The 114,021-nt window shown below is 60.9% G+C and carries 103 protein-coding genes and 2 pseudogenes (1 of these 105 running past the window's edge); 65 read left to right on the top strand and 40 right to left on the bottom strand.

Annotated elements, in window-relative coordinates; all coding sequences use genetic code 11:
- Positions 1-234 precede the first annotated feature (234 nt).
- The 6 genes from AACV02_RS20885 (at position 235) to AACV02_RS20910 (ending at position 5,730) form a co-directional block, all read left to right on the top strand.
- On the top strand, positions 235-2,727 hold the full coding sequence (locus AACV02_RS20885) for a TonB-dependent siderophore receptor (RefSeq protein ID WP_119741706.1): 2,493 nt from the start codon (positions 235-237) through the stop codon (positions 2,725-2,727).
- A gap of 88 nt (positions 2,728-2,815) precedes the next feature.
- Entirely contained in the window at positions 2,816-3,145 is a 330-nt protein-coding gene (locus AACV02_RS20890) for a hypothetical protein (RefSeq protein ID WP_106577772.1), read from the top strand.
- A 104-nt stretch (positions 3,146-3,249) separates the two neighbouring features.
- Positions 3,250-3,945 carry a fumarylacetoacetate hydrolase family protein gene (locus tag AACV02_RS20895; RefSeq protein ID WP_119741708.1) on the top strand — a complete coding sequence of 232 codons (696 nt, stop codon included), beginning with the start codon at positions 3,250-3,252 and terminating at the stop codon, positions 3,943-3,945.
- Between the two features lie 36 nt (positions 3,946-3,981).
- Positions 3,982-4,890, top strand: coding sequence for a helix-turn-helix transcriptional regulator (locus tag AACV02_RS20900; RefSeq protein ID WP_119741710.1), 909 nt, complete (start codon positions 3,982-3,984; stop codon positions 4,888-4,890).
- 128 nt (positions 4,891-5,018) lie between these two features.
- Positions 5,019-5,465 carry a GNAT family N-acetyltransferase gene (locus AACV02_RS20905; protein ID WP_106577775.1) on the top strand — a complete coding sequence of 149 codons (447 nt, stop codon included), beginning with the start codon at positions 5,019-5,021 and terminating at the stop codon, positions 5,463-5,465.
- Between the two features lie 4 nt (positions 5,466-5,469).
- On the top strand, positions 5,470-5,730 hold the full coding sequence (locus tag AACV02_RS20910; protein ID WP_106577776.1) for a hypothetical protein: 261 nt from the start codon (positions 5,470-5,472) through the stop codon (positions 5,728-5,730).
- A gap of 265 nt (positions 5,731-5,995) precedes the next feature.
- Here AACV02_RS20910 and AACV02_RS20915 read toward each other — a convergent pair whose 3' ends face one another.
- Positions 5,996-6,940, bottom strand: a complete 945-nt coding sequence (locus tag AACV02_RS20915; protein WP_119741712.1) for a sensor domain-containing diguanylate cyclase — start codon at positions 6,938-6,940, stop codon at positions 5,996-5,998.
- A 246-nt stretch (positions 6,941-7,186) separates the two neighbouring features.
- Between AACV02_RS20915 and AACV02_RS20920 the strand changes: the two genes are divergently transcribed.
- On the top strand, positions 7,187-7,435 hold the full coding sequence (locus AACV02_RS20920) for a DUF1652 domain-containing protein (protein ID WP_119741714.1): 249 nt from the start codon (positions 7,187-7,189) through the stop codon (positions 7,433-7,435).
- On the opposite strand, the gene AACV02_RS20925 is transcribed toward AACV02_RS20920, so the two are convergent.
- Entirely contained in the window at positions 7,432-7,572 is a 141-nt protein-coding gene (locus AACV02_RS20925) for a hypothetical protein (RefSeq protein ID WP_169366508.1), read from the bottom strand. The two genes, AACV02_RS20920 and AACV02_RS20925, sit on opposite strands and share 4 nt — an antisense overlap.
- 225 nt (positions 7,573-7,797) lie before the next feature.
- Between AACV02_RS20925 and AACV02_RS20930 the strand changes: the two genes are divergently transcribed.
- Genes AACV02_RS20930 through AACV02_RS20950 form a run of 5 tightly spaced genes read left to right on the top strand, consistent with a single transcriptional unit; the run spans position 7,798 to position 10,260 of the window.
- Positions 7,798-8,109 carry a YXWGXW repeat-containing protein gene (locus AACV02_RS20930; protein ID WP_106577779.1) on the top strand — a complete coding sequence of 104 codons (312 nt, stop codon included), beginning with the start codon at positions 7,798-7,800 and terminating at the stop codon, positions 8,107-8,109.
- A 37-nt stretch (positions 8,110-8,146) separates the two neighbouring features.
- Positions 8,147-8,725: an RNA polymerase sigma factor gene (locus AACV02_RS20935; RefSeq protein WP_119741716.1), complete on the top strand. Its 579-nt coding sequence runs from the start codon at positions 8,147-8,149 to the stop codon at positions 8,723-8,725.
- Complete coding sequence (locus AACV02_RS20940) at positions 8,722-9,153, top strand: hypothetical protein (protein WP_119741718.1); 432 nt, start codon at positions 8,722-8,724, stop codon at positions 9,151-9,153. The genes AACV02_RS20935 and AACV02_RS20940 overlap by 4 nt, the downstream gene beginning before the upstream one ends.
- Complete coding sequence (locus AACV02_RS20945; protein WP_106577782.1) at positions 9,150-9,644, top strand: periplasmic heavy metal sensor; 495 nt, start codon at positions 9,150-9,152, stop codon at positions 9,642-9,644. Before AACV02_RS20940 ends, AACV02_RS20945 begins: the two co-directional genes overlap by 4 nt.
- Before the next feature lie 37 nt (positions 9,645-9,681).
- Positions 9,682-10,260 carry a hypothetical protein gene (locus AACV02_RS20950; protein ID WP_119741720.1) on the top strand — a complete coding sequence of 193 codons (579 nt, stop codon included), beginning with the start codon at positions 9,682-9,684 and terminating at the stop codon, positions 10,258-10,260.
- A 469-nt stretch (positions 10,261-10,729) separates the two neighbouring features.
- Here the strand turns inward: AACV02_RS20950 and AACV02_RS20955 are convergent, their stop codons facing one another.
- Positions 10,730-11,092, bottom strand: coding sequence for an NUDIX hydrolase (locus AACV02_RS20955; protein WP_119741722.1), 363 nt, complete (start codon positions 11,090-11,092; stop codon positions 10,730-10,732).
- Between the two features lie 127 nt (positions 11,093-11,219).
- Between AACV02_RS20955 and AACV02_RS20960 the strand changes: the two genes are divergently transcribed.
- Entirely contained in the window at positions 11,220-12,200 is a 981-nt protein-coding gene (locus AACV02_RS20960) for a Gfo/Idh/MocA family protein (RefSeq protein WP_119741724.1), read from the top strand.
- 44 nt (positions 12,201-12,244) lie between these two features.
- Positions 12,245-12,886, top strand: a complete 642-nt coding sequence (locus AACV02_RS20965) for a ribonuclease T2 family protein (RefSeq protein WP_119741726.1) — start codon at positions 12,245-12,247, stop codon at positions 12,884-12,886.
- Here the strand turns inward: AACV02_RS20965 and AACV02_RS20970 are convergent, their stop codons facing one another.
- Complete coding sequence (locus AACV02_RS20970; protein ID WP_119741729.1) at positions 12,887-13,735, bottom strand: AraC family transcriptional regulator; 849 nt, start codon at positions 13,733-13,735, stop codon at positions 12,887-12,889.
- Between the two features lie 109 nt (positions 13,736-13,844).
- Here AACV02_RS20970 and AACV02_RS20975 point away from each other — a divergent pair, with 109 nt between their 5' ends.
- The gene (locus AACV02_RS20975) at positions 13,845-14,255 is read left to right on the top strand and encodes a hypothetical protein (RefSeq protein ID WP_119741731.1); all 411 of its coding nucleotides are present in this window, start codon (positions 13,845-13,847) and stop codon (positions 14,253-14,255) included.
- Between the two features lie 890 nt (positions 14,256-15,145).
- Here AACV02_RS20975 and AACV02_RS20980 read toward each other — a convergent pair.
- Entirely contained in the window at positions 15,146-15,493 is a 348-nt protein-coding gene (locus tag AACV02_RS20980) for a hypothetical protein (protein ID WP_119741734.1), read from the bottom strand.
- A gap of 226 nt (positions 15,494-15,719) precedes the next feature.
- Here AACV02_RS20980 and glsB point away from each other — a divergent pair, with 226 nt between their 5' ends.
- Positions 15,720-16,628, top strand: a complete 909-nt coding sequence (gene glsB / locus AACV02_RS20985) for a glutaminase B (protein WP_119741736.1) — start codon at positions 15,720-15,722, stop codon at positions 16,626-16,628.
- Positions 16,629-16,672: 44 nt separating this feature from the next.
- Here the strand turns inward: glsB and AACV02_RS20990 are convergent, their stop codons facing one another.
- The 3 genes and pseudogenes from AACV02_RS20990 to AACV02_RS20995 all read right to left on the bottom strand — a co-directional run bounded on the left by AACV02_RS20990 (position 16,673) and on the right by AACV02_RS20995 (position 18,322).
- On the bottom strand, positions 16,673-17,176 hold the full coding sequence (locus AACV02_RS20990) for a signal peptidase II (RefSeq protein ID WP_119741738.1): 504 nt from the start codon (positions 17,174-17,176) through the stop codon (positions 16,673-16,675).
- 70 nt (positions 17,177-17,246) lie between these two features.
- Positions 17,247-17,420 (bottom strand): annotated as a pseudogene (locus AACV02_RS30995) (DUF6124 family protein); the annotation flags it as partial.
- A gap of 74 nt (positions 17,421-17,494) precedes the next feature.
- Complete coding sequence (locus AACV02_RS20995; protein ID WP_119741740.1) at positions 17,495-18,322, bottom strand: SDR family oxidoreductase; 828 nt, start codon at positions 18,320-18,322, stop codon at positions 17,495-17,497.
- Positions 18,323-18,412: 90 nt separating this feature from the next.
- Between AACV02_RS20995 and AACV02_RS21000 the strand changes: the two genes are divergently transcribed.
- Positions 18,413-19,132, top strand: a complete 720-nt coding sequence (locus AACV02_RS21000; protein ID WP_256680535.1) for a M24 family metallopeptidase — start codon at positions 18,413-18,415, stop codon at positions 19,130-19,132.
- A 419-nt stretch (positions 19,133-19,551) separates the two neighbouring features.
- Here AACV02_RS21000 and AACV02_RS21005 read toward each other — a convergent pair whose 3' ends face one another.
- Entirely contained in the window at positions 19,552-20,796 is a 1,245-nt protein-coding gene (locus AACV02_RS21005) for a saccharopine dehydrogenase family protein (protein WP_106577791.1), read from the bottom strand.
- Between the two features lie 28 nt (positions 20,797-20,824).
- A complete protein-coding gene (locus AACV02_RS21010; protein WP_119741744.1) occupies positions 20,825-21,922 on the bottom strand; it encodes a carboxynorspermidine decarboxylase in 1,098 nt (365 codons plus the stop codon).
- 345 nt (positions 21,923-22,267) lie between these two features.
- On the opposite strand from AACV02_RS21010, the gene AACV02_RS21015 reads away from it, so the two are divergent.
- From AACV02_RS21015 to AACV02_RS21045, 7 genes are all read left to right on the top strand, one after another.
- Positions 22,268-23,287 carry a LacI family DNA-binding transcriptional regulator gene (locus AACV02_RS21015; protein WP_106577793.1) on the top strand — a complete coding sequence of 340 codons (1,020 nt, stop codon included), beginning with the start codon at positions 22,268-22,270 and terminating at the stop codon, positions 23,285-23,287.
- Positions 23,271-24,275, top strand: coding sequence for an ABC transporter substrate-binding protein (locus AACV02_RS21020; protein ID WP_119741746.1), 1,005 nt, complete (start codon positions 23,271-23,273; stop codon positions 24,273-24,275). Before AACV02_RS21015 ends, AACV02_RS21020 begins: the two co-directional genes overlap by 17 nt.
- A complete protein-coding gene (locus AACV02_RS21025; RefSeq protein ID WP_119741748.1) occupies positions 24,276-25,094 on the top strand; it encodes an ABC transporter permease in 819 nt (272 codons plus the stop codon).
- Positions 25,091-25,885 carry an ABC transporter permease gene (locus AACV02_RS21030; RefSeq protein WP_119741750.1) on the top strand — a complete coding sequence of 265 codons (795 nt, stop codon included), beginning with the start codon at positions 25,091-25,093 and terminating at the stop codon, positions 25,883-25,885. The genes AACV02_RS21025 and AACV02_RS21030 overlap by 4 nt, the downstream gene beginning before the upstream one ends.
- Entirely contained in the window at positions 25,882-26,913 is a 1,032-nt protein-coding gene (locus AACV02_RS21035) for an ABC transporter ATP-binding protein (protein ID WP_106577797.1), read from the top strand. Before AACV02_RS21030 ends, AACV02_RS21035 begins: the two co-directional genes overlap by 4 nt.
- A 9-nt stretch (positions 26,914-26,922) precedes the next feature.
- Positions 26,923-27,756 carry a phosphodiesterase gene (locus tag AACV02_RS21040; RefSeq protein WP_106577798.1) on the top strand — a complete coding sequence of 278 codons (834 nt, stop codon included), beginning with the start codon at positions 26,923-26,925 and terminating at the stop codon, positions 27,754-27,756.
- 137 nt (positions 27,757-27,893) lie between these two features.
- Positions 27,894-29,213 carry an OprD family porin gene (locus AACV02_RS21045; protein WP_119741752.1) on the top strand — a complete coding sequence of 440 codons (1,320 nt, stop codon included), beginning with the start codon at positions 27,894-27,896 and terminating at the stop codon, positions 29,211-29,213.
- Positions 29,214-29,257: 44 nt separating this feature from the next.
- Here AACV02_RS21045 and AACV02_RS21050 read toward each other — a convergent pair whose 3' ends face one another.
- From AACV02_RS21050 to AACV02_RS21070, 5 genes are all read right to left on the bottom strand, one after another.
- Positions 29,258-29,707 carry a hypothetical protein gene (locus tag AACV02_RS21050; RefSeq protein WP_119741754.1) on the bottom strand — a complete coding sequence of 150 codons (450 nt, stop codon included), beginning with the start codon at positions 29,705-29,707 and terminating at the stop codon, positions 29,258-29,260.
- Complete coding sequence (locus AACV02_RS21055; RefSeq protein ID WP_119741766.1) at positions 29,698-30,186, bottom strand: GNAT family N-acetyltransferase; 489 nt, start codon at positions 30,184-30,186, stop codon at positions 29,698-29,700. Before AACV02_RS21055 ends, AACV02_RS21050 begins: the two co-directional genes overlap by 10 nt.
- Positions 30,187-30,486: 300 nt before the next feature.
- Positions 30,487-32,130: a sensor domain-containing diguanylate cyclase gene (locus tag AACV02_RS21060; RefSeq protein ID WP_119741768.1), complete on the bottom strand. Its 1,644-nt coding sequence runs from the start codon at positions 32,128-32,130 to the stop codon at positions 30,487-30,489.
- Between the two features lie 73 nt (positions 32,131-32,203).
- Entirely contained in the window at positions 32,204-33,292 is a 1,089-nt protein-coding gene (locus AACV02_RS21065; RefSeq protein WP_119741770.1) for a polyamine ABC transporter substrate-binding protein, read from the bottom strand.
- A gap of 20 nt (positions 33,293-33,312) precedes the next feature.
- Positions 33,313-34,602 (bottom strand): NAD(P)/FAD-dependent oxidoreductase, encoded by a 1,290-nt coding sequence (locus AACV02_RS21070; RefSeq protein ID WP_119741772.1) that lies wholly within the window; start codon positions 34,600-34,602, stop codon positions 33,313-33,315.
- A 116-nt stretch (positions 34,603-34,718) separates the two neighbouring features.
- Between AACV02_RS21070 and AACV02_RS21075 the strand changes: the two genes are divergently transcribed.
- The 3 genes from AACV02_RS21075 (at position 34,719) to metE (ending at position 38,660) form a co-directional block, all read left to right on the top strand.
- Entirely contained in the window at positions 34,719-35,594 is an 876-nt protein-coding gene (locus AACV02_RS21075) for a LysR family transcriptional regulator (protein ID WP_119741774.1), read from the top strand.
- A gap of 73 nt (positions 35,595-35,667) precedes the next feature.
- A complete protein-coding gene (locus tag AACV02_RS21080; protein WP_119741776.1) occupies positions 35,668-36,273 on the top strand; it encodes a LysE family translocator in 606 nt (201 codons plus the stop codon).
- Between the two features lie 98 nt (positions 36,274-36,371).
- Entirely contained in the window at positions 36,372-38,660 is a 2,289-nt protein-coding gene (gene metE, locus AACV02_RS21085) for a 5-methyltetrahydropteroyltriglutamate--homocysteine S-methyltransferase (RefSeq protein ID WP_119741778.1), read from the top strand.
- 130 nt (positions 38,661-38,790) lie between these two features.
- On the opposite strand, the gene AACV02_RS21090 is transcribed toward metE, so the two are convergent.
- Complete coding sequence (locus AACV02_RS21090) at positions 38,791-39,825, bottom strand: HoxN/HupN/NixA family nickel/cobalt transporter (protein WP_119741780.1); 1,035 nt, start codon at positions 39,823-39,825, stop codon at positions 38,791-38,793.
- Between the two features lie 127 nt (positions 39,826-39,952).
- Here AACV02_RS21090 and AACV02_RS21095 point away from each other — a divergent pair, with 127 nt between their 5' ends.
- On the top strand, positions 39,953-40,495 hold the full coding sequence (locus AACV02_RS21095; RefSeq protein ID WP_372239302.1) for a DUF924 family protein: 543 nt from the start codon (positions 39,953-39,955) through the stop codon (positions 40,493-40,495).
- On the opposite strand, the gene AACV02_RS21100 is transcribed toward AACV02_RS21095, so the two are convergent.
- On the bottom strand, positions 40,492-41,925 hold the full coding sequence (locus AACV02_RS21100) for a hypothetical protein (RefSeq protein WP_119741782.1): 1,434 nt from the start codon (positions 41,923-41,925) through the stop codon (positions 40,492-40,494). The genes AACV02_RS21095 and AACV02_RS21100 overlap by 4 nt on opposite strands.
- Before the next feature lie 174 nt (positions 41,926-42,099).
- On the opposite strand from AACV02_RS21100, the gene yfcF reads away from it, so the two are divergent.
- Positions 42,100-42,732 carry a glutathione transferase gene (gene yfcF, locus AACV02_RS21105; RefSeq protein WP_119741784.1) on the top strand — a complete coding sequence of 211 codons (633 nt, stop codon included), beginning with the start codon at positions 42,100-42,102 and terminating at the stop codon, positions 42,730-42,732.
- Positions 42,733-42,736: 4 nt separating this feature from the next.
- On the opposite strand, the gene AACV02_RS21110 is transcribed toward yfcF, so the two are convergent.
- Positions 42,737-42,982 carry a hypothetical protein gene (locus AACV02_RS21110; RefSeq protein WP_106577811.1) on the bottom strand — a complete coding sequence of 82 codons (246 nt, stop codon included), beginning with the start codon at positions 42,980-42,982 and terminating at the stop codon, positions 42,737-42,739.
- 143 nt (positions 42,983-43,125) lie between these two features.
- Here AACV02_RS21110 and AACV02_RS21115 point away from each other — a divergent pair, with 143 nt between their 5' ends.
- A complete protein-coding gene (locus AACV02_RS21115) occupies positions 43,126-43,770 on the top strand; it encodes an ATPase (RefSeq protein ID WP_119741786.1) in 645 nt (214 codons plus the stop codon).
- Between the two features lie 45 nt (positions 43,771-43,815).
- On the top strand, positions 43,816-44,157 hold the full coding sequence (locus tag AACV02_RS21120) for a hypothetical protein (RefSeq protein WP_119741788.1): 342 nt from the start codon (positions 43,816-43,818) through the stop codon (positions 44,155-44,157).
- Positions 44,158-44,288: 131 nt separating this feature from the next.
- Here the strand turns inward: AACV02_RS21120 and AACV02_RS21125 are convergent, their stop codons facing one another.
- Positions 44,289-45,035 (bottom strand): creatininase family protein, encoded by a 747-nt coding sequence (locus AACV02_RS21125; protein WP_119741790.1) that lies wholly within the window; start codon positions 45,033-45,035, stop codon positions 44,289-44,291.
- A gap of 28 nt (positions 45,036-45,063) precedes the next feature.
- Positions 45,064-45,777 carry a murein L,D-transpeptidase catalytic domain family protein gene (locus tag AACV02_RS21130; protein WP_119741792.1) on the bottom strand — a complete coding sequence of 238 codons (714 nt, stop codon included), beginning with the start codon at positions 45,775-45,777 and terminating at the stop codon, positions 45,064-45,066.
- Positions 45,778-45,816: 39 nt separating this feature from the next.
- On the opposite strand from AACV02_RS21130, the gene AACV02_RS21135 reads away from it, so the two are divergent.
- A complete protein-coding gene (locus AACV02_RS21135; RefSeq protein WP_119741794.1) occupies positions 45,817-47,403 on the top strand; it encodes a L,D-transpeptidase family protein in 1,587 nt (528 codons plus the stop codon).
- Between the two features lie 60 nt (positions 47,404-47,463).
- Here AACV02_RS21135 and AACV02_RS21140 read toward each other — a convergent pair whose 3' ends face one another.
- Positions 47,464-47,994 (bottom strand): AAA family ATPase, encoded by a 531-nt coding sequence (locus tag AACV02_RS21140; protein WP_119741796.1) that lies wholly within the window; start codon positions 47,992-47,994, stop codon positions 47,464-47,466.
- 42 nt (positions 47,995-48,036) lie between these two features.
- Positions 48,037-49,077 (bottom strand): alginate lyase family protein, encoded by a 1,041-nt coding sequence (locus AACV02_RS21145; RefSeq protein ID WP_119741798.1) that lies wholly within the window; start codon positions 49,075-49,077, stop codon positions 48,037-48,039.
- A 109-nt stretch (positions 49,078-49,186) separates the two neighbouring features.
- Between AACV02_RS21145 and dapF the strand changes: the two genes are divergently transcribed.
- Together dapF and AACV02_RS21155 are read left to right on the top strand one after the other, a co-directional pair.
- Entirely contained in the window at positions 49,187-49,987 is an 801-nt protein-coding gene (dapF, locus tag AACV02_RS21150) for a diaminopimelate epimerase (protein ID WP_119741800.1), read from the top strand.
- A 53-nt stretch (positions 49,988-50,040) separates the two neighbouring features.
- Positions 50,041-51,246 (top strand): TPM domain-containing protein, encoded by a 1,206-nt coding sequence (locus AACV02_RS21155; RefSeq protein ID WP_119741802.1) that lies wholly within the window; start codon positions 50,041-50,043, stop codon positions 51,244-51,246.
- A 358-nt stretch (positions 51,247-51,604) separates the two neighbouring features.
- Here AACV02_RS21155 and AACV02_RS21165 read toward each other — a convergent pair.
- Both AACV02_RS21165 and AACV02_RS21170 read right to left on the bottom strand, forming a co-directional pair.
- A pseudogene (locus tag AACV02_RS21165) lies at positions 51,605-51,921 on the bottom strand (spermidine/putrescine ABC transporter substrate-binding protein PotF); the annotation flags it as partial.
- 102 nt (positions 51,922-52,023) lie between these two features.
- Positions 52,024-52,518 (bottom strand): DUF1543 domain-containing protein, encoded by a 495-nt coding sequence (locus AACV02_RS21170; RefSeq protein ID WP_119741804.1) that lies wholly within the window; start codon positions 52,516-52,518, stop codon positions 52,024-52,026.
- Positions 52,519-52,624: 106 nt separating this feature from the next.
- On the opposite strand from AACV02_RS21170, the gene AACV02_RS21175 reads away from it, so the two are divergent.
- Entirely contained in the window at positions 52,625-53,446 is an 822-nt protein-coding gene (locus tag AACV02_RS21175) for an aldo/keto reductase (protein WP_106577822.1), read from the top strand.
- Positions 53,447-53,500: 54 nt separating this feature from the next.
- Here the strand turns inward: AACV02_RS21175 and AACV02_RS21180 are convergent, their stop codons facing one another.
- Positions 53,501-54,016, bottom strand: coding sequence for an Hcp family type VI secretion system effector (locus AACV02_RS21180; RefSeq protein WP_106577823.1), 516 nt, complete (start codon positions 54,014-54,016; stop codon positions 53,501-53,503).
- Between the two features lie 477 nt (positions 54,017-54,493).
- Between AACV02_RS21180 and tssA the strand changes: the two genes are divergently transcribed.
- The 16 genes from tssA (at position 54,494) to AACV02_RS21260 (ending at position 74,289) form a co-directional block, all read left to right on the top strand.
- Entirely contained in the window at positions 54,494-56,047 is a 1,554-nt protein-coding gene (gene tssA / locus AACV02_RS21185; RefSeq protein ID WP_119741806.1) for a type VI secretion system protein TssA, read from the top strand.
- A 32-nt stretch (positions 56,048-56,079) separates the two neighbouring features.
- Positions 56,080-56,577 carry a type VI secretion system contractile sheath small subunit gene (gene tssB, locus AACV02_RS21190; protein WP_106577825.1) on the top strand — a complete coding sequence of 166 codons (498 nt, stop codon included), beginning with the start codon at positions 56,080-56,082 and terminating at the stop codon, positions 56,575-56,577.
- A gap of 27 nt (positions 56,578-56,604) precedes the next feature.
- The gene (gene tssC / locus AACV02_RS21195) at positions 56,605-58,083 is read left to right on the top strand and encodes a type VI secretion system contractile sheath large subunit (protein WP_119741808.1); all 1,479 of its coding nucleotides are present in this window, start codon (positions 56,605-56,607) and stop codon (positions 58,081-58,083) included.
- 14 nt (positions 58,084-58,097) lie between these two features.
- Positions 58,098-58,499, top strand: coding sequence for a type VI secretion system baseplate subunit TssE (gene tssE, locus AACV02_RS21200; RefSeq protein ID WP_119741811.1), 402 nt, complete (start codon positions 58,098-58,100; stop codon positions 58,497-58,499).
- Complete coding sequence (tssF, locus tag AACV02_RS21205) at positions 58,489-60,276, top strand: type VI secretion system baseplate subunit TssF (RefSeq protein ID WP_119741813.1); 1,788 nt, start codon at positions 58,489-58,491, stop codon at positions 60,274-60,276. The genes tssE and tssF overlap by 11 nt, the downstream gene beginning before the upstream one ends.
- Positions 60,240-61,247, top strand: coding sequence for a type VI secretion system baseplate subunit TssG (tssG, locus tag AACV02_RS21210; RefSeq protein WP_106577829.1), 1,008 nt, complete (start codon positions 60,240-60,242; stop codon positions 61,245-61,247). Before tssF ends, tssG begins: the two co-directional genes overlap by 37 nt.
- Before the next feature lie 12 nt (positions 61,248-61,259).
- The gene (locus tag AACV02_RS21215) at positions 61,260-63,698 is read left to right on the top strand and encodes an AAA family ATPase (protein WP_119741815.1); all 2,439 of its coding nucleotides are present in this window, start codon (positions 61,260-61,262) and stop codon (positions 63,696-63,698) included.
- The gene (locus AACV02_RS21220) at positions 63,695-65,227 is read left to right on the top strand and encodes a sigma-54 interaction domain-containing protein (protein ID WP_119741816.1); all 1,533 of its coding nucleotides are present in this window, start codon (positions 63,695-63,697) and stop codon (positions 65,225-65,227) included. The genes AACV02_RS21215 and AACV02_RS21220 overlap by 4 nt, the downstream gene beginning before the upstream one ends.
- 83 nt (positions 65,228-65,310) lie before the next feature.
- Positions 65,311-65,442 (top strand): type VI secretion protein, encoded by a 132-nt coding sequence (locus AACV02_RS21225; protein WP_119741818.1) that lies wholly within the window; start codon positions 65,311-65,313, stop codon positions 65,440-65,442.
- A 17-nt stretch (positions 65,443-65,459) separates the two neighbouring features.
- Positions 65,460-66,650: a type VI secretion system-associated FHA domain protein TagH gene (gene tagH / locus AACV02_RS21230; RefSeq protein ID WP_119742795.1), complete on the top strand. Its 1,191-nt coding sequence runs from the start codon at positions 65,460-65,462 to the stop codon at positions 66,648-66,650.
- A 5-nt stretch (positions 66,651-66,655) separates the two neighbouring features.
- Positions 66,656-67,141 carry a type VI secretion system lipoprotein TssJ gene (gene tssJ / locus AACV02_RS21235; RefSeq protein ID WP_106577833.1) on the top strand — a complete coding sequence of 162 codons (486 nt, stop codon included), beginning with the start codon at positions 66,656-66,658 and terminating at the stop codon, positions 67,139-67,141.
- A gap of 1 nt (position 67,142) precedes the next feature.
- The gene (tssK, locus tag AACV02_RS21240) at positions 67,143-68,471 is read left to right on the top strand and encodes a type VI secretion system baseplate subunit TssK (RefSeq protein WP_119741820.1); all 1,329 of its coding nucleotides are present in this window, start codon (positions 67,143-67,145) and stop codon (positions 68,469-68,471) included.
- A gap of 5 nt (positions 68,472-68,476) precedes the next feature.
- Positions 68,477-69,337, top strand: coding sequence for a type IVB secretion system protein IcmH/DotU (gene icmH, locus AACV02_RS21245; RefSeq protein WP_119741822.1), 861 nt, complete (start codon positions 68,477-68,479; stop codon positions 69,335-69,337).
- Between the two features lie 16 nt (positions 69,338-69,353).
- Entirely contained in the window at positions 69,354-72,722 is a 3,369-nt protein-coding gene (gene tssM / locus AACV02_RS21250) for a type VI secretion system membrane subunit TssM (RefSeq protein WP_119741824.1), read from the top strand.
- Positions 72,723-72,841: 119 nt separating this feature from the next.
- On the top strand, positions 72,842-73,450 hold the full coding sequence (locus AACV02_RS21255) for a PP2C family protein-serine/threonine phosphatase (protein ID WP_372239732.1): 609 nt from the start codon (positions 72,842-72,844) through the stop codon (positions 73,448-73,450).
- Complete coding sequence (locus AACV02_RS21260) at positions 73,447-74,289, top strand: serine/threonine-protein kinase (RefSeq protein WP_119741828.1); 843 nt, start codon at positions 73,447-73,449, stop codon at positions 74,287-74,289. Before AACV02_RS21255 ends, AACV02_RS21260 begins: the two co-directional genes overlap by 4 nt.
- Positions 74,290-74,297: 8 nt before the next feature.
- Here AACV02_RS21260 and AACV02_RS21265 read toward each other — a convergent pair whose 3' ends face one another.
- From AACV02_RS21265 to AACV02_RS21275, 3 genes are all read right to left on the bottom strand, one after another.
- Entirely contained in the window at positions 74,298-74,627 is a 330-nt protein-coding gene (locus AACV02_RS21265; RefSeq protein WP_106577839.1) for a DUF6388 family protein, read from the bottom strand.
- Between the two features lie 51 nt (positions 74,628-74,678).
- The gene (locus AACV02_RS21270; protein ID WP_119741830.1) at positions 74,679-74,918 is read right to left on the bottom strand and encodes a hypothetical protein; all 240 of its coding nucleotides are present in this window, start codon (positions 74,916-74,918) and stop codon (positions 74,679-74,681) included.
- 121 nt (positions 74,919-75,039) lie between these two features.
- Positions 75,040-76,356 carry a serine hydrolase domain-containing protein gene (locus AACV02_RS21275; RefSeq protein WP_119741832.1) on the bottom strand — a complete coding sequence of 439 codons (1,317 nt, stop codon included), beginning with the start codon at positions 76,354-76,356 and terminating at the stop codon, positions 75,040-75,042.
- A 248-nt stretch (positions 76,357-76,604) separates the two neighbouring features.
- Between AACV02_RS21275 and AACV02_RS21280 the strand changes: the two genes are divergently transcribed.
- Positions 76,605-78,677 (top strand): PTS sugar transporter subunit IIC/EAL domain-containing protein, encoded by a 2,073-nt coding sequence (locus tag AACV02_RS21280; RefSeq protein ID WP_119741835.1) that lies wholly within the window; start codon positions 76,605-76,607, stop codon positions 78,675-78,677.
- Here the strand turns inward: AACV02_RS21280 and AACV02_RS21285 are convergent.
- Genes AACV02_RS21285 through AACV02_RS21295 form a run of 3 tightly spaced genes read right to left on the bottom strand, consistent with a single transcriptional unit; the run spans position 78,674 to position 81,960 of the window.
- Positions 78,674-79,522 (bottom strand): metal-dependent hydrolase, encoded by an 849-nt coding sequence (locus AACV02_RS21285; protein ID WP_119742797.1) that lies wholly within the window; start codon positions 79,520-79,522, stop codon positions 78,674-78,676. The genes AACV02_RS21280 and AACV02_RS21285 overlap by 4 nt on opposite strands.
- 15 nt (positions 79,523-79,537) lie before the next feature.
- The gene (locus AACV02_RS21290; protein WP_119741837.1) at positions 79,538-80,428 is read right to left on the bottom strand and encodes an SDR family NAD(P)-dependent oxidoreductase; all 891 of its coding nucleotides are present in this window, start codon (positions 80,426-80,428) and stop codon (positions 79,538-79,540) included.
- Positions 80,425-81,960 carry a flavin-containing monooxygenase gene (locus AACV02_RS21295; RefSeq protein ID WP_119741839.1) on the bottom strand — a complete coding sequence of 512 codons (1,536 nt, stop codon included), beginning with the start codon at positions 81,958-81,960 and terminating at the stop codon, positions 80,425-80,427. Before AACV02_RS21295 ends, AACV02_RS21290 begins: the two co-directional genes overlap by 4 nt.
- Positions 81,961-82,235: 275 nt before the next feature.
- On the opposite strand from AACV02_RS21295, the gene AACV02_RS21300 reads away from it, so the two are divergent.
- The 4 genes from AACV02_RS21300 (at position 82,236) to praB (ending at position 86,022) form a co-directional block, all read left to right on the top strand.
- Complete coding sequence (locus tag AACV02_RS21300) at positions 82,236-83,234, top strand: alpha/beta fold hydrolase (RefSeq protein WP_119742799.1); 999 nt, start codon at positions 82,236-82,238, stop codon at positions 83,232-83,234.
- 258 nt (positions 83,235-83,492) lie between these two features.
- On the top strand, positions 83,493-84,773 hold the full coding sequence (locus AACV02_RS21305; RefSeq protein WP_119741841.1) for an alkane 1-monooxygenase: 1,281 nt from the start codon (positions 83,493-83,495) through the stop codon (positions 84,771-84,773).
- 134 nt (positions 84,774-84,907) lie between these two features.
- A complete protein-coding gene (praA, locus tag AACV02_RS21310) occupies positions 84,908-85,402 on the top strand; it encodes an alkane oxidation protein activator PraA (protein ID WP_119742801.1) in 495 nt (164 codons plus the stop codon).
- Between the two features lie 134 nt (positions 85,403-85,536).
- On the top strand, positions 85,537-86,022 hold the full coding sequence (gene praB, locus AACV02_RS21315) for an alkane oxidation protein activator PraB (RefSeq protein WP_106577847.1): 486 nt from the start codon (positions 85,537-85,539) through the stop codon (positions 86,020-86,022).
- 101 nt (positions 86,023-86,123) lie between these two features.
- Here the strand turns inward: praB and AACV02_RS21320 are convergent, their stop codons facing one another.
- Complete coding sequence (locus tag AACV02_RS21320; RefSeq protein ID WP_124417231.1) at positions 86,124-86,609, bottom strand: hypothetical protein; 486 nt, start codon at positions 86,607-86,609, stop codon at positions 86,124-86,126.
- A gap of 146 nt (positions 86,610-86,755) precedes the next feature.
- Between AACV02_RS21320 and AACV02_RS21325 the strand changes: the two genes are divergently transcribed.
- From AACV02_RS21325 to AACV02_RS21350, 6 genes are all read left to right on the top strand, one after another.
- Positions 86,756-88,210 (top strand): outer membrane protein transport protein, encoded by a 1,455-nt coding sequence (locus AACV02_RS21325; protein ID WP_106577849.1) that lies wholly within the window; start codon positions 86,756-86,758, stop codon positions 88,208-88,210.
- Positions 88,211-88,489: 279 nt separating this feature from the next.
- Positions 88,490-91,015, top strand: coding sequence for an acyl-CoA dehydrogenase (locus AACV02_RS21330; RefSeq protein ID WP_119741845.1), 2,526 nt, complete (start codon positions 88,490-88,492; stop codon positions 91,013-91,015).
- Positions 91,016-91,163: 148 nt separating this feature from the next.
- Positions 91,164-92,507 (top strand): 3-oxoacyl-ACP reductase, encoded by a 1,344-nt coding sequence (locus AACV02_RS21335; protein ID WP_119741847.1) that lies wholly within the window; start codon positions 91,164-91,166, stop codon positions 92,505-92,507.
- Positions 92,508-92,510: 3 nt separating this feature from the next.
- Entirely contained in the window at positions 92,511-93,401 is an 891-nt protein-coding gene (locus AACV02_RS21340; protein ID WP_119741849.1) for a MaoC family dehydratase, read from the top strand.
- On the top strand, positions 93,398-94,696 hold the full coding sequence (locus AACV02_RS21345) for an acetyl-CoA C-acetyltransferase (protein ID WP_119741851.1): 1,299 nt from the start codon (positions 93,398-93,400) through the stop codon (positions 94,694-94,696). The genes AACV02_RS21340 and AACV02_RS21345 overlap by 4 nt, the downstream gene beginning before the upstream one ends.
- Positions 94,697-94,726: 30 nt before the next feature.
- Positions 94,727-96,430: an AMP-binding protein gene (locus AACV02_RS21350; protein WP_119741854.1), complete on the top strand. Its 1,704-nt coding sequence runs from the start codon at positions 94,727-94,729 to the stop codon at positions 96,428-96,430.
- A 743-nt stretch (positions 96,431-97,173) separates the two neighbouring features.
- Here the strand turns inward: AACV02_RS21350 and AACV02_RS21355 are convergent.
- From AACV02_RS21355 to AACV02_RS21375, 5 genes are all read right to left on the bottom strand, one after another.
- Positions 97,174-98,151, bottom strand: coding sequence for an NAD(P)-dependent oxidoreductase (locus AACV02_RS21355; RefSeq protein ID WP_119741856.1), 978 nt, complete (start codon positions 98,149-98,151; stop codon positions 97,174-97,176).
- Positions 98,148-99,446 (bottom strand): MFS transporter, encoded by a 1,299-nt coding sequence (locus AACV02_RS21360; protein ID WP_119741858.1) that lies wholly within the window; start codon positions 99,444-99,446, stop codon positions 98,148-98,150. The genes AACV02_RS21355 and AACV02_RS21360 overlap by 4 nt, the downstream gene beginning before the upstream one ends.
- A 45-nt stretch (positions 99,447-99,491) precedes the next feature.
- The gene (locus tag AACV02_RS21365) at positions 99,492-100,433 is read right to left on the bottom strand and encodes a sugar kinase (protein ID WP_119741860.1); all 942 of its coding nucleotides are present in this window, start codon (positions 100,431-100,433) and stop codon (positions 99,492-99,494) included.
- Complete coding sequence (locus AACV02_RS21370) at positions 100,426-101,208, bottom strand: sugar phosphate isomerase/epimerase family protein (RefSeq protein WP_106577858.1); 783 nt, start codon at positions 101,206-101,208, stop codon at positions 100,426-100,428. The genes AACV02_RS21365 and AACV02_RS21370 overlap by 8 nt, the downstream gene beginning before the upstream one ends.
- 87 nt (positions 101,209-101,295) lie before the next feature.
- A complete protein-coding gene (locus tag AACV02_RS21375) occupies positions 101,296-102,354 on the bottom strand; it encodes a LacI family DNA-binding transcriptional regulator (RefSeq protein ID WP_119741862.1) in 1,059 nt (352 codons plus the stop codon).
- A gap of 368 nt (positions 102,355-102,722) precedes the next feature.
- Here AACV02_RS21375 and AACV02_RS21380 point away from each other — a divergent pair, with 368 nt between their 5' ends.
- The 3 genes from AACV02_RS21380 to AACV02_RS21390 all read left to right on the top strand — a co-directional run bounded on the left by AACV02_RS21380 (position 102,723) and on the right by AACV02_RS21390 (position 109,329).
- Positions 102,723-104,588 (top strand): hypothetical protein, encoded by a 1,866-nt coding sequence (locus tag AACV02_RS21380; RefSeq protein WP_256680538.1) that lies wholly within the window; start codon positions 102,723-102,725, stop codon positions 104,586-104,588.
- A 131-nt stretch (positions 104,589-104,719) separates the two neighbouring features.
- Positions 104,720-106,795, top strand: coding sequence for a hypothetical protein (locus AACV02_RS21385; protein WP_256680540.1), 2,076 nt, complete (start codon positions 104,720-104,722; stop codon positions 106,793-106,795).
- A 251-nt stretch (positions 106,796-107,046) separates the two neighbouring features.
- The gene (locus AACV02_RS21390; protein WP_256680541.1) at positions 107,047-109,329 is read left to right on the top strand and encodes an autotransporter outer membrane beta-barrel domain-containing protein; all 2,283 of its coding nucleotides are present in this window, start codon (positions 107,047-107,049) and stop codon (positions 109,327-109,329) included.
- 71 nt (positions 109,330-109,400) lie between these two features.
- Here the strand turns inward: AACV02_RS21390 and AACV02_RS21395 are convergent, their stop codons facing one another.
- The 3 genes in view from AACV02_RS21395 to AACV02_RS21405 are tightly spaced (at most 52 nt apart) and all read right to left on the bottom strand, a layout consistent with a single transcriptional unit that may run on beyond the window.
- The gene (locus tag AACV02_RS21395; RefSeq protein ID WP_106577860.1) at positions 109,401-110,042 is read right to left on the bottom strand and encodes a DUF1345 domain-containing protein; all 642 of its coding nucleotides are present in this window, start codon (positions 110,040-110,042) and stop codon (positions 109,401-109,403) included.
- Between the two features lie 52 nt (positions 110,043-110,094).
- Positions 110,095-113,184 (bottom strand): efflux RND transporter permease subunit, encoded by a 3,090-nt coding sequence (locus tag AACV02_RS21400; RefSeq protein ID WP_119741864.1) that lies wholly within the window; start codon positions 113,182-113,184, stop codon positions 110,095-110,097.
- A gap of 18 nt (positions 113,185-113,202) precedes the next feature.
- Positions 113,203-114,021 carry the 3' portion of an efflux RND transporter periplasmic adaptor subunit gene (locus tag AACV02_RS21405; protein ID WP_119742809.1) on the bottom strand. 339 nt of this gene lie beyond the right edge of the window, so the window shows 819 of its 1,158 coding nt (coding positions 340-1,158); its start codon lies off the right edge, out of view; it ends in the stop codon at positions 113,203-113,205.

The raw sequence follows: 114,021 nt of genomic DNA on the forward strand, positions 1-114,021 counted from the left end.
GGCAAGGCGTCGGAGCATGCCGCAGGAAAAAGCGCCTGGATGAACGGCTGGAAAAATCAGAAAGGGATGACTTTAAGCGGGTAAAAACCGCGAAGAACTACCCCGAAGGCCTACACAAAAAAGCGACCTGGCTCATTGCGTAAAACCTCAGCAAATAAAAACCACTCTCATTATTGCCCGATTTTCCGACATGGCCGTCATGGTTAATAGAACCTCTATTACGCAGGATTTCCCATGTCGCGCCTTGCTCGTCCCTTGCATCCACTGGCCCTGTCAGTGGCGTTTGCCTTTGCCGCCGTGCCATTGCTGAGCGTCCAGTGCTCGTTCGCAGAAGAAAGCAGCAGCGCGTTGCGCGGTTTCTCGATTCCGGCCGGCGACCTCAGCCAGGCCCTCAATAGCCTGGCCGAACAGGCCGGCCTGGTACTGGCATTCGATGCAAGTTTGACCCGCGGCAAGCACAGCAATGGCTTGAGTGGGCAGTACGACACCGACGTGGCGCTGAGCCAATTGCTCGCCGGCAGCGGCTTGCAGGCGCTGAAGATCTCTGCCGACCGCTACCGCTTGGAAGCCATTCCGGATAGCGGCGGCGCCATGGAGTTGCAGGCCACCACCATCAGCGGCGCCTACCACAGCGAACGCCCTACCGGGCCAGTCGCCGGTTATGTGGCCACCCGCAGCCTGTCGGGCACCAAGACCGACACCGCGCTGATCGAAACCCCGCAGTCGATCTCCGTGGTCACCAAGGACCAGATGCGCGCGCAGAACGCCGAAAGCCTCAACCAGATCCTGCGCTACAGCGCCGCCGTGGTGCCGGAAACCCGAGGTGCCACGGCCTCGCGTCTCGACCAGTTGACCATCCGCGGTTTCGCCCCGGCCACTTACCTCGATGGCCTGCGCATGCCGTCGAGTCGTGACGCGTTGCCGCAAAAAGACGCCTTTGACCTGGAGCGCGTCGAAGTGCTGCGCGGCCCGGCGTCGGTTCTGTACGGGCAGGGCACGCCGAGCGGGGTGATCAACATGGTCACCAAGCGTCCGTTGGACACGCCGTTTCATGAAGTCGGCGTCGAGTACGGCACCTTCAACAAGAAGCGCACCACCTTCGACCTCAGCGGCCCGCTGGACGACCAGGGGGTGTATTCCTACCGCGTAGCGGGGTTGTTCGACGACGCCGATGGCCAGGTCGAACACACCGAAACCCGTCGCCAGTCGCTGTCCAGCGCCTTGACTTGGCGCCCGGACGAGGACACTTCGCTGACCTTGCTCGGGCATTTCCAGAAGGACCCCAAAGGCGCGTCCTACGGCTCTGTGCCCGCTTGGGGTTCGGTGTTGCGCAGCCCCACCGGGCGCAAGATCGACGTGGATTTCTACGACGGCGAAAAGAACTTCGAGAAGAGCGACCGCGAGTATTACTCCGTCGGGTACGCCTTCGAGCATCACTTCAACGATGTCTGGACTGTGCGCCAGAACGCGCGTTACCTGCGCGCCGAAGGCATCTACCGCAGCATTTACAACAGCAACCTGCAGGCCGATTACCGCACGTCCAACCGCTCGACCATCGCCACCGATGTCGACATGGACGCCTACACCCTCGACAATCAGGTGCAGGCCAAATTCGACACGGGGCCGTTGCAGCACACATTGCTGATGGGCCTCGACTACCAGAACACCCGCACCGACACCAAGGCCGGTTACGGCAAGGGGCCGAACCTCGACATCTTCGACCCGGTCTACGGCGCGCCTGTGGTCATGCCGGCATTCGCCACCGACGCAACCTCTCGCAGCGAGCAAACCGGGGCGTACCTGCAAGAGCAAATGAAGTGGGACAAATGGGTGCTATTGCTCGGTGGTCGTTATGACTGGGCCAGCACCGACAGCACCACCAAAACCATCAGCTCCGGCGCCAAGAGCAAATCGTCCCTAGACAGCAAGGCGTTTACCGGCCGTGTCGGCGTGGTCTATCTGTTCGACAACGGCCTGGCGCCGTATGCCAGCTATGCGGAGTCCTTCAACCCGCAATCGGGCACCGGTTATGGCGGGTCGGTGTTCAAGCCGACCGAAGGCAAACAGTATGAAATCGGCATCAAGTACCAGCCACCGGGCAGCAACAGCTTTATCACCGCAGCGATTTTCGACCTGCGCCAGAGCAACGTGCCGACCCTGGACCCGGACCCGAGCCATCTGTGTGGCAACGGCCGTTGCAGCGTCCAGGACGGCGAGCAGCAGTCACGTGGCTTTGAACTGGAAGGCAAGGCCAGCCTCAACGATAACCTCGACATCACTGCGGCCTACGCCTACCTGGACAACCGCGCGAGCAAGTCCAACAGCACCGTGCAGTACGCGCCGCTCACTGATAAAGGCATAGGTCCGGCGATTCCGGTTGAGGGCACCACCACCTACGGTGTACCGCGCCACACCGCCTCGGCGTGGGCCGACTACACCTTCCACGACGGCCAGCTCAAGGGCTTCGGCGTCGGCGCGGGGGCGCGCTATGTCGGCTCGTCCTGGGGCGATACCGCCAACACCCTGAAAGTGCCGGGCTACACCTTGGTTGATGCGGCGGTGCACTACGACATCCCGAATATCGCCAACCCCATGGACAACCTGCGCCTGGCGCTGAACGCAACTAACCTGGCGAACAAGGAATACGTGGCGTCCTGTTATTCCTATTCGTGGTGCTGGTATGGCTCGCAGCGTACGGTGCAGGCGAGTGCGACCTATCAATGGTGAACGGCAGATAAGGCAATTTAATGGCCCCTTTGTAACAAAATTCTCGCCAGAATCACTTTTATTTTCAGGTGGTTAGGTGAGGAAGCAAATGCGCACTGTTGGAATCATGCTAATCGCCTGCTCATTGGCGGGCGGCGCAGCTGCCGTGCAGGCACGGGAGCTGCGCGAGGGTGACAAGTACATGTGCAGTTGGGGCGCAGGCACCGCGGCCAGGGCCCAGGAACTCAAACTGTCGGGCGTGTCGCTGTATGCCGCACGGCAAAAAATCCAGACCATCACGTTCAGCAAGTCATGGATGCGCATGATGGCCATGGGCATCACCGAGCAGACCTACGACAGCCGTTCCCGGCTCAAGCCTGAGGCGATTCGTCAGAGCTTTTATCAGGATTGCCTGCGCTATAAGGTGGCGCGTAAATAACCCGTTAACCTGCACCGGCCAGTGCAAAATCTGCGTCAGCCTGTCCAACTTTGCCCTGGCACGTCTCGTCATACTGGCGCCAGGCAAACCAAGAGGCGCAGGCCATGACTGATTATGTAATTACTCCTGAACCCATCCCATCCCTGGCCATCCATGGCAGCGCGGCACGTTTTCCGCTGCGCCGCGTGTTCTGCGTGGGCCGCAACTACAGCGAACATGCCCGCGAGATGGGGCATGATCCGGATCGCGAGCCGCCGTTCTTCTTCATGAAGCCGGCCGATGCGGTGGTGCCGGCCGAGGGCGTCATTGCCTATCCGCCGCTGACCGCTGATCTTCACCATGAAGTGGAGCTGGTGGTGGCCATCGCAAAGGGCGGGGTAAATATCACTCCCGAGGATGCGTTTTCCCACATCTGGGGTTACGGCGTCGGCATCGATCTGACCCGCCGCGACCTCCAGGCCCAGGCGAAAAAGCTCTCACGCCCGTGGGAATGGGCCAAGGCCTTTGATGAGTCGGCGCCCAGCACCGCGTTGCAGCCCGTGAGTGCGGTGGGGCACCCGTCTACCGGCAAAATCTGGCTGAAGGTCAATGGCGAACAGCGCCAGGTAGGCGACCTGGCCGACTTGATCTGGTCGGTCAGTGAAGTGATCAGCTATGCCTCGCAATCCGTCGCACTCAAGGCCGGTGACCTGATCTTTACCGGCACCCCTGCCGGCGTTGGCGCGCTGCAGCCGGGCGATGTGGTTACTGCCGGCATCGACGGCGTTGGCGAGCTGAGCTTCACCCTCAGCCAGGGTTGAGGCTACAGTGGTGCCCAGGCCACCCGAGATTTCGTTATGCCAGGCACCCGCGTCACCACTTATGGCATGGAACAACGCAGCGACCGTCCCGACTTTTATATCCGCGACAAGCGCGGGCGGGCGGCGTTGACCAGCCCGCATCGGCATGAATATTTCCAGATCCAGATCAACCTGGGCGGCGACACCGTGCAGCATATCGGCGGCGCGGTGCGGCCGTTTCCGCACAAGGCGCTGGCGTTTATCCTGCCCCATCGCCTGCATGTGATTCCCCACCCCGAAGACGGCGAGTTCATGCTGATCAACTTCAGCCAGGCGTTTTTTCTGCCGCAGCTGACCTGCGACCCGCTGGACCTGGAGGACATTCCCATCGGCCAAGCCCCGGAGTTGTCGCCGTTTCGCTTTCAGGAGCAATTGGATTTCATCCTCGACGATGCGGCCTTCGACGACGTGAAATCCTGGCTGGCGCACATGCGCACCCTGGACGCCCAGCGCACCTTCGGCGCCCGTGAGCGGTTGAAAGGCTATCTCTTCCAACTGATCGGTCTGGTCTGCGAGCAGTACGCCGAACCGCTGCAGGCATTTGCCGCCAATAACGCGACCCGGCGCGGGTGCAAGGACGCCCTGGCGCGGGTGCAGGGCTACATTCGCGAGCATCTGCACGAGCCAACCCTCAACCTGACTGACGCTGCGGCCGCTGCCTTCCTCTCGCCCAACTACCTCACGCATTTGTTGCGCAAGGAAACCGGCAAACCCTTTTCGCAACTGGTACTGGATCGCCGCATGCAGTTGGCGCGCACCTTGTTGCTCAACAGCGCGCAAATGATCGGCGTGATCGCCCAGCGCTGCGGGTTTACCGATGAGGCGTACTTTTCGCGCTGCTTTCGCAAGGCGCATGGCATGGCGCCGGGGCAGTATCGCCGCCAGCAGCAGGCGAATGCGGTGTAGATAAAGCGCGTGCATGTCGGTGGCGCTCGACAGCGCTCTCATACACCTGCAGGCTGGCTTTTTACAAATCCACGACAATGCTTATGTTTCTATGTGCATACAATTGCGCCCTTCAACAGGAGGCCCGTATGCAAATGCTGATACGCGTGGCGACGCCGGACGATATCGACACGCTCTTCGCTATTCGCACCTCGGTGGTGCAAAACCATTTGAGCCGCGAACAGATGACCGCGCTGGGGATTACCCCGCAGGTGCTGGCAGACAGCATTCGTGAAGCGCCCTGTGTGTGGATCGCCGAGGTTGAGGGCCGGCCTGTCGCCTTTTCCATGGTCGACCGGGCCGCAGGCGAGGTGTTTGCGATGTTTGTACAGCCTGGCTACGAAGGCCTGGGCTTGGGCCGCCGCTTGATGGCGGTGGCTGAAGCGGCACTGTTTGAACAGCATGAACGGTTGTTTTTGATCACCGATGGCCGCGATGAAATCCGTGCCAACGGGTTTTACCAACGGTTGGGCTGGTCGATGGTCGCTCGGGTCGAGGGCGACGACGTCCGGTACGAGAAGAGCAGGGTGCCTTAGTGTCATGAACCCAACGGAACCCCCAGCGTCCTATGGCTTTCGCTACTTTGCGATCGGGGTTCTGTGCGTCGCGGTATTACTGGGTGGTTATTTCATGTGGCTCAATGCTCAGGTCGACCGGGCGCGCGTCGAGGCGGCCGAGCGGTTGGCACTTTGCAGGCAGGTAGAGCGTGTCGCCAGTGCGGCGTCGTCCAACAGCCTGGAACTTCGCGATACATGCCGGCAATTAAACGGGCAATCATCCAACAGTGCTGCACCTCTATGATTCATAACCCTTTTTAATATAAGGAGATAGAGGCGTAACTTGCACCAAAAAGTGGCATTTAGAATCCCGTCCTCCTTAAAAAATGTGTGGTTATTGAATGACTTACGGCGTTTTCAATCCGACGAAAGGATTAAAATCATCTTGTTACAGGTTTTTACAATCGGTACTATAGCCGGGCGTTCACCTCCCACGGTTTATGCACTTTTAAATCCCAAGTTTCCATCAGCTACTTGGGATTTTTTTTGCCCGGAATTTGACTGTGGCGTCAAAGTTCACCGTCGGCAAACTCTGCCCGCATACGCCCGTTATGTTTGGCCTTGTACAGCAACTTATCGACTGACTCGACAAACTCGAGCAGGTTGCTGTTGGGCGTCACCAGATGCGTGCCAACGCCCAGGCTCAGGGTCAGCAGTTTGGAAACCGCTGAAAAGCCATGTTCGATCTGTTGTTGGCAGATCAGGTGCAGGCAGCGTCGTGCCACTTGCCTGGCCGACGCCGCGTCAGTCTCCGGCAGCAGCCACACAAACTCCTCGCCGCCGATCCGCGCAATGAAATCCCGTGGCCGGTTAGCCGCCAGCGACAAGGTGCGCGCTACCTGGCGCAAGGCTTCGTCGCCTTTGATGTGGCCGTAGTGGTCGTTGTACTGCTTGAAAAAGTCGATATCGAGGATGATCAACGACAGCGGCAACTGGCTGCGCTGGGCGCTTGCCCATTCGCGCTCCAGCACGGTGTCGAACATGCGGCGGTTGGCAATGCCGGTGAGGCCGTCCTGGAAGGAATATTCCTCCAGTTGTTTTTGCAGGCGAATCAAGTGTTCTTCGGTCTTCTTGCGCTCGCTGATATCGAACATGAAGCCGATCAACGCTTCGACTTCATCGCCCTTGCGCACCACATGCACCACATCGCGGATCCACACGTAGTCTCCGTTTACCGTCAGCGCGCGGTAATCGGCCTCGTGGTCAACGCCGGCGCGCGATTGCGATACGCAAAAGTTCACCACGTACTCACGGTCGTCCGGGTGCATGCGCTCGACCCAGTCGTCCACGCTGACCCAGCTTTGCGGGGTCCAGCCCAGCAACGCTTCGATCTGCGGACCGATGTAACTGAACGTCATGGTCTGCCAATCGATGCGCCAGGGAATGGCCTTGGTGGACTCCAGCAGCGTTTTGTATACATCACTGTCGGGCAGTCTTGGGGGATCGATGCTCATGGCGGGCTGCTCTGGATGATGGCAAAGAGCCAAGAGCGTCTTGTGAACGCCGTGTAGAGTCAAGCGCTTGCCCAGGCAGCGGACGAGAGGTCGCGTGCTGGGTTTTTGGCGCCAGGGCGCCAGCGTCCACAAGGCAAAATGCGGCTCAGGTATCACTTTTGAATTAATTGTTCAGTGCTCGGCAAAAGCTTATCTATGCTGGATGCAACACACCTACAGGGTAGAACCCAAGGACGGGGGCTTGTCATGATGTCGATCATCGAACTCAACCGCATCATGGCCTCAGGCTTCCTGCCGCTTGTGTGTGAATGCAGCCTCAACAGCGACGGCTCGCTGCGCATCAGCGTATTTGAACCGGCGTCCGGGCGTGTCGACCTGTTGCTGACCCGGGTGTCGCCCCTAGGTCTGGACAGCGTCCGTTCCATCGCAAACCTGATTGGCGAACTGCGCACCGAGATCAAGGCCGGGCGCCGTGGCTTTGCGGCAGTCGGTTAGCTATTCACGGTGCTGCCGGGCGTGGACACAGCGCCGTAGTAGCGCCAGCAGCAATGCCGGTGTTCCGGCAGGATGACACAGCCGCTGAGGCTGGCGATCAGCAGGGCGGCGACAAGCAGAGTCAGGCGACGAGACATGGTTATTTCCTCATGGTGTGCATTGCGTTACACCTTGAACGCCGCCACTTGCGCAAATCCGTCGCCACGCTTTCAAACATTTCATCAAGCGCCGCCATCCCCTGAGTAATACTCGCCTTAACCAGCGTCGAGAAAAATTTCGTCGTTATCGCGACGGATTTTTCCTACCCCGCCGTTCAACCCATCAGCAGCGAACATTTTCGTCCGCCGTATGAAGGAGTTGCCATGAATCCACTGGCCAAATTGCGCTACGCCTTGCTGGTTCCGCTGGCGTTTGCCGCGCTTGTCAGCACCCCGACCTTTGCCCAAACCGAAGTGATCATCCGCCAGGCGCCACCGGCGGAGCGTGTTGAAGTGATTCCCGCCGAACGCCCTGGCTTTGTCTGGGACCGTGGCCACTGGCAATGGATGCACGGCGCGTATGCCTGGGTGCCGGGCCACTGGCAGGAAGTGGTGCGCAATGCCCGTTGGGAACCCGGGCACTGGGAATCCCGTGGTCCGAACTGGTACTGGCGCGAAGGCCACTGGATCCGCTGAACCCTGAACCTTAGCCAGTGCATTGAGAACTGCCCGATTGAAAGACACTGATCCGGACGTTGAGCTACTGGCGCGTATCAGCAACAACGAGCCTGCTGCCGTCAACGAAATGGTGACGCGCAAGCTTCCGCGTTTGCTCGCGCTCGCCAGTCGGATCCTCGGGGATGCCGACGAGGCCAAGGACGTGGCCCAGGAAAGTTTCCTGCGCATCTGGCGCCAGGCGGCCAACTGGCGGCCTGGCGAAGCGCGTTTCGACACCTGGCTGCACCGCGTGGCACTCAACCTGTGCCACGACCGGTTGCGTCGGCGCAAGGAGCGCCCGTTGAACGAAGACGAGGTGCTGGAACTGGCGGACAGCGCGCCGGCCCTTGATGAACAGTTGGAAACGGCCGACCGCAGTGCAAGGATGGCCGCCGCGTTGGCGACCTTGCCCGAGCGGCAGCGCGAAGCCATCGTGTTGCAGTACTACCAGGAGCTGTCGAATATCGACGCCGCGGCCCTGATGAACATCAGCGTCGAGGCACTGGAGAGCCTGCTGTCGCGGGCCCGACGCCAGTTGCGCAGTCAACTTGCCGACACACCCGGGCTCGCCCGCCCAGGAAGGGGAAAACCATGACACCTGAACGATTTGCGCACCTGGCTGACGCCTACGGGGCCAGCCTGCACCGCTGGCCTCTGGCTGAGCAGGCGCCCGCCCAAGCGCTGCTCGACAGCGGCAATGTCCACGCCCGCGAGGCATTGCTTGAGGCCAGCTGGCTGGATGGGCAGTTGGACAGCCATCAGTTGGCATTCGCCGACCCGGCGCTGGCGCGCCAGATCCGTGAGTCTGCACCGCGACGGGCGTCGTTCTGGTCGCGTTACGCCCACTGGCTGTCGCCCGCAGGCCTGGTGGGCGCGGGCATTGCCGGCATCGCCGCCGGGGTGCTGGTGGCGTCGCTGAGCGTGCCGTTGCCGATGCTGTCATCCGACGTGCTGCCCAGCGTCTTCGATCAGGGCGATGCCGACGTCGTCTTCACCGTCAACGCCGAGGAAACCGAGCAATGACCCCAAAATCCCTTAAACCGTGGTTGCTTGTCTCGGTGCTGCTCAACGTGTTTTTGATCGGCGGCGTGGGTGGCGGCCTCTACCACTGGATGGCCACGCCCCGGCCTGCCGAAGCGGTGGTCAACCAGCACGGTTTGCGCCAGGCGATGATCAAATTGCCGCCAGAGCGACGCAAGGAATTGCGCCAGTTACTGCGCCAGAACCGTGCCGACAGCCAACCGCTGATCATGGCCGGTCGCGAAGCGCGGCTGGGCGTGATCAAACAGCTGGAAGCGCCGACCCTTGATCGCGAAGTGCTGGTGACGGAGCTGGCCAAGGCGCGCGAGGCCGACGCCGCGCTGCGGGCCTTGGTGGACACGACACTGGCGCAGTTCGCGAGCAATCTGCCCCAGGATGAACGGCAGAAACTGGTGGAGGCGTTGTACCAGCGCGGGCAGGCCAAAAGCCGCGAGAAACTTCCCCAGGTCGCGGGGAATAAACCGCGCTCTTGAGCTGTTATGCACTCACGATCACCCTCGAGAGTTGCATATGCCGGCTGCTAAAAAGAAACAAGCCTTTGGATTTTCCTGTGGGGCGGCCTCCTTGCTGTGCGCCGCCGTGGAACTGGGCGGCACCTTGCCCGCAGGCCTGACGGCGACTGACGCCCTGCGCACCAACATGTGTGAAGTCGAGCTGTACAAGATCACCTCCGGCGCCATTACGGGCGGAGTGGTCAAGCCTTTCGACCCGACCAAGGCGGGTTACTCTTACCCGCATAACGTGGCATTGGCGGCGCGTTCGCTGGGGTTGAATGTGACGATCTACATGGATGGGTTTCTGGCCACGGCGCTGTCGGTGCTCTACCCGCAGTGCGAGGAGCAATGCATCAAGGCCGGGTTTCCGGTGATTCATGGCAAACCTCCGACGTTGGCGGCGAACCGGCGTGCGTTGATCGTGGTGACGACGTTTTTGATTGGCCTGCACTATGTGATGGAGCGGCCGGGCGGTGGGTACATGGACCCGAATGATGGTGAGGATTTTGCCGACTTCAAGGCCATGAATGGGGTGTCCAAGGCGTACGGGCAGACCGGGATTACCTTGGTGTTGGAGCGGGAAGTGGTGGTTTAGCGTTCACGTTCCTGTGCAGATCCAGTGGGGGAGCCGTCGAGCTTTGGCGAGGCCGCGAAGGCGCCAGTGCGGGCACAACAACCCGAGTGTCGGTCACCTTTCTGGGGCCGAGTCTCGATCAAAAGCAAGGCACCACGCCCTGATGGGTTACAACAAAAGCGCTTCTTCGCTGTGCGGCGGCGGGTTGCAAGCTACCTGACAGTAGGGAAACCCAATGTGGGAGCGGGCTTGCCCGCGAAGCCGGTGGGTCGGGTACGAATTCATTGACTGACATGCCGCCTTCGCGAGCAAGCCCGCTCCCACATTTTTCACCGCGCAAGCTCTTAGGCTAACCGGCCCATCTTTCGAAGATGCCCTATTCGGCGACTCTCGCGCGGTTTCGGTGGCGCATACGGCCGCTGCCGCGTTCGTCAAATCCTTTGTCGAACGGCAGAAAGCGAATGGCGTGGTGAGCGTGCAGAGCGCGGAATTACAAGCGGCGCAGGAAGGATTTGACGATGTGGCGGGTGGCGTCGGTGGTGTCCAGTTCGTCCAGGGCGGCATAGGCGTGCCAGCGGCAATCGACGATCTCGTTGCAAGGTCGTGCCTCGGCAATATTCACCACCGAGGCTTCGAACACGTGGTGCACGGTGTCGCGGGCCTTCAATTCCTGCAAGTACAGCAAGCCGTCCACGTTCAATCCGGTTTCTTCTTCCAACTCTCGTTCGGCCGCGCCGACCGGGCGCTCGTCGCGCTCGACCTTGCCGCCGGGCAATGCCCATTTCGATCTGGCCTTGCGCACGAAGAGGATATGCCCCTCGTGTTCGCAAATGACCGTGGCCCTTATTTTCATCGTGTGTGCCCCCGCAGCGGGATGTATGTCATAAAAGTGTAATGCAATTGTCATGCTAAGTGCTTATGGCGCGCACGGGTGGGGATGTGGATACTGACCGATTGATGAAAACGGACGAGGAGAACAGATGACTACCGTACGTTGGGGCATGATCGGTTGTGGCAGTGTCACTGAATTGAAGAGTGGACCCGCTTTCTACAAAGCGCCAGGTTCGGCACTGGTGGCCGTGATGGGGCGTCGCGAGGAGGCGGTGCGCGATTATGCGGCACGCCACGGCATTGCGCGCTTCTATACCGACGCTCAGGCACTGATCGACGACCCTGAAGTGGACGCCGTGTACATCGCTACACCGCCTGACAGCCACCTTGAATACAGCCTGATGGTGGCGGCCGCCGGCAAACATTGCTGTGTCGAGAAACCCATGGCCCTCAACGCTGAGCAAAGCGCGTTGATGCAGCGCACCTTCGAACGCGCCGGGTTGCACTTGTTTGTTTCCTACTACCGCCGCTCGCTGCCGCGCTTTGAGCAGGTGCGTGACTGGCTGCGAGACGGGCGCATCGGTGAATTGCGCCAAGTGATCTGGACCTTGAGCAAACCACCGGCCGCCGCGGACGCCAGTGCCGCCAATTGGCGTACCGACCCGGCTGTTGCCGGTGGCGGCTATTTTGCTGACCTCGCCAGCCACGGGTTTGATTTGTTTCAGTTTCTGGCCGGCGATATCGTCGAAGTCACCGGGTTTACCGCCCGACAGGCCGGGGAATATGCCGCCGAAGATGCGGTGACGGCCTGCTGGACCTTCGGTTCCGGCGCGCTGGGCATGGGCTGCTGGAACTTCGTTGCGGACCGCCGCGAAGACCGCGTAGAGCTGATCGGCAGCCGCGGCCGCATCACCTTTGCCGTGTTCGAAGACCAGCCATTGCGCCTTGAAGGCGAAGTCGACGAAGTGCTCGAAGTACCTTGCCATGCGCATATCCAGTGGCACCATGTGCTGGCGATGAACGCCCACATTCGTGGCGAGGTCGAGCATCCTTCGCTGGCGATCGAGGCGTTGAAGACCGATCGGGTTCTGGACAAGGTACTGCAGCGCAATCCCAACCGCCCCGAGTAACCGTCCTGCGGTGCGCGGCGCCTATGTTTTCAAGGAACAGATGGATGAACTACAAGACAGCCTGGATAGCGCTGTGGCTGGTGCTGGCCAGCATGGTGGCGCAAGCGGCGCCACGCGAGCAGAGGCCCGCGGGAGATTTTGATTTTTACCTGCTGTCACTGTCGTGGTCGCCGACGTTTTGCCTCACGCACCCGGACAACCAACAATGCTCCGGCAAGGGCTATGGGTTTGTCTTGCATGGGCTATGGCCGCAATACGCCAAAGGCGGGTGGCCTGCATCGTGTGACCCGCAATCGCGGTTGTCGGCGCAGGAACTGGCCAAGGGCGCTTTGATATTCCCCACGCGCACGCTGCTTAAACATGAATGGTCCAGGCACGGCACGTGCAGCGGTCTGGATGCGTCGCGCTATCTGGACGCGACGGATGCGGCGCTGGCGACAGTGCAGATTCCGCCGCAGTTGCAGCCGTTCAATGTGCCCAACTACCTGGAAGCGCGCGACATCGAACACCTGTTTCGCCAGAGCAACCCGGCCATGGGCGACCATGGCATGGCTGTGATCTGCAAGGGCAAGGTGCTGTCCGAAGTGCGCGTGTGCCTGACCAAGGAATTGCGCTTTGCCGGTTGCCCCGCAAGCGTCAAGACTCAGTGCCGCAGCGGCGATATTCGGGTCCCGGTGCAGCGCTGATCAGGCGCCCGAGTGCATCGAAATGGCTGCAGGCGTGGTACTCGACGCCCCGGCGCGGTCCGCCAGGTAACGCGCCGGTGGCTGGCCCACGGCTTTGCGGAACATGGTGATAAAACCGCTGGCGTTTTCATAGCCCAGGTCCAGCGCCACGCGCTGCACGCTTTCACCCTTGGCCAGGCGTTGCAGAGACAGGATCACATGCAACTGCCTGCGCCAGCGACCGAAGCTCAGGCCCAGCTCCTCCAACAGCAAGCGCGTCATGCTGCGCTCGCTCATGCCGATGCGCACGGCCCATTGGCTGAGGGTGGCCTTGTCGCTGGGGTCGGCCAGCAAACTCTCCGCCAGGCGTCGCAGCCTCGGGTCCTGGGGCATGGGCAAATGCAGGGCTTCGACCGGTGCCTGGGCCAGTTCATCGAGCAGCGTGTTGATCAAACGTCCCTGGGCGCCGTCTTCGTCATACAGCTGCGGGAAACTCACCGCCTTGCCGATCAACTCATGCAACAGGCCCGACACAGCCAGGGTGCAGCATTGCGCGGGCAGGGCGCCGCTGACGTCGGGATCGATCAACAGGCAATACACCTCGGCCTCACCTGAACCCCTCGCGGCGTGCGGCAGGCCACCGGGAATCCACAGCGCGCACTGGGGCGGCACGATCCAGATACCGGCCTCGATCTGACAGTGAATCACCCCGCGCAGGGTGTACATCAGTTGGCCTTTGCGATGTGAGTGCGGCGTGTGCTCCCAGCGTTCGCTGGTGCTGCTGGCACTCACGGCCACCACCGCACGCGGGAACACGTCGGCATCCTTGGACATCGAGGGATGATGCAGATCGAGGCGGTGGTGCTTCATATTCGATTCGCAGCTTGGCTGAATTGCGAAACAGTCTGGCTATTCTGTGCAATGCCGTCCAGTGGCGTGGTCACTATAGTGAGATCTACTCTCATTCAGGAGCTGTGCCATGCGACTCGACAGTACAACGTTCCCCGTGGTGAAAATCATCTTCGACGCGCCCAACGAAGGCGGCCCGGAAGATGCCTTTGTGGTCTTTGAAGGGTTGTTGGCCAGAGAGCAGGCCTTCTTGCTGCTGCACGAAAAATCCGTGGACGAAAACGCCCACGAGCACTCTCACGAGGAGCGCAGGCAAGCCTCGATCTGGATGAAGAAAAACAAACAGGCGCTGCGCACCTTCGTCAAAGGCATGATCCAGGTAGAACCCAGTGCCGCCCAACGCCTGGCCCTCAAGCCATTTGCCGCGATGTTCGGCAAAGCCTGGGGCTACCCACTGCTGGTCGTAGAGTCCAAGGACCAGGCATGGGCGCTGGCGCGGGATGTGCTGGATGAGCAGATATCCGACGTGGCGCACTTTTGACGTGTGCTCATTGAAAACGGTGGGGGCGGCTTGCTCGCGAAGGCGGTGGGTCAGCTACACCTTCAGTGACTGACACTGCGCCTTCGCGAGCAAGCCCGCTCCCACATTATTCGGTGGCGCCCTTTGGTTCAGGCACACCGTTCGGCCTACTGTGCTGGATGAGCCGGTTTCCAACGTCGCGCACTTTCTAGGTGTACGCAGTCAAAGCTGTGGGAGCTGGCTTGGCTGCGATAGCGGTGGGTCAGCAACATTGATGTCAGCTGACACGCCCTCATCGCAGGCAAGCCCGCTCCCACATTATTCGGTGGCGCCCTTTGGTTCAGGCACACCGTTCGGCCTACGGTGATAGATGAACCCGCTTCCAACGTCGCGCACTTTCTAGGTGTACGCAGTCAAAACTGTGGGAGCTGGCTTGCCTGCGATAGCGGTGGGTCAGCAGCATTGATGTCAGCTGACACGCCCTCATCGCAGGCAAGCCAGCTCCCACAGGGGTTAGGTGGCGTTCAGGAGCCCACGCAAACCACTCGGCACGACGGTGATGAATGAGCCAGTCTTCAACGTCGCGCACTTTCTAGGTGTACGCAGTTAAAACTGTGGGAGCGGGCTTGCTCGCGAATGCGGCGGGTCAGCGACACACCCGGTGACTGACACTGCGCCTTCGCGAGCAAGCCCGCTCCCACATTATTCGGTGGCGCCCTTTGGTTCACGCACACCGTTCGGCCTACTGTGCTGGATGAGCCAGTCTCCAACGTCGCGCACTTTCGAGGTGTACGCGGTGAAAACTGTGGGAGCGGGCTTGCTCGCGAATGCGGCGGGTCAGCGACACACCCAGTGACTGACACTGCGCCTTCGCGAGCAAGCCCGCTCCTGGACTGTTTTGGCGGCGCCCATCAATCCACACAAATCGCCCGGCCCAGCTTGCCTTTCTCCACCGTCGCCGAGCAGCCGAAGTGGCTGTTATCCACCTGGCACGTACCCGCTACAGGGCCGTTGCCCGATTGCGTGGTCACACTGGTCTGACACTCACCCTCGCACTGGCTCGAATCGGTGCACGCCTTGCCCGCGTCCCTGTACGGCGTGATGCACTTCCAGCTCTGCAACTTGCCGACCTGCCTCATCGTGCCACCGCCCGCCAGGCAGGTGGATGCGGCGGAATCCTGCGCCGGCGCAGCGGTGGGCGAGTGGGTCGAGCAGGCCGATACCAGCAACAGGGCGGCCAAGCCAATCATCAATTTCATGCAAAAGTCCTCGTGGAGTAAGCGCAGCGGCGCAGTGTACGGGCTATTGGACTCCTTTGATTGACGAGCGATCCCTACCTGGAAGTTGACCCATGCACACCCTATGAAAACGCTGTATTGCCCTGCTGGACTTCACGTTCCCTAGTGCGCCACCTGAGCGGCGCGTTTCAGGTATCCTGCGCGCCCCGTTTATCACTGATTCAAAGAAACAATGACCGGACAAGACATGCAGGCGCTGCTCGAGTCGATCCTCGACGAAGTTCGTCCACTGATCGGCCAGGGCAAAGTCGCCGATTACATCCCCGCACTGGCCGATGTGCCCGCCAATCAACTCGGTATCGCCGTGTACGGCAACGACGGCTCGGCCTACTGCGCCGGTGATGCCGACACGCTGTTCTCGGTGCAGAGCATTTCCAAGGTGTTCAGCCTGGTGCAGGCCATCGATCACGGCGGCGAAACCATCTGGGAACGCTTGGGCCACGAACCGTCGGGGCAACCGTTCAATTCCATGGTGCAGCTGGAATTCGAACGCGGCCGCCCACGCAACCCGTTCATCAACGCCGGCGCGCTGGTGATCTGCGACATCAACCAGTCGCGCTTTGCCGTGCCGATCCTGTCGATGCGCGACTTCGTGCGGCGCCTGTCGGGCAACCCGCAGATCCTGGTCAACAGCGTCGTCGCCGACTCCGAAGCCCAACACGGTGCACGCAACGCGGCCATGGCCTACCTGATGAAAGCCTTCGGCAACTTCCACAACGACGTGGACGCAGTGCTGCACAGTTACTTCAACTACTGCGCGTTGCAAATGAGCTGCCTGGACCTGGCCAGGGCCTTCAGTTTCCTCGCCAACGAAGGCGTGAGTGCCCACAGCGGCGAGCAGATTTTGACAGCGCGCCAGACCAAGCAAGTCAACTCGATCATGGCCACCAGCGGGCTGTATGACGAGGCGGGCAATTTTGCCTATCGCGTGGGTTTACCGGGCAAGAGCGGGGTAGGTGGCGGGATTGTCGCGGTGGTGCCGGGCCAGTTCACCGTGTGCGTGTGGTCGCCGGAGTTGAATGCGGCGGGCAATTCGCTGGCCGGGATGAAGGCGTTGGAATTGTTGAGCGAGCGGATTGGGTGGTCGGTGTTTTGATGGCCTGGGGATTCAGGGTTGATGCCCTGAAATCCCTTTGCTGGTTAGGCGTTGCGCGGCTTAACGAACAAATCGAGCATCAAGAACAACGCCCCGGCCGTAATCGCGATATCGGCAATGTTGAACACGCCGGTATGCGTCGGCCCCACGTTCAGCACCATGTAATCCACCACCTGCCCGTCGCGAAAAACACGGTCGATCAAGTTGGCGATACCACCCAGGGCAATCGCGTAAAGCGGCAAGACTTTACGCAATGGCTGGCTCCAGTTGGACAGCGACCACACCATCGCCCAGGCAACCACGATGGCCACGCCGACGATAAAGATCAGTTGTTTGACCTGCGGCGGCAACGCGGCGCCCAGGCTGAGGAAGGCGCCGGGGTTGAGGCTCAGTTCCAGCGCCAGGTTGATCGGGTTAGAGCCGATTTTGAAGCTGTTGGCGTGCAGTGAAACCAGGGCCAGCAGTTTGACCAGTTGGTCCACGGCAATAAAGGCCAGGCCGGCGAGGAGGGCGAAGGTGCGGCCTCGCAGTAGGGGCGACGTGCTCAAGCGGTAACTTCCTGTTTTGGGCTTTCGATAGAGCGCCCGAAGATAGCTCAGGCGCTCTACCTCGTCTATCTCAAGCCGTCGAGTGGGCCACGTTCAGGGCTTTGTCCAACAACAACTGGACACCTTCGAGCTTTCGGCAGATGCCTAGCGCGACATCGCGTTGGGAGCCGTCGATTTCAAAGGCCAGGCGGGATGCAATTCCACCGACGGGTGCCAAATCCTCGCAGGCGTTGACCAGCAGGGTTCAGTGTCTGGATCTGCGCGCAGTGAACAGTCGATGAGCCGCAAACCCAGTGCACCGTTTATCGACGCGCCCGATCAGTCGATCTCGGTACTGTGCGCCACCTCTTGCTGCTGCTCCAACGCCGCCAACCGCTCGGTCAACACCCCGTGCACACGCTCATACGCACCGGTGCCCAACAACAGCCGTTTTGGCGCTGGACTCACAGCGGCCACCTCCAGCATCGCCTTGGCCATCTTCACCGGGTCGCCGGTGAGTGCAAACCCACCACTGGCCACCGCCCTGCGCACATCCCCGGCGGGCGTCTGGTCATACACCGCCATCGGCGGCGGGCTCACCAGGGCCGCACCAAAGTTGGTGCGCGTGGGGCCGGGTTCCACCAATGTGAATTCGATGCCGAATGGCGCCACCTCCTGGGCCACTGACTCAACGAAACCTTCAATCGCCCACTTGCTCGTGTGGTACAGGCTGAAATTCGGATAAGCCAATTGTCCGCCTTCGGACGACACCTGCAACACCCGGCCGCCGCCTTGTTCACGCAGGAAGGGCAGGCACGCGCGAATCACCTGGATCGAACCCACCAGGTTGGTTTGCAGCTGCTGGTCGATCTGTTCGTCGCTGACTTCCTCCGCCGCGCCAAACAGCGCATAGCCTGCGCTGCTGACCACCACATCAATGCGCCCCAGCTCGGTAAAGGCCTGTTTGATCACGCGGCGGATGGCGGGCGTGTCGGTCACGTCCAGCTGCGCGAGCCACAGTTGCTCGGGATAGCGCGCCTTCAGTTCGTCCAAAACTTCGGGTTTGCGCAGCGTCGCCACCACTCGATCGCCGCGTTCAAGCAGTTGTTCTATAAGGGCTTTGCCGATGCCCGATGAGCTGCCAGTGATCAGCCAGGTTGTCTGCATGGGGGGTGACTCCTTGAGCCGCCGAGTGGGCGGACACTACGAACCACCGTACGCCCTCATGCCGGCTGCTACTATCACAACCTCGAAAACATGACCGACGCGACGAGTCGCCGGAGCGTGCCGATGTTGCCTAACCTTGCCGTTCAAACCGCCGCCAAGTCGGTGTTGCAGCAACTTGTGGCGTGCATCAAGCCCGAGTCGACAGAAGCGAGCATCGCCCGAATTGCCACGCAGTTACTCACCGACGCCGGCTACCCGGACACCTGGTACTACGACTGCCCGGCCTTTGTATTGCTAGGTTCGCGCAGCCTGCTGTCCGTGTCGGGTCGCGACTATCTGCCTGCTGAGGAACGGGTGGGAAGCCACAACCTGATCACCGTGGATCTAAGCCCAAGGTCAGGCAGCCAGTGGGGCGATTGCGCGCGGTCGTTTTACATGGAAGACGGTATTTGCCGGGCGATGCCGACAGGGGTCGAATTCAGCCGGGGCCATGGGGCCGAACGCGCATTGCACGACAGCATGCGACGCTTTGTGCGGCCTGAAACCACCTTCAATGCGCTGTATGAATTTGCCAATGATCTGATCGAGACGGCCGGTTTCGAGAACCTGGATTTCGCCGCCAACGTTGGCCACAGCCTCTGCGAACAGCGTGCTCAGCGGCTTTATATTGAAGCGGGCAACCTTCGGCGTCTCGACGAAGTGGCGTGTTTTACCTTCGAACCGCACATCCGTGAGCGGGGAGGCCGCTGGGGTTACAAGCACGAGAATATCTATTTCTTCAACGACGAGGGTGAAGCCTGCGAGCTATGAGCTGAACGCGGTCGTGAAGCGGTGCGAAAACACCTGGAGGTGTCAGATGCCCTGTGGGAGCTGGCTTGCCTGCGATTGGGGTGTTTCAGTGATGGGTGTGTTGGTTGACCACCGCCATCGCAGGCAAGTCAGCTCCCACCATTTGGTCTTCAGTGAATTCGAATGATCGTCTGGTGATGGTGGTGCTTGCGGGCGCCGAGTCCTCAGGGATAACAGGCGCGGCGCAGATCCAAAAATGTGGGAGCTGGCTTGCCTGCGATGGCGGTGGGTCAGCCAACACATCCGCCACTGCAAGACCGCTATCGCAGGCAAGCCTGCTCCCACATTTAGAGCGTCAGTGTGCTGACGTGTCTCCATGTGCCCGAACAAAAAATGCGCCCCTGAGGGCGCATTTTTTTGTTCGGTCAACTACCGCCTATTCAGGCAGTCGCATCCCACGCACGGTCACCGTTCTCGTCTTTGATCCGAGTCGGCAAGCCCATCACGTCCAGCGCTTTGAGGAACGGCTCGGCCGGCAGCTCCTCGACGTTGGCCATGTGCTTCACGTCCCACTCGCCACGTGCTACCAGCAGCGCAGCGGCCACTGGTGGCACGCCTGCGGTGTAGGAAATGCCCTGGCTGTCCGTTTCAGCAAAGGCTTCTTCGTGATCGGCCACGTTGTAGATGAACATCTCACGCGGCTGGCCATCTTTGGTGCCTTTGACCAGGTCGCCGATGCAGGTCTTGCCGGTGTAGCCAGGGGCGAGCGAAGACGGGTCGGGCAGTACGGCCTTGACCAGTTTCAACGGCACCACTTCCAGGCCTTCGGCGGTGGTGACCGGTTTTTCGGAGAGCAGGCCGAGGTTTTTCAGGACGGTGAACACGTTGATGTAGTGTTCGCCGAAGCTCATCCAGAAACGCACGTTGGGCACGTCGAGGTTTTTCGACAGCGAGTGCACTTCATCGTGGCCGGTCAGGTACAGGTTTTGCGAACCGACTACCGGCAGGTCGTCGGTGCGTTTGACTTCGAACATGGTGTTGCTGGTCCACTGGCTGTTCTGCCAGCTCCACACCTGCCCGGTGAATTCGCGGAAGTTGATTTCCGGGTCGAAGTTGGTGGCAAAGTATTTGCCATGGCTGCCGGCATTGACGTCGAGAATGTCGATCGAATCAATGCGGTCGAAATGCTGTTGCTGCGCCAGCGCGGCGTACGCGTTGACGACACCCGGGTCGAAGCCCACGCCAAGGATGGCGGTGATGTTCTTCTGTTTGCACTCTTCCAGGTGGTTCCATTCGTAGTTGCCGTACCACGGCGGGGTCTCGCAGACCTTGCCCGGCTCTTCGTGGATGGCGGTGTCCAGGTAAGCAACGCCGGTATCGATGCAGGCGCGCAGCACCGACATGTTGAGGAAGGCGGAACCTACGTTGATGACGATCTGCGAGTCGGTCTCGCGGATCAGGGCCTTGGTCGCTTCCACGTCCAGGGCGTTCAGCGCGAAGGCTTGGATGTCGGCGGGAACCTTGAGGCTACCCTTGGCCTTGACGCTGTCGATGATGGCCTGGCATTTGGAGATGTTGCGCGACGCGATAGCAATACGACCGAGTTCGTCGTTGTGCTGCGCGCACTTGTGGGCCACCACCTTGGCGACACCTCCTGCACCAATGATAAGAACGTTCTTTTTCAATTGCTTTATCTCTCCTTTATCCGCCAGCTTACGAAAGGCTGGACAGGTAGTCGTCGTAACCAAATTCACGAACCACCTCGACGGTACCGTCGAGTTGTTTCACTACGATGGACGGCATTTTCAGGCCGTTGAACCAGTTTTTCTTGACCATGGTGTAGCCCGCGGTGTCGATGAACGACAGCCGATCGCCGATGGCCAGCGGACGATCAAATTGGTATTCGCCGAAGATGTCCCCGGCCAGGCAGGATTTGCCGCACACCATATAAGTGTGATCACCCTTGCTTGGCGCCAGCTTGGCGTTGAGGCGATAGATCAGCAGGTCCAGCAGGTGGGCTTCGATGGAGCTGTCGACCACGGCGAGGTTTTTGCCGTTGTAGAGCGTGTCGAGCACGGTGACTTCCAGCGAAGCACTGTTGGTGATCGCCGCTTCTCCCGGCTCCAGGTAGACCTGCACGCCGTACTTCTCGGAGAACGCCTTCAAACGGGCGCAGAACGCGTCGATGGCATAGCCTTCGCCGGTGAAGTGGATGCCGCCGCCGAGGCTGACCCACTTGACCTTGTGCAGCAGCGCGCCGAAGCGTCCTTCGATGGTGCCCAGCATCTTGTCGAACAGGCTGAAATCGCCGTTCTCGCAGTTGTTGTGGAACATGAAACCGGAGATCTGCTCGATCACGCCTTCGATCTTCACCGGGTCCCATTCGCCCAGACGGCTGAACGGGCGCGCCGGGTCGGCCAGCAGGTAGTCGGAACTGCTCACCTGCGGGTTCACACGCAGGCCGCGGGTCTTGCCTTCGGAACGCTCGGCAAAGCGCTGCAGCTGGCTGATGGAGTTGAAGATGATCTTGTCGCAGTTATCCAGCATCTCCTCGATTTCATCGTCGGCCCAGGCCACGCTGTAGGCGTGCGCCTCGCCTTCGAACTTCTGGCGACCCAGCTTGAGCTCATACAGCGACGACGAGGTGGTGCCGTCCATGTATTGCTGCATCAGGTCGAACACCGACCAGGTGGCAAAGCACTTGAGCGCCAGCAGGGCCTTGGCGCCGGACTGCTCGCGCACGTAAGCAATCTTCTGCATGTTCACCAGAAGTTTCTGTTTATCGATGAGGTAGTACGGCGTTTTGATCATTTTTGAGAGCCTGCGGCGGTGCCTGCCAAAAAAGGACACGCATTGTGCCCGCACTTGGATCAGATCGAAAGGTTAGCGGGCGGATTTTGCTGCGCCGATTTTTCAAGCATACCCGCGCAGTATGACTATCTGTGGCTATACACCGATCTAATGTGGGAGGGGGCTTGCCCCCGATTGCGGTGTGTCAGCCAGCCTTTTCTTTGTTGACCCACCGCTGTCGGAGGCAAGCCCCTTCCCACATTGAGCACGGGGGCGCTGCCATCAAACCGTCATCTTGGCACCACGCTACTGCCATATTCCCTGGTTACTGTCCTCGCCAATGAGATCGATCTCAAGCGAGTGAGCATGACTGACCTAAAAGACGTTGCGCAGCTGGCCGGGGTATCCCGCGCCACTGCCGCCCGCACCTTTGCTTCCCCCGACCAAGTGCGCCCGGCCACCCGTGAGCAGGTGTTCGCCGCCGCCCGCGAGCTGGGCTTTAGACCGAACCTGCTCGGCCGTCAACTGCGCCTGCAAACCACCCAGCTGATTGGCGTGGTGGTGCCCAACCTGCTCAACCCGGTGTTTGCCGAACAGCTCCAGGCCATGGAGCGTGCCGCGCGGCTGCGCGGCTACAGCCTGTTGCTGGCGACCACCGACTACAGCAGCGAACGCGAAAGCATCGTTGTGGAGGAGTTGCTACGCCAACGCGTCGACGGGCTGGTGCTGACGGTCACCGATGCCGAAAGCAATAGCGTGCTCAACAGCCTCGCCAGCGAACAAACGCCGTTCGTGCTGGCTTATCACCAACCGAGCAACCCGAGCTACAGCGCCGTGTCGGTCGACAACCGCGCGGGCATGGCCCTGGCTACGCGTTATTTGCTCGAAGCGGGGCACCGACGCATCAGCATGGTCGCCGGCCCCGCGTTGCAGTCCGACCGCGCGCGCCTGCGCTACGCCGGCTATTGCGACGCGATGCGCGAGTACGGGCTTGAAAGCCGCGCAGTGATTGAAATGCCGGCCCACACCCAGGCCGCCTTCGCGGCGATCGAGCCGTTCCTCCAAGGCCCCCAGGCGCCGACTGCGCTGGTGTGTTCCAACGATTTCCTCGCGATCAGCCTGATCGCCGAGCTGCGCCGCAACGCCTGGAATGTGCCCGAGCAACTCTCGGTGATGGGCTTTGACGGCATCGCCCTCGGCACCCAGATGCACCCGACGCTGTGCAGCGTGGTGCAGCCCATCGGCCTGCTGGCCAGCACGGTGATTGACCAATTGCTCGCGCAGATCGCCGGCAACGCTCCGATTTCCCATTGCCTGCCGTGCCATATCCGGCCTGGCGACAGCACTCAACCCCTTGAGGAGACACCCGATGCGCGCGTTCAGTAAAACCCTGGCAACCGTGCTGCTGTGCGGCATGGCCAGCCTTGCCCAGGCGGCCGACACCGCGATTTGCTACAACTGCCCACCCGACTGGGCCGATTGGGGCAGCCAACTCCAGGCCATCGCCGCCACTACCGGCGTGCAGGTGCCGCTGGACAACAAGAACTCCGGCCAGTCGCTGGCGCAGTTGGTGGCGGAGAAAGCCGCGCCGGTGGCCGACGTGGTGTATTACGGCGTGACCTTCGGCTTGCAGGCGCAAAAAGCCGACGTGGTCGGCACCTACAAGCCCAAAGGCTGGGAGCAGATTCCAGCCGGCCTGAAAGACCCGACCGGCCACTGGTTTGCGATTCACTCCGGCACTTTGGGCATCATGGTCAACGTCGATGCACTGGGCGGCTTGCCCGTGCCGCAAAGCTGGGCCGACCTGCTCAAGCCTGAGTACAAAGGCATGGTCGGTTACCTCGATCCGTCCAGCGCGTTTGTCGGCTACGTCTCGGCGGTGGCGATCAATCGTGCTTTGGGCGGCGATCTGGATAACTTTGCCCCGGCCATCGACTATTTCCAGAAACTCGCCAAAAACGCACCCATCGTGCCCAAGCAAACCGCCTATGCGCGGGTGCTGTCCGGTGAGCTGCCGATTCTGGTGGACTACGACTTCAACGCCTACCGCGCGCGTTACAAGGACAACGCCAACGTTGCCTTCGTGATCCCCAAAGAAGGCAGCATCAGCGTGCCGTACGTGATGAGCCTGGTGGCCAATGCGCCGCACCGCGCCAACGCTGAAAAGGTCCTCGATTTCGTGCTCTCCGATGCAGGCCAGGCACTCTGGGCCAAGGCCTACCTGCGTCCGGTGCGCCCAATGAAAATGCCGGCCGACGTCGCCGCGCAGTTCCTGCCCGACAGCGACTACGCCCGCGCTGGCGTGGTGGACTACGAAAAAATGGCCGCTGTGCAGGAAGCCTTCGCCGCCCGTTACCTGAACGAGGTCAAGTAAGTGGTCGCATCGGCAAAACATGCAGCCTGGGCACTGGCCCCGGCCTTGGCGGTGCTGTTCGCGTTCTGGCTGTTGCCGCTGGCGCACCTGATGGTGCTCGGCACCGAGAGCCGCGACAGCAACGGCAGCGGTTATTGGCAGGTGCTCAGCAGCACGCAGTACCTGGGCAGCCTGGCGCAGACCTGTGTGCTGGCCGTGATTGTGACGCTCACGGCGTTACTGATCGGCGGCATCAGCGGCGTGTTTCTCGCACGTCAGCAGTTCTTCGGGCGTTCGGCATTGGTGGCATTGCTCACCTTTCCATTGGCGTTTCCCGGCGTGGTGGTGGGCTTTCTGGTGATCCTGCTGGCCGGACGCCAAGGCCTGTTTGCGGCCCTGGGCCTGCAACTGGCCGGTGAGCGCTGGATTTTTGCGTACTCGCTGGCGGGGCTGTTTGTCGGCTACCTGTACTTCTCGATCCCACGGGTGATCCTCACGGTAATGGCCGCGTGCGAAAGCCTCGACCGCAGCCTGGAAGAGGCCGCGCACTCACTGGGCGCCGGGCACTGGCGCGTGGTGTGCGACGTGATCGTGCCGGGGCTGGCGCCTGCGCTGGCCTCCTGCGGGGCGATCTGCTTTGCCACGTCCATGGGCGCGTTCGGTACCGCCTTTACCTTGGGCACGCGGCTGAACGTCACCCCGGTGGCGATCTACAACGTGTTCACCAACTACGCCAACTTTGCCGTCGCCGCCGCGCTGTCGGTGGTACTCGGTGCAGTGACCTGGGCGGTGTTGCTGCTCACGCGTCGCCTGGTGAAAAACGCGGGGACGGTCCTGTGAAGCGCTCATCGCTGTTTGTGATGCAACTGCTGTTTACCCTGCTGGTGTGCGCCTTCATGTTGGTGCCGGTGCTGATGTCGTTGCTGGCCGGGCTGACGCGTAATTTCTTCGTCGGCCTGTCCAGCGGCTTGACCTTCGACTGGCTGGTGCAGGTGTGGCAGGCCTATTCGCCCACGGTGTGGCTGTCGCTGCAGCTGGCCCTGGCCTGTGCAGTGTGCGTCTGCGTGATCGGCGTGCCGGCGGCCTATGCCTTGGTGCGCATGAAAAACCGCTTCAGCCGCGCCTTCGAAGAGCTGATGGTGCTGCCGGTGGCGATGCCGGGTTTGGCCAGTGCGTTGGCGTTGCTGTTGACCTACGGCCAGTTCGGCAGCTTTCGCAGCAGTTGGCTGTTCATCCTGGTCGGCCATGTGTTGTTCACCTTGCCGTTCCTGGTGCGCCCGGTAATGGCGGTGATGCAACGTCAGCAACTGCCGGTGCTGGAGGAGGCCGCCGCCAGCCTTGGCGCGGGGCCGATCAAGCGTTTTTTCAGCGTGGTCGTGCCCAATTGCCGGGCGGGCATCCTGGCCGGCGTGCTGATGGTGGTCACCCTGAGCCTGGGTGAGTTCAACCTGACCTGGATGCTGCACACGCCGATGACCAAGACGCTGCCGGTGGGGTTGGCCGACAGCTACGCCTCGGCGCGTCTGGAAATCGCCAGCGCCTACACCCTTATCTTTTTGCTGATGATCGTGCCGCTGCTGATTGCGTTGCAGGCCATCAGTGCTCGTTTGTCCCGTGGAGAGCGTCGATGACCGCTATCACTATCCGCCTGCAAGGCTGTCGCAAGGCATTCGCCGACGGCACCGTGGCCGTGCATGACCTGAACCTGAGCGTCGAAGGCGGCGAAACCCTGGCAATTCTCGGCCCCTCCGGCTGTGGCAAAACCACGACTCTGCGCCTGATTGCCGGCCTGGAACGCCCGGACGTCGGCCAGGTGTTTTTCGGCGATCAGGATGTCACCCGCCTGCCCATCGAGCGCCGTGATGTGGGCATGGTGTTTCAGAATTACGCGCTGTTTCCCAACCTGGATGTGGCCGGCAATATCGTCTACGGCTTGAAGATTCGCGGCATGTCGGCGCCTGAGCGCAACAAGCGCTGCGAGGAACTGTTGGAACTGGTGGGCTTGCAGCACCACGGCAAACGCAGCATCCATGAACTGTCGGGCGGCCAGCGTCAGCGTGTGGCCTTGGCCCGCGCCCTGGCGCCGCGTCCCAACGTGCTGTTGCTGGATGAGCCGCTGGCGGCCCTGGATGCGCAATTGCGCGAGCGCCTGCGCAGCGAGCTGGATCAACTGCTGCGCGGGCTTGGCATCACCTCGGTGTTCGTCACCCATGACCAGGGCGAAGCCATGGCCCTGGGCGACCGCATTCTGGTGATGGAACAGGGGCGTATCGCGCAACTGGCCAGCCCACGGGAGATCTACCAGCAGCCGGCCAATGCGTTTGTCGCAGGCTTCGTCGGCAACCTCAATGCCTTCTCTGTGCTGGCGCGGACTGCCCACGGCCTCAAAGTCTGCGGCGGCGAACTGCCGTGGCACGGCGCCGGTTTACCGAGCACCGTGTACTGCCGGCCCGAACACCTGCGCGTGATGGAAGACGAAGGGCACCTGCACGGCCATCTGGTCGCGCAGTTCTTCCAGGGCGCACAAAGCCGCCTGCTGGTGGATGTGGGCGGCCCGCAACCGCTGCTGGTGGACAGCAGCGACAACCAACTGCACCGCGTCGGCGCGCCGATTGCCCTGGCGATTGCGCCGCACATGGTGTTCACCCTGAATGCGTGAGAGCTTATTTTGAACCGTCCGTTTCTTGTTGCGCAGATCAGCGACCTGCACCTTAAAGCCGGTAACCGCCTGACCTATGGCGTGGTCGATACTCTCGGCGCACTGCGCCGCGCCGTCGACCACCTGAACGCCCGCTACCCTCGGCCCGATATCGTGGTGATCAGCGGCGACCTGGTGGATTTTGGCCGCGCCGATGAATACGCCGTGCTGCACCCGGAGCTGGCGCGCCTGCACATGCCGTGCTACCTGGTGCCCGGCAACCACGACACGCGCGGGCCGTTACTGGATGCGTTCGGCGATCACGCTTATCTGCCGACGTCGGCAGATGGCCCGCTGGATTGGGTTGTGGATGAGCATCCGCTGCGCTTGATCGGCCTGGACTCGACCATTCCCGGTGGTCACGGCGGCCAACTGCTCGACAGCCAATTGCAGTGGCTCGACGCGCAATTGGCACTGCGCCCCGAGGCGCCGACCTTGCTGATCCTGCATCACCCGCCGTTCAGCAGCGGCATCGGCCATATGGACCGCGAGCCCTTTGGCAACGCCGCCGCCCTGGAGCGCGTCGTCGCTCGTCACCCACAAGTGGAGCGCCTGTTGTGCGGGCATTTGCACCGCCCGATGCAGCGGCGTTTTGGCGGCAGCCTGAGTTGCGTGTGCCCTGGCACTTCGCACCAGATCGTGCTCGACCTGCAAGACGCCGCGCCTGCGCATTTCAACCTGGAACCGGCAGGCTTTGTGCTGCACCGCTGGGATGCACAGCACGGGCTGATCAGCCACAACGGCGTGTTCGGGGACTACCCGGGGCCGTATCCGTTTTATGACGCTCATGGATTGATTGACTGAGGTTTTACGGAGGTTCACTTCACTCAACTAAGCACTTGAATATTCGTTAACGCGGCGGCCAACCCAAGTTGGCCGCGTGCATCCTGCTGCCCTTTTTACGCGCCCGGAATCTGGATTCCGCGCCGGAGTTCGTCCTGATGAAAGCCACTTTGAATGTACTGAGCGTATTGACCGGCGGCCTGGGCATTGCCCTGAGCCCCTTGGCCTCGGCTGATTTCTTGAGTGACAGCACAGCCAACTTGAACCTGCGCAACTTCTACTTCAATAACGATAACCGCGACGGCGCCGCCGCACCGTCAAAGACCGAAGAATGGGGCCAGGCGTTTATCCTCAACTACCAGTCGGGCTTTACCGACGGCACTGTCGGTTTTGGTCTGGACGCCGTCGGCATGCTCGGTGTGACCCTCGACAGCGGCGCTGGCCGCCACGTGGGCAGCTCGATGATCCCCACCGATGACGGCAGGGCAGCCGACAGCTGGGCGCGCGGTGGTGCGACAGCCAAGGCGCGCTTCGCCAAGACCGAACTGCGCTACGGCTACCTGCGCCCGAACCTGCCGATCCTGGTGAGCAACGATGGCCGCCTGTTGCCGCAATCCTTCGAGGGCGCGCAGGTCACCAGCAAAGACATCGACAACCTCACGCTGATTGGCGGCCAGCTGCAGCACACCACCGGCCGTGGCTCCAGCGACCGCAGTGGCCTGGCGGCCGCGGGTGGCACGCAAGAGAGCAATAAATTCAACTACGCAGGTTTCGACTACCAAGTGAACAAGGACCTGCTGGTCCAGTATTACTACGCCAACCTCGAAGACTATTACCAACAGCACTTTGCCGGGTTGATCCATGTAGTGCCGTTGGGCGACTACGGCTCATTGAAAACCGACCTGCGTTATTTCAACACCACCTCCGACGGCAAGAACAGCACTGCGGCCGGGCGTGCCGAAGGGTATAAGTTCGGCGGCTACACCCAGAACGGCAACGGCGAAATCGACAACAACACCTGGAGCGCCGCGTTCATCTACTCGCTGGGCCCGCACGCGATCACCGCGGGTTACCAGCGAGTCTCCGATGACAGTAACTTCGCCCAACTCAACCAGGGTGGCCTGGTCAACAAAGGCGAGGGCGGTTCGAGCCTGTACCTTTACACCGACCGCACCGTGCAAACCTTCATCCAGGCCGGCGAACGCACCGCCTTTGCGCAATACGCCTACAACTTTGTCGCGCTGGGCCTGCCTGGCCTGAAGGCGTCGGTGATGTATTTGAAAGGCGACCATATCCTCACCACCGCCGGCAACACGGCCAGCGAATGGGAACGGGACATCTCCCTGGATTACGTGGTGCAGAGCGGCACGTTTAAAAACGTCGGGTTTGGCTGGCGCAACGGCGTGTCGCGCAGTGAAGTGGCGCGCGACCAGGATCAGAATCGGGTGTTTGTGAGTTATTCGATTCCATTGCTGTAAGTCGTCGAGTGGCGTACGCCCCAATTCACGATTGGGGTTTACGCCTAATCGCTGCTGCAACCCAGCAGAATCCAACGACTGCCTCGCGCATGGACATCCAGGGCGAACTCCCACCACACCGGGTAGCCTGGGTGGCCCTTAGCGAGGTGAAAGCTGTATATAGCATCGGCTTTATTGACCTGGGCACCTTCCAGCAGTTGCTCAACCAGCGAGGTTATTTCACTGCATTTAGCAGGCAGGTCGATTGGCCCGGCAGCCGGATCACCTGAGTAGAGCAACGACTCAAGAATGTGTGCCCGGGCTTCATCAACACTGATGAGTGTACTGCGGGGGACTTCGCATGACGAATTCACCGCTGATTTAAGCACCTCGATCAGCGGTCGGTTCGCATCCAGTGGACCATACAGGTCTATTGAGACGCTGTAGTTATTGCCGTACAGAAGTTGCTCGAGCCTGGGCAGGTACTCAGGTCTGCTGTTGTTTATCACCTGCATGCGGTCTCCGGGTCATTGCCGATTGAGGTTATCAGCGACTTTGCGTGGGTTGCGGTGTCGTCGCTCACGGGGTGAAAGCCACAGCGCAGATAAAACTTCATGGCACTTGGACTATCCGTGGAAAGACGCACTGCTTGAAACTGTTTAGCGGCGTATTCCAGTAAATAGCTGACCAGATCTCTACCAATACGCCGCTCACGCATCGCTGGATCAACGTATACCCGGCGTAGCCGACCGATTTGCGGGCCTGCGTATGGGTCGCGGGATAGGCCTCCAACGCCCATCAACTGGCCCTGTCGAAAGACTCCCACAAGGCACTCTCCCGGTTGGTCAAACCGGTTCGTGCGGTTTTCCCATTCGGTTATCAGCCGCGTCAGGAACCTGAACCCTTCGGCAACGGCCTGCTTTTCCAAATTGCGCAGCTGCGCGGGAGGGTCTTCCAACGTGCGTATCGAAAAGTCTTCACTGGGTTGGGTCATAAATAATCCCACTAGGTACCCGCACAGTTTATTTCAGCACGCAGAGGCTGGGGTGAATGAATCGCTGCGGGAAACAGGGCTCGCTGTTGCTAGCGGACCTGTTGTGGCTAGCGGGCTTGTTGTGGCGAGCGGGCTTGCCCCGCGTTGGGGGGCGAAGCCGCCCTGAACCCGGCTGGCGCGATGTGCCCGAATGGGTGCGGCGCTCTTAGTGGGGCTGCTGCGCAGCCCAACGCGGGGCAAGCCCGCTCGCTACAGGAAGCCCACTTAACACAGCAAGCCACAGTGGTTCATCAGTGTCGCTCACGACACCCGATTCCGGCCTGCGCCCTTGGCCTCATACAATTGCATGTCCGCCCGCTTGAGCAGCCCCAGGGAATCGCGGTCCGAGGGCTGCGCGATGCTCACACCAATACTCACCGTAACCTGGCCCACTGTCGGGAAGTCTGCCGCCGCCACGGCCGCACGGATTTTTTCGGCAACCACGTCGGGGCTGTCCGGCTCTTCAACCTCCGGCAGCAATACCGCAAATTCTTCACCGCCGTATCGCGCGACAAAGTCGGTGGCGCGCGTGGTGCTCTCGATCAGCGCCGCCAGTTGGCACAGCACGTCATCGCCGACGGCGTGACCGTAGGTGTCGTTGACGCGCTTGAAATAGTCGGCGTCGATCAGCAGCAAGGCAAAGGTGCGGCCGGTGCGTTGGAACAACAGGCTGCTCTCGGCGAGTTTTTCGTCGAAACGGCGGCGGTTGTAAACGCCGGTCAGTGCGTCGTGCGTGGCCAGTTTCAGCAGGTCGGCATTGGCCTGGGTGAGGGCGGCAGTGCGCTGGGTGACGGTGGCTTCCAGCGAGGCATTGGCTTCCTGCAGTTCGCGCTCCTTGGTCAGCAAGGATTGGGTCATGCTGCTGATGGAGCGGCCCAGTTGGGCGATTTCCAGCACCGGATGCTCCTGGGGGAAGACGGCGCCGGGCTGCTGGTCTTGCACCTGTTTGGCGGACCTGGCCAGGCGCTCGATGGGGCGGCTGAGTGACGAGGCGAGGTAATAAGCGGCTAGCACAAAGATGAACGCCGCGAGCACGCCCAGCATGAGTAATTTGTACAGCAGGTTGTGCGCCGGTTGCAGTGCGACGTCTAACGGTTGTCGCACCATGATGTACCAGTTCATTTTCGCATTCGACGGGCTCGGCACCGCCACCGATGCCGTGACGTAGCCGTTGCCGGTGAACCAGCCAGCGGGCGTGTGCAGTTGGTCCAGCGGCATTTGTTCGCCCGCGAGCAATTCCGGGTAAAGCACCTTGCCGTCAATGTCGACGATCAACGCCTCGATCTGTGGAATGGCATCCTTTTGCATCACGGCGGAATCGACGATCTGGGTGACCCAGCTCCAGTGGGCATGGGCGCCCAGCACGCCAATCGTGTCACCCTGGGCATTGCGTATCGGTGCGGCGAAATCGATAAAGCGCAGTGGCTCACCGTCCGCCGCTCCCGGCAGCAGCTTGGCGAGCAACACCGCTTCGTGGGGATCACCGGTGTACTCGGCGCGCATGCCGGCCTGAAACCATGGCCGCTGCTGCACTGATTGATTGACCAGCAAGCCGTTGACCGCCTGGCGCACGCGCCCGTCAGCATCGGCCACGCCCATCCATGCATACTCCGCGCGCGATTGGGTGCGCAGTTCCATCAGCGTCAGAATATCCGGCGCGGTCAGGTCGCCCTTGCGCATGATCGGTGCCTTGCTCAACAGCGACACTTCCAGTTGCCGCTCGCGCAGTTGCACGGCCAACAGCGCGGCCGTCGAGCGCGCCGTGCTGAGCAGCGAGTTGCCGCTGGCCTGCTTCATCTGCTCGGTGGCGATATGGCCAACATAGAGGCCCACGCTCAGGAGTGTGACCAGTGATAAACCGGCAAACCATAGGGTCAGGTGACTGCGCAGGCTGGCTTTGATCATGGGGGCTCATTTGAGTGTTTATTTTGAGCCATGGTATGCGTTATGGATGGGCTACGGCCAGCAGCAGGCGCGCTTATGTGTTGGTCTTCAATTTGGTCCACAGCCGGGTGGCCAGCCGCGCTATCGCCGGGGGCAGGTCTTCGACGATAAACAGGCTGTCCATCACGCTTTTCGGCGGGTAGATCGCCAGGTCCTGTTTCACGGCCGGCGTGAGAAACTCATCTGCCGCGCTGTTGGGGTTGGCGTAGTGGATGCTGTTGCTGATGTTGGCGATCACCTTGGGCTCGAGCAGGTAATTCATATAGGCGTAGGCGTTCTTTTCGTGCGGCGCGGCCTTGGGCATCACCACCATGTCCAGCCACAGCGTCGAGCCTTCCTGCGGGATCGAGTAGGCAATCTCGATACCGTTTTTGGCTTCTTTCGCGCTCGCGGCCGCCTGCACCACGTCGCCATTGAAACCGATCACCGCGCAGATATTGCCGTTGGCCAAGTCACTAATGTACTTGGATGCGTGGAAGTACTGGATGTAAGGGCGGATTTTCAACAGGGCCTGTTCGGCCTGTTTATAGTCGGCCGGCTCATGGCTGTGATGGGGCAGGCCCAGGTAATTAAGGGTAATGGGCAGGATCTGCGTCGGGTTGTCGATGATCGCCACGCCGCAGGTGCTGAGTTTTTTGATCGTGTCTTCATCGAAGAACATCTTCCAGGACCGGGTGACGTCGGTGCTGCCAAAGAGTGCCTTGATCTTCTCGACGTTATAACCGATACCCGCCGTGCCCCACATATAGGGAAAGCCGTACTGGTTGCCCGGGTCGTTGACCTCAAGCTTTTTCATCAGCAGCGGGTCGAGGTTTTTCCAGTTCGGCAACTGGCTGCGGTCGAGCTTCTGGATCGCGCCCGCCTTGATCAGCCGCGACAGAAAGTGGTTTGAAGGGCTGACCACGTCGTAGCCGGTGTTGCCGGTCATCAACTTGGATTCGAGCACTTCGTTGCTGTCATGGATGTCGTAAGTGGGCGTGATGCCGGTGGCCTGAGTAAAGCGTGTGAGGGTGTCGTCGGCGATATAGCCGTTCCAGTTGGAGATATTCACCTCTTCAGCGGCATAGCCGGCCGCCGAAAACGCACCGAGCATTACCGCCACGGACCATTGCTTGATGTGCATTGCATTCACCTTTGTTGTTGTCAGATTTCTGATCGGGCACGCACCGCTTCGATGCGCATGCGCAGCAGGGCGCCGAGGTCGAACAGCGGGCGCGGCGGCAACCAACCGGGCTGCGCACGCTGGATCACCGATTGCAGCAGCGGCGATTGGTGCCCCGAGGCCCACTCCGCCATCAACCGCCCCCACAGCGTGCCGCGCGCGACGCCGGAACCGTTGCAGCCAGCGATGGCGTACAGGTTGTCTTGGACCTTGGCGAAGTACGGCTGGCCGGACCGCGACGCACTGAGGTGGCCGGTCCAGGTGTAATGGATGTCCTGTTCGGTGAGCCACGGGAAGCGCCGTTGCAAACCCAGCACATGGCGCTGGCGGCGCTGCAGCAAGTCGGCGTTGGACAAGTCGCGGGTGCGGTACTCGGCGGTGTTGCGAATCATCACGCGCCGGTCCGGCGTGAGTCGCACGGTGGCACCCAGTGGCCGCGTCGACAGCACGCCCCAGGGCGCGGCGGCGCATTCTTTTTCTGTGAGTGGGCGGGTGAGGCTGGCACTCAGTTCCATGGGGAACGTGGCGCTTTGGTCCAGCCCGACACGCGGGATAAACGCATTCAGGCACACCAGCACATGTCGCGCTTCAATACTGCCCGCACGGCTGGTCGCGCGCAGGGCGCCGTTGCCCGTGCGCTCAAGGCCGGTGATGTCAGTGTTTTCAAACAGGCTGACCGAGGCTGGCAACGCGGCCAGCAAGCCCTTCACGTACTTGGCCGGTTGCAGCAGGGCGTTGCCGTTGCCGCACCAGATGCCGGCCTGGTAATGCGCGGTGCCGAGTTTCTGGCACAGCGCCTCGCCTTGCAGGCATTGCGCAGAGGCGCCCAGGGCAAGCAAGGTGGCGAGTGTGTGGTCGACGTGATCGAGCTTGTCTGCGTCATGCACGGCGAAGAAGTAACCGTCGTCGCGAAAATCACAGTCGATGCCATGGCCGGCGATGCGTTGGCGCACCTCGTCACTCGCCGCGCGTGAGATCGCGGTGTCCACTTCAAAACCCTCGAAGCCTGCGGTGCCCAGCAACTCGCTTTCGGCCGGGTGTTCGTGCGCCACCACAAACCCCGAGTTTCGCGCGGAGGCGCCCTGGGCCGCGCACTGACGGTCAACAATCACGATGCGCGCTTCGGGGTGCAGGGTTGCCAGGCTATGGGCGGCGCAGAGCCCGGTGATGCCGGCGCCAATCACCAGCCAGTCGGCCTGTTGTGTGCCGGTCAAGGCGTTACGAGCGGGCAGGGGTTCGGTTTGGGCTATCCAGCCACAGATATTGTCCACGTGTGCCTCGGCTGCATGCGTTGTTCGCATGAATGATTTAAGTCGATGGCTGGAATCTATAGGGGCTTGGGTGATACAACCAACGTTATAAAATCATCCAGCTATTCGGAATTCGCATGGATAAGCTTCGTCACGTGCCGTCGCTGCAGGGCCTGCAGGCGTTGGTGGAAGTCAGCGACAGCGCCAGTTTCACCCAGGCTGCGCAGACGCTGTGCCTGACCCAGAGCGCTGTCAGTCGCCAGATCCAGCAATTGGAGAGCCATTTCGGCGTGGCCCTGTTCACACGCACCAGCCGCAGCCTGCGGCTGACAGCCGAAGGCGAGCAGGTGCTGATTTACGCGCGCAGTATGTTGGCGCAACTCAAAGTGCTCGAAGACCGCATTTCGCCGCACACACGCCCGTTTCGCATCCGCCTGCACGTGTCGCTGGCCGTGCGCTGGCTGCTGCCAAAGCTGAGTGATTTCTACCGGTTGCACCCGGACATTTCCCTGGCCATCGAGACGGTTGCCACCGAAGGGGTCGAGCCGGCCGACGACAGCGATGCCTACATTCAGTACCTGCCCACGCCGCCCACTGATCCGAAGTGCCTGACGCTGTTCCAGGAACAGCTGGTGCCGGTGTGTGCACCTCAAGTTGGCCCGTTATCAACCTTTACAGACCTGCGGCACGTGGCGCTGCTGCACCGTTCAGTCGACCGGCAGGACTGGCGCGTATGGTTGGCCGCCAACGGCGCCGGCACGCTGGACGACTACCGGCACATCCCCTTCAACCTTGACGAATTGGCGCTTGACGCCGCCGCGCGCGGGCTGGGCGTGGCAATGACTGACTTGACCCTGGCGGCCGAATCCATCGAGCGCGGTGTGCTGGTTGTGCCGTTGGGCGAACCGTTGATGACGGGCGGCGTTTACGCGCTGTGCGTGCAGCCGCAGGCTGCGTCCCACGCAGGCTGCGACGTGGTCATGGCGTGGTTCGCCCACCAGGCGCAACGCTGAACCACAAACGTACAAGATTCAGCGCAAACCGCCTCAGTAGACTCGCCGGACTTCTTCTACTGCAGGTTTCTCCATGGACATTTTCCTCTACGCCTTCAGCGTCATGTACAGCCCCGGCCCCGTGAACCTGATGGGGCTGAATGCCGGGCTCACCGGCAAATTCCGTCGCTCCAGCGGGTTCTACCTCGGCGTGGGCTGCGCGATGCTGTTGATGTTCGTGCTGTTTGGCTACACCGGCGAGGCGATCATTTCCCAGGCGGCACTGCCGTATATCTCGCTGGTCGGCGGTGTGTACACGCTGTACCTCGCCTACCAGGTGTTCACTGCCCGCACGGTGGTTGAAGAATCTTCAAGCACGCCGGGCAAGGCCCTCACGTTCTGGAATGGCCTGGTGATTCAGTTGCTCAACCCCAAGGGCATCGTGGCGGTCTTGCCGATTACCAGCGTGATGCTGCCGGCGGCGCATATCACCGGGGCGTCCATTGCCGGGGTTTCGGCGTTGCTGGGGCTGGGCGCGGTCGGCGCGCCGTGGATTTACGCCTTGCTGGGCGCGGTGTTGGGGCGGCGGATCAACGGCGCGTCGGCGTTCACCGTATTCAACCGGTGCATGGGCCTGGCGTTGGACGGTTGTGCATATTTCATGTTTCACGCGTTCTATGTACACCTGATTTCAACATGAGCGGATCTTGTGATCATCTGGAATATAATGAGTTTGTCTCACGATGAGTGGGTGTCGACAATGGCTGCCATCAAATATCGACATTGGAGTTGTAAGTCATGGCAGTCGCTCATTCCCTGGGATTTCCGCGCATTGGACGCGATCGTGAACTGAAAAAAGCGCAGGAAGCGTTCTGGAAGGGCGAACTCGACGAAGCCGGCCTGCGCGCCGTTGGCCGTGGCTTGCGCAAAACTCACTGGGCGTTGCAGAAGCAAGCCGGCATCGAGCTGTTGCCGGCCGGTGATTTCGCCTGGTACGACCAGGTCCTGACTCATTCATTGATGTTCGGCGTGATCCCTGAGCGCTTCCGCCCAGCCGACGGCCACGCCACATTGCACACGCTGTTCGGCATGGCCCGTGGCGTCAGCGACAACTGCTGCGGCGGTGCCCACGCCCAGGAAATGACCAAGTGGTTCGATACCAACTACCACTATCTGGTGCCTGAATTCAGTGCTGACCAGCAATTCCACCTGGGTTGGGACCAGCTGTTTGAAGAGGTCAAGGAAGCCCGTGACCTGGGCCACAACGTCAAGCCGGTCGTCATCGGCCCGCTGACCTACTTGTGGTTGGGCAAGGCCAAGGGTGTCGACTTCGACAAGCTTGACCTGCTTGACCGCCTGCTGCCGCTGTACGGCCAGATCTTCCAGCGCCTGGCTGAGCTGGGCGTTGAATGGGTGCAGATCGACGAGCCGATCCTGGTTCTGGACTTGCCACAAGACTGGAAAAACGCCTTTGAGCGCGCCTACAACCAGATCCAGCGCGACCCGCTGAAAAAGCTCGTGGCCACCTACTTCGGTGGTCTGGAAGAAAACCTCGGCCTGGCCGCCAACCTGCCGGTCGATGGTTTGCACATCGATCTGGTGCGTGCACCGGACCAGTACCCGACCATTCTTGATCGCCTGCCGGCTTACAAAGTGTTGTCCCTGGGCGTGGTCAATGGCCGCAACGTCTGGCGCTGCGACCTGGAAAAGGCTCTGGCGACCTTGCAGCACGCACATGAAAAGTTGGGTGATCGCCTGTGGGTGGCGCCGTCCTGCTCATTGCTGCACAGCCCGGTCGACCTGGACCGTGAAGACACGCTGGATGCCGAGTTGAAAAGCTGGCTGGCCTTCGCGGTGCAGAAGTGCGCGGAAGTAACGGTGCTGGCCCAGGCCGTCAACGCACCGCAGGCGCCGAATGTACGTGCCGCGTTGGCGCAGAGCCGCGCCGTGCAAGTGGCCCGCGCGGCTTCAACGCGAATTCACAAGCCTGCCGTACAAGCCCGCGTGGCGGCGATTACCGCCAAGGACAGTCAGCGCCAGTCGCGGTTTGCCCAGCGTATCGAGCAGCAACGTGCCGGCCTGAACCTGCCGCTGTTGCCGACCACCACCATCGGTTCGTTCCCGCAAACCGCCTCGATCCGCCTGGCGCGCCAGTCGTACAAAGCCGGCAAGTTGAGCGAAGCCGAGTACGTCGAAGCGATGCACAGCGAGATCAGGCACGCCGTGCAAGTGCAGGAAAACCTCGGCCTGGACGTGCTGGTGCACGGCGAAGCCGAACGAAACGACATGGTCGAGTACTTCGCCGAACAACTCGACGGCTACGTGTTCACCCGATTCGGTTGGGTACAGAGCTACGGTTCGCGCTGCGTGAAACCGGCGGTGATCTTCGGCGACCTGAGCCGCCCGAACGCCATGACCGTGGAGTGGATCCGCTACGCCCAAGGCCTGACCAGCAAGGTGATGAAGGGCATGCTGACCGGCCCGGTGACCATGCTGATGTGGTCGTTTGCGCGCGAAGACGTGAGCCGCGAAGTGCAGGCGCGTCAACTGGCGCTGGCGATTCGTGACGAAGTGGTTGACCTGGAGGCGGCCGGCATCAAGATCGTGCAGATCGACGAAGCGGCGTTCCGTGAAGGCTTGCCGTTGCGCCGGGCGCAGTGGCAACACTACCTGGATTGGGCCACCGAAGCGTTCCGCCTGTGTGCCTGCGGCGTGCGTGACGAAACCCAGATCCACACGCACATGTGCTACAGCGAGTTCAACGATGTGATCGAGTCCATCGCGGCAATGGACGCCGACGTGATCACCATTGAGACGTCGCGCTCGGACATGGAACTGCTGGACGCGTTCGAAGCGTTCGCGTACCCCAATGACATCGGCCCCGGCGTCTACGACATCCATTCGCCCCGCGTGCCGGATGCGTCGGCAATGGCCCACTTGCTGCGCAAGGCCGCCCAGCGGATTCCGGCCGAGCGCCTATGGGTCAACCCGGATTGCGGTTTGAAAACCCGGGGCTGGCCGGAGACAGAAGCGGCGTTGGTTCATATGGTCACCGCGGCGCGTCAACTGCGGGCTGAGCTCGCGTAACGCGATTTACAAATGGGGGAGCGGCTTGCCCGCGATTGCAGTGTGTCAGTCCCGAATGTGGCTGACCTGCATCCGGCCTGCAGCGTATGCCTGTTATGGCGAGCTTGCTCGTCATAACAGCTTCTCGACGTCAGGCGAGCCGGTCAAAGCCCTTCAAGCGGTACAGCAACACCGACGCCGCCCAGCTGGCGACGAAAATCCCGATGATGATGTAGCCGAGCATTCCGAAGCTGTCGTTGAGGTTGCCGATAAAGCCCCAGAAATCACCCTTGAGCTCCAACTGGTCGGCAATCAGCCCCAGCGCCTCGATGCTGCCGATGATCACTGCCACGACCACCGAGACCAAGGTAATGCTCATGTTGTAGTAGAGCTTGCGCAGCGGCTTCATGTACGCCCAGCCGTAGGCACCCAGCATCAAATGGCCGTCCAGCGTGTCCACCAGCGACATGCCGGCGCTGAACAGCAGCGGGAACACCATGATCGACCACGGCGATAAGCCCTGCGCCGCCTGCGTGGCGGAGATGCCCAGCAGGGCGATTTCGGTGGCGGTGTCAAACCCCAGGCCAAACAGAAAACCCAGCGGGTACAGGTGCCAACTGCGGCTGATCAGGCGAAACAGCGGGCGGAAGATTCGCGCCATGAAACCGCGGTCGGCCAGCAGCAGGTCAAAATCCTCTTCGACGTAAGCGCCGCCCTCGCGCACGTGGCGCCAGGCCTTGTAGATCGACCGCAGGATCACCAAATTCATCAGCGCGATCACCAGCAAAAAGACCGCTGACACGGACGTGCCGATCACACCGCCAACCGCCTTGAACGCCTCGACATGTGCGGCGGTAAGGGCCACGCCAATCGAGGCCAGCACCACCACCGACGAATGCCCCAGAGAGAAAAAGAACCCCACCGCCACCGGGCGTTTGTGCTCTTGCATCAGCTTGCGGGTGGCGTTGTCGATGGCGGCGATATGGTCGGCGTCCACCGCGTGGCGCAGGCCGAAACTGTAGGCCAGCAGGGCAGTGCCCAGTAACACGGGGTGCTGATGAAACGCCACCAGCGCCCAGAGCCAGGCGCCGACGTTAATGGCGATCAAAATACCGTAGATGCCAAACAGCTTGGTGCGAACGTGGCTATTGGAATCACTGAAAACCTGGGCAAGACGCTGGATCATCCGGTAAACCCTTTATGCGATGGCACGACCGCTGCGAAGCAGGAGCGGCTCCAGAGGGGAAACTTAATGGATTCTGCCGGCGTCAATGATGAAATCTGCAGGCCAATGGGAGGTAATGATGTCGAACATGAACGGGCAACCGGCCGAAGCGGTGATCGAGTTCTGGAAACAGGCGGGCCCCAAGCGCTGGTTTACCAAGGACGACGCGTTTGACGCGGCCTTTCGCGACACCTTTTATGCCACGCATATGCAAGCGGCCCGGCGCGAACTGGAAGGCTGGCTGGATTCGGCGCATGGCGCGCTGGCCTTGCTGATCCTGCTGGATCAATACCCGCGCAATGCCTTTCGTGGCACCGCGCACATGTTCGCCACCGACCCGCTGGCGCGTTTGTACGCGCGGCGGATGGTCGACGCTGGCCTGGACCAGTTGATCGAGCCCGAGCTGCGGGCGTTTTGTTACTTGCCGTTCGAGCATTCGGAAGACCCGGCCGATCAGCAGCGCTCGTTGGTATTGAACCAGCAGCTGGATGCCAGCACCTACCATTGGGCCAAAGAGCACGCCGCGATCATCGAACGGTTTGGGCGCTTCGCGCACCGTAACGAGGTGTTGGCCAGGGTCACCACGGCGCAAGAGCGTGAGTTTCTCGATAACGGCGGTTTTGCCGGCTAAGCCTGTGTCAGGTTTTCCTTGGCGCGGGCCGGGCGCAAGCGCCGCAGGCCCTTGAGGTCGACGGCCCAGCGCAATGCTTCAGTGGCCGACGGGCGCGGGCCCTGGGTGATCGCGTGTTCATCCGTGGTGAGTGCACCGAGGTAACCTTGGGCACCGCCGCGCTCGCTCCAGTAGTGGGTGTGGCTGAGCCATGAGCGTGCGAGCCAGCCTTTGCGCGAGCCCACGGTCACCGGCAAATCCAGCACGCCTGCGCCCATCACCGGGCTGACCGGGCCCGCGACGATGTCGCCAAACAGGCCATAGGGCGCGGGAAAATAGAGGTTGGTCCAGCGCGTCACTGCGAATGCTGCCGCGTGGTGCAAATACTGGGGCGTGAAGGGTTTCTGACCGAGCATCACCGGATGACGCGCATGGTAGCCGTATCCCTTTTCGTCCTGAGTGGGCGGGCAGGCGGGGGCTTCGCGGCGCTCCATGCGTTTTTTGAAATCACTGACGCTGCGCCCCAGCAACAGGCTCGCGTGGGCCATCGGGCTGCCGACGGTTACCAGATCGGTAATGCGCCACGGGTTGCCCAGGCCGCGCTGCTCGATAAAGGCTTCGGTCTGCTGCTCGCGAAATTTCAAAAGGCTGCCCAGGCTGCCGTCAAGCGCGGCGCCGGCGTTGGGCAGCGTGTCCTTGATGACCGGTTGCAGCGCTTCGTGATTGGCGTAACGGTTGGCGAGTTCGCGGTTGCTGGGGATGACTTGGGTGAGCTGATCGTGATGTTCGTGCCACAGATAACCGACGATGTCGTAGGCGATCACGCTGCCCAAACTGTGGCCGACCACGATGATGCGGTCGTAATCGCCTTTATTGTGCAGGGCACGCAGCAATGCCACGCCGTCGGCGCGGATCTGCTCGCGCACCACCACGTTCTGCGGGTTGGGGCTGAGGTAACGGGCGGCGTCGCCCAGGTAGGACAGGGCCGAGTAACGCAGCGCCAGGCCGATAGCGCCGAGCAGCAACGGCACCAGCGCGAACGGGTTGTCGCTGTGATCGAACTGGCCCCAGGCCGTGGCGAGGGTGCCGGTAGCGACCAGCAGCAACAGCAGCATCACCGTCCAGCGCGTGGTGCGCCAGATCGGTACGATGGCGTCGGGAATATCGCGGCGCGGGCGCTTGAAGATGTCCCAGAGCCAACTGAGCAGGTGGCCGACTTTGGTGCCTTGCATCTTGTGGGCCCAGTAATACTCGTAAAAATCCGTGCTGGTGCGGCCGGACGACTTCAAGACACGCAGGTCGAAATTGCGTGACAGCCGATCCGGCTTGCTCCAGTAGAAGGGCGTGCCGTCGGGCGTGTCGGCGGGAATCATGGCATCAACAAAGCCATGCAGGGTGTCCATCGGGCGCTGCTCGCCGATGCCGTGAATGACGACAACTGCTTGTTTCATAAGCTGATCTTTCCTTGAAAGCTTCGAATGGCGGGGCGTTTTCGCAGACTAGCGAATCGATACGATATTGCCACTATCGTGGCTATTCCCGCCAGGAATGCCCCCATAAAAAACCGCCATTGTCTTTATGGCGCCGCATCTCGTAGCGTGGGTCTTCACCCAAGGAGACCTGCCATGCACCTGCGCCCGTTACGCCTCTATGTGGATGCCCAGTTCACCAGCCCCTACGCGATGTCGGTGTTTGTCACCCTGCGCGAAAAAGGCCTGGCGTTCGACATGCTCACCCTGGACCTGGACACCGCGCAAAACCAGACGGCGGACTTTACCCAGCTGTCGCTGACCCAGCGTGTGCCGACGTTGGTGGAAGGCGAGTTTGCCCTGTCGGAGTCTTGCGCGATCAGCGAGTACCTGGAACAGGTCTATCCCGAAACGCCGGTGTACCCGGCTGACCCACAGCAGCGGGCAAGGGCGCGGCAGGTTCAGGCGTGGTTGCGCAGTGATTTGCTGGCGATCCGCCAGGAGCGCTCGACGCTGGTGGTGTTTTACGGGCAGAAGATGCCGCCGTTGTCGCCTGCCGCCGAAGCCGCCGTGCGCAAGTTGTTCAGTGCGACGCAGGCGCTGTTGGCCGGCAATCCACCGTATCTGTTTGGCCAGTGGTCGATTGCCGACCTTGACCTGGCGGTGATGCTCAATCGCCTGATCCTCAACGGTGACAGTGTGCCAGCCGAATGGGTCGACTATGCGCAACGCCAATGGCAGCGGCCGTCGGTGCAGGCATGGGTCAACCTGCAACGCCCACCGCTCTAAGGGTTTACATCCATTCCTGGGCCACGCGCCGGTCGAGGTCTTCCCAGTCTGCCATGCCCAGCACTCGGGTGGTGTTCAAGCCCCGCAGGTAGCCGCGCAATTGCTGGGCGCTGGCGTAACGCTGGTCGGCGTCGGCGGCCTCGTCCTGCAGCACGTCTTCATAATCGACCAGGTAATCGGCGACCCGCTCGCGAAACTCCGGCAGTACGGCTTCGCGGATGCGGTCGAAGGTTTTCTGGTGGGGCTTCATGGCGTGGTCCTTATAGTTTTATAGAGATCGGGAGACGCGACACTATCGGTTCAAATGATAGTCACCATCAAGCATCGCAAGTTCTGTTTTTATGCCAAAAGCACAGAATCAGCGCATCGAGACGCTGATCAAGGAAATGCGCGATGAGGACGATTATCCAACTGGGTTTAATGATGCTGATGTTCGGCAGTGTGGTCCTGACCAGCCCGGCATTTGCTGATGAACTGCGTACGGGCCATTTGCTGCCACTCGTCGGTAGCGTAAACTCCCTGCAGCGCGCGCAGTCGGTGGGTGTGTTGTACAGCGAAAACACCCGCGACAACCTCAGTTACCTTGAACGCTACCACGCCATGGCCATGAACGGCGCCAGGGACGCCCTTGACGGGCGCATCCGCGAGGCGTTCGTCAACAGCTCCGACCCGGAACTGGCGATTGATTGGCTGATGAGTTCATTGCAGGGCACGTTTCGCATCGTCACGGTCTACAGCAGCCTGGATGAGCTGGTGCAGGCTCACCCGGATGTGGTGGTGATGCTCGATACCCATAACCAATTGCTGACCCAGCGTAACGATCAGGTTGAGGCGCGTTTTGTGGCGCGGTTCTATGACGCCGACCTGCAATACATCGCCAAGGCTGAAGGCTCGGTGCACAAACAGGTGCCGTCGGTATGGGTGCATGACAAGGCGGCCCCGGAAATTGCCGCGCAGATTGAACAACAGCGTGATGTACAGCTCGATGCCTTGAAGCAGTTTGATGCGTCGCTAAAGGCCTTGGTCCGCGCGGGATGACGCGCGGATCGTTGTGAACCCTATTGGTTATTTTCAGGAATGTTTATGCGCTCTTTTTTCGTCCCGGCCCTGGCTTTTGCTTCGTTGTTGCTGACCGGTTGTATCACTGCTCCCAACGCTCCAAGCTTGACCCTGCAAACCGATAAAACCCCTGAAGGCTATGTGCAATGCGTCGTGCCCAAGCTTGAAAAGCGCGGCATTACCTCGACGGTGACGCAGAACGCGCGCCACGCCAAGGTGGTGTTGACCAGCAAGATTGCAGCCGATGATGTGCTGGAGGCCTACAAGTCCCAGGACGGCACCAAGGTGTTCGTGTACGAACGCAAGCCACTGGCGTCGGCGATCAAACCGTCGCGGCTGGAGCTGGCGGCGCAGGACTGCAAATAATCCAGGCACGCCTGAGGGTTGAATGTGTGGGAGCGGGCTTGCTCGCGAAGGCGGCGTATCAGTCGATACATTTATTGACTGTTGCACTGCTTCGCGAGCAAGCCCGCTCCCACATTTGCGATGGGCCTGGGCTAGGGTTTGGCTTCGCTGCTGAAGGTGTTCACGGTCTTGACCAAACCCTTGGCCGCCAACGCCACCAACTCACCGCCTTTTTCCACCGTCGCCAGCGCCGGGTCCGAACCCATGCGCCCGTCGGGGAAGCGGGCGCGGAAGTCCAGCGCTTCGCGGATCGGCCCGGTATTGGCGATTTGCGGAGAATACTCGGCGGACTTGATCGATTGCGGGTACGCCCACTGGGTCACCGCAATTTCTGACGGCGTGGCATGGCTGCCGTGGCCCACCGGGAATTGGCGTTGAGCCAAATCGTGCACGCCTTCCAGGTCCCACCAGTTCACCAGCTTGAGCGCGAAGCCGGCGGGGCGGCGGGCAAAACTGGCTTCGGCGTACAGCTCGGAAAACGCCGCTTCAATGGTGGCGATATTGCCGCCGTGGCCATTCAGGAACAGGATCTTCTCGAAACCGTGCCCGGCCAGCGAGCGCACCCAGTCGCCAATGGCGGCGATAAAGGTGGAAGGGCGCAGGGAGATGGTGCCGGGAAAACCCAGGTGGTGCTGGGCCATGCCGATATTGAAGGTCGGGCCGATCAGGATGTCGGCGTTCTTCTGCGCCTCGTGGGCGATGATCTCGGGGCACATCCAGTCGGTACCCAGCAGGCCGGTAGGGCCGTGTTGTTCGTTGGATCCGATGGGAATCACCACCGTGCGGCTGCGTTCCAGAAACTGCCCGATCTCGATCCAGGTGGATGTATGTAGAAGCATGCGGCGCTCTCTTTATCTGTGGGACAGGCTAACCACCACGGATTGTACGACTACTCGCCACTTGTTGGGGCTTGCAGTTCAGATACGTCGATGACTTCAACCAGCGCTGGTCCGGATACCAGGAAAACATGAACTGCCCATCCTTGAGTTTATCCACCACCTGGCGCGCCACTTGCGGGCGCACCGCCGGGCAACCCTGACTGCGGCCGATGCGGCCTTCACGCTTGCTCCACGCCGGGTTGACGTAGTCGGCGGCATGAATCACCAGCGCGCGGTCGCGGGCCTGGTCATTGAAACCGGGCTCCAGGCCGTCCATGCGCAACGAGTAGCCGTGGGCGCCCAGGTAACTTTCCTGGGTGCGGAACAAGCCCAGGCTGGACTGATGACTGCCTTCGAGATTGGAAAATTGCGTGGCGAAGTTTTCCCCGGACTTGGCACCGTGGGCCACCAGGTCGCGCAACACGAGGATCTTTTTGCGCAAATCGAAAATCCATAACCGACGGGCGGTCGAGGGTTGGGAGTAGTCAATAACCGCTAGGCGCTCTGACTGTTCCTCGCCGTTATTGACGGCGCACTGCACCGCGCTCAGGGCGCTTTTGAGCACGGCGGGATTGAGTTCTGGAGCCGAGCGCGCCAGGCTGCTATACAAGTTAGGAGGATTCCCATTGGCGGCGAGCGCAAAATTGCTCAACGTTGCCAGGGTGACGGTGATCAAACCGAAGCGACACATAAAAGTCAGCATCTACAAAGCGTCCCCCGCTGTGGATTGGAGCCAAGTCAATTGTTCAAAAAACACGCATGTTACTTGAGCATTTGCCTGCTCGTTGCACCACTGGTCGCGACGGCTGATGAGCTGCTGATGGGCGCCGTTCCGGTTATTTCCGCAAGCCCGGTGCAACAGGCCCTCGCGCAGTTGCCCAGTGTGTGCCCCAGCCTCGCCCCGCAGATCGACGCCGCAGCCCTGGCCCGCCTGCAGGCGTTCTATCAGCAGCAGGGTGATGGGCCGCTGTGGTCCGCCGAAGATCGCCGCCAAGCCTTGCACACCCAATTGCTGATGCTGGCCGACGACGGCCTGGACCCCAGCCACTATAGCCTGCCCCCGGCAGATGCCACGGCCAACGTGCTGTGCAGCGACATCGACACCAGCCGCCAGTACCTGCAAGCCCTGCAGGATTTGCACTACGGGCGCCTGCAGCAATCGCGCTTCGAACCGTTGTGGCATTCCCAGCCACCTGCCCGCGACCCGAATACCGAAGTGCTGGCCTTCGCCGCCGCCGGCCTGCAAGACATGGCGCAAGCCTTTGACCAGGCGCGGCCCAGCGCCGATCTGTACCGCAGCCTGCGCAATGCCTATGCCTCCGTGCGCCTGCAACCGTTGCCACATTGGGACCCGGTCGCCAGCGGTCCACTCTTGCGTCCCGGCATGGAAGACCCGCGCGTGCCGGAACTGGCGCGGCGCCTGCACAGCGGTGGCTACCTGACCAAGGTGCCCAGTGGCACAGGCAAGCAATACCGCGACGAGCTGGTCAAGGCAGTCAAGGCCTTCCAGGCCAGCCACTCGTTACAGGCCGACGGCGTGATCGGCGCCGGCACCGTGGCCGAACTCAACATCAGCCCGGCGATGCGCCGCGATCAACTGCGTATCAACCTGGAGCGTTTTCGCTGGCTCGCCCAGGACCTTGAGCCTGAAGGCGTGCTGGTCAACGTCGCCGCCGCGCAATTGAGCGTTTACCAGAGCGGTATTCCGGTGTGGCAAACCCGCCTGCAAGTCGGGCGCGCGGAGCGTCAGACGCCGCTGCTCAAGTCGCGCATCACGCGGCTGACGCTGAACCCCACCTGGACCATCCCGCCCACCATCATGCGCGAGGACAAGCTCCCGGCTATCCGTCTGAACCCCGAGTACCTGCGCCAGCAAAACCTGCAAGTGCTTGACGCCCAGGGTCGCCCCTTGGCGCCCGATCAGGTCGACTGGTCGCGCCCCGGCAACATTCTCCTGCGCCAGGAGGCCGGCCCGCGCAACCCGTTGGGCAAGATCGTGATGCGCTTTCCCAACCCGTACTCGGTATACCTGCACGACACACCAAGCCAACCGTTGTTCACCAAAGGCCCGCGGGCGTTCAGTTCGGGGTGTGTGAGGGTGGAACAGCCGTTGCTGCTGCGCGACCTGCTGGTGAGCCCGGCCGAACGCACCCGCACCGATGAACTGCTGGCAACCGGCGTGACCCATGAATTCAGGCTCGCCACACCGGTGCCGGTGTTGCTGGGGTACTGGACGGTAGAAGTCGATCGCCAGGGCGGCCTGGTCTACGCACCGGATATTTATGGGCGTGATCCGGTATTGATGAAGGCGATGGGCGCCGTGCTGTAGAAATGCCACCTACGCAGGGCAGGGGGCTTGCTCTGCTGGGACGGCGCCACCGTCACATCTTCAGCGTCCACCGGGCGCCAGCGTGCTTGCCCCGGGTTTGATGTGCGCCATGATCAACGCTACCGCCTGATCCGCTGTCACGCGGGCGGTATCGATCGTCAGCGGCCTTGGGTCCCAGGCCTCATATTCATGCGCTGATACGGACCGCCAGTCGGGAGGATTCAGGCCGGGAATATCCCCCGCACGCTGTTCGACACGGCGCTGATGTTCTTGCTCATCAGAGCAAATCACCTGGATATCAACCCACTCGACGCCTGCTTGAATCGCCACCGCTTTCCATGCCTCGCGGCTTTCCCTGACCGGGTTCACACCGTCTGCGACGACGGTGTGCCCCAAGCGCAAATTGCTCAACGCCAGCGCATTGGCCACGCCGTAGCCGCTGGCGCCTACACCTTGCGCCAACACGCCCGCATCCCGAAGCGCCTGTTCGATCACATCAATACGCAGATAGGCGGCACCGGTCTGGCGCGCCAGCTGGCTGGCAATCGTGGTCTTGCCGGTGCCGGGCAGGCCGCTGAATACAACAAGCATGGTCAATCCCTTGAAAGAGCAACCCGGCCAGTCTAGCCGCGCTTACGGCAAATAGCAGGCACTGATCCAATCGGCCGGGTGGGCGGCCAATTGCGTTGCCACAGGCAGGTAGCGCTTGTCCAGTTGCGCCGCCAGCCAGAACAGCGTGGCGCTGCTTTTGGGGTCCCAGGTGCCGCTGTAGCCGGCTTCGCCCACCCCGGCGCGGTCCCTGTCGAATTGCACATGGGTGTGCACGAACTCCTGATGGCTGCGTTGGCCATTGGCATACGGCACCAGCCAATCCAGGGCGGCACCCAGGGACGCGCCGTTGGCCTTGAGGTTCAGCCAGTCGCCGCCGTAGGGTTTGGCCGCCAGGGCAGCTTGCACCAGAGGCTCAAGGTCGTAGACCACGTAGTGCAGGGCATCGCGGTCATGAAAATCGGTGACCGAGCCATCGGGCAACACATTGTCGGCGATCTGCTGCTTGAAGACCTGGTGGGCCTGCTCGAGCATCGTCCGGTCGCCCAGTGCAGCGGCGGCCGCCGTGATCAACTTGACGCGATGGCTTTGCCAGTTGTTGGTCTGGGTGCCTTTGTTCTGGCCATGGAACTGCTGGATACGCGCGAGGTAGCCATTGCCCAGATCACTGATCAAGCGACGGCTGGCTGCGCGGGTTTCCAGGCGCAGGTTATCGGCAGTCAGCGCATAGGCACTGATCAGCATCTCGAGGTTGGTTTCGTCGATCGGGTTGAAGTCCGGTTGATACACATCGGCCCACGCGCCAAGGTAGTCGTCGACTTGCCTGAGGTAACGCGGGTCGCCGCTCAACCGCCACGCCAGCGCGGCCTGGCGCATCACCGGCCAGTCTTTTTCGGCGGCAATGCTTTGCTCGCGAATGCCGTGGTGGGGCAGTGTGCCTTCAGTGTGCACATGGGCCAGGGGGTTGGGGCGGTCAGCCAGGTGCCGTTCTGCGGCAGCGAGCAGCGCCGTGGCCGTCGGCTTCGAGGCGCTCGGCTGGCACAGGCTGGGAGGTTGAGCGGCCGCCAGGGGCACGTGGGAAAACGCGAGTAGCAGTGCGGTCAAAGCGAAGCGGGTTTTTTTCATGGCGAGCTCTGCCGGATCAGAACGCCCACACGCTAACATGCGGAAGAATCGGTCTGGATGAAACTCCCGTATGCTCACCCTCCAATCGCGCTCACCCACCGGACAGCCCATGACCTTGCCCTTTGTGAAGATGCATGCCCATGGCGACGATTTCATCATCATCGACCGCCGTGGCCAGGAAGACCCGATCACCGCGCAAGTCGCCCGCCGTCTGGGCGATCGCCACACCGGCATCGGTTTCAATCAACTGGCGGTGATCCTCGACGGCGTCGACGCTGCCGCGCGTATCAAATTCTGGAACCCCAACGGTACGCCGCTGCAAACCTGCGGCAGTGCCACGCGAGGTGTCGCCGACCGCTTGATGCACGAAGCCGGCACCGATTCGATCGTGCTGCGCACCGACCGTGGCCTACTGACGTGCGTACGCGCAGCGGGCCAGCAGGTGGCGGTGGACATGGGTGCGCCGTCGTTGGAGTGGTCGTCAGTGCCGCTGGCCGTCGCCATGCAGACCCTTGTCTTGCCGATCAAGGGCGATCCGGCGGCGTGCAGCATGGGCAACCCGCACTGTACGTTTTTTGTCGATGACCTCGCCGCCATCGACGTGGCAGCCGCAGGTCCCGCGCTGGAAACCCATGCGCTGTTCCCGGCCAGGACCAATGTGCATTTCGTGCAGGTGCTGGACCGCGCGCATATTCGTCTGCGTATCTGGGAGCGCGGTGGCGGCGTGCCGCTGGGTTCCGGTTCGTGTTGCTGCGGCGCGGTGGTCAACGGGATTCGGCGCGGCCTGCTGGATGACACAGTGCAGGTGCAGTGCGACGGCGGCACGGTCACGGTGCAGTGGGACGGGCAGGGCGGTGTGGTTTTGACCGGCAGCGTGCAGCCGATCATGCAGGGCACGGCCTACGTGTGAGCGTGTCAATAGGGTAAAGTCGGCGCCTTCAGGACGAAACTCAGGTATCAAACATGATGGCGATTCTTCGGCAATCCGTGTTGAGTCTACTGGCGCTGATGTTCATCGGCCTGCTGAGCGTTGCCCAGGCACAGACCTCGCCCATCGGCGTCGCCCTCGACCAGCGCGTGATCGACCTCACCAATACCCTCGACGCCAGCTTCACCACGCGCCTCAAAGAGCAACTCGCCGCCCTCGAACAGCGCAAAGGCGCGCAAGTCGCGGTACTGCTGGTGCCCACTACCGGCGGCGCGAGTATCGAGGATTACGCCAATCAACTGTTCCGCGCCTGGAAACTGGGGCGCAAGGACGTCAACGACGGCATCTTGCTGGTGGTGGCCAAAGACGACCGCCAGGTACGCATCGAGGTGGGCTATGGCCTGGAAGGCACGGTCACCGATCTGTTGGCCCATCGCATCATCGAAGAACACATCACGCCGGCGTTTCGCCAGGGCGACTACGCCGGCGGCGTGCAACAAGCGGTGAATGACTTGACTGTGCTGGTGGACGGCGGCGACCTGCCAGAGCAGGCCGCGCCGCAGGTTAACCCGCAGATCATCGCGGTTCTGCTGGCGTTTATCGCTGGCGCCATCGGCGGTGTGTTCATCGCTGCCGGCAAGCTGCACTGGCGCCGGGCGCTGATCGCCACCGTCGCGGTAACGGTGTTACTGACGATTTACGCCGGCGGCCATGAGTGGCCGCTGTACCTGCTGGTACTTCCGCTGACCCTGCTGATCGGCGGCGCCACGTTCGGTGCCCTGTGGCTGGCGCGCGCGGTGTTTTACTGCGTGGTGGGCGCGCTGGCGTATATCGTCGGGTTGCTGGTGGTGGACCACTTTGTGGCGGTCAACTTCGTACACTGGCTGGCGTTGCCGTTTGGCGGCGCGTTGGTGCTGGCGCTGTACGTGGGGTTGTTCTTCGTCATTCGCGAGTCCTGGAAGACCAAACCACGCTTTTTTCTCGTGCGTGCGCTGGCCGTCGCGGCGGTTTATGTGGCGGTCGGTTTTATGCTTGGGCACGGCTACCAGGGCTGGATCCTGGCGATACCGGCGGCCTCGGTCGTGGCGTTCATTGTCTTTATCCAGAGCATTTCCGATGGCGGCTCGGGGTCGGGAGGAGGGTCCGGCTCGAGTTCCGGCAGCTCCGGTTCCAGCTCCAGCAGCAGCTCGTCCGGTGGCGGTGGTTCCAGTGGCGGCGGCGGTGCGTCGGGCAGTTGGTAAGCCGTTAGCGCGGCGTGTAGCCCACCCAGCCCTTGAAGCTGAAGCCGGCATAGAACAGCTCCGCGCCTTCGAAGCCGGCTTGGCTGATCAAGGCAGTGTCCTCCTCGGGAGACAGCACCGGCAATTGTGCGCTGATCGCCGTTATCGCCCGCTCGGCATCTGCCGCGGGCACGCCGGAGTCCACGGCAAACGCGGCGTAGCGTTGCAACCAGCGGGCCTTTTCCTGCGCTGCCTGCGGGAAACTGTGGTGGGCCACGACCAGTGGCGCGCCCGGCAACAAACGTTGCCACAGCGCCTTGAGCGTTTGCAGGCGCTGCTCGGCCGGGATGAAATGCAAGGTCAGCGAACACGTTGCCCCATCGGGCGAACGGGATGTGTCCAGCGGCTGAAAGACGTGTCCCTTGATCAGCAGCGGCACCAGCGAAGCGTTGAGCAACGCCAGGTCGTAACCGGAGCGCCCGACAGAAATTTGCCCTGCACGGTTTCGTAGGAATCGTAGGTGTCGTAGATCACCTTGATGCCCGTCGCCTTTTCAACGTCGGCCAAGGCGGTGTCGCCGATATAGTCCGCTCAGTTGTAGATGCGCACAGTATTGGCCGGGTCGTCGGCGGCCTGGCTCACGGGCATCGAGGCAAGCAATACGGCGCTGAACAGGGCGATAAAGGCTCTATGCATGGCGGACCCACCTTGAGTTGTGCGTGTTATCAGGTTCGGGGACTGGTTGCAATGTCAGGCAGGTCGAGGGTGGGCGCCATACCCCGTTCGGGTAGGGATAACTCAGGGCAGGACGATGTAGTCGTTCTGTTGCACGATCGGCCTGTGCGAACCTTGCACCAGGTGCAGGTAGCGGCCGTCGACCAGGTCAATGGGCAGGCAGTCGTCAATATCCATCACGCCGTCGGTATGGGCCTGGGACCAATGGCGCAGCATCTGCTGTTTTCCCTTGCTCATCGCATCCTTTTTGTCGCGGGCGACCACCAACAAATAGTGATGGGCTTCGCCAAAAGCGTTGGCTTCGTAGCCGCCCAGGTTGATGAAGTACAGATGGTGCGCGCCGGTAGCAGGGGACAAGTGGCTGAGTTCAACTTTCCAGCCATCGACGCCATCCACCGCCATCCAGGAGTCGATGTGCACACCCTTGGGGCTGCCGAACCAAGCATCGCGCAATTGCGGGTAGGTGTCTTGCAGTGTGTTCGCTACAGCGAACACCACATCGTGAACTTCAATTCTGGCCCGCGGGTGCTTGCCCCCGAGCATCACGACAAACAGCATTGCAGGTCCTTCCTGGCGACTTTTCAGAGGGCAACCATACTTCGATTGAACCCTTTTGTCCGCCCAATGCCACATTGTTAATCCGCGAACTCATCAGGAGGTTGTCATGCGCACCATCGATCTGGCCGGCGTTCCCGTCCCTGTCATCGGCCAAGGGACCTGGCGCATGGGCGAAAACCCGGACCGGCGCAGCGCCGAAGTCGCCGCGTTGCAGTTGGGTATCGACGAGGGCATGACCCTGATCGATACCGCCGAAATGTATGGCGAAGGCGGAGCCGAGGAAGTGGTCGGCGAAGCCATTCGCGGTAAACGTGATCAGGTCTTCCTCGTCAGCAAGGTCTATCCGCACAATGCCAGTCACAAGGGCGTGCCCCGTGCCTGCGAAGCCAGCCTGCAGCGCCTGGGTACTGATTACATCGACCTGTATCTGTTGCACTGGCGGGGCCAGTATCCTCTCGAAGAAACCGTCGAAGCCTTCGAATCATTACGTCAGGCCGGCAAGATCGGCCGTTGGGGCGTCTCCAATTTTGACGTGGCAGACCTGCAGGAACTTGCGTCCCCGGCGTGTGCAACCAACCAGGTGCTCTACAACATCGAAGAGCGCGGTATCGAATTCGACTTGCTGCCATGGTGGCAACAGCACCATTTGCCGTTGATGGCTTACTGCCCGATCGCCCAGGGGGGTGAGCTGTTGTCCAGTCCGACGCTCAAGCAGATCGCCCGTCGCCATGAGGTTACGCCCGCCCAGGTATCCCTTGCCTGGGTGTTGCGTCAGGACGGCGTGATTGCAATCCCCAAGGCTGTGACGCCCGAACATGTGCGGCTCAATGCCGGTGCTGCGAATCTCAAGCTCGATGAGCACGATCTGGACGCGATCGACCGTGTGTTCGGCGCACCCAAGCGCAAGCATCCGCTGGCAATGGTCTAGCCGACCAAGCAGGAGCGGCGCCGTCCCTGGTGGCCGCTTCTGCCTGAGCCGATGTTAGCCGGCTACTGGGCTACGCCAGTCGTCCGAGCCTGATGTGCCGGCGACTTCATGGGTCCAGACGATCTTGCGGTAAGTGAAATACACATCCTCCAAATGGGTGAAATGAGCGTTGTCCGGGTCCTGGCAGTTGGGCATCCGCGATTGAATGTCCACGATGGTTGCGCCTTCCAGTTCGGTGGTGAAGTAATGCTCCTGGGTACCAGCCGAGGAGGTACGGAACCATTCCAGGCGACATGACACTTCTTCACCCGTGGTCAGTGCGCTGAATAGCAGCGGTGAGGACTTGTCGAAGACCTTGCTGACCATCAGCGGCTTGTGAACCCGTTGGCCGGTCGGCTGGCCCGATTGCGGGTCGCGGGGAATGATCACCTGGTGGGCAAACGCCTGCACGAGGATCTGATCCTCATGACCTTCCTGATAAATATTGCCTACCGAGTCCTGAGTAAATGTGCCTGCCGTGATCAAGCCTTGCTTGACACCGGTGATAGTGAGGTACGCGGGTGTTGGCATGACTGGTTTCCTTGCCTGATTGAGTAGGTAGTCCCGACGGCGTGTTTGCCGGCGGGCAATGGCCTATAACAAAAAGCGTGCCTGAAATGACGAGAGTCAATGAAATAAAGGGGCGCGGAGTGTTGTTGGTTTAAATATATAAAAGTTGTCGTCGGTTGGTGCCGATTTTAGTGTGGATGTTTGCGCGAGTGTGCGCAGTTAGTTGCTCATGCTGTTTTATTAAATGAATGCACGGATGCGCAGGGTATTTGGCTTTATTAAAGTGCGTGAAGTGTGCAAATAGCTGCGCAGGCCTGTTTTTATTGGCTTTGTAGGAAATTGCTTAAGTGCGGGCTGACCGCTTGAGGATTGATTCGTGTATGGCTAAGGTTCGCCTACTTCGTCACGTGCTGAACGAAGATTAATTGGCCTTCTAATGCGTATATTGATTGCGATTAGTTTGTCGCTCCTGCCTTGAATAGTTATGTGCGGCCCGGAATGGTTTATTCAGACACGCTCTACGCTTATCACCTTGAACTTGCACGCTTACCCTGCTCGTCAGAGGGTTTTGCCGGCTGTGATATGCGCTTTTCGAGTGAGTATGAAGCTCTGGAGTCCGAACTCGGCAAAGCACATTCGATACACGGTGCAGGCTTGCCGGACTGGCAGCGCGTCAGCGAGCTCGGCGAGCGGGTTTTGCGTGAGCACTCCAAGGATCTGCGCGTCGCCGTCTGGTTGACCTGGGCGTTGCACCAGCGCGATTCATTCCCCGGGCTTCTGGCGGGCCTCGGTGTACTGCTTCATCTGTGCAAGCACCACTGGGCGATTGTCTACCCTGCTAAATCACGTACGCGTATTGCCGCGTTGGGTTGGCTGGTGTTGCGGCTTGACCCCCTGTTCACCAAGCATCTCTCGCTTACTGATCAAGTGCCATTGTTTCAGGCGCTCCTGGAGCACCTGGAAAGCCTCGACGAGCTGTGGCGTGAACACCTGGGGGACGACGCGCCCTTGTTGTTACCGATCCGCAGGCAACTGTCAGAGCGTTTGGCGCTTGCCCTGCAGGGCGGCTCCGAGCCGCGTGGTGTTGCGGGTGCCATCGCTCAGGTCAAGCAGGTGGCGACGCAGCTGCTGAGGCCTGAACAGCCGGTCAACAACGAAAAAGACGCGCAAAAACTGTTGCGGGCATTGCAGGAGCAGGCTCGGCCACTGTGCGCCTGGTGGCTGCGCCAGAGTGCCACTGATCTGCGTGCCTTGCGCCTGAGCCGCACCCTGGCCTGGCTTGCGATCACTAACTATCCCGACGCCAACAGTGAGCGGATAACCGCTTTGCGTGGGCTTCCTCACGACAAACTCAAACGCTACCAGAGCCGTCTCACCCAAGGTCTTCACGCCGATCTTTTGCTTGAGCTTGAAGCGAGTCTGGCCGGTGCTTTGTTCTGGTTTGATGGGTTGCGTATGGCCTGGGAGTGCCTCCAAGCCCTGGAGGCAGAGTGGGCCATGACCGAGCTGGAAATGAATTTTGCGTTGTTGTTGCAGCGCCTGCCGAGCCTGGCGGAGTTCAGGTTTGATGACGGCACCCCATTTGCCGACCCCGCGACGTGCGATTGGATAACGCTCCACGTCCTTCGCCACGTCCATAAAGCCGAACCTTTAAACGCCGCCGTTGATACCGGAAACGAGCCCTGGGAGGTGGCCTTGCAGGCCGTTATGTCCAGGCTGCGCAAGGAGGGTCTGAAGGCGGCAATTGCCACGCTCAAAGAAGGACTTCACGCCGCCCGCGGTGACCGGACCCGCTTCCATTGGCGATTGGCGCTGGCCCGATTATGCATACGAGCGGGCAAACACGAACTGGGCAGGATCCAGCTCGAACAGCTGGACCTTGAATTACAACAGGCGGGCCTGGAGCGCTGGGAGCCAGAACTGGCCTTTCACGTCTCCCGGCTCCTGTATCGCTGTTATGACCTTTTGCCACAAGACCATGCCGTGCGCGAACGCAAGGAAGTCACCCATCGCAGGTTGTGCCACTTCGATCTTGAAGCGGTACTTGATTAGGCTCGCGAGCCCACCGAAAAAGGAGAAACACCATGCTCAAAGACGGTTCGGTAGCACCCAAGGAACGTATCAATATCACCTTCAAACCTGCCATTGGCGGTGTGCAGGAGGAAGTCGAACTGCCACTGAAGTTGCTGGTGCTGGGGGATTTCAGCCAGCGCGAAGATCCGCGCAAGCTTGAGGATCGAAAGCCCATTGGTATCGACAAAAACACCCTTGACGAGGTGTTGGCCAAACAAGCGCTGAGCTTGACATTGAGCGTCCCGAATCGATTGCAGGAGGAGGGTGGCATCGAGGAACTGTCCGTCGAGGTTCGGATTAACGCGATGAAGGACTTCAACCCCGCAAACCTGGTTGAGCAAATACCCGAATTGCAAAAGTTGATGGCATTGCGTGAAGCGTTGATGGCACTCAAGGGCCCGCTGGGTAACACACCAAGCTTTCGCAAAGCCATTGAGCAGGCGCTGGCCGACGACGAGTCTCGTGCGCGCGTACTCGCCGAGCTGGGGCTGAGCGGCCCGACCACCTGAACTTTTCAGTAAAAGGACACTGACACCATGACGACCACCCAACAACACCTGCAGCCTGCCCAAGCTACCGGCGAGTACAGCATCCTCGACACTATCATCGCCCAGACACTATTGAGCGCCGACGACGAGGCCTACGGCATTGCCAAGCGCGGCGTGTCGGCCTTCATCGAAGAGTTGCTCAAACCCCATAACAGCGCTGAGCCAGTGAAGAAACGCCTGGTCGACCGGATGATCGCCGAGATTGATACCAAGCTCAGCCAGCAAATGGACGAGATTCTTCATCATCCGGATTTCCAGGCGCTGGAGGCTTCCTGGAGGGGCCTGCAGTTGCTGATCGACCGCACCAATTTTCGAGAAAACATCAAGATCGAGCTGCTGAATGTCTCGCGTCAGGACCTGCTGGATGACTTTGAAGACTCGCCGGAAATTACCCAGTCCGGGCTGTACAAGCATATCTACAGCGCCGAGTACGGACAATTTGGTGGCCAGCCGGTGGGCGCGATCATCGCCAATTACTTCCTTTCACCCAGTGCGCCTGATGTGAAGTTGATGCAATACGCTTCAAGCGTTGCCTGCATGGCCCACGCACCCTTTATCGCTGCTGCGGGGCCGGCCTTTTTCGGGTTGGAAAGCTTTACTGGATTACCTGACCTCAAGGATCTCAGGGACCATTTCGAAGGCCCGCAGTTCGCCAAATGGCAAAGTTTTCGTCAGAGCGAAGACGCCCGCTATATCGGCCTCACCGTGCCGCGCTTTCTACTGCGAACCCCTTACGATCCGATTGATTGCCCCGTTAAAACCTTTGCCTATCAAGAGAACGTGGTGAACAGCCACGAGCACTACCTCTGGGGCAACACTGCGTATGCCTTTGCCACGCGCCTGACTGAAAGTTTTGCGCGCTTTCGCTGGTGCCCGAACATTATCGGCCCGCAAAGTGGCGGCGCGGTAGAGGACCTGCCATTGCATCATTTTCAGAGCATGGGCGAGATCGAAACCAAGATTCCTACGGAGGTACTGGTTTCGGACCGGCGCGAATACGAACTGGCGCAAGAAGGGTTTATTGCCTTGACCATGCGCAAGGGCAGTGACAACGCGGCGTTCTTTTCGGCCAGCTCCGTCCAGAAACCCAAAACCTTCGGCATCAGTGAAGAGGGCAAGGCAGCCGAACTTAATTACCGGCTCGGCACCCAGTTGCCCTACATGATGGTGGTCAACCGTCTGGCGCACTACCTCAAGGTCTTGCAGCGCGAGCAACTGGGCTCCTGGAAAGAACGCACGGACCTGGAGCTGGAACTCAACAAGTGGATTCGCCAATACGTGGCCGACCAGGAAAACCCCAGTGCCGAAGTGCGCGGTCGCCGGCCATTGCGGGCAGCCCGCATTGTTGTCAGTGATGTCGACGGGGAGCCAGGCTGGTATCGGGTCAACCTGAGCGTGCGCCCTCATTTCAAGTACATGGGGGCTGACTTCACGTTGTCCCTGGTCGGCAAGCTCGATAAAGAATGAGCAGAAGCCGGCGGATGCCCCCTAACGTAAGCCTTTTCGAACGCCTCGAAGGCGATGCATCAACCCAGCGGTGCAGTGTGGCGTCCGTCGCCGCACACCTGGGGAAAATGCTCAGCACCCGGGCAGGCAGTGTTCAGACACTGCCCGACTATGGTTTGCCCGATCTCAATGACATGCGGCTTAGCCTGCACGAGTCCTCGATCCGCTCACGCGCCTTGATCGAGCGATTCATCCGTGCCTACGAACCGCGACTGGCAAATGTACAAGTCAAAGTGCTGCCGCGTGCTACTGATCCTCTGGCCCTGGCGTTCGCGATCGAAGCTGCGCTGATTGTTAACGGTGTTACACAGCCCGTTGTGTTCCATGCACGCCTGGTGGATGGCGGGCGCGTTGAGGTCTGCGCCGATGGGCTTTAACCGTTACTTCCAAAGCGAGCTCAGCGCCCTGCGGCAACTCGGGCGGCGTTTCGCCGAGCGTAATCCCGCACTCGCGCCGTTTCTGGCTGAAAGCGGCCAGGACCCGGATGTTGAGCGATTGCTGGAGGGGTTTGCGTTCCTGACCGGTCGCCTGCGCCAGAAGCTCGACGACGAGCTGCCTGAGCTGACGCATTCCTTGATGCATTTGCTGTGGCCCAATTACATGCGGCCAATACCCGCCTTCAGCATCCTGCAATTTGACCCGTTGAGACGTGCTGGCCCCGCCGTTCGGGTTGCCCGTGATACGGCGGTAGAAAGTGTTCTGATCCAAGGTGAGCGGTGTCGCTTCAGGACGTGCTACACCACGGATGTCATGCCACTGCAACTCACAAGTCTGGACTACAAGTGCCAGGGTGACGGGGCATGGTTGGATTTGCATGTGGACATGAGTGTCGAGGGCAATTTCAGCCAGTTAACCTTTGACTCACTGCGACTGCACCTGTCGGGTGACCGCTATATAAGCCAGGGGCTCTATCTCAGTTTGCTGCGACGTCTGGAGGGCATCCACTTGCTGTTGTTGGATGGCGAAGGGTTGCCGGTCACGGGTAACGATGGGAAACCCATGACGCTGCGGCTGGGCGCCAACCAAGTCAAGCCGGTGGGGTTTTCGCAAGACGAGGCGTTGATACCGTATCCAGAAAATACGTTTCGCGGTTACCGCCATCTGCAGGAGTATTTCGCCTTTCCCGAGAAGTACTTGTTTGTCGATATCGAGGGGCTGAGTGTCCTGCATACACTTGCCCCTGAGCGGCTCGGCCAGGTCCGCGGCATGGTGCTGCGCTTTGAACTGCGCACACACGGACACGAACTGCCACAGCCCACGCTGGACAACGTGAAGTTGTATTGCACGCCCATTGCCAACTTGTTCAAACATGATGCCGTCCCCATTCGCCTGAATGGAAAAGAGGACGAGTACCTTCTGGTGCCGGGGGAATATACCCCGGGCAATGCCGCTGTGTTTTCCGTCGACAGTGTCACTGGCTGGCGCCCTGGCGGGTTGGGTTACCAGGCCTATGTGCCGTTCGAATCCTTTGAGCATGACTGGGACGTTGATCGGTCTGCAGCGCCGGCCAGCTACAGCATTCGCCAGCGCTCTTCGCCGCAGCATGGGGGGCTCGACACCTGGATGGGGTTTGGCAGTCGCGAAGGTAAAGGCCAGGAAACGTTGTCGATCGAAATGACGTGCACCAACTGCAACCTGCCTCGGCAATTGCAACCAGGCGACATCAACCAACCCTGCGAGCAGGCACCGGAATCACTGACGTTTCGCAACATCACGGCGCCGACGGCGAGCTTCGCGCCGCCGCTGGACCAGGATTTCCTGTGGAAGCTGATCAGCAATATGTCGCTCAACTATCTGTCGTTGACCGATATCAACGCCTTGAAGGTGATTCTCGAAACCTATGACCTGCCGCGCTATCACGATCGGCAGGCGCAAAAGGTCAGTCAGACAAGACTCGGTGCGCTGCAGTCCATTCGCCATGAGCCGGTTGACCGACTGCACCGTGGGTTACCCATTCGCGGCCTACGTGTGGAATTGACAGTCGACCTCCAGGGGTTTCTCGGTCAGGGCGATCTGTTTGTGTTCGCCTCGGTCCTCAATGAGTTCTTTGCGCTCTACGCCAGCCTCAACTCTTATCACGAGTTACGAGTCATCAGCACACAAGGAGACGTGTACCTATGGCCATCCCGCATGGGGCAACAGCCCCTGCTTTGAATGCGCTCTGTTGCGGCATTCGTGAGTACACACTGTTCCAGGCAATTGAGCAGGTGATTGAGCGATTGCGCGAAGCTCATCCGCTGATGGACGAAGACGCGCTGTACGACCTGTTGGAATTTCAGGCCAATCCAGGTCTGGGGTTTGCGGGCCACGATATCGATCGCGTGGCGTTCTTTATGGAGCACGGGCAATTACGGGCTCGCCTGCGGCTCAACATATTGGGTTTGGTCGGAGCCGGGTCACCGCTGCCAGCATTTTATGCAGAGCAGGCGTTTGCCGAGCTGTCCGGTGGCAACCCCACTCGCGACTTCCTCGACATATTCCACCACCGACTGCATCGGCTGATGTGGCCGATCTGGCGTAAATATCGCTATCGAGCGTGTTTCCAGACTGGCGCGAGCGATGCGTTTTCGGAGCAGATGTTTGCGCTGATCGGCTTGGGCGGCAACGCGATACGAGGTAGCGCGCAATTGGACTGCAAACGCCTGTTGCCTTACCTGGGGCTGTTGAGTATGCGCGTGCATTCTGCCGCCTTGATCGAAGCCGTACTGCGCTATTACTTCAAGCATGCCCCGGTGTTCATCGAACAATGGGTTGAGCGCCGCGTGGAGGTTGCCGATTTTCAGCGTAATTGCCTCGGTATCACCCGCTGCGAACTCGGTGAAAACCTGGTGCTGGGGCATCAGGTCAGCGACCGCAGCGCAAAGTTCAGGGTGCATGTCCTGGCGCTGAGCTGGCAGCAGTTTCACGCGTTCCTGCCCACGGGGAAGGGCTACCAGCCCCTGTGTTCACTGGTGCGTTTAACCATGCGAGACCCGTTGGAGTACGACCTGCGCCTGGTGCTTGCCGCCGGTGAAATCAGAGCCCTGCATATCGGTGCGCGCAATGTCTGTCGCCTGGGCTGGACCAGCTGGTTGGACCATGAGCAAGCCGATGGCGTGGTCACGTTTGCTGGCAACTTTCATTAGGGACGGATGATTATGATCAATGTGGACCTGCAACAGCTTATACGCACACTGACACCCCCGGTACGTCGCGACCTGGAGCGCTCTTCGGAACGCTGTGTAACCCGCGGTGGCCGTGAAGTGCTCGTCGAAGACTTGCTGCTTGCCTTGCTTGAGCAGCCCGGCGGGCTGCTGGCCAAGGCCTTGGCCGACGCTGACGTGCCGATGAGCGCGCTGCAAGCAACGTTGCAGCCAAGAAGTGAGCAAAGCGCAACCCGCAATCCGGTCTTCTCTCAGGCGCTGGTGCATTGGTTGCAACAAGCGTTGATGGTTGCCCATCTCGAGCTGGGGCAACGCTCTGTGGATGAGGGCGCCCTGCTGCTGGCGCTGTTGCGTCATCCGCTGGAGTACACCGGTGCTGGCTATCAGGCCGTGTTGGGCCGCCTGGATGCAGAGCGTGTACGGGATTTTCTCGCGAGCCAGGCACCTGAGACCGAGCCGTTGGCGACAGAATCGTTGTTGCAGCGTTTTACGCATGACCTCACAGGTCAGGCACGTGAAGGCCTGATTGATCCGGTGCTGTGTCGCGACGGGGAAATTCGGCAACTGATTGACATTCTTGTGCGACGCCGCAAGAACAACCCGATCCTGGTCGGGGAGGCCGGGGTAGGAAAAACCGCGATTGTCGAAGGCCTTGCGCTGAAAATTGTCGCTGCGCAGGTGCCCGATGCCCTCAAGGCGGTTCGCGTACTGACCCTGGACATGGGGCTCCTGCAAGCGGGTGCCAGCCTCAAGGGCGAGTTCGAGCGACGGCTTAAAGGCGTGATTGATGAAGTCAACGCCTCGCCGCAGGCCGTGATCCTGTTTATCGACGAAGCCCATACGCTGGTCGGCGCGGGAGGCCCGGCAGGCGGTACTGACGCGGCCAATCTGCTTAAGCCTGCGTTGGCTCGAGGCGCTCTGCGCACCATTGCGGCCACCACCTGGTCGGAATACAAGCAATACATCGAGAAAGACCCGGCGTTGGCGCGGCGTTTCCAGCCAGTGCTGGTCGGTGAGCCGAGCGTCGAGGAAGCCGTGTCGATCCTGCGCGGCCTGGTTCCGGTTTATGAGGCAAGCCATGGTGTCTACGTCCGCGATGATGCCGTCGTAGCGGCGGCACACCTGAGCGCTCGTTATCTGGCGGGCCGCCAGCTGCCAGACAAGGCCGTGGATGTGCTGGACACCGCCTGCGCACGAGTGCGCACGCGTCAGGCAATGCCCCCGGAGGCGCTGCAGAACCTGCACACGGAACGGGCTGAAGGCAGGCGGCAACATGAGGCGTTAAGCCGGGACGCCGAGGCGGGACTGCCGGTGGACGCTCAAGCACTGCAAGCGCTGAGCCGACGCTTGGACGCCATCGAGCAGGAATGTCAGGTATTGGAGCAGCAGCGGATTCAACAGGCTGGCCAGTCATCGGACAAACTTGAGGTGTGCCCGCGTTTGATCGCCGAGGTCGTCAGTGCCTGGACCGGAATTCCGGTTGAGCAGTTGGCGCTTGAGCCCAACGCAAAGGTATTGAGTCTTGCCGCTGCCCTGCGCACGCGCATCCTGGGGCAGGAGCATGCCGTGCAGGTGCTTGATCGTGCCTTGCGAGCGGTTGCTGCGGGCCTGAACAACGCGGATGCGCCGGTGGGTGTGTTTCTGCTGGTGGGCCCCAGTGGCGTCGGCAAAACCGAAACAGCATTGGCATTGGCGCAGCTTTTGTATGGCGGTGAGCGATTCGTAACCACCATCAATATGTCGGAATACCAGGAGAAGCACGCACTGTCCCGTTTGATCGGTGCGCCACCGGGCTACGTCGGTTATGGCGAAGGTGGAGTTCTGACCGAGGCTGTGCGCCAACGGCCTTATTCAGTGGTACTGCTCGACGAGGTCGAGAAAGCCGACCCCGAGGTGTTGAACCTGTTTTACCAGGTCTTTGACAAGGGCCGCGCCAACGATGGCGAAGGCAGAGAAATAGATTTTCGCAACACGCTGATCCTGATGACTTCCAACCTTGGCAGCGACTGCATCAACGCGCTCTGTGAAACCGGTCGGCGGCCTGAGGCCCAGGTGTTGCAGGATGCTATACAGCCCGTGTTACGTAGCCACTTCAAACCGGCGCTGTTGGCCCGGATGCGTGTCGTGCCGTATTACCCGATTGTCGGTCCGGTCCTGCATGAGGTGGTAAGGCTCAAACTGGCGCGCCTCGGTGAGCGGTTGCATCGGCGCAAGTTGGCCCTGACGTGTTCAGCTGAGTTGATCGCGCACATGGCCGAGCGCTGCGCCAACCGTGACAGTGGTGCGCGGTACATCGATCAATGGATCGAGCGCTACTTGCTGCCGCAAATGGTTGATCGCGTTCTGAGTGCCATGGCCACGGATGAAGCATTGTCGTGGGTGCATGCAGGGTTGGATGCCAATGGCCTGCCAAGCTGTGAGTTCGGCCAATGACGAACGATCTGTTCACCCAAGTGGCCGAACCGCTGGTGTATGCCGCAGCCTTGCTGGACGGCTTCATGCGCGTAAGCCAGGAAAATGACCCGACGACGTTGCCAGGCCTATGTGCTGTGAGCGCTGCGCACCTGAGCCAGTGTGAGCTCGCTCAGCTGTATCTGGTTGATGAAGTGACCGACCAATTCGAGCTTATTGCTCAACATTTGTCTGAGGCGCTGCCGGGCGGCGAACCGACTTCACGTCCGGTGGTGCAAAACCAGCAGCTGTTGCACTACGTCCTGAGAAAGCGTTGTTGCCTGGGCCTCGATGACGTGGGAAGCAGCCTCTATGACAGCGGCTTTTTGCCAGCGACGCAGGCACCTTGGCGGGCACTGTTGTGTGTTCCGCTGTTCAACCGCACCAATGCGGTCACAGGTGTACTCCTGTGCGCGAGCTGGCGGGCGACGCCACTAATGGGTTACGCGCCCTCGCTGGGGCAACTTGGCGGTTTCGCCGTGAACCAACTGCTTATGTTGCGTCGCATGCAACCTGCGTCAGTCATTAGCCGTTCATCGCGCGGTGTGTCGACCGCGGGGGCCTATGGCTTGATCGGCAACAGCACCGCGATGGAAGAAACTTGCCACCTGATCGGCAAAGTCCTGCAGACCCCTTATACGGTGCTGTTGCGTGGCGAGACCGGCACCGGTAAAGAGGTCGTGGCGCGGGCGATTCACACGGCCGGGCCACGCAGTGCGCAGCCTTTCGTGGTGCAAAATTGCGCTGCGTTTCCAGAAGGTTTGCTCGAAAGCGAACTGTTTGGCTACCGCAAAGGTGCATTCACCGGTGCCGAGCGCAACTATGCGGGGCTGTTCGACGCCGCGCATGGCGGTACCTTGCTGCTGGATGAAATCGGCGACATGCCGCTGTCATTGCAGGCCAAGTTGCTGCGGGTATTGCAGGAGGGCGAGATCCGCCCGTTGGGCGCCAGCGTCGCGCACAAGGTTGACGTGCGCATCATCGCCGCGACCCACCGCGACCTCGCTGCGATGGTGGCGCAAGGCAGTTTTCGTGAAGACCTCTATTACCGGATTGCACAGTTCCCCATTCAACTGCCTGCCTTGCGTGAACGCGATGGCGATGTGTTGCAGCTGGCGCGGCACTTTGCCGACAAGGCGTGTGCCGCGCTGGGTCGGGCGCCTGTCGACTGGTCCAATACGGCCCTCGATCAACTGTCGAGCCACGGCTTTCCCGGCAATGTCCGCGAGCTCAAGTGTCTGGTGGAGCGCGCAGTGCTGCTGTGTGACGACGGTGTGATTCTGCCGGCGCATTTGTCGTTACCACTGGCCTCGGATGCAACCGACGCCGTTGATGTGACGCTACGCCAGCGGATGGAGCGGGTGGAACGCGTATTTCTGATTGATTGCCTGCACAAGAACCGGGGCAATCGAACCCGCACTGCCCGTGAACTGGGAGTTGCTCGGCGCACGCTGCTCTATCGTCTCGCGCGCCTGAACATTCCTTTCGACGATGCCAGAGGCGAGGGCTGAATGTTGCTTTTCTGCATTGCCATGCCTGACCGACGCCTGTGCCGAACCGAGCTGGGCAACCTTATCTCAGTAGGAGAAACCTGATGCCTGATCGTCCGTGGCAAGCCGTTGTGCTTGTGTTGTGTCTGCTGAGTGGCTGCAGCGCCAATTACGTGTTTGACGACGCTGATTACCGCTCGCTGGGTGAGCCCAAGGCGATCACTCGTGGCCAGTGAAAGGGGAGAGGCTGATCATGCAACTTATGCTTGAGCTTTTGGATACCGAGGACGGAAGCCGCGCACCCACGGCGCGCAGGCTTTTTTCCGCTGCAGGCGGCGTGATCGGTCGTGGTGCCGGGTGTGACTGGGTGATTCCGGACGCCAGCCGTCTGCTCTCCAGTCACCATGGTTTGGTCGCCTATCGTGAGGGCCAATACCTGTTGACGGATATCAGCAGCAACGGTATCGGCGTAGCCGGCAGCGCCGAACGTCTGCGCAAGGGGCAGGCGCGATTGATCAGTGACGGCGACGTTTTTCAACTGGGAACCTTGTTGATTCGGGCGAAACTGGTGGCGTTGATGCAGCCTTGCGGTGAGCAATGGGACGCCAACACAGGACTGATTCCCGATGATGCATACCTGGCGTTGGACCCTATTCAAGCGCTCGATGTCGAGCAGCAGCGTCAGACCACGTCGCAGGACCTGGAGGCATTGGCAGATGGGAGCGACACGTCGGGTCCGTGGGCCGACGATCGGGTAACCAACAGGGATCATCTGGCGTTACCCAGGCGAGCTGTACACGCTCAGGAAACCGTCCCGATTCGCTCCGACGCGATGCCTGCAGCAGGCAGCGACGTTTTTTGGGAGCAGTTTGCGACAGCACTGGGTATTAGCCTGGAAACCCTTGATGCGACGGGTCACGAGGCGTTGGCGATCAGAGCAGCGCGCCTGCTGCGTATGGAGGTAGAGGGGCTGCAACAAAGTCTGCGGACTTGTGAAGAGCTCAAAAACGAGATGAATCTGCCGCTTTTCGAGACGCTGCAAAGGCGCCGGAGCCCTCTTAGAGACAGCGTCGAAACCGACGCTGTAATGGCGATGCTGCTAGGCACGGAGGATCTTGGCCAGTTGCCGGCCGAACACGCCATCACCCAGGCCCACCGGGATATGCAAGTTCATCAGGTTGCGTTGCTGGCGGCCTGCCGCAATGCACTGCGCACTACGCGCAGCGCCTTTGCCCCGGGTCATCTGCTGACATGCTTCGAATACCAGGGGCAACGGCGCCGATTTTTCACCGACGGTGGGTATTGGCGGGCTTATCAGCGTCACTACCAGCGTTTGCTCGAGGATGAGCAGTTCACCGATCGTCTGCCAGGCAGTGACTTCGCCAAGGCTTACGAAGAGCAGGTTCGCTTGATCTCAACCTTGCACGTCGATTATCCAGGATGAACATTATGTCTCGAGCCGCGCTTGCAACCACGCTGCTTTTGCTCGGCCTGTTGGCCGGCTGCAGCAGCGTGTCGCCGTTTTCTACCTTGACCAAGCTGGACATGGCGCTGGCCGCCAGTGAGCAAGTCAACCCCGACCTTCACGGCAGGCCATCTCCGGTGGTAGTGCACTTGATCGAGTTGCGGCACGCCGTGGCATTTGAGAATGCCGACTTCTTCAGTCTGTACAGCAATGCCGAGCAATCGCTGCCCAAGGACTGGCTGCGCAGTGAGGAACTTGAACTGCGCCCGGGTGAGCGGCTGGCGCTCAAGCTCGGGCTCGAACCAGGCACGCGTTTCTTGGGCGTGCTGGCGGCGTATCGAGATCTGCCCCATGTTCAATGGCGGTGGGTCGTGCCCATTACCCCGCAGCAGTTAACCCGTGCCGATCTTGTGCTGGACCAGACGGGTATCCGCGTTTCTTCGTCCATGCATGGCCAGGAGTCCGAATGATATGCAGGTTCATAAAGTCATCTGGCAGGAAGGCATGCTGTTACGGCCGCAGCATCTGCAGCACAACGATCGCTATTACCACCAGCAGCTCAATCGGACGCGCTTGCTGGGGGCTGATGCGTGGGGGTTTCTGACGCTGGAAGTCGATTTGCAATACCTCAATTTCGGCAAGGTGGTGGTCAACCAGGCCAGTGGCGTATTGCCGGACGGTAGTCTGTTCGAGTTGGGCGGGACGATGGAACCGCTGGTCTTGCAGGTGCCCGCCAACGCCGGCAAACAGGCGATTTATCTCGCGCTGCCGCTGGATACCGGCAATCAGACCGAAGTTCGCCGCCAGCAGCAGACCGACGTCCTGGCTCGCTATCTGGCGTGTGACATCGAGGTGGGGGATTCGAATGCCGGTGTCGACTCCCGGTGTCACATCAGTTGCGCGCGTCCTGACCTGCGTCTGTTGCTGGGCGACCCTCCGAGCGAGCAGAGTTTCGTCAAACTCAAGATTGCCCAGGTGCTGGAGTCGACCGATGAAGGCGGCGTGAGCCTGGACACCGACTTCATTCCCTCCTTCATTTTTCTGCAGGGTCACGGGTACTTGCCGTCGTGCCTCAAGGAAGTGATCAGCCTGCTCTCCAGTCGCGGGGATGCCATTGCAGCACGTATTCGGGGTGAAGGCACCGCCGCAGGCACGGAAATCGGCGACTTTCTGATGCTGCAATTGATCAATCGCACCGAGTTGGAATTGCGTCACTGGCTGAGCCAGACCCACGTGCGCCCGCAAGCTTTGTTCCTGGCATTACTGTCGCTGTTCGGTGAGTTATCTACGTTCGCCAACGACAGCAAACGTGCGCACCTGGATGTGCGTTATCGACATGACGACCAGGGAGAAAGTTTTCGCGGGTTGATGGAGGGCGTGCGTGGCGTGCTGTCAATGGTGCTTGAGCAACACGCCATCGAGTTGACGCTGCAGCAACGCCAATACGGGGTGTTGGTATGCCCGGTGAGCGACCTGAAATTGCTCGGCACTGCGACGTTTATTCTGGCGGCCACTGCTCAGTGTGATTCGGAGGAATTGCGCCATCGCCTGCCTTCGCATTTGAAGGTCGGGCCGGTGGAGCGCATACGCGAGCTGGTCAACTTGCACTTGGCGGGAATCAAGGTCAAGCCATTGCCTGTGGCGCCACGGCAGATTCCGTTTCATGCCGGCAAAACCTATTTCATGCTTGATCTGAGTGCCCGCGACATCACGCAGCTGGAGCAGTCGGGTGGTTTCGCCTTCCATGTAGGCGGTGAATTTACAGCGCTCGAACTCAACTTCTGGGCCATCAGGAACTGAACACAATGGACAGTGAATACCTGCAGGATGAAAAGACTGTTTTGCTCGACCATCAGGGCCGTGGGCCGGGAAACGGCCCGATAACGGATTTCCCTGCGCCGCCGCGCTTTGAGCAGTTGGAAGATCGAATGATCTACGCCGCCCATGAGCGAGGTACCCCGCGCTTCAAGATGGGGTTCAACCCTCTCGTTGAGGCCGCATGGGCGTTGTTGTCGCAAGTGGTTCAGATCAAGAGCGCCTCTGGCCGCGAAAGCTTGGGCACGGTCAACGACAGGATGGTATTGGCGATCACTCAGTTTGAAGCCCGCGCCTTGCACAGTGGTGTCGAGAGCAGCCAGGTGATGTCGGCACGTTATGTGTTGTGCAGCCTCGTCGATGAAGCCGTGGTGACCACGGCGTGGGGCAGCCGCAGTGACTGGTCGAAGATGAGCCTGTTGAGCCGCTTTCACAACGAAACCTTCGGTGGGGAGAAGGTCTTCCAACTGTTGGAGCGGCTGTCCCGCGACCCGGTCAAGCACCTGGCGATACTGGAGCTGATGTACCTGTGCCTCTCCATCGGGTTCGAAGGCAAATACCGAATCATGGAGCGAGGTGTCAGCCAACTTGAAGCCGTGCGCGATGCCTTGTACCGACAGATCAGGCACGTGCGAGGCGAGCCACTGTCGGCGCCTTTGCAGCCCACGCGAGCAGGGCGTGCGCGACGTAAACGATTACCCGTCATCCCGGTGGCTTGGGTCGCAGTCTTTACCCTGGCCTGTTTGTTGGCGATGTACACAGGATTTGCCTGGCGGCTGGGTGAAGAAGCCACGCGGGCGCTGCAACCCTTTCAATTTTCGGCGTCGGAACTGACTCAGACGCCCTTGTAAACGCTGGGAGCAATGAATGAACGCATTCTTCAAGAGCGCGCGCACCGTGCTGGGCACGATTTGGGTCTGGAGCTTGTTGCTGGTACTTTCCTGCGCGGTGTTGGTGTGGTGTTTCGGTCCGCTGCTGGCCGTGGATGATCACCGCTTCTGGCAAGGCGCGAGTGCTCGCCTGGTCACTATCAGCGTGTTGTTTCTGCTGTGGGGGCTGGCGATGGTCCTTGTCGGGATACGCCGGGCAGCTGAGCTCAAGAGACCTGAACGCCTGGCACGCCATGAGCAACTGGGATGGGTTGAGGACGAACAGCGACAGGTACGCGGTCGCTTCAAAGAGGCCGTCCACCGCTTGAAAACCTCGCCGCGGTACGCAGGGCACAATCAGCGATGGCGTAATAACTTGCCCTGGTACCTGTTGATCGGCGAGCAGGGCAGTGGCAAGACGCGGCTGTTGGCGGCGGCGGGCTTACAGCTGCCATTTGATCGCGTAGACACAATGGCGGTGGCAGGCACGGCTCATGCTGAATGGCATTTCGCTGGCGAAGGTGTACTTATCGATACCCCCGGTCGTTACCTGACGCAACCTGACAGCACGCTAGACGCCGCCGGCTGGTCAATGCTGTTGCGTCTGCTCAGGCAGCGGCGCCGAGTGCGCCCGCTTAATGGCGTGGTGGTGGCCTTGTCGGTTGAAACATTGTTGGGCCGTAATGAGCATGATCTGGACCTGCAGGCTCGCCAAGTGCACTCACGCCTGCAAGAGGTTCAGCAAACGTTGCACGTGGACGTTCCCATCTATCTGGTGTTGACCCAGGCTGACCGCGTGCCGGGGTTTGCCGAGTTCTTTGATGCGCCTCAGGGAGAAGAGGCAGAAAGCGTGCTTGGCCAGCCACTCGATGTTGGCAAGGGCGGCGTTGACATCGCACAGGTGCGCCGTGCGTTCGACGAGCTGCTACAGCGTTTAAGCGGTGAACTGATCACACGATTGCATCAGGAGCGCAATGTCGAGCGCCGTGGCCCTATGCTCGACTTCCCCCAGCAGGCGGCCCAACTCGGCGAGCGGTTGTGCCTGTTCGTGGAGTCGGCTTTTTCCGCGCATCGTTATCAGCGCATCAGCGGGTTGCGGGGTTTCTATCTGACCTGCGCCGGCGACAGGCACAGTCATTTCGTGCAGGGCCTGTTCAGTCGGGTGATCTTTGCCGAGGCAGACCTCGCCGGTCTGCAGACCCCGGAGCAACGGCGCATCCATTTGCGCCAGGGGTTACTGGCCATGGCCGTTGTGCTGGTTCTCGGGAGCGCAGGCTGGCTGTGGACGCACAGCTACACCGTCAATCAGCAGCGCCTGGCGCAAGTGGCTGCACTGGCGATGCAACCCGCACCCGCTATGCAGAGTCCTGACGACACCCTCACACTGCTGGCGCTGTTGGATGCCCGCTGGGCGGCAACGCAGGTTTTCCCTGCAACAGAAGACGCGCGGTTTGTCGAGCGCGCCGGCCTTTATCAGGGTGAATTGAGCCGTCCACCCTTGACCCACGCGTATCAGTTGGCCGTGCAGCAGCTGTTGCTGGACCGGCTAACGGTAGTGCTTGAGGAGCAAGTACGCACCAGCCTTGGCAATCGTGAGCGACTGCTGGAAAACCTGCGCGCCTACCTGATGCTCAATCTGCGCGAGCGCCGGGATACCGGATGGCTGGCGCAGCATATGGCAGACCATTGGTCTGCGCGTTATCCAGGTGATGCGTCGCTGCACAAACGCCTGAATGAACACTTGGCGCGGCTGCTTGAGCAACCGTTCACTGCGTCGCTCGATGAAGCCCTCGTGGCGAAGGCTCGCGAAGAGTTGCGGGGTGAGTCCCTGGCAGATGTGGTTTACCGGGTGTTGCGCGAGCAATCACGCAACCTCGAGCCTTTGCGGCTTGCCGAGGGCAGGGTATTCGCGGGTATTGATCCGCCTATTCCCGGGTTTTACACCAAAAGGTATTGGCAGTACTTCGAGGCACAGGGGCCGCGGCTGGTGAATGCCATCGCGCAGGACAACTGGGTATTGGGGGAGGGCGCCGACCTCAGTGCCATGGACTTGCGGCGGCTGATGATTGAGCTGCAGCAGCGCTATTTCAGCGAATATGCCGATACCTGGAGTGCCGCCCTTGGCCGCGTCAGCCTGCAACGCAGTGACAGTTTGAGGCAGGATGCCGAACAGCTCGCGGGCTTGACGTCTGCGCAGTCGCCGCTGATGCAATTGTTGCTGCTGTTGCGAGAAAACACGCGTTTGCTGCCCGGTCATGACGCTTTGGCCAACGTACCCGTTCAGACGGGAGCGTTGGGGGTAATCGCTCAGACGGCCGTGGCTGAAGGGGCGAAAGCGGTCCTTCCAGACTCTGCCCGCCGAGCGTTGCAACGACGCTTTGAGCCACTGCACCAGTTGCTCGACGAGCAGCACAACCCGGGCGTCGAGTTGACGCAGGCATTGCGCCTGCTCGACGAGCTGCACCTGCAACTGGCTGCGCTCAACCGCGAGAGCTCGCCCGAGCAGGCAGCTTTTCAACGGGTAAAGCGGAGAATGGAGGGGCAGCAGGATGTGCTCGGCACTCTGCGTGACGCCGCTGCACGGTTACCGCTGCCGCTCGCAGGCTGGTTTGAAGGGATGGCAGACAACAGCTGGCGTCACCTGTTGGACGGGGCCTATGCGCACGTCAATCAGCGCTATCACAGTGAAGTGTATGGGCTGTATGCCAAGGCGATCCGCCAGCGTTACCCGTTCGATGCTCATGCGAGCAGCGATGTTGCCCTTAATGATTTTCAAGAGTTCTTCAAACCCCAGGGCGTCATGGCGCGCTTTTATGAAAACTACCTGCGGCCTTTCGTCAGCGTTGACGGCAACCGTTACAGGTTGCGTGGTCTGGATGGCAATGGCTTGCCGGTTTCGCGTTCGGTGCTGGATCAACTGACGAAAGCCGAGGTTATCCGCCAGGTGTTTTTCACTGAGCCACAGGGTGAGGTGTCGGTTCGATTTACCGTGGCGCCCTACAGCCTGGATCAGTCGGTCAGTCGGGCGACCCTGCGCTTTGGCGATAAGCAGCTGGAATACCGCCATGGTCCCATCGTGCCCATGGTGTTTGACTGGCCGATGGAGGCCGACAACGGTCGCAGCAGCCTGGTATTGGAACGGGGCACGGAGCAACGCCCCCTGGGTATCGAGAAAGATACCGGCGCCTGGTCGTTGTTCAGGTTTTTTGACTTGATGCAGCGAGAGCCGGCGACCGGCAGGCATGCGCTGATATTCAAGGCCGACCTTGCCGGGCTGCGGGCCAATTACTTGCTGACCAGTCAGCGTACGCCCAGCCCGTTTGACATGGAGGCGTGGCGCACTTTCCGTCTGCCTGAGCAACTGTGAGCAACCCGCCTATTGAGTGGCGCAGTGCCGGGCGCACACAGCAGGGGCAGGCCCGGCCGCGTAACGAAGATGCATTCCTGGACGGTTCGCGACATGGCTGTTGGGCCGTGGCGGATGGCATGGGCGGTCACCAGGGCGGTGATGTGGCTAGCCAATGGGTGGTCCGCAGTCTCGCTTCATTGTCTGCCACAGGTGACCTTAATCAGCGCGTCAACGCGGCTCGGCAACGTTTGCAACAGGTCAGCCAACAGTTGGCGAAGGCGGGTAACCGGTCTGACGCGCGCGATGGTGTCACGATGGGCAGTACGGTGGTGGCATTGCTGCTCGAGCAGGGGCGCGCCGCCTGTGTGTGGGCAGGGGACAGTCGATGTTATCTGTGGCGCGAACAAAGGCTTTACCAATTATCGCGTGATCATTCACTGCAGCAGCGCCTCATGGATGAGCGCCAATTGAGTGTGGCGCAAGCTCGAGCCCACCCGGAGGCCAGGGCATTGACCCGGGCCATCGGTGCACGAACGCCGCTGCAACTTGAGGTGCTGGAACTCAGCACCCGGCCAGGGGACGTATTTCTGCTGGCCAGCGATGGGTTGTATCAGGCGCTCAGTCACGCAGACCTGGGACTTGCGTTGAGCGTGGGAACGCCGCAGCAGGTGCTGGAATGTTTATTTGCGACGGTATTGCGCAGGCCCGCGCGGGATGATTTGACCGCCGTGGTGGTACAGCCATGAATGACACATCAATGGCGCCCGGCCTACTCGCCGGGCGTTATCACCTCGAACGCGAGTTGGGCAGGGGCGGGATGGGCGTGGTTTATCGCGCTCGTGACTTGTTGCACGAGCAATTTGGCGCGTCCTGCTCCAGCGTGGCAATCAAGCTGCTGGGCGAGACTGTGTCTGAGTGCCCGGACGCGCATGTGCTGTTGTACAGCGAGTTTTCCCTGACCCGCAGCCTGCGCCACGACGGTGTGGTGCGGGCATTTTCGTTCGAGGTTGATACAACCAGCCAGGCCGCGTTTTTCACGATGGAACTGATGCATGGCATCACGCTGGACCGGCTGCTGCCCGAGTGCCCCACTGGGTTGCCCTGGCGAGAACTGCAACCGATGGTCTTACAGCTTTTGGATGCATTGGTTTACATCCATCAGCAAAACGTACTGCACGGCGATATCAAGCCTGCCAATGTCATGGTCAGCGAAGAAGGTGTGCGGTTGTTCGATTTCGGCCTGGGCCATGCGCAGGTGCCGGGGGCGGCGGGGTTGCCGAGTTTGAATCGCGACCGTTTTAACGCGTGGACCCCCGCGTACGTTGCCCCGGAATTACTCGCCGGCGGGGCGCTGAGCGCCGCCGCCGACCTGTATGGCGTGGCCTGCGTAGTGTACGAGCTGGCCGATGGCCAACGCCTGGATGGGCGTCAGCCCATGCACACCTTGGTTCGGCCTCGGCAACTGCCCAAGCGCTGCTGGCCAGCCTTGCGCTCGGCCCTGGCGGTTGACCCTGAACGTCGAGAGCTGAGCGTCGCCGAGTTACGCGAAGCGATAGCCAGCCAGCCTCGACGCGGGTGGCTGTAACCCAATACTCAATGGGCCAGGCCATGCAGTTGGCAGTAGTCGGCCCAGCTCAACCCGGCCATTTGTGCGACTTCCTTGTGCACTTCAAGGCGCTGGGCTTCGAAGGCCTCGGGTGAATCGGCCGTCAACTTGAGTGTCAGCTCCCAGGCAAACAGGTTCTGTCGTTCAGCTTCGGCTTCGAAGGCTTCATGCAGGCGTTCGGCGCGATACTGCTCCAGGGTTTCGCGCTTGGCTTGAGCAGCCAGCGGGTTCAGGGTGTCCAGCTGCGTGGCCACCTCTGGATGTTCGGTCAAGAATCTGTCCAGGGCGCGCTGGTGGTTATCGCCGGGTTGGGACAAGGTAAAACTCCTGGGGGCTCGGGCGCCGGTAGCGGGCCTGTGGTGAGGTGTTCAGCGTCGCAGGTATTTGCGTAAGCGGCGGCTTAGGCGATTTCGTATCGGCTCAAGCAGGAAAAATAACACGTAGGCACCCAGCATTACCGCCAGATCCAAGTCCAGCCAGGTTTCTTCGACGGGCCCGGTGAGGCGCTCGATCACATTTCTGGCCATGAACAGCAAGGTGACGCCCAATACCCACAGCAGGGCGTTGAACATCAGTGGACGCAGGTTGTGGGACAGCTTGTATTGCATCTTGAACAGTTCTCCTTGATGTCGGGCTCCTTTTCCTACGGGAGCCAAAACACGCCGATAGTACATTTTGAGGGAGGCTCATGACTTGGCGCAGATCATGGTGCCCGATGATGGATGTTGCTCAGGTGCCCGGGTTTTCGAGCAGGTAGCGTGCCAGGGCCGCATAGGCCGGCAAGGTGACACCGTCGTTCGCGGCATTGGCCGCAACCGGATGGGAAGCAAAGCGCACAATCACCATCTCGGCCGCGGGGTCGATGTAGATACTCTGGCCGTGGACGCCGCGGGCCATGTAGGCGCCATCGGGGTTATGACTGACCCACCACATGGCACGATAACTCCATCCTTTGAGTTGACTATAGCCTGCCTTGGCAAAAGCCTCTTTATCGCCGCCCTGGCGAATATCCTTGACCACGCTTTCAGGCACGATCTGCTCGCCATTGAAGCGGCCGCCATTGCGCAGCATTTCACCGAAACGGGCCATGTCCCGCAGCCCGGCGTTCAAGCCGCCACCGGCGAACGGTGTGCCGATGGAGTCCACGGTGAAATAGGCGTCCTGTTCACTGCCCAGCCGGCTCCAGATGCGCTCGCTGAGCAGTTGCGCGACGTTGCGCCCGGTGACGCGTGCGATCACCCAGCCAAGCACGTCGGTATTCACCGTCTTGTAGCCAAATGCCTGCCCGTGTTCACCGCGTTGCCGCACCGTTTGCAGAAACTCGAAATAACTCCGCGGCCCGGTGTAGTCCTTGGGTTTGGGCAGTGGATTGCCGGCCTGTGCATGGGCCCAGACGTGCGCGTTGGGGTCGGCATAGTCTTCGCTGTAATCCAGGGCCGTGGTCATGTCCAGGACCTGGCGCAGTGTGGCGCTGCCAAACGCGGACTCGCCCAGTTCGGGCACATAGTCGGCGATTTTCCTACGCGCATCGAGGGTGCCGTCAGCCACCAGCATCGCGCCCAGTGTGCCTATCACCGATTTGGTGACGGACATGGCCGCGTGTTGCCCATCGTCCGTCAACACGCCGAAGTAGCGCTCGTACACGACGTTCCCACGGTGCAATACCACAATGCCATCGGTGTAGGTGGCATCCAGTGCCTGGCGCCACGTCAGCGGTTGGCTGGCGCCGGTAGGCACGACGGGCAGCGCATCGATTCGTGGGTCGAGCTGCCGGGGCAGCGGCAAGGGCGCGCCGAGCCCACGGGGAACATTGAGCGTGGGCATCAGTTGGCGAAAGTTCGCCACGCTCCAGCGCATCGCCGGGAAGCGAAAATAGCTGCCATCGTCAAAACGCACGGTGCGGTCCGGTGGCGGTGGGGCGCCGACCATCCATTTGAGGCGAGCAGGATCACTGGCCTGGGCGTCAGGAAAATCTGTAACGCTGGCGTAGACGGCGACGCTTGAAAAAACCAGCAATACAAAAGTCAGCGGCAGGATGGGTCGCATCGGCAGGCACCTTGATGTCGTATAAAGCGGACGGAGCAAGGCCTGGGCTCGAGTCCGTTCGAGAATTAAGCTGCAAAGGATGAGCTTAATCACCCTGACCGACAAGGATCAGGGAGGTTAAATTAATTCTGAATAATTGCTGGTGTCACGGCAAAAGCCTTTCGCTCCCGGTCTCTGGCCGTGTAGCGTTGCAAGGGATATCGAGGCTGCCGACCACGGGCAGAGGGCGATGGGCAGAGGGACGGGTCATGGCCAAAACGCTGTTCAAACTTTTCCTCACTCAGCGCCTTGCGGCCTTGGCCAGCACGGAGTCGTTACGGGCCATCCGTGAAGGCCTGTTGTGGATTTTGCCGTGTTTGCTGGTGTCGGCCGGTTTCCTGATTCTTTCTGAATGCGCCAGGGTGCTGGGGTTTGATCCGCAGGTGGTGGCCTTTTTGTCTGGGCTGCACAACCAGATCAGCTCGGTAATCCCGCTGTTGGTGGCCGCCTCCATTGGTTACATGCTGGCGATCCAGTATCGCCTGCCACAATTGCCGGTGGCGTTCCTGTGCCTGGCGCACGTGGTGGTCGCCACGTTCGTCTTGCGCGATTACCCGCGGGCGTCGGCGACGTTTGTACTGTTTATCGCCATCGCCTCGCCGTTGCTGAATGTACCGGCGGTGGCCTGGCTGCATCGCTTTCGCTGGACGCGTCTGGTCAACGAAGACCTGGTGGGCCATAACCTGCGGGGCACCATAAACATGGTGGTGCCGGGGGCTATCACTGCGCTGTCGTTGGTGGGGGTGTTGTCGTTGCTGTTGCAGATACCTTCCGTGGCGCAGCTGCAAGGGCCGCAGGTGCTCGATGCGCTGCAATCGCCGTATGGCAGCGGCTTGTTTGTGACCCTGATGAATTCTCTGCTGTGGTTTTTTGGCATCCACGGCGTGTATGCCCTGCAGCCGCTGTTCGATGTGCTGGACCAGGCTGTGCTGCTCAATGGCGCCGCGCTGGGGGCAGGTGAGCCGATCAAATACGCGCTCAACAGTGGCCTGCTGGGGTGTTTCGCGTTTATTGGTGGGTCGGGCGGTGCACTGAGCCTGTTACTGGCGATCCTGCTGTTTTCCAGGAGCCAGTCCATGCGCCTGCTGGCGATGGCCAGTCTGCCGTTATCGCTATTTAATGTCAGCGAAGTGCTGCTGTTCGGCTTGCCGATCATTCTCAATCCGCGCTTGTTCGTTCCGTTTTTACTGGTGCCGGCATTCAACGCCATGCTGGCGCTGACGGCGGTACACCTGGGCTGGGTATCACCGGCTGTGGCCAGCGTACCGTTTACTGCACCGGTGCTGCTCAACGCCTACCTCAGTACCCACGGCGACATGGCGGCAGTGGTGCTGCAGGTGGCGCTGCTGGGCATCGGCACGCTGGTGTATGCGCCTTATGTGCGCGCAATCCACCGTCAGTCCAGCGACGCCAGCACGGTGTACCTCAAGTCGCTGGACATGACCTTTCGCGGCCTTGAGGAGAAGGGCCGGTTGCTGGAGCTGGACCCGGTGCTGGCGTCCCACAGGGCGCTGGCACGCCAGGCCGTCGAACTGAGCCGTATCCAGCAGATCAGCGATTATGAGTTCTACCTCGAATTCCAGCCTCAGGTCTCCACCCGCACCGGGTTGTGCACCGGCTGCGAAGCACTGATGCGCGCCCGCGACAGCCAGGGCACGGTGCACTCGCCGTGGGAGTTTCTGCAGTGGCTGGCGCAGGCGCGGTTGATGCCGGACGTGGATGTCTGGGTGGCCTCCCAGGCCGTGCGCCAGTACCAGCATTGGAAGAAAGTCGGCTTTGCCCTGCCGATGACCATCAATATTTCCAGTGCCACCCTGACGAATGCTGCCTATGGCGAGCGCCTGGTGGAAATTCTTGCCCAGGCCCATGGGCAAGTGTCGGTGGAGATCACCGAAGATGCGTTGGTGCGTGATGTTCCGGCCACGCGCCAGACGATCCAGAAATTGCAGGCGATGGGCGCCAAGGTCTATATCGATGACTTCGGCACCGGGTTTTCCGCGTTGAGCTATCTGCACCAGTTTCCGGTGGACTTCATCAAGATCGACCGCAGCTTTGTGGTGGCCCAGCACGACCCCCAAGGTGCCCGTGTGCTGACCGGCATGCTGCGTTTTTGCGAGGCGCTGAACCTGGGGGTGGTGGTCGAAGGCGTGGAGACCGCCGAGCAATTGGCCTTCCTCAATACCGGCACCGAGCTGTTTGTTCAGGGCTGGTATTTCAGCAAGGCGCTGCCCGGCGATCAGCTGGAGCGCTTTGTGCGCGAGCGTGCGGCCACTCGGGTTTAAGCTGGCGTGGCGGTGAACTCACGCTGCGTCTGCTCGATTTCTTCGACCAGCTTGTCGATTTGCGCCAGCCGCGCGCGGTTGTCGTGGTCCCAGGGGTGAAAGCCCGGTTTGAAGTAGTGCAGCCATGGCCGCAGCATGCGCGGGAACACGCCCCTGGGCCCGTAGAGAAACTTGAGCATGCGCCAGAAGCCCTTCACGTGCCCTCCGGCCTTGCGGTCGGCAATCAGCAGGCGCAGGTGGAAATCCAGCACCACCAGCCAGAAGAACACCGTGGTGGTCAGCATGGTGCCGGTGCGCAGCAGGTAGCGCCCAGGCCCGGGTTTGATCACGGTGTTCCACACATCGAATGCCACGGCTTTGTGTTCGGTTTCTTCGAGGGCGTGCCAGTACCACATTTGTTGGTAGCCCTTGAGTGACTCGCCAAAGCGCGTGGGGTCGCTGAGCAGAATTTCCGCGAGCATTGCCGTGTAGTGTTCGAGGGCGATGGTCACCGCCAGGTTGAACGACGGTGGCAGGTGTTTCTTTTGCAGGTCGAGCATGAATTTGAGGCGCCGGTCCAGGGTGTGCGCCGGTAGGCCGGCAGCTTGCATCAGGTCGTTATAGGCCACGTGCTCGCGGCTGTGCATGGCTTCCTGGCCGATGAACCCCTGGATTTCCTTTTTCAACTCCGGATCGTCGATGTGCTGGCGGTAGTGGCGCACGCTGTCCATGAAAAACAGTTCGCCCTGGGGAAACAACAGCGACAGTGCGTTGAAGAAGTGCGTGATGAACGGGCCTTGTTCATGCCAGTTTTTGATGCGCTCGGCGGGCAAGGCAAAACGGATATCGCGACGGATGGGCAGCATCATGGGTGCTCCTGTTCAGAGACGAGGTTCGTCGTTGGTTTCAAACACCGGCGTGCGCTGTTTGGGCGCCATGCGCTTGCTGGCAAACACCACCAGGGCTTGATAAGCGGCGGGCAGGCAACGGGCGAGCAGGTCGAGGAAATACGCGTCGCGGCCGATCAGCACGCGGCGTTTGTTGTGGCGCACGCCCTGCAGGATGACCTTGGCGGCCTGGTCGGCGTCGGTGATGAAGAGCTTTTCGAAGTCGGCGCGGGCCTGTTGCTCGTTGTGGATCAGAAAACCGGTCATGTTCGCGTCGATGCGGCTGCTGCGGCAGATATCCGTACGGATTCCGCCGGGGTGTACACAGGTGGCGGACACCCCGCAGCGTTGCAGATCGAGTTCCTGGCGCAGCGATTCGGTAAAGCCGCGCACCGCAAACTTGCTCGCGTTGTAGCCGCTCATGCCGGGCTGGGCAAACAGGCCGAACACGCTGGAGGTGTTGACCACGTGTCCGTCGCCGCTGGCCTTGAGGTGCGGCAAAAACGCCTTGGTGCCATGCACCACGCCCCAGAAGTTGATGCCAATGATCCACTCCAGGTCAGCGTAGTCCACACCTTCGACGGTGCTCGACAGCGCCACGCCGGCATTGTTGAAAATCAGGTTGACCTGGCCGTGGTCGGCCACGCAGCGTGCGGCCCAGTCGTGCATGGCCTGGCGATCGGACACGTCCAGCACGTGGGTGGTGATCGTCACCGGTGACAGCGTCGAGGTCTTGATCAGCGCCAAGGTCTGTTCCAAACCCTGGCTGTTCTTGTCCGCGAGCGCCAGGTGGCAGCCTTCGCGTGCCAGCGCCAGGGCCAATGCGCGACCCATGCCGGACGCCGCGCCAGTGATTGCCGCCACGCGGCCGTTGAATGACTTCATGACAGGCTGCCTTCTGCGGTGGAGTGGGGCGCCGAAACCGGGCGGGGTGTCGAGGTGGGCAACAGCTCGGTGACATAGTCCTTGAGCGCGAAGTGCCGGGTATCCCGTTTGAAACGCCAGGTTGAACCGGGCCACAACGTGGTGTTTTTGCCGGTGCGCGGGTCGAGGTACCAGCTCTGGCAGCCGCCGGTGTTCCAGATGGTGCGCTTGAGCCGGGCTTGCAGTTGCTGGTTATAGGCCAGTTCCACCGTGGGTTTGACCTCGACCGTGGCAATGCGCTGGCGCTGCATTTGCGTAATGGCATCCAGGATGTAAGTGACCTGGGCCTCGATCATCAGAATCATCGAGTTATGCCCAAGGCCGGTGTTCGGCCCGACGATCAAAAACAGGTTGGGATAGCCCGGCACGGTGGTGCCCTTGTACGCGTGGGCGCCGTCGCGCCAGGCATCCATCAGGTCGACGCCGTCGCGCCCGATGATGCAATCGCGGGGCAGCGGGTCGGTGGCCTGGAAACCGGTGCCGAAGATCAGGCAATCGGCCGGGTGCTTGATGCCGTCCGCCGTGACCACGCCGTCCGCTTCGATGCGCAGCACCTTGTCGCTGACCACCTCGACATTGCTGCGCGACAGCGCCGGGTAATAGTCATTGGAGATCAGCACGCGCTTACAGCCGATGGTGTAGTCCGGGGTGAGGGTCTTGCGCAGGGAAGGGCGCGCCACTTGTTTGCGCAGGTGGCGCAGGGCGATTTTCTGCACCATTTTCATCAACCTCGGGTGCAGGGCAAACCCCACCACACGGCCTTCCAGCGCCCAGTAGAAAGCGCCGCGCACCAGGCGTTGAGTGAAGGGCAGGTGCTTGAAGGCCCAGCGCTCGACGCGGGAGATTTCGCGGTCGGGCTTGGGCATGATCCACGGCGGCGTGCGCTGGAACAGGTCCAGATGCGCCACCTGCGGCGCGATCTGCGGGACGAACTGAATGGCACTGGCGCCGGTGCCGATCACCGCCACGCGCTTGCCCTTCAATGAATACGCGTGGTCCCACTGCTGGGAGTGGAAGCGCTTGCCCTTGAAGCTGTCCAGCCCCGCAATATCCGGCAACGCCGGGCGTGACAGCCCGCCCATGCCCGACACCAGCACCCGCGCGCTGACCTTGCGGCCGTCGCTGAAGCTCAGTTGCCAGCGTTGCTGCTGTTCATCGAACACCGCACGTTCAAGGCCCATGCCGAAGCGCAGGTAGGGCGCCAGCTTGAAACGCTGCGCGCAGTGTTCAAGGTAGACGCGGATCTCCGCCTGCGGTGCGAACTGCCGCGTCCAGTCCGGGTTGGGCGCAAACGAAAACGAGTACACATGGGACTGCACATCGCAGGCGCAGCCTGGGTAATGGTTGTCCCGCCAGGTGCCGCCGAGGGTCTCGGCCTGCTCGGCGATAAAGAAGTCGGTGATCCCGGCTTCCTTGAGTTTGATCGCCATGCACAGGCCGGCAAAACCGGAACCGATGATGGCGATGTCGATTGAATCGCTGTGGGCATTCATGGCGTGTCCCTCGTGGGCATCGATGTGCTCCTGTTTTTGTTGTGTCTTTTAGATAGAACACCATTGCAAAGAAAAATTGAATTAATTATTTTAAAAAAGATTTTAAATAATCTACCTGAAAATTTCGCCTACGCTAGGACCTTGTTCCGCATGTGCGACTTGTCCGACGGACGAGCACGGTATGCATGAAGTTTAGGTCCAGGGTGTGGACGATGGCTGAGGCCTTGATCAATACCGGTCAGGTCGCCAGCGGCAGGGAAGCAGAGGACCGAGCTATGGCTGTTGAATGGGTTGTCGCTGCGGGTGTGTTAGGGGTGGCGAGCGCGCTGTTGTGGGGCTTCAGTGCCTGGATGACGCGGCGTATAGAAGCCACTGTTCCGATCAATGGGCGCTTCGTCGAGGTCGATGGCGAGCGCTTTCATTATGTCGAGGAGGGTGCAGGCCCGCCGCTGGTGATGATTCACGGGCTGATGGGCAGCAGTCGCAACCTGACCTATGCCTTGTCCGCCCAGTTGCGTGAGCGTTTTCGCGTGATCACGCTGGACCGCCCGGGTTCGGGCTATTCGACCCGGCAAACCGGTACCCCAGCAGACCTGCCGGCCCAGGCTCGGCAAATCGCGGCCTTCATCAAAACGCTGGACCTGGATAAACCGCTGGTGCTGGGGCATTCCCTCGGCGGGGCGATTTCGCTGGCGCTGGCGCTTGACCATCCCCACGCGGTGTCCGGGCTGATCCTGGTGGCGCCGCTGACGCATCCCCAACGTATGTTGCCGCCGGTGTTCCTGTCCCTGGCGGTGCGCCCGGCCTGGTTGCGACGGTGGATGTCCCACACCCTGACCGTGCCCGTCGGCCTGCTGACCAGAGGCGCGGTGGTGAAAGGCGTGTTCGCCCCCGACGCCGCGCCGTCAGACTTCGCCACGCGAGGAGGCGGGCTGCTGGGGATGCGTCCAGACAACTTCTACGCGGCCTCCACCGAGATCAATACGGTTAACGACCACCTGCCGGACATGGTCAAGCGCTACCCGCAACTGACCCTGCCAATCGGCCTGATCTATGGCGCGCGCGACAACGTGCTGGACTTCCAGAAGCACGGCCAGGCCTTGGCCAGCAAAGTGCCCGGGCTGAAGATGCAGGTGGTGGAGGGGCGCGGCCATATGCTGCCAATTACCGCCACAGAGCGCGTGGCCGCGCTGGTGGAGCAGGTAGCCAAGCGTGTTCGCCCACCGCAAAGCGCCACCGTGCTGCATCCGCCATTTGCCTTGGCGAGCAAATAATGGTGTTACCCGACTCGCGGTACAACGGCGTCGATGCCTGCTTTAGACACCTGACCAAACGGCTGAAAAACAGACTGGTCAGTCACGTCAAAAAGCCTTCGAGAAACTAGTTGACGACCTAACGATTCCGCGCTATTTATTTAAAAAAATTATTTCAATGTGTAATTTGAAACAATTTTTGAAGTGCCTAAGAGCGAATAAAATAATGAAAAAAACGCCTTTTATCGCATCTCCAAGCCGTCTCGTCCGGAGGCTGCCATGAATCAGACTCTGGTCACTTCTACCGTCTGGACCGACGGCAAACGTCATTTGTGGTGGCTGGGCATCATGCCTCTGGCGACCCCATTGCTCTCCGGCGCCCTGGCCATTACCACGGGCGTGCAGCAATTGTGGTGGGTCGGCGTGCTGGTGATCTTCGGCTTGATCCCATTGATCGACGGCCTGCTCGGTGAAGACGTCAGCAACCCGCCAGAATCCGCCGTCAGCCACCTTGAATCGCAAAGCTACTACCGCTGGATCGTCTACACCGGCGTGGTGTTCGTGATCACCTCGGTGGTGGTGACCGGCTGGCTGGCCGCCGGTGGCATCGACTGGATCATCAACGGCGGCCTGCTCAACGCCACGGCTAGCCTTGATCCGTCGAGCTGGCTGGCGAAGACCGCAGCGTTTATTACCGCGCGCACCCAGTTGCACGGTGAGATCACCTGGTTCACCTACCTTGGCATGGCGATGTCTACCGGCGCCGCCACCGGCATTGCAATCAACACCGCGCATGAGCTGGGGCACAAGCCCAAGCCACTGGAGGTGTTCCTGGCCAAGGTCACCCTGGCGCCGACCTTCTACGGGCACTTCTACACCGAACACAACCGTGGCCATCACGTACGCGTGGCCACACCGGAAGACCCGGCCAGCTCACGTCTGGGTGAGAGTTTCTGGGCGTTCCTGCCGCGCTCGGTGTGGTTCAGCGCGGTGTCGGCCTGGAACCTGGAGCGCGAACGCCTGCGCAAACTCGGCCTGCCGGCACTGCACTGGAAAAACGCCGTACTCGGCGCGTGGATGTACAGCGTGGTGTTGTGGGGCGCGATGATTGCCTGGCTCGGCGCGGCAGTGATTCCTTTTCTGATCATTCAGGGCATCTACGGGTTCTCGTTGCTGGAAGTAGTTAACTACGTCGAGCATTACGGGCTTAAACGCCAGAAGTTGCCCAACGGTCGTTATGAACGGTGCTCGCCGCGGCACTCGTGGAACAGTAACCGTATTGTCACCAATATCTTTCTGTTTCAACTGCAACGGCATTCCGATCACCACGCCAACCCCACCCGTAGTTATCAGTCATTGCGCCACTTTGATGAATCGCCGCAACTTCCTTATGGTTACGCGAGCATGATTGTGTGGGCCTATGTACCGTACTTGTGGCGACGTCGCATGGACCATCGCGTGTTGAATCATTACGCCGGCGATATCACCTTGACCAATCTTCAACCGTCACAACGTTTGAAGTACCTGGAGAAGTACAGCAACAGCGCCAAGCCGTTTTGAGGTGAATTAAAACAGCCGCGGGTGAACTCGGGATCTGTGCATCGCGCCGGTTTTTATCGCCCAGGGTTTATCGGTTTTATGCCAAGAAAGTTGTTTGACCCTACAACAATAACTTCAAGGGAACGACGTTCATGATGCACAGCCCTGCCACGTTCACCGCGCATATCATACTGGCCGCACTGGGCCTGATCGTTTACCACCAGGCCCAGGCCGCACGCATCGAGCCGGCCGGCAGCGCCTTTACGGCCCAGGGCCCGATCAGCTTTTCCAAGGGTGCGCTGATCAGCGCCGATTGCACTATCAAGGTAGCCGGCAAGGTCGCGGCCGATGGTTCATCGGTGAATGTCGATAAAGTTGAATTCGACGGCGGCCTTAAATGCAGCCGCGTCGAGGCCACCAACTTACCCTGGGTGTTAGTTGCCAAAGACACCAAAAGCGGTTCCATGTCAAAGATCAGCGTCGATGTTCACGCCTTTGGCCTGGGCGGCAAGTGCGGGCCTTCTACGGCCGATGGAACGTGGGACAACGCCACCCGAAAGTTGGAGGCCACCAATGTTCCGATTGGCGAAGACTGTAAGATCAAAACGGTGTCGATCACGATGCCGCCGACCTTCAAAGTGGTCGAATAAACAGATTAAAAAGATGCAGCGGTAATTGAATTGAGATTTGGCTGGAAAGGGAAGTTCTGCAGTTTCACCGTGACCTCTCGATCATGGCCATTACCCCTGGCGAAATGACTCGCCATAACATGTGAGGAAAAACAATGAAAAGCTTGAAGACCCTCGTTTGTGCAACTTCTTTTGCTCTGTGCTTTGGCGCCGCCTCGATGGCCAGTGCGGCGTCTATCACCCCGGATGGTCCGTTCACGACCAACCCTGGCACCATCGTTGTGAAGTCGCCCTCGTCGTTCGGTGCAGCCGTCACCTGCGGCATCACTTTTAGCGGCAACGTCAGCGGTGGCGTGGCCTCCATCAACGGTGCTTCGCTGACCGGCGGCGGTCTCTGCGCCTTGCCGACGCTGACCAACCTGCCTTGGGTGCTGACCGCTGCAACCAGCACCACCGGCACCGTGACCAACGTCGGCTACAAGATCACCTCGCTGCCTTCCACCAACTGCGGTCCTACCCCTATCGCTGTGGCGTGGACTGCGGCCAGCAAAACCCTGTCGGCCAGCAATCAATCGCTGAGTGGCAACTGCACCGTGGTGTCCCTGAGTGTTGTGGCGCCAACGCTGACGGTTAACCCGTAAGCGCGTGACTCCAAAGGGCTGATCACCCGTTGAAAGGCCGGTGCCTCGCGTGAGGCGCCGGCTGCGGGAAAACCACCGGCGGAGCCGGTTGGGTACGGTACTTATTGTCTGGGGAACATGACAATGCAAAGCCTTAAAAAAACAGCCCTCCTGGGTTCGATGTTATTCACCCTGGGCGCTGTCTCGTCCATTGCAGGCGCAGCCACCTTTGCCCCGGCGGGCGCTGCATTTACCGCCTCGGGCTCAATCGCCACCGCGGTAAAGCTGCTGGTGTTTACCCCGGTGCCATGCACGATGACACTCAGTGGCCAAGTCGCGGCGGACGGCTCAAGCGCAACGATCACCGGCGCCACGTTCACCGGTAATGCGCTGTGTGGTATTTCCGGCCCATTGAACTTGCCGTGGACACTGGTGCCGACAAATGCCACCACCGCAACGCTTTCTGGCTTTACCGAAAAATTTCCGTATGACAGCTGCCTGACGCCAAGTGTGCTGACCACACAATGGAGTGCCGCCGATGGCACGTTCAGCATTGCCAGCCCACACACGGTGAACGCCACCTGCAGGGTTACGGCTTTCAACTTCAAGCCTTCACCTGCCCTCACGATTAACCCTTGAAGACATCAACGCGTTAGCGCGTGGGCGCGCACAACGTGAAACGCGTCCCTGAATGAACGAACAGAAAGACGAGACGGCTGGGCCGGCTCAGTGTGATAACAATAAGGAGTGCCTCATGAATAATAAAAAACAACAGGTACAGGCGTTACTGGGGTTGGCGTTGATGGGCGGGCTGATGGTGGCCGTGCCTGTGCAAGCCGGCGGTTTTTCCACGCCGACGTATGGCGCACCGGGCTGGGGGCGGGCGTTCGGTGGTGGTTCGTTGTTCAAGAACGACCCGAGTTCGGCGTTCAACAACCCGGCGGCAATGGCTTTTGTTGACCATAACGTTGCACAAATGACCGTCGATTACGCGCGGATCAAGATCAAGTACAAAGGCCAGGCCAATGATTACCAGGGCAACCCGGTATCCAATACACCGTTTAACCCCGACGGTACTTTCGACCCCGCGCTGACCACGGTGAACAACAACGACGGCGGCCAGGGTGGGTTCACTGCATGGCTCCCAACCGGGTTTATGGTGATGCCGCTGGGTGATCGGTTTTCGTTCGGTCTGGCCCAAGTCGTACCGCAGGGCATGCGCACCACCTGGAACGAAGACTCAAAGTTGCGTGACTTTGCAGTGGACACCAAGATTGAAACGGTAGGGTTGACCGGGTCCTTGTCATTCAAGGTGCGCGATGACCTGTCCATCGGTGCCGGGATGATCGTTCAGCACAGTAAGGGCTTCGTCAGCCAGAATATCGATTTGCTCGCCGCCGCTGCCAACTCCAAGTCTGAATTGGGCGGTATTCCGTTCCCGGCAGGCCTGGGCACGTCGCTGATTCGAGTCAAAGTCGATAATACGTCGGTGGGTTGGTTCACGGGGGTGGTCTGGAAACCCACCGAGCAAGACAGCCTCGGCCTCAATTACCACGCTAAAATCAAGAACAAGATGGAGGGCAAGTACAATATTCGCGCCGACGCCTTCTCGTATCAGCTGATGACGGGCCCGAGCCCGTTCGGCGGTACCGGGACTATCCCGGAAGTGGCCTATCCGGGGCTGAAATTGATGCCCGACGGCGCCAATGCCAGCACTCAACTGGACATCCCGGCAACTGCGGGCCTGGACTGGGTGCACCAGTTCAATGATCGCCTGACCCTGGGTGTGAGTGCGGTGTGGACCCAATGGTCATCCTTCAAGGACCTGACCCTCAAGTCCGACGGCAACACGATCGTTTCCATCCCCTACAACTACCGCGACTCCTGGATGTACTCCATTGGTGGCGATTTCAAAGCGACCGATGAGCTGACATTGCGTGCCGGTGTGGCGTCCGACCAGACGCCGACCCGCAACTCTACACGCGACCCGCGGATTCCGGACGGTGACCGGTACTTCCTGTCGCTGGGTGCGGGTTACGACGTCAAGGCGATTCCAGGCTTGACGCTGGATCTGGCGTATTCCCATCAGTTCGTGCAGGAGGTCAATCTCAAGACCAAGAACGTGGACCGCTTGGGCGCCGCGAGCCTGGACGGTAAGGCCGAATCGTCCGGTGACGTAGTGGCTGTTTCGGCAACCTATGCCTTTTAAGGCCGTCACGCAGCGTTGAGGACAGGGGCGGCAAGCGCATCTTGGCGCCCTTGTTCAGAGGCTCGAAGCGGAGTTCGCGCTCGCGACCTGTGCAGCAGCGCATTTTTTGATTCAACAGGCTGACGTGCTCAGCCTGGTTTTTTTTAGCCTTGGCATTAAATAAAAATTTCAAAACAAAATTTGAATTTGTCTTTTCAAGTTTGTAGTGTGGCTTTACGCCGTCACTCATTTCGAGCGACCTGCGCATCGCCCATGCCCTGATTAGGTAGAGGTATCCCCATGGTTATCTGGTTATTAGTGGGTGTCGCAGCAGCGATTGCCCTGGCGTATCGACAAGCCGCCGCCGCGCTGTGGCTGGGCATTGGCCTGATCTGGCTGGCGCTTGGTTACCTGTTCAACGTGGTGGCCGGTCTGGGCACCAGCGTTGCGGCGCTGCTGGTGGTGGTGCCCGCGCTGCTGCTGACGCTCAAGCCCTTGCGGCGCGCGCTGTTGACCAGCAAGGCCTTGGGCCTGTTTCGTACGATCATGCCCGCCATGTCCGACACCGAACGCGCCGCCATCGAATCCGGCACGGTGTGGTGGGATGCCGAGCTGTTCAGCGGCAAACCCAACTGGGATCGCCTGCTCAAAGCTGCGCCAGCCAGCCTCAGCGCCGAAGAACAAGCCTTCCTCGACAACGAGGTCGAAACCCTCTGCGACATCGCCAACGACTGGGAAACCACCCAGATCTGGCAGGACATGTCCCCCGAAGGCTGGCAGTACACCAAGGACGCCGGGTTCCTGGGCATGATCATTCCCAAGCAATACGGCGGCAAAGGTTTCTCCCACTATGCGCACTCCCAGGTGGTGATGAAGCTGTCGACACGCTGCTCGGCGGCGGCGATTTCGGTGATGGTCCCCAATTCCCTGGGCCCGGCTGAACTGCTGCTGCATTACGGCACCGACGCCCAACGCAATTACTACTTGCCGCGCCTGGCGCGAGGCGAAGACATCCCATGCTTTGCCCTGACCAGCCCATATGCGGGCTCTGATGCCGGCGCAATTCCAGACCTGGGCATCGTCTGCAAAGGCCTGCAGGAGGGCGAGCAAGTGCTGGGTTTCAAAGTGACCTGGGACAAGCGATACATCACCCTTGGCCCCATCGCGACGGTGCTGGGCCTGGCGTTTCGCGCCGAAGACCCGGAGGGTTTGCTGGGCAAGGCGGGCTCACTGGGGATTACCTGCGCGTTGATCCCAACGTCTCATCCGGGCGTCAACAGCGGTCGTCGTCACTGGCCTTTGAACGCGGTATTCCAGAACGGTCCGACTACCGGCAAGGATGTCTTCATTCCCCTGGAATGGGTGATCGGCGGCCGCGCACAGGTCGGCAACGGCTGGCGCATGCTGATGGAATGCCTGGCAGCCGGGCGGGCGATTTCCCTGCCGTCGGCCAACGTCGGCCTGGGCAAAGTCGCGGTACGCGGCACCAGCGCCTACGCGGCCATGCGCAAGCAGTTCGGCCTGCCCATCGGCAAGTTCGAAGGCGTGCAGGCGCCGCTGGCGCGCATGGCCGGGCATTTGTATGCCTGCGACGCGGTGCGCAAGGTCTCGGTGGCGTCGCTGGATGCCGGCGAAAAACCCTCGGTGATCTCGGCCATTGCCAAGTACCACGTCACGGAGCGCGCGCGGATCATCGTCAACGACGGCATGGACATCGTCGCCGGCAAAGGCATCTGCATGGGCCCCAATAACTTCCTGGCCCGTGCCTACCAGCAAAGCCCGATTGCGATCACCGTGGAGGGTGCGAACATCATGACCCGCTGCCTGATCATCTTTGGTCAGGGGCTGATTCGCTGCCATCCGTATGTGTTCCGCGAAATGGAAGCCGCGCGTAACCCGGACCAGCGCCAGGCACTGGAAGCCTTCGACCGCGCGATGTTCGGCCATGTGAGCTTTGTCGTCGCCAATGCCGTACGCGCCGGGGTGCATTCGCTGACCGGCGGGCGGCTGCTTTCTGCACCGGCCAAGACCGAGCCTGCGCTGGCGTCCTACTACCGCCAGGCCAATCGGCTGTCGGTAGTGCTGGCGCTGATCTCGGATGTGTCCATGGGCGTGCTCGGTGGTGCGCTCAAACGCAAGGAAAGTATCACCGGGCGTCTGGGCGATATTCTGTCGCAGTTGTACATCCTGTCCTGCGTGCTCAAACGCTTTGAGGACGACGGTCGGCCCCAGGCAGACCTGCCGCTGGTGCACTGGGCCGCTCAGGATGCGCTGTTACGTGCGCATGAAGCGCTGGCCGAAGTGCTCGATAACTACCCCTCGAACGCCGCTGCGGCAGTGGTGCGGGGCTTGAGTTTTCCGTTCGGTATTCCCCTGCGCAAACCGTCGGATCGCTTGCTGGCCCAAGTGGCTGAGGTGGTGCAGACGCCAGGCGAAACCCGCGACCGCCTGTTGGCCAATTCCTACATCCCGCGCCCGGAAATCGACAAGCTGGCCTACGGCGAATTGGCCTTGCGCCTGTTGCCGCAGGTGGAGCTGATCGACGCTCGCCTCAAGTCGGCGGTCAAGCAAGGCCTGATCGAACCGATGCCGATTTCCGCCACCGCGTTCAGCGGCTGGCGCGTCAAGGCGCGGGCGCTGGACCTGATCAGCGACGAGGAAGACACCTTGCTCGGCCGCTATGTGGAATACGCCGACCACGGCATCCAGGTCGATGACTTCCCGCAGGACTTTGGTTTGCTTGAGGCGTTACAGCAGCGCAAACAAGCGTTGGAGCCGAGCGCCAAACGTCGCACACCCCAAAGCGAAAACGCCTCGGTCAACTAGGGGAACACGATCAAGGTGGGAGCTAGCGTGCCTGCGATGGCATCACCTCGGTGCCTGTGAACGACCGAGTCGTCTGCAGCGCAGGCAAGCCAGCGCCCACCGGCATCGGGTTTATAAAGCCAGTGTGTGTTGTGAGTGAATGCTTACTATGAGTGACAGCTACCTTTCCTTCGTCAACTCCCCGTGGGGCCGGCGCCTCGCCCGGGCCATCGGCCTGCCGCAGCCGTTGCCATTGCAGCGCCATCGCAGCGGCCAGCAGGGCCTGGTCAACCCGGTCATCGTCGCCGGGGCAGGGCGGTTATCCACAAAGGTGCAGCAGATTTTTGCCGCCACCGACACCGTCGCGGCCACGCCAGCGACGCTCCGGGCGCCGTCCACGGTCAAGGTGCAGGGCGCGGTGTTCGATGCCACGGCGGTGCTCGATTTGCAGCAGCTCGACGAGCTCTATGTATTCTTCCACGCCAACGCCAAGCGCCTCAGTCAGCATGGCCGCGTGGTGGTGCTGGGCACTGCGCCCGAACATTGCCGGGACTTGCCCCAGGCCATCGCCCAACGCGCCCTCGAAGGCCTGGTGCGCTCGCTGGCAAAAGAACTGCGCCGGGCGATCACCGTGCAATTGGTCTATGTGGCGCCGGGCGCCGAAGACGCCCTGGACAGCAGCCTGCGGTTTTTTCTGTCGCGCCGTTCGGCCTATGTGTCCGGGCAGGTCGTGCGCCTGGAAAAACCGGTGGATGGCGAGGTTGCCGTCAACTGGGATGAGCCCTTTGCTGGGCGCCGCGCATTGGTCACTGGCGCCTCGCGTGGGATCGGTTTGGCCATCGCCCAGGTGCTGGCCCGCGACGGCGCCCACGTGGTGTGCGTGGACGTGCCCCAAGCCCATGCAGCGCTGCAGCAGGCTGCCGCCAGTGTCAACGGCTCAGCCTTGCCGCTGGACATCACCGCCCCCGACTCGGCCGCGCTGTTGCAGGCGCACGTCGAACAGTACGGCGCTTTCGATGTGGTGGTGCATAACGCCGGGATCACCCGCGACAAGACCATTGCCAAAATGACCGAGACGGCCTGGCGCAGTGTGCTGGCGGTCAACCTGGAAGCGCCGTTGCAGTTGAGCAGTGCGTTGCTGCACCACCAAGGGTTGAACCCAGGCGGGCGCATTGTGTGCGTGTCGTCGATCTCCGGCATTGCCGGCAACCTGGGGCAAAGCAATTACGCCACCTCCAAGGCGGGTGTGATTGGCTTGGTGCACGGCCTGGCGCCGTTGGCGGCAGCGCAACAGGTCACGGTCAATGCCGTGGCGCCCGGTTTTATCGAGACGCAGATGACCGCCAGGATTCCACTGATGATCCGCGAGGCGGGGCGGCGCATGAACTCGATGTCCCAAGGCGGGCAGCCGATTGATGTGGCCGAGACCATTGCCTGGCTGGCGCACCCGGCGTCCGGCGGGGTCAACGGCCAAGTCGTACGCGTGTGCGGCCAAAGCCTGCTGGGAGCCTGAGCCATGGACTACGTGACGCAGATCATCGACCCGCCACCGTCGCGCACCCAGCTGTTGCTCGATGGCGTGCGCGCGCTGCGCAAACCCAAGCTTGAGGGTGCGCCGTTGCTGCCCAGGGAATGCCTGGTGCGCTCGGCGGTGGCGCTGTCGGCCGGCGCCATCGCCGCGTATGGCCACGCCTGTGGTTTCCGGCGCGAGCAGGGCGTGCCGCTGTCCTATCCGCACGTGCTGGCGTTCCCGTTGCACCTGATGCTGCTCACACGGCCGAGCTTTCCGTATCCGGCCAGCGGCATGGTGCACCTGGCCAATCGTATTCATCAGCACCAGCGCTTGCACGAAGGCCAGGCGTTGCGCCTGCAAGTGTGGTGCGAGCGCTGGGTGGCGCACCCCAAAGGCCAGGCGCTGAGTATCGCCACGCGGGCCTACAGCGCCGACGCGCTGGTGTGGCAGAGCGACAGCCTGTACCTGCGCCGTGACGTGAAAGCCCCGGTCGGCGAGCCGTGGGAAGACGCGCTGACGTTGCAGGAAGACGGGCTGTTGCGCAGCCAACGCTGGGCAGTGCCGGCCGACCTGGGCCGACGGTTTGCCAAGGTGTCAGGGGACTTCAACCCGATTCACACCTCGGTGATCGGCGCCAGAATCTTTGGCTTTCGCCGCGCCATCGCCCATGGCATGTGGACCCTGGGCCGCGCACTTGCCGCTCAGCAACCGCCGGGCGGCCTGGAACACGCCCAGGCGCATTGCGACTTCAAACTGCCGATCTTCCTGCCCGGCCAGGTCACCCTGTGGAATCGCCCCGTGACCGGCCCGCGCCGTGAGTTCGAAGTGCGCAATGCGGCTGGCGATAAACCGCATATGCGTGGGCTTTTTGTCTGGAATGAGAACCGTCAATGAGTGACTACAGCTTCAACCCGGCCCCGACTCGACGCGTGGCGATTATCGGCGGCAACCGTATCCCGTTCGCCCGCTCCAACAGCGTGTATGCCCACGACAGCAATCAGGACTTGCTGGTTGCCGCCCTGCAAGGCCTGGTTGACCGCTACAACCTGCACGGCCAGCGCCTGGGCGAGTTTGCCGCGGGCGCGGTGATCAAGCATTCGCGCGATTTCAACCTGGCGCGCGAGTCGCTGCTGTCGACCACATTGTCGCCCCAGACCCCCGCGTATGATGTGCAACAAGCCTGCGGCACGGGCCTTGAAGCGGCGTTGCTGGTGGCGAATAAAATCGCCCTGGGCCAGATCGACGTCGGCATTGCCGGCGGCTGCGACACCACCTCGGACGCGCCCATCGGCATCAACGAATCCCTGCGCCACACCTTGCTCGCCGCCAACCGCGCCAAGGGCATGGGCGATAAGCTCAAGGCGTTGCTGAAGGTGCGCCCCTCGATGTTGTTCAAGCCGTTGCTGCCGCGCAATGGCGAGCCACGCACTGGCCTGTCGATGGGTGAGCACTGTGAAGCAATGGCCAAGCGCTGGCAGATCAAGCGGCTGGCCCAGGATGAGTTGACCCTGACCAGCCACCAGCGCCTGGAGGCCGCTTACACCCGTGGTTTTTTCGACGATCTGATCAGCCCTTATCGCGGCCTTACGCGCGACAACAACCTGCGGGCTGACGCCAGCCTTGCGAAACTCGCCGGGCTATCCCCAGCCTACGACCGCCACAACGGCACGCTTACGGCGGGCAACTCCACGCCGCTGACCGACGGCGCTTCGGTGGTGCTGTTGGCCAGTGAGGCCTGGGCTGCCGAACACGGCTTGCCGGTGCTGGCTTACCTGCGTACCGGCGAAACTGCGGCGGTGAATTTTGTCGACGGCACCGAAGGCCTGTTGATGGCTCCGGCCTATGCCGTTCCACGCATGCTCAAGCGTGAAGGCCTGAGCTTTGCCGACTTTGACTTCTTCGAGATCCACGAAGCGTTTGCTGCCCAGGTGCTGTGCACGCTCAAGGCCTGGGAAGACGCCGATTACTGCCGTGAGCGCCTGGGCCTGGACGCACCGCTGGGCGCCATCGACCGCAGCAAAATCAACGTCAACGGTGGTTCGCTTGGCTGCGGCCACCCGTTCGCCGCCACCGGTGGCCGGCAGTTGGCGGCGTTGGCCAAAACCATTCATGACAATGGTGGCGGGCGCGGCTTGATTTCGATCTGCGCGGCGGGCGGGCTGGGTGTAACGGCCATCGTCGAAAAGTAGCGCTATAAAAACAACAACAAGGAGACTGCCATGAACGCTGTAAGCCTGGAACGTACCGAACGGATCTGGTTGAACGCTTACCTGCCCGGCGTGCCGGCGGACATCGAGGCCGGTATCGAGGAGTACCCGTCGCTGCGCGAGGTGTTCCTTGAGCACCTGGAGAAATTTCGCGAGCGCGTCGCCTACGTCAGCATCGGCACCGAAATGACCTATGCCGACTGGCAGGTGCAAGGCATCGCGTTTGCCGCGTGGCTGCAGGGCCAGGGCGTGAAGAAGGGCGACCGCGTGGCCTTGATGATGCCCAACTGCTTGCAGTACCCGATCTGCCTGTTGGGTACCATCCTGGCCGGCGCGGTGGTGGTCAACGTCAACCCGCTGTACACCTCCCATGAGCTCAAGCATCTGCTCAAGGACAGCGGCGCCGAGACCGTGGTGATCTTCGAAAACTTCGCCCACACCCTGGAAAAGGTCGTGGCCGGCAGCAGCGTCAAGCGCGTAGTGGTGGCGGCCATTGGCGACTTGCTGGGCGCCTTCAAGGGCGCGGCGATGAATTTCATTCTGCGCAGTGTGCAAAAGCAGGTGCCCGCTTTTAACATGCCAGGCGCGGTGCGCTTCAATCGGGTGCTGAAACAGGGGCGGGTGTTGAATCACTTTCCGGTGGCCATGAACCTCGACGACCTGGCCTTTTTGCAATACACCGGCGGCACCACCGGGGACGCCAAGGGTGTGATGCTCAGCCACCGCAATATCATCGCCAACCTGTTGCAGGCCAAGGCCTGGGTCGGCGACCAACTGGACCAGGACCAGCAGGAAACCAACGTCACCTTGCTGCCGCTGTACCACATCTTTTCGCTGACGGTGAACTGCCTGATGTTCATGTGCCTGGGCGGGCGCAACATCCTGATCGCCAACCCGCGTGATGTGAAACGCGTGCAGATGATCCTGCGCAAGGAGCGCTTCAACGGCATCGCCGGGGTCAACACGCTGTTTAATGGCTTGCTCGAAAACAAGGCGTTCTGCGCGCGCGACTTTTCCGCCCTGCGCATGGTGATCGCCGGCGGCATGGCCACGCACACGGCAGTGGCCAAGCGCTGGAAGGAAGTCACCGGGCTGCCGATCATCGAGGGCTATGGCCTCACCGAGTGCTCGCCGGTGGTGAGCATCAGCCCGATCAATATCGCCCGCATGCGCGAGATGGAATTCACCGGCAGCATTGGCGTGCCGCTGCCTTCAACCTGGGTGCGTTTTATCCGCGAGGACGGTGAGCTGGCCGACACCGGTGAGCAAGGCGAACTGCAAGTGCGCGGGCCGCAGGTGATGCAGGGTTACTGGAAGCGGCCCAAGGAAACCGCCGAGGTGCTGGATGCCGAGGGCTGGCTGTCGACCGGTGATATTGGTGTGATGGACGAGCGCGGCTATATCCGCCTGGTGGACCGCAAGAAAGACATGATTCTGGTCTCGGGCTTCAATGTGTACCCGAATGAAATCGAAGACGTGGTGGCCATGCACCCGGGCGTGGGCGAGGTGGCGGCGGTCGGCGTGGAAGATGGCGTCACTGGGGAAAGGGTGAAGATCATCGTGGTGCGCAAGGACCCGAACCTCACGCAAGAGCAGATCCTCGCCCATTGCCGCGAATACCTGACGGGTTACAAAGTGCCGCGGTATGTGGAGTTCCGCACCAGCGAGTTGCCCAAGACCACCGTGGGCAAAGTGCTGCGCCGCGCCTTGCGCTGATTCGAAGGTAACGACGGCCCAAATGTGGGTTTACACAACAAGCTACGCTGGATGAACACGGTCAATGTGGGAGCGGGCTTGCTCGTGAATGCAATGTGTCAGTTTGCACATGTGGCACTGACCCACCGCTTTCGCGAGCAAGCCCGCTCCCACAGAAATTGGGTTTACACAGCAAGCTACCTTGGATAAACACGGTCAATGTGGGAGCGGGCTTGCTCGTGAATGCAGTGTGTCAGTTTGCACATGTGGCACTGACCCACCGCTTTCGCGAGCAAGCCCGCTCCCACAGGGATCGGGTTTACACAGCGAGCTACGTTGGATGAACACGGTCAATGTGGGAGCGGGCTTGCCCGCGAATGCAGTCTGTCCGTTTGCACCTTTGGCACTGACCCACCGCTTTCGCGAGCAAGCCCGCTCCCACAGAAATTGGGTTCACACAGCAAGCTATGTTGGATGAACACGGCCAATGTGGGATTGGGTTTACACAGCAAGCTATGTTGGATGAACACGGTCAATGTGGGAGCGGGCTTGCTCGCGAATGCAGTCTTTCAGTTTGCACATGTGGCACTGACCCAACGCCATCGCGGGCAAGCCCGCTCCCACAGGGATTGGGTTTACACGGCAAGCCGCGTTGGATGAACACGGTCAATGTGGGAGCGGGCTTGCCCGCGAATGCAGTCTGTGAGTTTGCACCTTTGGCACTGACCCACCGCCATCGCGGGCAAGCCCGCTCCCACAGGGGATCAGTGTTTCCAGGCCTCTGGATTGACCAGGTTTTTCGGGCGTTCGCCCGACAGCGCCGCCAGTAGGTTGTCCACCGCACACTTGGCCATCGCCTCGCGGGTTTCATGGGTCGCCGAGCCGATGTGCGGCGTGGCCACCACGTTGTTCAAACGCAACAGGGGCGAATCGTGGTTCAACGGCTCACGCTCGAACACGTCCAGGCCCGCTGCCCGAATCGTGCGTTGCTGCAGCGCCTGAACCAGTGCCGCCTCGTCCACTACTTTGCCGCGCGAGATGTTGATAAAGATTGTCTCCGGGCCCATCAGCGCGAACTCTTTAGTGCCTATCAGCTTTTCGGTTTCGGCGGTCAGAGGCAAAGTCAGGCAGACAAAGTCAGCTTCCTTGAGCAAATCGATCAGGCTGCGGTACTGCGCGCCGAAGCGTTCTTCCACCAACGGCTTGGGCGAGTGGCTGTGGTAGATCACCGGCATGCCAAACCCAAAATGCCCGCGTTGGGCCAGGGCTTCGCCGATGCGGCCCATACCGATGATGCCGAGGGTTTTGCCATGCACGTCGGTGCCGAAATGGGACGGGCCGATGTTCTTGCTCCATTGGCCGGCACGCACCATGTCGGCCAGCTCCACCACCCGGCGCGCGGTGGCCAGGATCAGCGCAAAACCGGTATCGGCGGTGGTTTCGGTGAGCACGTCCGGCGTGTTGCTGAGCAGGACGCCGCGCTGGGTCAGGTAGTCGATGTCGTAGTTGTCGACCCCCACCGAGACGCTGGCCACCGCTTCAAGGTGTGGCGCCAGGTCGAGCAGCTTGGCGTCCAGGCGCAGGCTGGCACCCAGCAGCCCCTGGGCGCGGGGCAAGGCCTCGCGCAGCTTGGCCAGGCCAGGTTCGTCGAGGGCTTCGATCAGCGTGACGTCGGCCTGCTCGTGCAGGCGGGCCATCAAGGGCGCAGAGAGTTTCTTGTATAAAACGACAGACTTTTTCATCGGGTTTTCACCTTCAATCCAAGGGTCGGCATCGGCGCGCGTTCACGGTCGCTGGCGCCGGGCTTGAGGAAAATCGTCAGCACCACCGACAGCATCAGCGCACCGCTCATCAGCAGGTACGAAGCGCCGGGCGAACCGGTGGTGCTGTTGAGGTAACCCACCAGGTACGAACCGCCGAACGAGCCCAGCGCGCCCATGCTGTTGATCAGCGCCATGGCGCCGCCGGCGACGTTGACCGGCAGGATCTCCGGCACGATGGCAAAAAACGGCCCGTAAGGCGCATACATGCACGCGCCGGCGATGACCAGCAGGCTGTAGGACCACCAGAAGTGTTCGGCGCCCAGTGCGTAGGAGGCGTAGAACGCAATGGAGGCAATCAGCAGGGGTGGCCACACAAAACGTTTACGTTTTTGCAGTTTGTCCGAGCCCCAGGACACCGCGAGCATGCCGATCACCGCCGCCAGGTAAGGCAACGCCGACAGCCAGCCGGCTTCGACCATGTCCATTTGCAGGCCGGCCTTGAGGATCGACGGCAGCCACAGCACAAAGCCGTAAACGCCGATGCTCCAGCAGAAAAACTGCAGGGCCAGGATGATCACTTTGGGCGAGCGGAAGGCCTCGGCGTAGTTCTTCACCGCCTTGATCCCGACTTGTTCGGCGGCCAGCGCACTTTCGAGGTCTTTTTTGTGCTGCTCACTCAGCCACTTGGCGTCGGCGGGTTTTTCATCCGCCAGCTTCCACCAGATAAACGCCCAGATCACCGCCGGTATGCCTTCGATGATAAACATCCAGCGCCAGCTGAAATGCTGCACCAGGTAGCCCGACACCACTGACATCCACAGCATGGTCACCGGGTTGCCGAGGATCAGGAAGGTGTTGGCGCGCGAGCGTTCGGCACGCGTGAACCAGTGGCACAGGTACACCAGCATCGCGGGCATCACGGCGGCTTCGACCACCCCGAGCATGAAGCGAATGGCGATCAGCATGTAGGCGTTGGACACCACGCCGGTCAGGGTGGCAAGGCCGCCCCAGAGGATCAGGCTGACAAAAATCAGCTTTTTAACGCTGCGCTTTTGCGCGTAGATCGCCCCCGGCACCTGGAAGAAAAAGTAGCCGAGGAAGAACAGCGCGCCCAGCAGCGAGGACATGCCGGGGGTGATCATCAGGTCTTCGGCCATCCCGGAGGCGGCGGCGAAGCCGTAGTTGGCGCGGTCCAGGTACGCCAGGCTGTAGGTGATAAACACGATAGGCATGATGTACCACCAGCGGCGGGTGGCGAGTTTCAAGGTATCCATGGAGTTGCTCCTGAGCTTGTTGTAGTTGTGGCAACAGGGTGTACGTCATGCAACGGATCGAGTGGGTAACTCCGAACGAGCGGGCAAGCCTTCCATGTCGCCGCGGCTCTGCACGGCGCGGCTGCCGATCCAGTTACCGCGCTGTACCGCTTCGGGGAAGCTGAGGTTTTCCAGCAGTGCGCTGATCATGCCGACGGCAAAACCATCGCCGGCGCCGACGGTGTCGACGACTTTTTCCACCGGCACGGCGGCAACGAAGCCCTGGTCCATCTGGGTGCGGTAATAGGCGCCGTCCGGCCCAAGCTTGATGGCCACGGCCTCGGCGCCCTGGTCGAGGTAGAACGCGGCGATGTCGGCCGGGTCTTCGAAGCCTGTGAGCAAGCGACCTTCGCTCAAACCCGGCAAGACCCAATCGGCCATGGCGGCAAGGGCGTTGATTTCGGCGATCATCTGCGCCTGGCTGGCCCATAACGATGGGCGCAGGTTCGGGTCGAACGACACGCTGTGCCCGGCTTTGCGCATCTGCGTCATCAGCTCGCGGGACAGCTCACGGGTGGCCTCGGACAACGCCGGCGGAATGCCGGTGGCGTGCAGGTGACGCGCTTGCAGCAGCGTGGGGCTGATGGCGGCGATGGACAGGTGGCTGGCTGCCGAGCCTTTGCGAAAGTACTCCACTTGAGGGTCTGCGCCGGCTTCTTCGCGGGACTTGAACTGAAAACCGGTGGGGTGCAAGGGATCGACCGCCACATGCTGGCAATCCAGGCCTTCCTTTTTCAGGGTGTCGACCACAAAACGCCCAAGGGAATCATTCCCCACCCGGCTCAGCCAGGCCACATTGAACCCCAGGCGCGACAGGCCAATGGCGACATTGCTGTCGGCGCCGGCAATGCGTTTGTGGAACTGCGCCACCTGGGCCAGATCGCCGGTCTGCTCGGCGACAAACATCGCCATGGTTTCACCAAACGACAGGATATCGATCTCAGACATGGGCATTCTCCGCACGGGGTTGGCCAAGGATGGCGAGGGCGGCGACCTGTTGCGCGGTGACCTCGGTCAGGTCATCGCCTTGCAACGGGAATTCCACGGCCCGGGTAATACCTTGAGTCATATGCTTGAGCAGTTGTTCCCACAGATGCAGGTCGGTGGCGCCGGGCGGCAGGGCCACCAGCTTGCCGTCCTGGCGCCGGGCCACGGCCTTGCAGTGCAGGTAATCCACGTGACGACCGAGCAAACGCGCCGCGGTGAGGGCGGACTGGTCTTGCCATTGCCAGTTGCCGATGTCGAACGTCATCTTGACGGGCAGGCCCAGGCGCTCGACCTCGGTGAAGAACCGCTGCATCGGCTCGATCCGTCCGCCGTGCAGGGTCTGGTCGTTTTCCACCAGCAGTTTGACCGGGTGTCGGTTGAGCAGGGCGTGCAGGCTTTGCAGGTCGTTGGTGTCGGTGAAGTAGCCGAGGGAGACTTTCAGCCAGCGCGCGCCGAATGCCTGGGCGCGGTCCAGGGTGTCATTGAGCTCGGCGTTGGGCTGGGCGCGGCCTGCGACCCACAGTTCCAGCGGCGAGGAGTACACCGACTCCAGGCCATGCGCGGCGGCAGCCTGGGCGAGTGTGGCCGGGTGCTCGGTGGTCAGCAGTTCTTCACGCCATTCGATGCGTTGGGCGCCGGCAGCGCTCAGTACGTCGACAAAACTCAGTTGGCCCTGTTGGCGAACACGCTCGGCGCCGTAGCTGGAAAGGCTGATGGAGACGGGGTATTTGTGCATTGTTGTTTACCTCTGAAACCGGTTTCATTTTTATACGCAAAACAAATGTGGGAGCGGGCTTGCCTGCGATGGCGGTGTGTCAGGCGATTACGGCTTCGCCTGGTAAACCGTCGCCGCAGGCAAGCCAGCGCCCACAAGGGATTGTGTGGAACCACGGATGATTAATTCCGGCAAAAAATCCAGGGTGCGCGTCGGCGCATCATCGCCGCGCAGGCGCTTGAGCAAGCAGTCAAAGGCACTGGCGCCAATCGCTTCAGTAGGCTGGGCGAGGGCGGTAATGCCATTGCCCACCAGCGGGTACCAGTCCAGATCATCCAGGGCGATCAGGCCGACATCCTCGAATAGCCGGCAGCCTGAGGCCTTGAGCGCACGGGTACAGGCCAGCGCGGCGATGCCGTTGGCGCAGAACAGCGCTTTCGGGCCGGGCGTGGCAAGGAAGGCCTGCAGGCGGCTTTGCAGCGCGTCGTCCAGCTCCAGCACCGCGCCGGTCAGCCCCGGGCGGCTGGCGATCTCGGCCTTGAAACTGGCCTGGCGCTCCAGGCGTGAGCTGGTGCCATCGGCGGCTTCGCTGACCAGCAACACGTCGCGATAACCCTGCTGTTGCAAGTGTTCGACGGCGATGCGTACCGCTGCGGCGTTGTTTAGCCCCACCAGGTCGCTGTGCAGTGGCTCGACCTTGCGGTCCACCAGCACCAGCGGCATTTCCTGCTGCAGTTCCAGCAGTTGGTCAAGGTGATGGCCGAGGGTGTTCACGATCAGCCCTTCGATGTTGTACGAGCGCAGTGCGGCCAGGTGCTGACGCTCCTGCTCGTCATCGCGGTCGGTGTTGCACACCACCAGGCTGTAGCCGTGCTTGCGGCAGGCGGTTTCGACGCCATGCATCACGGCAATGGAATAGGGGTTGCGGATATCGGCCACCAGCATGCCGATCAAGCGTGTGCGCCCACGTTTCAAGCCACGGGCCATCTGGTTGGGGCGGTAGCCAAGCTCGCTGATGGCCTGTTCGATACGCAGCGCAATGGCGTCGGAGAGCAGGGCGCGGTCATCACCGATAAAGCGCGACACACTGGCTTTGGACACGCCGGCGCGCTCGGCAACATCAAGCATGGTCACGCGGCTGCGCTGGGCGGCGGAAAATGGAGTCACGATATCGGGCCTTTCTTATTGGAATTAGCCGTTTCAGTGCCTGAGAGAAGCTCTGAAACCGGTTTCATAAAATGCCAGGTGGCGCCTTTCGTCAAGGAATATTTAGAAATAGGCGCGTGCACAGCGCTGAAAAAAAACGACGAGTGGATGGGCCTACCTGTTAGTTCTGACAGTATCCGTGTGCAGGCTTTAGGCGTTTAATTTTTCCATGGCAGGCACGAAGGCATTGCTCTCGTGACTCGCCATGCTGAAACTTTTCCTGAGGCCGGAACATGTCGACTATCCGAAAGCCCTACACGCGTTCCCGGCTTTTAACCAGGCAGGCCGTCATAGGCGACGGCTTGGATCCCGCTACGGTCCCAGGTGTTATGACCGCCGATGGCAGAGGGGTCGTGCCACTGCAACTGTTGCTCAGCCCGTTGAAGGTGCGTATTCCCGCGTGGGAGCCGATGCCAACGCCCGCCATCCCGGGTGACCCGGCTGACCCGGTGCATACGTGTGAACTTTGGTGGGAGAGCGATGATGGCATCAGGCTTCTCGACCGGTTTCTGATCGGGCCGCCACCACCGGACATCCCGGCTTTTTTCGAGCGTGAAATCAGCATGCTCAACCTGCGCAGCCGCAGTCGAGTCGCGCGCGTTTACTACACCGTTCGCAATGTCGGCGGGCAGAGCACCAGTTTGCCAGTGACGATCACAATCGACCTGGAACCGCCAAAATTGATCGCGCCGACAGACATGGCACGCTTTGTCGTACCGCCAGAGCCGGCGATCAACGCGCAGTATCTGACAGACCATCAGCCCACGGCGTTTTACATTCCGGTCTACAACGTCGCGGCGCCCAACGACCGTATTGAATTCTTTTTATCCAATTCGCCTGCGCCTCCGTTGAAGCTGGCGGACGGCGGCTCGCTGGTAAATTTCAGCACCACGCCACCCACGGCAACCTTGAACTCGGATGCGTTTCGCGACCTGAACAATGGCCCCGGGTACCTGTTCTATCGGATCTATGACGAGGCCGGTAATTTCAGCACGTTGAGCAGCGGGCTGCCCTTTGTGCTGTCCCTGGGGCTGCCAGCCCCGAGCATTCGTCCGCCGATCTACAACGACGAGTTGATCAAGCGCAATGACGCTCGCGTCGATGAAGGCGGCGGCGTGTTTGTGCGCATAGACAGCTACCCGGGATGGTCCGCAGCTGCCCGGCATGAAGTGATTGTGTATTGGGATGACCGACCCACCACGCGCCGGTTGGTGTCGCAACTGCCGTTCGACGTGGACATCCCCTGGACGGTTCTGCGGGGGCCGAGTCCGGTGCTGGCGGCGCAGACCGTACCGGTACGCTACGAAATCTATGGCCTCAACCCTGTGCCGACGTCGTCCAAGTCTCTTTCCGTCAATGTGAACCTGACGATCGCCGGCCAGGATCACCCCAATGCACCGGCATTGCTGAACCCGACGTTGGCGCCGGTGGAAATTGTGGGCCGCACCGGCACCAACACGCTGGTTGATGCAGACCGAGGTTACCCGGTTCGCGTGCGAGTGCGGCTGTTTGATACGCCCCGTGTGGGCGACTCGCTGAGCCTGTACTGGAACGGGGCAGGCCCGGTGGCCACCTATGCTGTGGGCGCCGCTGATAGTGCCGGTAGCTGGGTGTTTTTCAGCGATGTGCCGTGGTCCGTGATCAGCGGCGCCACTGCCGCGGTGTACGCGGTGCATTACACCACCACCAACGGCGTTAACGAGCAACGCTCCCCCGTTACCAATGTGAATACCCAGCTTGTCCCACTGCCTGCACCGCTTATACAACACACGCTGACCAATGGTTACTTGACCTGCAGTTCGCAAACCAACCCGGTTAACGGGGTGCCGTGGTCAATGTTGAAAGATGGCGTGCGTTGGTTAATAACACCCAACCCCGCGCTACGGGTGGGCGACATGCTCAAGTTCGTGTGGCAAGGCTTCAATGAGAATAACTGGAGCACTATAAATACAAGCGTTGTAGTCAGTCGGTCACTGTTATGGGAGCCCGCACATACAGTGGCCGGCGCAATCATTGTTCTGAATTCGTTCGACACGACGCTATTGCCGGTGCGCAAGTACGGATCGGCAACCGGCAGTTATGAAGTCTGGCGTGACGGTGTGAAAGTTGGCGAGTCACTCCCGGGACGAGTCAGAGTTGATTTGACTTACGGTACAGGTCGTTATTGTTCTGCAAATGGAATTGTGTCGGGTTGAATCATCGATGTGTGTCAGGTGTACACAAGGTATTTGGTTTTGCAGTAAAGCTTCGTGGTTGAAAAACAAGATTTATTCAATTGGCGAAGAGCATTATTAGTCTTAGCCGTTTAACTGTCCGGAGCAAGATAATGGAACTTACAAATAGACAAATCATAGATGCTTTTGTACCCAGGGCGCCCTCCGATTACACACCCGAAAGATTTCAACTGGGCGTGTTTGCTGACCAAGTGATCGGATACACGGGGTTGCTGACGCGTGCGGCTTCAAAAGGACAGTCCACCAATTTGAATATTCCCCTGTGGGACGGCGCCAGTACCGACCCCGCGGCGATGGATGTATTAACGGTCGAGATTGCTCCGTACCTGGATCTGAGTGGTTTGGATGTCGATGCCGAAGATGCCTATTTCGGCTCCAGCAGCACCCGGTTTCAACGCCGACTGACCAGTCAACCCGATCCAGTGCCGGTGGCAATACCGCAAGCCTATCGTCCCCCGGGTGTGTATTTGGTCAGGTATCGGGTGCTCATTGCCGACTCGGGCGTCGATAACTTTTCAGTCCCGCAGCTGCTGGTCGTCGATGAGACGTCGCCCTATGACCGTCCCCGCATCAACCCGCCGGAACCCTCGTTGCCGGTGGGCCTGGTCGGGCCTCTGGACCTCGCCTATATTCAGAGTCAGCCAAACCAGACGGCGCTGTTACCGATTCCCTACGACGCGCAAAACGGCCTGTCCGATGGCGATTACATCGAAATGTTTTTCGGCTCTTCGGATAAGCCTTACGCATTTGCGCCGCCTAACCCGGAAACAAAGTTCCGGGTTGATCCGGCCGTGCCCCTGACTCTTCCGTTGCCGGCAAGTGTTGTGGCGGCTGAACGCCGGGGCAACTTCAGTCTGCGCTATCGCCTGTTCGACGTGGCCGGCAACCCGTCCGAGCTCTCGTACAGCCTGGATTTGGCGGACCTGGCACAGGCGCCATTGCCCACCGAATTTTCTGCGCCAACTGTTGTACTGGCAGTGCCCGGTGACGGCTTGATTGATCGGGCTGATGTATTGTCCGGAGGCGGCGTACGAGTGCTGGTTCCCAGCTACACGAATGCGCTGCGCCCCACGGATGAAATCGTCGTCGCGCTGAGCTCAACGTTCGCCTCAATCCAGGTCACGGTGCCGCTGGGCACCACTGCATTCCCGGTGCCGGCTCTGTTCACTGCGGCCAATATGGATACGCTGTACGGGCCTCAAACACCCGGCAAGAACCGGGTGCCGGTGACGGCTTCGTACGTCGTGCGTCGCGGCGCCATCACCCATCCGACGCCGCCGTTGGAAACACCGTTCGATCTGGACCTGTCTATCGTGGGGCCTGTTGGGCCGGTGATCGTCGGGCCTGGCAACTTGAATCCCAACCTGTTGCCCGTGGTGGTCCAAGCAATGCGCGTCGGGGGCACATTCGGGCCTGACAACCATTTGGAGGTTGATGACGTAAATCTGGCGGCAAGGGCTCGAATTCCATTGTGGACGACGCCTGCATTGCCGGCCGCATCACTGCCGTTCACGGTGACCTTGAATTATGGTGGCCGTCTGCAAGCGCAGAATATCGTGACCCTGCCTGCCAGTGGGTTCGTGGATTTCACCATTCCCTTCAGTGATATCAGAGCGTTGGGCGGCCCTACGCAGTTGGCGTCTTACACCATCACGTCGGCGGCCAGTGCAAACCCAAGTGTGTCGGTCAATACAACGGTGATCGTCGACTCTGTCATCTTGCGAATGGAAGCACCGAGAGTCCTTAATAATACCGGTACGCTGAACTGCGATACGCTGAGGCCGATTAACAGCGGCAGACTCATCATCCATATTCCAGGCTCGGATTATTTGAGCGCGGGTCAACTTATAAACGTGACGTTCGTCGGGTTCCAGAATAATACCCAGACACCCCCGTCCGTGGTCACGGAATCTAGAACGTTTACAGTGCCCGATGCTACGGCTGCCAATATTGGGTGGGACCTTACATTCGACGTAAGTTCCACGGTCTTGTTTAACCCGATCAACGCCAACCGGTCATTGTTGACCCAAGGTTCGGCAACGGTAACCTTTGATACTCAATATCTGGGGCAAACAGTGCCTTCGCTTCCCGCCAATTATCGGGTGCGGGGTTTCCGTCCGGGCACGGGAAGTTCCAACTATTGCGCCGGCGGCGTTGTGCCTGCTTAGGTTAAAACATTGGGGTAGTTACCAGAGAGGGGCAGAACCCTCTTTGGTATTCCTGGCTTTATATTGAATTTTTTAAAGGCGTAGAGGGCGCCACCACCCCACAGCAGCTGCTGATTTTTATCTGATTGGTTGGGAGAAATCCTACAGATTTTAAGCGAGTGCTAGTCAATCATGGCGCCGCTTAATGGGCTGGGTCCCACGAGATTTAGAACCCGCCCTATCGTTTCGTGCAGGAACTAGAGGTCCATTATATGTCGGCAATATTTAACTTCAAACCAACACCCTTGAGCCTTGCGCTGTCAGCCCAGGCCGTCACGTTAATGTTCCTGGTTGCCCCCACTGCGCAAGCGCAAACCCAAGTCATTTTGCCCAATACGTCGATATCGGCCGCTACGCCGCTTGATAACTATGTACTGTCTGGCGGATCAAGCCTGATTGCGCACGGTGCGACGACCCGGCAGATTCAAATGGTTAACGCAGGTTTGACCCTGGAGCCGGGCAGCAAAACGTTAGATATTGAAGCCCGACTGCAATCGAAAGTGGTCGTTGATAACTCCCAGGTGACGGCGCGCCCCACGATCACCCAGGCCATTTCGGTCGCGGGTAACAGCAGTGCCTTAATCACCAATAACAGTACGGTCACCAACGCCACGGGTTGGGGTGTGAGTGTCACCCGCACGACAGGCGGCACGGATGGCTCATCCCTCACGGTCAAAGACAGCAGTGTTATCGGTGCTACCCGCGGTATTTCGGCCGCCGGCTACGGCACGGTGAACCTGGACAATGCCCGCGTCGACGCTACGGCTGCGACAGGTATAGGTTTGGTACTGCTTAATGCCGACGCCGTGGCGCGCAATAACAGCCGTATTACTGGCGGGGTGAACGGGGTCAATATGCGCATGGAGGGGGACCTGACGCGGACCAACTCCTTGATCCTGGATAATTCCGTGGTCCAGGGCAAAAGCGGTTCAGCCATCCTGGTCAATCCGCCGCTTACCAACAGCACCAAGGCTGATATCCAGGTTCTTAACGGTTCGAACCTGCTCAGCGGTAATGGCGTGCTGCTTCAAGTGGACAATAACTCCAGCGCCAACCTGTTCGTCGACAACAGCCAGTTGATCGGCGACGTGGTCATTGGCGCGGGCAGCACGGGCATGGTGCAACTCAACAACAATGCCTCGCTGACCGGCCAGTTGCGCAATGTCGAGCAACTCGACGTCAACAGCAACGCCCAATGGGTGCTGGTGGGTGACAGCCAGGTCAATACCCTGAAAATGGGCGGCGGCAACGTAGTCTTTGGCGCCCCGGGCCAATTCTTTCAACTGAACACCCATAACCTGACCGGTAACGGCACGTTTAAAATGCACACCAACTTCAACACCGGCGAGACCGACCTGTTGAATGTCAATGGCAACGCCGAAGGTAATCACCAACTGTTGATTGGCGCCAGTGGCTCGGAGTTGGCCACCGGTGAGGCCATCAAAGTGGTACACACCGAAAGCGGCGGCGCGAGGTTCGGGCTGGTGGGCGATACCGTCGATGTCGGCGCTTTCGAATATGGGCTCAAGCAGGAAGGGACCGATTGGTATCTGGATACCGAGAAAAAGGGCACCAGTACCAGCGCTAAGGCGGTGCTGGCATTGGCCAACGCTGCACCTGCGGTACTGGTGGGTGAGTCGAGCATATTGCGCACCCGCATGGGTGAAGTCCGCTTTGGCCAAGGCAAGAGCCAGGGCCTGTGGATGCGCGGCTACGGCAACAAGATTGACGTGGCGGCCAACAGCAACGGCGTGGGCTACTCACAGAACCAGACCGGCCTGACCATCGGTGCCGACACGGCGCTGGATGCGGGTGACGGCCAGTGGACGCTCGGTGTCATGGGCGGTTACAGCAACTCAACCCTGGGCCTGAGCCGTGGCAGCAGCGGTATGGTCAACAGTTACTACCTGGGTACCTATGCAACCTGGCTGGATGAAGAAAGCGGCGTGTACGTGGATCTGGTGGGCAAGGTCAACAAACTCAAAGGCCAAAGCCAGGTCAACATGAGCGACGGCCAACGTGCCAAAGGCAGATACACGCAAGACGCGGTTAGCGCATCTGCCGAGGTGGGCAAAAACATCAAGCTCGACGATGAGGGCCTGTATGTTGAACCGTTTGCCCAGTTGTCCGTCGCCGCCATTGGTGGCGCCAACTACACCATGGACAACGGCCTGAAGGCAAAGAGCGATCGTGCCACGTCAGCCATCGGCAAGGTGGGTGTCACCCTGGGCAAAAATGTCCAACTGGACAGCGGCAGCATTCTGCAGCCGTATCTGCGGACGGCGGCAGCGCGTGACTTCAGCCCGGACAACCGGGTGTACATCAACGATCAGAGGTTTAATAACAACCTCTCGGGCGCGAGCGTCGAGGTAGCGGGCGGCATGGCTGTTTCGTTGTCGAAAAACCTTAGCCTGCATGCCGAAGTCAGTCACAGCAAAGGCAAGGCATACGACATGCCTTGGGGCGCAACGGCAGGTTTGCAGTACGCCTTCTAAAGTACATGTGCACGAAATAGGGGAAGCCTCGGCTTCCCCTTTTTTTTGCCCGTCTGATCAGCACGCTGGGCCTAACTGAACAACCCTGCGGCAATGTTGATCGAAAAACCCAGAATCGCCGTATTGAACAGAAAACCGATCAACGACTGGCCCAGCACCACTTTGCGCAGACCGCGCGTGGCCACGCCCACATCGGCTGTTTGCACCGCCACGCCGATGGTGAACGAGAAGTACAGGAAGTCCCAGTAGTTGGGGTTGCGCAACCCTTCGGCAAAACGCAACGCCGGCTCCTCGCCCTCCCAGGTGTAGAAAAGGCGTGCGTAGTGCACGCTGAAAATCACCCCGGTCAGCAACCATGAGCCGACCACTGTCATGCCGGTAAAGCCGTAATGCAGCAGGCGCGCCGTGCTGTCGAGGTCTTTGCTGCCCACCAGGTTCACCGTGATGGTCGCAAGGCTGGCAATCGCCGCGATGCACACCATGAACAGCACCAGCCCGGCGTTTTCGTCTTCGATCTCGGCGATGCGTTTTACGTCGTCGGCGCGAGCACGGGTCGCCAGCCACAGCATCAGCAACAGGTAGGTCCAGACGCCGGCGTTCCAGCCGATGAGGATTTTGCTGATCAGCGTATCGGCAGGCGCCAGAATGCCCACGGCAAGACCGAGTACGGCGGCGGACGAAAGGCGAGGGTGGGTGCGGGCGAGGAAGGCCATAGGTGCTCACGACAAGAGAGGTTGTGAGCACCATAGCGCATTTTCGGACGGGTTATGGACGCTTGCGCACCCACTTCATGACGACCACAAAGAACACCGGCACAAACACCACTGCCAGTGTTGCGGTGATCATCCCGCCGATCACCCCGGTGCCAATGGCTTGCTGGCTGGCGGAGCTGGCGCCGGTGGCAATCGCCAGCGGCACCACGCCGAGGATAAACGCCAGCGACGTCATGATGATCGGCCGCAGGCGCAGGCGCGCGGCTTTCAAGGTGGCGTCGATCAGGTCCTCGCCTTGCTCATACAAATCCTTGGCAAATTCGATGATCAGGATCGCGTTCTTTGCCGACAAGCCGATGATGGTGATCAAGCCGACCTTGAAAAACACATCGTTAGGCATGCCGCGCAAACTCACCGCCAATACCGCGCCGAGCACGCCCAGCGGCACCACCAGCAACACCGAGGTCGGGATCGACCAACTTTCATACAGCGCCGCCAGGCACAGGAACACGATCAGCAGCGACAGGCCCAACAGCAACGGCGCCTGGGAACCGGACAGACGCTCCTGCAGCGACAAACCGGTCCATTCCTGGCCCAGCCCTGCGGGCAATTGGCTGACCAGGCGCTGGATTTCTTCCATGGCCTCACCCGTGCTGTGCCCTGGCGCCGCTTCGCCGCTGATGGCGATGGCGGGGTAGCCGTTGTAGCGGGTCAGCTGCGCAGGGCCCTGGGTCCATTTGGCTTCGACAAATGCCGATAACGGCACCATCTTGCCGGCGTTGTTGCGCACATTGATCTTCAACAAATCCGCCACCTGGCTGCGCTGATCGCCTTCGGCCTGCACCACCACCCGTTGCATACGGCCCTGGTTGGGGAAGTCGTTGATGTAGGCCGAGCCGATGGCTGAAGACAACACATTACCGACGTCAGCAAAGGAAACCCCCAGTGCATTGGCCTGCTTGCGGTCTACTTCCAACTGCACTTGTGGCGCCTCGGCCAGGGCGCTTTCACGCACATTGGCCAGGATCGGGTTTTTCTCGGCGGCCGCCAGCAGCTCAGTACGCGCCGCCATCAAGGCGGCATGGCCGACACCGCCACGGTCCTGCAACCGGAACTCGAAACCGCTCGAGGTGCCCAGGCCGTCTACCGGCGGCGGCAGGATCGCATAGGCAATCGCATCCTTGAGCTCGCTGAACGCGGCGTTGGCGCGGTCGGCAATTGCCGCCGCCGAATCGTCGCTGCTGCGTTTGGACCAGTCCTTGAGCGTGGTAAATGCCAGCGCCGCGTTCTGCCCGGAGCCAGAGAAACTGAAGCCCATGATCATGGTGGTATCGCCCACCCCTGGCTCCTGGGCGTTATGCGCCTCGATCTGCTCGGCTACCTGCACCGTGCGGTTCTTGCTCGCGCCCGGTGGCAGCTGGATATCGGTGATGGTGTAACCCTGATCTTCCACCGGCAGGAACGAGGAGGGCAGGCGGCTGAACATCCAGCCCAGGCCCACCAGCAGCACCAGATAGATCAGCAGGTAACGACCACTGCGTTTGAGGGCGTAGGCCACCCAGCCTTCATAACGGTCGGTGAGGCGTTCAAAACGCGTGTTGAACCAACCAAAGAAACCGCCCTTGGCGTGGTGCTCGCCCTTGGCAATCGGCTTGAGCAAGGTGGCGCACAGGGCGGGGGTCAGGGTCAAAGCCAGGAACGCCGAGAACAGAATCGAGGTGGCCATCGACAGCGAAAACTGCTGGTAAATCACGCCCACCGAGCCCGGCATAAAGGCCATCGGCAGGAACACCGCGACCAGCACCAAAGTGATGCCGACGATGGCTCCGGTGATCTGGCCCATGGCTTTACGCGTGGCCTCCTTGGGCGACAGGCCCTCGGTGGCCATGATGCGCTCGACGTTTTCGACCACCACAATCGCATCGTCCACCAGAATGCCGATGGCCAACACCATGCCGAACATGGTCAGCACGTTGATCGAAAACCCCAGCAACAGCATGGTCGCGAAAGTGCCCATCAGCGCGATCGGCACCACCAGCGTCGGGATCAGCGTGTAGCGCACGTTCTGCAGGAACAGGAACATCACCGCAAACACCAGCGCCATGGCTTCGAGCAAGGTGTAAATCACTTTAGTGATCGAGACTTTGACGAAGGGCGAGGTGTCGTACGGAATCTTGTACTCCACATTGGCCGGGAAGTAGCGCGACAGCTCATCCATCTTCGCCCGCACCAACGTCGCGGTGTTCAGCGCGTTGGCGCCCGGCGACAGCTGCACACTGACAGCGGTGGACGGCTTGCCGTTCAGGCGTGTGGAAAACTGATATTCCTGGCTGCCGATTTCCACCCGCGCCACATCGCCGATGCGCACGGTGGAGCCGTCCGGGTTGGCCTTGAGCACGATGTCGGCGAACTCCGCCGGCGTCGACAGCTGGCCTTTGACCAGAATGGCGGCGGTGATTTCCTGGGTGTGAGTGCCCGGCAAATCACCGATGCTGCCCGCCGAGACCTGCGCGTTCTGCGCGCTGATCGCGGCGTTGACGTCGGCCGGCGTAAGGTTGAAGCCAATCAGTTTCTGCGGGTCGATCCAGATACGCATCGCACGCTCTGCGCCATACAGCTGCGCTTTCCCCACGCCCTCGATGCGCTTGAGCTCGTTCATCACGTTGCGCGCCAGGTAATCGCTGAGCGCGACGTCATCGAGCTTGCCGTCGCTGGAGGTCAATGTCACCAGCAGCAGGAAACCGGCAGAGACTTTCTCCACCTGCAGGCCTTGTTGGGTCACGGCTTGCGGCAGGCGCGGCTCTACCGCCTTCAGACGGTTTTGCACATCGACCTGGGCCATTTCCGGGTCGGTGCCCGGCTGGAACGTCGCGGTGATAGTCGCCGAGCCCAGGCTGCTCTGGGATTCGAAATACAGCAGGTGATCGGCACCGTTGAGTTCCTGCTCGATCAGGCTGACCACGCTTTCGTCCAGGGTCTGGGCCGAGGCGCCCGGGTACACCGCATAGATTTCCACCTTCGGCGGCGCGACGTTGGGGTACTGGGCCACCGGCAACTGCGGAATGGCGAGCGCGCCGGCCAGCAGGATAAACAGGGCGACCACCCAGGCGAAGATCGGGCGGTCAATGAAGAACTGCGGCATTGTCAGGTATTCCTTTGCTTAGCGGACCGAGGCCTGGGCATTCGGCGCGGGGCTGTCGTCCACTTCGACTTTTTCACCGGGGCGTGCGTGTTGCAGGCCCTCGACGATGATGCGGTCACCGGGTTTGAGGCCGTTGCTGACGATCCAGCGATCCTCGATCACCGCGCCCAGCTCCACCGGTTGCTGGCTGACGACCTGTTCGGCGTCCAGTAAGAGCACCATCGGGATGCCGGCGCTGTCACGGGTAATGGCGCGTTGCGGCACGCTGATGCCCTGTTTGTCCACTGCCTGTTCCAGGCGCACGCGTACAAAGCTGCCGGGCAACAGGTCGAGGTCCGGGTTGGGGAATTCGCTGCGCAGGATGATCTGCCCGGTGCCGGGGTCGACGCTGATTTCGGCAAACAGCAATTTGCCCGGCAGCGGGTACAGGCTGCCGTCGTCCTCGATCAGCGTGGCCTTGGCCTGGTCCTGGCCGACCTGCTTCAAGCTGCCGGCACGGAAGGCCCGGCGCAGGTCGTTCAACTCGCGGGTGGACTGGGTCAGGTCGGCGTGGATCGGGTCCAGTTGCTGGATGATCGCCATCGGCGTGGCTTCGTTTTGCCCGACCAGCGCGCCCTCGGTGACCAGCGCGCGGCCGATGCGCCCGGAGATCGGCGCGGTCACGGTGGCGTAGCCCAGGTTGAGTTTGGCGCGCTCGACGGCGGCTTTGTTGGCGGCGACTTCGGCATTGGTCTGGCGCACGGCGGCGCGGGCATTGTCGTAATCCTGGCCGCTGATGGCGTTGCCTTCGACCAACTGGCTGTAGCGCTGCTCCTGCAGACGCGCCTGGAAAGCGTT

Source organism: Pseudomonas sp. Larv2_ips, assembly GCF_963879675.1.
GTDB lineage: Bacteria > Pseudomonadota > Gammaproteobacteria > Pseudomonadales > Pseudomonadaceae > Aquipseudomonas.

Excerpts from the sequence above, each read along its gene's own strand:
- AACV02_RS20885 (WP_119741706.1), top strand. The coding sequence starts at position 235 with ATGTCGCGCCTTGCTCGTCCCTTGCATCCACTGGCCCTGTCAGTGGCG.
- AACV02_RS20890 (WP_106577772.1), top strand. The coding sequence starts at position 2,816 with ATGCGCACTGTTGGAATCATGCTAATCGCCTGCTCATTGGCGGGCGGC.
- AACV02_RS20895 (WP_119741708.1), top strand. The coding sequence starts at position 3,250 with ATGACTGATTATGTAATTACTCCTGAACCCATCCCATCCCTGGCCATC.
- AACV02_RS20900 (WP_119741710.1), top strand. The coding sequence starts at position 3,982 with ATGCCAGGCACCCGCGTCACCACTTATGGCATGGAACAACGCAGCGAC.
- AACV02_RS20905 (WP_106577775.1), top strand. The coding sequence starts at position 5,019 with ATGCAAATGCTGATACGCGTGGCGACGCCGGACGATATCGACACGCTC.
- AACV02_RS20910 (WP_106577776.1), top strand. The coding sequence starts at position 5,470 with ATGAACCCAACGGAACCCCCAGCGTCCTATGGCTTTCGCTACTTTGCG.
- AACV02_RS20915 (WP_119741712.1), bottom strand. The coding sequence starts at position 6,940 with ATGAGCATCGATCCCCCAAGACTGCCCGACAGTGATGTATACAAAACG.
- AACV02_RS20920 (WP_119741714.1), top strand. The coding sequence starts at position 7,187 with ATGATGTCGATCATCGAACTCAACCGCATCATGGCCTCAGGCTTCCTG.
- AACV02_RS20925 (WP_169366508.1), bottom strand. The coding sequence starts at position 7,572 with ATGTCTCGTCGCCTGACTCTGCTTGTCGCCGCCCTGCTGATCGCCAGC.
- AACV02_RS20930 (WP_106577779.1), top strand. The coding sequence starts at position 7,798 with ATGAATCCACTGGCCAAATTGCGCTACGCCTTGCTGGTTCCGCTGGCG.
- AACV02_RS20940 (WP_119741718.1), top strand. The coding sequence starts at position 8,722 with ATGACACCTGAACGATTTGCGCACCTGGCTGACGCCTACGGGGCCAGC.
- AACV02_RS20945 (WP_106577782.1), top strand. The coding sequence starts at position 9,150 with ATGACCCCAAAATCCCTTAAACCGTGGTTGCTTGTCTCGGTGCTGCTC.
- AACV02_RS20950 (WP_119741720.1), top strand. The coding sequence starts at position 9,682 with ATGCCGGCTGCTAAAAAGAAACAAGCCTTTGGATTTTCCTGTGGGGCG.
- AACV02_RS20955 (WP_119741722.1), bottom strand. The coding sequence starts at position 11,092 with ATGAAAATAAGGGCCACGGTCATTTGCGAACACGAGGGGCATATCCTC.
- AACV02_RS20960 (WP_119741724.1), top strand. The coding sequence starts at position 11,220 with ATGACTACCGTACGTTGGGGCATGATCGGTTGTGGCAGTGTCACTGAA.
- AACV02_RS20965 (WP_119741726.1), top strand. The coding sequence starts at position 12,245 with ATGAACTACAAGACAGCCTGGATAGCGCTGTGGCTGGTGCTGGCCAGC.
- AACV02_RS20970 (WP_119741729.1), bottom strand. The coding sequence starts at position 13,735 with ATGAAGCACCACCGCCTCGATCTGCATCATCCCTCGATGTCCAAGGAT.
- AACV02_RS20975 (WP_119741731.1), top strand. The coding sequence starts at position 13,845 with ATGCGACTCGACAGTACAACGTTCCCCGTGGTGAAAATCATCTTCGAC.
- AACV02_RS20980 (WP_119741734.1), bottom strand. The coding sequence starts at position 15,493 with ATGAAATTGATGATTGGCTTGGCCGCCCTGTTGCTGGTATCGGCCTGC.
- glsB (WP_119741736.1), top strand. The coding sequence starts at position 15,720 with ATGCAGGCGCTGCTCGAGTCGATCCTCGACGAAGTTCGTCCACTGATC.
- AACV02_RS20995 (WP_119741740.1), bottom strand. The coding sequence starts at position 18,322 with ATGCAGACAACCTGGCTGATCACTGGCAGCTCATCGGGCATCGGCAAA.
- AACV02_RS21000 (WP_256680535.1), top strand. The coding sequence starts at position 18,413 with ATGACCGACGCGACGAGTCGCCGGAGCGTGCCGATGTTGCCTAACCTT.
- AACV02_RS21010 (WP_119741744.1), bottom strand. The coding sequence starts at position 21,922 with ATGATCAAAACGCCGTACTACCTCATCGATAAACAGAAACTTCTGGTG.
- AACV02_RS21015 (WP_106577793.1), top strand. The coding sequence starts at position 22,268 with ATGACTGACCTAAAAGACGTTGCGCAGCTGGCCGGGGTATCCCGCGCC.
- AACV02_RS21020 (WP_119741746.1), top strand. The coding sequence starts at position 23,271 with ATGCGCGCGTTCAGTAAAACCCTGGCAACCGTGCTGCTGTGCGGCATG.
- AACV02_RS21035 (WP_106577797.1), top strand. The coding sequence starts at position 25,882 with ATGACCGCTATCACTATCCGCCTGCAAGGCTGTCGCAAGGCATTCGCC.
- AACV02_RS21045 (WP_119741752.1), top strand. The coding sequence starts at position 27,894 with ATGAAAGCCACTTTGAATGTACTGAGCGTATTGACCGGCGGCCTGGGC.
- AACV02_RS21050 (WP_119741754.1), bottom strand. The coding sequence starts at position 29,707 with ATGCAGGTGATAAACAACAGCAGACCTGAGTACCTGCCCAGGCTCGAG.
- AACV02_RS21055 (WP_119741766.1), bottom strand. The coding sequence starts at position 30,186 with ATGACCCAACCCAGTGAAGACTTTTCGATACGCACGTTGGAAGACCCT.
- AACV02_RS21060 (WP_119741768.1), bottom strand. The coding sequence starts at position 32,130 with ATGATCAAAGCCAGCCTGCGCAGTCACCTGACCCTATGGTTTGCCGGT.
- AACV02_RS21065 (WP_119741770.1), bottom strand. The coding sequence starts at position 33,292 with ATGCACATCAAGCAATGGTCCGTGGCGGTAATGCTCGGTGCGTTTTCG.
- AACV02_RS21075 (WP_119741774.1), top strand. The coding sequence starts at position 34,719 with ATGGATAAGCTTCGTCACGTGCCGTCGCTGCAGGGCCTGCAGGCGTTG.
- AACV02_RS21080 (WP_119741776.1), top strand. The coding sequence starts at position 35,668 with ATGGACATTTTCCTCTACGCCTTCAGCGTCATGTACAGCCCCGGCCCC.
- metE (WP_119741778.1), top strand. The coding sequence starts at position 36,372 with ATGGCAGTCGCTCATTCCCTGGGATTTCCGCGCATTGGACGCGATCGT.
- AACV02_RS21090 (WP_119741780.1), bottom strand. The coding sequence starts at position 39,825 with ATGATCCAGCGTCTTGCCCAGGTTTTCAGTGATTCCAATAGCCACGTT.
- AACV02_RS21095 (WP_372239302.1), top strand. The coding sequence starts at position 39,953 with ATGAACGGGCAACCGGCCGAAGCGGTGATCGAGTTCTGGAAACAGGCG.
- AACV02_RS21100 (WP_119741782.1), bottom strand. The coding sequence starts at position 41,925 with ATGAAACAAGCAGTTGTCGTCATTCACGGCATCGGCGAGCAGCGCCCG.
- yfcF (WP_119741784.1), top strand. The coding sequence starts at position 42,100 with ATGCACCTGCGCCCGTTACGCCTCTATGTGGATGCCCAGTTCACCAGC.
- AACV02_RS21110 (WP_106577811.1), bottom strand. The coding sequence starts at position 42,982 with ATGAAGCCCCACCAGAAAACCTTCGACCGCATCCGCGAAGCCGTACTG.
- AACV02_RS21115 (WP_119741786.1), top strand. The coding sequence starts at position 43,126 with ATGAGGACGATTATCCAACTGGGTTTAATGATGCTGATGTTCGGCAGT.
- AACV02_RS21120 (WP_119741788.1), top strand. The coding sequence starts at position 43,816 with ATGCGCTCTTTTTTCGTCCCGGCCCTGGCTTTTGCTTCGTTGTTGCTG.
- AACV02_RS21125 (WP_119741790.1), bottom strand. The coding sequence starts at position 45,035 with ATGCTTCTACATACATCCACCTGGATCGAGATCGGGCAGTTTCTGGAA.
- AACV02_RS21130 (WP_119741792.1), bottom strand. The coding sequence starts at position 45,777 with ATGCTGACTTTTATGTGTCGCTTCGGTTTGATCACCGTCACCCTGGCA.
- AACV02_RS21140 (WP_119741796.1), bottom strand. The coding sequence starts at position 47,994 with ATGCTTGTTGTATTCAGCGGCCTGCCCGGCACCGGCAAGACCACGATT.
- AACV02_RS21145 (WP_119741798.1), bottom strand. The coding sequence starts at position 49,077 with ATGAAAAAAACCCGCTTCGCTTTGACCGCACTGCTACTCGCGTTTTCC.
- dapF (WP_119741800.1), top strand. The coding sequence starts at position 49,187 with ATGACCTTGCCCTTTGTGAAGATGCATGCCCATGGCGACGATTTCATC.
- AACV02_RS21155 (WP_119741802.1), top strand. The coding sequence starts at position 50,041 with ATGATGGCGATTCTTCGGCAATCCGTGTTGAGTCTACTGGCGCTGATG.
- AACV02_RS21170 (WP_119741804.1), bottom strand. The coding sequence starts at position 52,518 with ATGCTGTTTGTCGTGATGCTCGGGGGCAAGCACCCGCGGGCCAGAATT.
- AACV02_RS21175 (WP_106577822.1), top strand. The coding sequence starts at position 52,625 with ATGCGCACCATCGATCTGGCCGGCGTTCCCGTCCCTGTCATCGGCCAA.
- AACV02_RS21180 (WP_106577823.1), bottom strand. The coding sequence starts at position 54,016 with ATGCCAACACCCGCGTACCTCACTATCACCGGTGTCAAGCAAGGCTTG.
- tssA (WP_119741806.1), top strand. The coding sequence starts at position 54,494 with ATGGTTTATTCAGACACGCTCTACGCTTATCACCTTGAACTTGCACGC.
- tssB (WP_106577825.1), top strand. The coding sequence starts at position 56,080 with ATGCTCAAAGACGGTTCGGTAGCACCCAAGGAACGTATCAATATCACC.
- tssC (WP_119741808.1), top strand. The coding sequence starts at position 56,605 with ATGACGACCACCCAACAACACCTGCAGCCTGCCCAAGCTACCGGCGAG.
- tssE (WP_119741811.1), top strand. The coding sequence starts at position 58,098 with ATGCCCCCTAACGTAAGCCTTTTCGAACGCCTCGAAGGCGATGCATCA.
- tssF (WP_119741813.1), top strand. The coding sequence starts at position 58,489 with ATGGGCTTTAACCGTTACTTCCAAAGCGAGCTCAGCGCCCTGCGGCAA.
- tssG (WP_106577829.1), top strand. The coding sequence starts at position 60,240 with ATGGCCATCCCGCATGGGGCAACAGCCCCTGCTTTGAATGCGCTCTGT.
- AACV02_RS21215 (WP_119741815.1), top strand. The coding sequence starts at position 61,260 with ATGATCAATGTGGACCTGCAACAGCTTATACGCACACTGACACCCCCG.
- AACV02_RS21220 (WP_119741816.1), top strand. The coding sequence starts at position 63,695 with ATGACGAACGATCTGTTCACCCAAGTGGCCGAACCGCTGGTGTATGCC.
- AACV02_RS21225 (WP_119741818.1), top strand. The coding sequence starts at position 65,311 with ATGCCTGATCGTCCGTGGCAAGCCGTTGTGCTTGTGTTGTGTCTGCTG.
- tagH (WP_119742795.1), top strand. The coding sequence starts at position 65,460 with ATGCAACTTATGCTTGAGCTTTTGGATACCGAGGACGGAAGCCGCGCA.
- tssJ (WP_106577833.1), top strand. The coding sequence starts at position 66,656 with ATGTCTCGAGCCGCGCTTGCAACCACGCTGCTTTTGCTCGGCCTGTTG.
- tssK (WP_119741820.1), top strand. The coding sequence starts at position 67,143 with ATGCAGGTTCATAAAGTCATCTGGCAGGAAGGCATGCTGTTACGGCCG.
- icmH (WP_119741822.1), top strand. The coding sequence starts at position 68,477 with ATGGACAGTGAATACCTGCAGGATGAAAAGACTGTTTTGCTCGACCAT.
- tssM (WP_119741824.1), top strand. The coding sequence starts at position 69,354 with ATGAACGCATTCTTCAAGAGCGCGCGCACCGTGCTGGGCACGATTTGG.
- AACV02_RS21255 (WP_372239732.1), top strand. The coding sequence starts at position 72,842 with ATGGGCGGTCACCAGGGCGGTGATGTGGCTAGCCAATGGGTGGTCCGC.
- AACV02_RS21260 (WP_119741828.1), top strand. The coding sequence starts at position 73,447 with ATGAATGACACATCAATGGCGCCCGGCCTACTCGCCGGGCGTTATCAC.
- AACV02_RS21270 (WP_119741830.1), bottom strand. The coding sequence starts at position 74,918 with ATGCAATACAAGCTGTCCCACAACCTGCGTCCACTGATGTTCAACGCC.
- AACV02_RS21275 (WP_119741832.1), bottom strand. The coding sequence starts at position 76,356 with ATGCGACCCATCCTGCCGCTGACTTTTGTATTGCTGGTTTTTTCAAGC.
- AACV02_RS21280 (WP_119741835.1), top strand. The coding sequence starts at position 76,605 with ATGGCCAAAACGCTGTTCAAACTTTTCCTCACTCAGCGCCTTGCGGCC.
- AACV02_RS21285 (WP_119742797.1), bottom strand. The coding sequence starts at position 79,522 with ATGCTGCCCATCCGTCGCGATATCCGTTTTGCCTTGCCCGCCGAGCGC.
- AACV02_RS21290 (WP_119741837.1), bottom strand. The coding sequence starts at position 80,428 with ATGAAGTCATTCAACGGCCGCGTGGCGGCAATCACTGGCGCGGCGTCC.
- AACV02_RS21295 (WP_119741839.1), bottom strand. The coding sequence starts at position 81,960 with ATGAATGCCCACAGCGATTCAATCGACATCGCCATCATCGGTTCCGGT.
- AACV02_RS21300 (WP_119742799.1), top strand. The coding sequence starts at position 82,236 with ATGGCTGTTGAATGGGTTGTCGCTGCGGGTGTGTTAGGGGTGGCGAGC.
- AACV02_RS21305 (WP_119741841.1), top strand. The coding sequence starts at position 83,493 with ATGAATCAGACTCTGGTCACTTCTACCGTCTGGACCGACGGCAAACGT.
- praA (WP_119742801.1), top strand. The coding sequence starts at position 84,908 with ATGCACAGCCCTGCCACGTTCACCGCGCATATCATACTGGCCGCACTG.
- praB (WP_106577847.1), top strand. The coding sequence starts at position 85,537 with ATGAAAAGCTTGAAGACCCTCGTTTGTGCAACTTCTTTTGCTCTGTGC.
- AACV02_RS21325 (WP_106577849.1), top strand. The coding sequence starts at position 86,756 with ATGAATAATAAAAAACAACAGGTACAGGCGTTACTGGGGTTGGCGTTG.
- AACV02_RS21330 (WP_119741845.1), top strand. The coding sequence starts at position 88,490 with ATGGTTATCTGGTTATTAGTGGGTGTCGCAGCAGCGATTGCCCTGGCG.
- AACV02_RS21335 (WP_119741847.1), top strand. The coding sequence starts at position 91,164 with ATGAGTGACAGCTACCTTTCCTTCGTCAACTCCCCGTGGGGCCGGCGC.
- AACV02_RS21340 (WP_119741849.1), top strand. The coding sequence starts at position 92,511 with ATGGACTACGTGACGCAGATCATCGACCCGCCACCGTCGCGCACCCAG.
- AACV02_RS21345 (WP_119741851.1), top strand. The coding sequence starts at position 93,398 with ATGAGTGACTACAGCTTCAACCCGGCCCCGACTCGACGCGTGGCGATT.
- AACV02_RS21350 (WP_119741854.1), top strand. The coding sequence starts at position 94,727 with ATGAACGCTGTAAGCCTGGAACGTACCGAACGGATCTGGTTGAACGCT.
- AACV02_RS21355 (WP_119741856.1), bottom strand. The coding sequence starts at position 98,151 with ATGAAAAAGTCTGTCGTTTTATACAAGAAACTCTCTGCGCCCTTGATG.
- AACV02_RS21360 (WP_119741858.1), bottom strand. The coding sequence starts at position 99,446 with ATGGATACCTTGAAACTCGCCACCCGCCGCTGGTGGTACATCATGCCT.
- AACV02_RS21365 (WP_119741860.1), bottom strand. The coding sequence starts at position 100,433 with ATGTCTGAGATCGATATCCTGTCGTTTGGTGAAACCATGGCGATGTTT.
- AACV02_RS21370 (WP_106577858.1), bottom strand. The coding sequence starts at position 101,208 with ATGCACAAATACCCCGTCTCCATCAGCCTTTCCAGCTACGGCGCCGAG.
- AACV02_RS21380 (WP_256680538.1), top strand. The coding sequence starts at position 102,723 with ATGACCGCCGATGGCAGAGGGGTCGTGCCACTGCAACTGTTGCTCAGC.
- AACV02_RS21385 (WP_256680540.1), top strand. The coding sequence starts at position 104,720 with ATGGAACTTACAAATAGACAAATCATAGATGCTTTTGTACCCAGGGCG.
- AACV02_RS21390 (WP_256680541.1), top strand. The coding sequence starts at position 107,047 with ATGTCGGCAATATTTAACTTCAAACCAACACCCTTGAGCCTTGCGCTG.
- AACV02_RS21395 (WP_106577860.1), bottom strand. The coding sequence starts at position 110,042 with ATGGCCTTCCTCGCCCGCACCCACCCTCGCCTTTCGTCCGCCGCCGTA.
- AACV02_RS21400 (WP_119741864.1), bottom strand. The coding sequence starts at position 113,184 with ATGCCGCAGTTCTTCATTGACCGCCCGATCTTCGCCTGGGTGGTCGCC.